Origin of the sequence: Pantoea sp. Tr-811 (assembly GCF_011752535.1) — a bacterium.
In the GTDB taxonomy this organism is placed as follows: Bacteria; Pseudomonadota; Gammaproteobacteria; order Pseudomonadales; family Pseudomonadaceae; genus Aquipseudomonas.
This window is the reverse complement of sequence record NZ_VWXJ01000001.1, coordinates 171,485-285,544: the sequence shown is the minus strand read 5'-3', so window position 1 is coordinate 285,544 and position 114,060 is coordinate 171,485. Positions and strand designations below refer to the sequence as shown.

The 114,060-nt window shown below is 65.6% G+C and carries 98 protein-coding genes and 1 pseudogene (2 of these 99 only partly in view); 47 read left to right on the top strand and 52 right to left on the bottom strand.

All coding sequences use genetic code 11. The features are described from left to right. Positions 1–497: the 5' portion of a DUF3156 family protein gene (locus F3J44_RS01265; protein ID WP_167270139.1), read on the bottom strand. Its footprint begins 88 nt before the window's first position; 497 of the gene's 585 nt are visible here — the first part of the coding sequence; the start codon lies at positions 495–497; its stop codon lies beyond the left edge, outside the window. Then, a complete protein-coding gene (locus tag F3J44_RS01260) occupies positions 478–1,974 on the bottom strand; it encodes an APC family permease (protein ID WP_167270137.1) in 1,497 nt (498 codons plus the stop codon). Before F3J44_RS01260 ends, F3J44_RS01265 begins: the two co-directional genes overlap by 20 nt. 273 nt (positions 1,975–2,247) lie before the next feature. Between F3J44_RS01260 and F3J44_RS01255 the strand changes: the two genes are divergently transcribed. The 6 genes from F3J44_RS01255 to panB all read left to right on the top strand — a co-directional run bounded on the left by F3J44_RS01255 (position 2,248) and on the right by panB (position 9,276). Then, positions 2,248–3,735: an aldehyde dehydrogenase family protein gene (locus F3J44_RS01255; protein WP_167270134.1), complete on the top strand. Its 1,488-nt coding sequence runs from the start codon at positions 2,248–2,250 to the stop codon at positions 3,733–3,735. A gap of 183 nt (positions 3,736–3,918) precedes the next feature. Beyond that, complete coding sequence (locus F3J44_RS01250) at positions 3,919–5,229, top strand: hypothetical protein (RefSeq protein ID WP_167270132.1); 1,311 nt, start codon at positions 3,919–3,921, stop codon at positions 5,227–5,229. 181 nt (positions 5,230–5,410) lie between these two features. Then, positions 5,411–6,550: a tyramine oxidase subunit B gene (locus F3J44_RS01245; RefSeq protein WP_167062154.1), complete on the top strand. Its 1,140-nt coding sequence runs from the start codon at positions 5,411–5,413 to the stop codon at positions 6,548–6,550. A gap of 31 nt (positions 6,551–6,581) precedes the next feature. Further along, positions 6,582–7,004, top strand: coding sequence for a RidA family protein (locus F3J44_RS01240; protein WP_167062157.1), 423 nt, complete (start codon positions 6,582–6,584; stop codon positions 7,002–7,004). A gap of 50 nt (positions 7,005–7,054) precedes the next feature. Next, complete coding sequence (locus tag F3J44_RS01235; RefSeq protein WP_167270130.1) at positions 7,055–8,350, top strand: FAD-binding oxidoreductase; 1,296 nt, start codon at positions 7,055–7,057, stop codon at positions 8,348–8,350. A 110-nt stretch (positions 8,351–8,460) separates the two neighbouring features. Next, entirely contained in the window at positions 8,461–9,276 is an 816-nt protein-coding gene (panB, locus tag F3J44_RS01230; protein ID WP_167062163.1) for a 3-methyl-2-oxobutanoate hydroxymethyltransferase, read from the top strand. Here panB and F3J44_RS01225 read toward each other — a convergent pair. The 4 genes from F3J44_RS01225 to F3J44_RS01210 all read right to left on the bottom strand — a co-directional run bounded on the left by F3J44_RS01225 (position 9,264) and on the right by F3J44_RS01210 (position 16,650). Then, positions 9,264–10,673 carry a PLP-dependent aminotransferase family protein gene (locus F3J44_RS01225; RefSeq protein WP_167270128.1) on the bottom strand — a complete coding sequence of 470 codons (1,410 nt, stop codon included), beginning with the start codon at positions 10,671–10,673 and terminating at the stop codon, positions 9,264–9,266. The two genes, panB and F3J44_RS01225, sit on opposite strands and share 13 nt — an antisense overlap. 164 nt (positions 10,674–10,837) lie before the next feature. Beyond that, a complete protein-coding gene (locus F3J44_RS01220; RefSeq protein ID WP_167270126.1) occupies positions 10,838–12,271 on the bottom strand; it encodes an efflux transporter outer membrane subunit in 1,434 nt (477 codons plus the stop codon). Beyond that, a complete protein-coding gene (locus F3J44_RS01215; RefSeq protein ID WP_167270124.1) occupies positions 12,255–13,421 on the bottom strand; it encodes an efflux RND transporter periplasmic adaptor subunit in 1,167 nt (388 codons plus the stop codon). The genes F3J44_RS01220 and F3J44_RS01215 overlap by 17 nt, the downstream gene beginning before the upstream one ends. After that, positions 13,414–16,650 carry an efflux RND transporter permease subunit gene (locus F3J44_RS01210; RefSeq protein WP_240158159.1) on the bottom strand — a complete coding sequence of 1,079 codons (3,237 nt, stop codon included), beginning with the start codon at positions 16,648–16,650 and terminating at the stop codon, positions 13,414–13,416. Before F3J44_RS01210 ends, F3J44_RS01215 begins: the two co-directional genes overlap by 8 nt. A gap of 214 nt (positions 16,651–16,864) precedes the next feature. On the opposite strand from F3J44_RS01210, the gene F3J44_RS01205 reads away from it, so the two are divergent. After that, on the top strand, positions 16,865–17,203 hold the full coding sequence (locus F3J44_RS01205; protein ID WP_205299614.1) for a hypothetical protein: 339 nt from the start codon (positions 16,865–16,867) through the stop codon (positions 17,201–17,203). 557 nt (positions 17,204–17,760) lie between these two features. Here F3J44_RS01205 and F3J44_RS01200 read toward each other — a convergent pair. Then, positions 17,761–18,531: an IclR family transcriptional regulator C-terminal domain-containing protein gene (locus tag F3J44_RS01200; RefSeq protein ID WP_167270120.1), complete on the bottom strand. Its 771-nt coding sequence runs from the start codon at positions 18,529–18,531 to the stop codon at positions 17,761–17,763. Positions 18,532–18,673: 142 nt separating this feature from the next. Between F3J44_RS01200 and F3J44_RS01195 the strand changes: the two genes are divergently transcribed. The 5 genes from F3J44_RS01195 (at position 18,674) to F3J44_RS01175 (ending at position 24,799) form a co-directional block, all read left to right on the top strand. After that, complete coding sequence (locus F3J44_RS01195; protein WP_167270118.1) at positions 18,674–19,483, top strand: shikimate dehydrogenase; 810 nt, start codon at positions 18,674–18,676, stop codon at positions 19,481–19,483. Between the two features lie 3 nt (positions 19,484–19,486). Continuing rightward, complete coding sequence (locus F3J44_RS01190) at positions 19,487–21,196, top strand: FAD-dependent oxidoreductase (protein ID WP_167270116.1); 1,710 nt, start codon at positions 19,487–19,489, stop codon at positions 21,194–21,196. Beyond that, on the top strand, positions 21,181–21,501 hold the full coding sequence (locus tag F3J44_RS01185; protein WP_167062187.1) for an NIPSNAP family protein: 321 nt from the start codon (positions 21,181–21,183) through the stop codon (positions 21,499–21,501). The genes F3J44_RS01190 and F3J44_RS01185 overlap by 16 nt, the downstream gene beginning before the upstream one ends. A gap of 134 nt (positions 21,502–21,635) precedes the next feature. Then, the gene (locus F3J44_RS01180; protein WP_167270114.1) at positions 21,636–23,312 is read left to right on the top strand and encodes an FAD-dependent oxidoreductase; all 1,677 of its coding nucleotides are present in this window, start codon (positions 21,636–21,638) and stop codon (positions 23,310–23,312) included. A 161-nt stretch (positions 23,313–23,473) separates the two neighbouring features. After that, entirely contained in the window at positions 23,474–24,799 is a 1,326-nt protein-coding gene (locus F3J44_RS01175; protein WP_167270111.1) for an MFS transporter, read from the top strand. 126 nt (positions 24,800–24,925) lie between these two features. On the opposite strand, the gene F3J44_RS01170 is transcribed toward F3J44_RS01175, so the two are convergent. The 3 genes from F3J44_RS01170 to F3J44_RS01160 all read right to left on the bottom strand — a co-directional run bounded on the left by F3J44_RS01170 (position 24,926) and on the right by F3J44_RS01160 (position 27,728). Next, positions 24,926–25,741: a sugar phosphate isomerase/epimerase gene (locus tag F3J44_RS01170; protein WP_167270108.1), complete on the bottom strand. Its 816-nt coding sequence runs from the start codon at positions 25,739–25,741 to the stop codon at positions 24,926–24,928. A 24-nt stretch (positions 25,742–25,765) separates the two neighbouring features. Next, on the bottom strand, positions 25,766–26,818 hold the full coding sequence (locus F3J44_RS01165; protein WP_167270106.1) for a Gfo/Idh/MocA family protein: 1,053 nt from the start codon (positions 26,816–26,818) through the stop codon (positions 25,766–25,768). 133 nt (positions 26,819–26,951) lie between these two features. Beyond that, positions 26,952–27,728, bottom strand: coding sequence for an IclR family transcriptional regulator (locus F3J44_RS01160; protein ID WP_167270104.1), 777 nt, complete (start codon positions 27,726–27,728; stop codon positions 26,952–26,954). A gap of 185 nt (positions 27,729–27,913) precedes the next feature. On the opposite strand from F3J44_RS01160, the gene F3J44_RS01155 reads away from it, so the two are divergent. The 3 genes from F3J44_RS01155 (at position 27,914) to F3J44_RS01145 (ending at position 30,682) form a co-directional block, all read left to right on the top strand. Further along, on the top strand, positions 27,914–29,617 hold the full coding sequence (locus F3J44_RS01155) for an FAD-dependent oxidoreductase (RefSeq protein WP_167270102.1): 1,704 nt from the start codon (positions 27,914–27,916) through the stop codon (positions 29,615–29,617). Between the two features lie 356 nt (positions 29,618–29,973). Beyond that, positions 29,974–30,360 carry a YidH family protein gene (locus tag F3J44_RS01150; protein ID WP_240158157.1) on the top strand — a complete coding sequence of 129 codons (387 nt, stop codon included), beginning with the start codon at positions 29,974–29,976 and terminating at the stop codon, positions 30,358–30,360. Then, positions 30,353–30,682: a DUF202 domain-containing protein gene (locus F3J44_RS01145; protein WP_205299613.1), complete on the top strand. Its 330-nt coding sequence runs from the start codon at positions 30,353–30,355 to the stop codon at positions 30,680–30,682. Before F3J44_RS01150 ends, F3J44_RS01145 begins: the two co-directional genes overlap by 8 nt. 12 nt (positions 30,683–30,694) lie before the next feature. Here F3J44_RS01145 and F3J44_RS01140 read toward each other — a convergent pair whose 3' ends face one another. After that, positions 30,695–33,544, bottom strand: a complete 2,850-nt coding sequence (locus F3J44_RS01140) for an HD domain-containing phosphohydrolase (RefSeq protein ID WP_167270096.1) — start codon at positions 33,542–33,544, stop codon at positions 30,695–30,697. 448 nt (positions 33,545–33,992) lie between these two features. Between F3J44_RS01140 and nhaA the strand changes: the two genes are divergently transcribed. From nhaA to mrdA, 4 genes are all read left to right on the top strand, one after another. After that, on the top strand, positions 33,993–35,351 hold the full coding sequence (gene nhaA, locus F3J44_RS01135; protein WP_167062217.1) for a Na+/H+ antiporter NhaA: 1,359 nt from the start codon (positions 33,993–33,995) through the stop codon (positions 35,349–35,351). A gap of 123 nt (positions 35,352–35,474) precedes the next feature. Continuing rightward, positions 35,475–36,854: an 8-oxoguanine deaminase gene (locus F3J44_RS01130; protein ID WP_167270094.1), complete on the top strand. Its 1,380-nt coding sequence runs from the start codon at positions 35,475–35,477 to the stop codon at positions 36,852–36,854. A gap of 147 nt (positions 36,855–37,001) precedes the next feature. Continuing rightward, entirely contained in the window at positions 37,002–38,513 is a 1,512-nt protein-coding gene (locus tag F3J44_RS01125) for a nucleobase:cation symporter-2 family protein (protein ID WP_167062223.1), read from the top strand. A gap of 263 nt (positions 38,514–38,776) precedes the next feature. Beyond that, positions 38,777–40,669 (top strand): penicillin-binding protein 2, encoded by a 1,893-nt coding sequence (mrdA, locus tag F3J44_RS01120; protein ID WP_167270092.1) that lies wholly within the window; start codon positions 38,777–38,779, stop codon positions 40,667–40,669. On the opposite strand, the gene F3J44_RS01115 is transcribed toward mrdA, so the two are convergent. The 6 genes and pseudogenes from F3J44_RS01115 to F3J44_RS01090 form a co-directional block, all read right to left on the bottom strand. Further along, entirely contained in the window at positions 40,647–42,041 is a 1,395-nt protein-coding gene (locus F3J44_RS01115; RefSeq protein WP_167270498.1) for an amino acid permease, read from the bottom strand. The genes mrdA and F3J44_RS01115 overlap by 23 nt on opposite strands. 184 nt (positions 42,042–42,225) lie before the next feature. Continuing rightward, the gene (locus F3J44_RS01110; protein ID WP_167062229.1) at positions 42,226–42,942 is read right to left on the bottom strand and encodes an ABC transporter ATP-binding protein; all 717 of its coding nucleotides are present in this window, start codon (positions 42,940–42,942) and stop codon (positions 42,226–42,228) included. Beyond that, positions 42,939–43,712: an ABC transporter ATP-binding protein gene (locus F3J44_RS01105; RefSeq protein WP_167062231.1), complete on the bottom strand. Its 774-nt coding sequence runs from the start codon at positions 43,710–43,712 to the stop codon at positions 42,939–42,941. The genes F3J44_RS01110 and F3J44_RS01105 overlap by 4 nt, the downstream gene beginning before the upstream one ends. A gap of 128 nt (positions 43,713–43,840) precedes the next feature. Next, a pseudogene (locus F3J44_RS01100) lies at positions 43,841–44,872 on the bottom strand (ABC transporter ATP-binding protein); the annotation flags it as partial. An 88-nt stretch (positions 44,873–44,960) separates the two neighbouring features. Continuing rightward, complete coding sequence (locus F3J44_RS01095; protein WP_370526694.1) at positions 44,961–45,851, bottom strand: branched-chain amino acid ABC transporter permease; 891 nt, start codon at positions 45,849–45,851, stop codon at positions 44,961–44,963. A 178-nt stretch (positions 45,852–46,029) separates the two neighbouring features. Then, the gene (locus F3J44_RS01090) at positions 46,030–47,178 is read right to left on the bottom strand and encodes a branched-chain amino acid ABC transporter substrate-binding protein (RefSeq protein WP_205299612.1); all 1,149 of its coding nucleotides are present in this window, start codon (positions 47,176–47,178) and stop codon (positions 46,030–46,032) included. Positions 47,179–47,511: 333 nt separating this feature from the next. Here F3J44_RS01090 and F3J44_RS01085 point away from each other — a divergent pair, with 333 nt between their 5' ends. Then, entirely contained in the window at positions 47,512–48,237 is a 726-nt protein-coding gene (locus F3J44_RS01085) for a FadR/GntR family transcriptional regulator (protein ID WP_167062240.1), read from the top strand. 116 nt (positions 48,238–48,353) lie between these two features. Here F3J44_RS01085 and F3J44_RS01080 read toward each other — a convergent pair whose 3' ends face one another. The 9 genes from F3J44_RS01080 to F3J44_RS01040 form a co-directional block, all read right to left on the bottom strand. Beyond that, complete coding sequence (locus tag F3J44_RS01080) at positions 48,354–49,802, bottom strand: NAD-dependent succinate-semialdehyde dehydrogenase (protein ID WP_167270086.1); 1,449 nt, start codon at positions 49,800–49,802, stop codon at positions 48,354–48,356. A 63-nt stretch (positions 49,803–49,865) separates the two neighbouring features. After that, a complete protein-coding gene (locus F3J44_RS01075; RefSeq protein ID WP_167270084.1) occupies positions 49,866–51,551 on the bottom strand; it encodes a thiamine pyrophosphate-binding protein in 1,686 nt (561 codons plus the stop codon). Between the two features lie 25 nt (positions 51,552–51,576). Continuing rightward, entirely contained in the window at positions 51,577–52,773 is a 1,197-nt protein-coding gene (locus tag F3J44_RS01070; protein WP_167062249.1) for an FAD-binding oxidoreductase, read from the bottom strand. A 135-nt stretch (positions 52,774–52,908) separates the two neighbouring features. Continuing rightward, positions 52,909–53,721: an NAD(P)-dependent oxidoreductase gene (locus F3J44_RS01065; RefSeq protein WP_167270082.1), complete on the bottom strand. Its 813-nt coding sequence runs from the start codon at positions 53,719–53,721 to the stop codon at positions 52,909–52,911. 27 nt (positions 53,722–53,748) lie between these two features. Then, positions 53,749–54,951, bottom strand: coding sequence for a pyridoxal phosphate-dependent aminotransferase (locus tag F3J44_RS01060; RefSeq protein WP_167270080.1), 1,203 nt, complete (start codon positions 54,949–54,951; stop codon positions 53,749–53,751). Positions 54,952–54,954: 3 nt separating this feature from the next. Further along, positions 54,955–56,619, bottom strand: coding sequence for a hydantoinase B/oxoprolinase family protein (locus F3J44_RS01055; protein ID WP_167270078.1), 1,665 nt, complete (start codon positions 56,617–56,619; stop codon positions 54,955–54,957). 22 nt (positions 56,620–56,641) lie between these two features. Continuing rightward, a complete protein-coding gene (locus F3J44_RS01050) occupies positions 56,642–58,717 on the bottom strand; it encodes a hydantoinase/oxoprolinase family protein (protein WP_167270076.1) in 2,076 nt (691 codons plus the stop codon). A 210-nt stretch (positions 58,718–58,927) separates the two neighbouring features. Beyond that, positions 58,928–59,683, bottom strand: a complete 756-nt coding sequence (locus F3J44_RS01045) for an SDR family oxidoreductase (RefSeq protein ID WP_167270074.1) — start codon at positions 59,681–59,683, stop codon at positions 58,928–58,930. Continuing rightward, on the bottom strand, positions 59,676–60,425 hold the full coding sequence (locus F3J44_RS01040; protein WP_167062267.1) for an SDR family oxidoreductase: 750 nt from the start codon (positions 60,423–60,425) through the stop codon (positions 59,676–59,678). Before F3J44_RS01040 ends, F3J44_RS01045 begins: the two co-directional genes overlap by 8 nt. A gap of 84 nt (positions 60,426–60,509) precedes the next feature. Here F3J44_RS01040 and F3J44_RS01035 point away from each other — a divergent pair, with 84 nt between their 5' ends. Next, positions 60,510–61,157: a TetR/AcrR family transcriptional regulator gene (locus F3J44_RS01035; RefSeq protein WP_167270072.1), complete on the top strand. Its 648-nt coding sequence runs from the start codon at positions 60,510–60,512 to the stop codon at positions 61,155–61,157. A gap of 6 nt (positions 61,158–61,163) precedes the next feature. On the opposite strand, the gene F3J44_RS01030 is transcribed toward F3J44_RS01035, so the two are convergent. After that, positions 61,164–62,066 (bottom strand): LysR family transcriptional regulator, encoded by a 903-nt coding sequence (locus F3J44_RS01030; RefSeq protein ID WP_167270070.1) that lies wholly within the window; start codon positions 62,064–62,066, stop codon positions 61,164–61,166. A gap of 124 nt (positions 62,067–62,190) precedes the next feature. On the opposite strand from F3J44_RS01030, the gene F3J44_RS01025 reads away from it, so the two are divergent. Next, the gene (locus tag F3J44_RS01025; RefSeq protein WP_167270068.1) at positions 62,191–63,258 is read left to right on the top strand and encodes an AbrB family transcriptional regulator; all 1,068 of its coding nucleotides are present in this window, start codon (positions 62,191–62,193) and stop codon (positions 63,256–63,258) included. 134 nt (positions 63,259–63,392) lie between these two features. Here the strand turns inward: F3J44_RS01025 and dddP are convergent, their stop codons facing one another. Both dddP and F3J44_RS01015 read right to left on the bottom strand, forming a co-directional pair. Then, complete coding sequence (gene dddP / locus F3J44_RS01020; RefSeq protein WP_167270064.1) at positions 63,393–64,751, bottom strand: dimethylsulfonioproprionate lyase DddP; 1,359 nt, start codon at positions 64,749–64,751, stop codon at positions 63,393–63,395. Between the two features lie 134 nt (positions 64,752–64,885). After that, positions 64,886–65,386 carry a VOC family protein gene (locus F3J44_RS01015; protein ID WP_167062282.1) on the bottom strand — a complete coding sequence of 167 codons (501 nt, stop codon included), beginning with the start codon at positions 65,384–65,386 and terminating at the stop codon, positions 64,886–64,888. Positions 65,387–65,580: 194 nt separating this feature from the next. On the opposite strand from F3J44_RS01015, the gene F3J44_RS01010 reads away from it, so the two are divergent. Next, positions 65,581–66,795 (top strand): hypothetical protein, encoded by a 1,215-nt coding sequence (locus F3J44_RS01010; protein ID WP_167270062.1) that lies wholly within the window; start codon positions 65,581–65,583, stop codon positions 66,793–66,795. A gap of 68 nt (positions 66,796–66,863) precedes the next feature. Then, positions 66,864–68,051: an MFS transporter gene (locus F3J44_RS01005; protein ID WP_167270060.1), complete on the top strand. Its 1,188-nt coding sequence runs from the start codon at positions 66,864–66,866 to the stop codon at positions 68,049–68,051. A gap of 6 nt (positions 68,052–68,057) precedes the next feature. On the opposite strand, the gene F3J44_RS01000 is transcribed toward F3J44_RS01005, so the two are convergent. Then, positions 68,058–68,606: a TetR/AcrR family transcriptional regulator gene (locus F3J44_RS01000; RefSeq protein ID WP_167270058.1), complete on the bottom strand. Its 549-nt coding sequence runs from the start codon at positions 68,604–68,606 to the stop codon at positions 68,058–68,060. 271 nt (positions 68,607–68,877) lie between these two features. On the opposite strand from F3J44_RS01000, the gene F3J44_RS00995 reads away from it, so the two are divergent. Then, positions 68,878–69,528 (top strand): TIGR04211 family SH3 domain-containing protein, encoded by a 651-nt coding sequence (locus F3J44_RS00995; RefSeq protein WP_167062294.1) that lies wholly within the window; start codon positions 68,878–68,880, stop codon positions 69,526–69,528. 58 nt (positions 69,529–69,586) lie between these two features. Here the strand turns inward: F3J44_RS00995 and F3J44_RS00990 are convergent, their stop codons facing one another. After that, positions 69,587–69,865, bottom strand: a complete 279-nt coding sequence (locus F3J44_RS00990; protein ID WP_167062297.1) for a hypothetical protein — start codon at positions 69,863–69,865, stop codon at positions 69,587–69,589. 87 nt (positions 69,866–69,952) lie between these two features. Then, positions 69,953–70,834, bottom strand: coding sequence for a LysR family transcriptional regulator (locus F3J44_RS00985; RefSeq protein ID WP_167062300.1), 882 nt, complete (start codon positions 70,832–70,834; stop codon positions 69,953–69,955). 186 nt (positions 70,835–71,020) lie between these two features. Between F3J44_RS00985 and argC the strand changes: the two genes are divergently transcribed. The 3 genes from argC to F3J44_RS00970 all read left to right on the top strand — a co-directional run bounded on the left by argC (position 71,021) and on the right by F3J44_RS00970 (position 73,131). Further along, on the top strand, positions 71,021–71,956 hold the full coding sequence (argC, locus tag F3J44_RS00980; protein ID WP_167270056.1) for an N-acetyl-gamma-glutamyl-phosphate reductase: 936 nt from the start codon (positions 71,021–71,023) through the stop codon (positions 71,954–71,956). A 71-nt stretch (positions 71,957–72,027) separates the two neighbouring features. Continuing rightward, a complete protein-coding gene (locus F3J44_RS00975; RefSeq protein WP_167270054.1) occupies positions 72,028–72,714 on the top strand; it encodes a GNAT family N-acetyltransferase in 687 nt (228 codons plus the stop codon). A gap of 162 nt (positions 72,715–72,876) precedes the next feature. Further along, a complete protein-coding gene (locus F3J44_RS00970) occupies positions 72,877–73,131 on the top strand; it encodes a hypothetical protein (RefSeq protein ID WP_205299610.1) in 255 nt (84 codons plus the stop codon). Between the two features lie 156 nt (positions 73,132–73,287). Here F3J44_RS00970 and F3J44_RS00965 read toward each other — a convergent pair whose 3' ends face one another. From F3J44_RS00965 to F3J44_RS00945, 5 genes are read right to left on the bottom strand one after another with little or no spacing between them, the layout of a single operon-like run. Further along, a complete protein-coding gene (locus tag F3J44_RS00965; protein WP_167270052.1) occupies positions 73,288–74,043 on the bottom strand; it encodes an ABC transporter permease in 756 nt (251 codons plus the stop codon). Next, the gene (locus tag F3J44_RS00960) at positions 74,043–75,242 is read right to left on the bottom strand and encodes an ABC transporter substrate-binding protein (protein ID WP_240158155.1); all 1,200 of its coding nucleotides are present in this window, start codon (positions 75,240–75,242) and stop codon (positions 74,043–74,045) included. Before F3J44_RS00960 ends, F3J44_RS00965 begins: the two co-directional genes overlap by 1 nt. After that, complete coding sequence (locus F3J44_RS00955; RefSeq protein ID WP_167270050.1) at positions 75,235–76,056, bottom strand: ABC transporter ATP-binding protein; 822 nt, start codon at positions 76,054–76,056, stop codon at positions 75,235–75,237. Before F3J44_RS00955 ends, F3J44_RS00960 begins: the two co-directional genes overlap by 8 nt. Then, complete coding sequence (locus F3J44_RS00950; protein WP_167270048.1) at positions 76,053–77,117, bottom strand: acyl-CoA dehydrogenase family protein; 1,065 nt, start codon at positions 77,115–77,117, stop codon at positions 76,053–76,055. Before F3J44_RS00950 ends, F3J44_RS00955 begins: the two co-directional genes overlap by 4 nt. Positions 77,118–77,164: 47 nt before the next feature. Then, positions 77,165–77,725, bottom strand: coding sequence for a carboxymuconolactone decarboxylase family protein (locus tag F3J44_RS00945; protein WP_167270046.1), 561 nt, complete (start codon positions 77,723–77,725; stop codon positions 77,165–77,167). A gap of 103 nt (positions 77,726–77,828) precedes the next feature. On the opposite strand from F3J44_RS00945, the gene F3J44_RS00940 reads away from it, so the two are divergent. Further along, the gene (locus F3J44_RS00940; RefSeq protein WP_167062325.1) at positions 77,829–78,734 is read left to right on the top strand and encodes an AraC family transcriptional regulator; all 906 of its coding nucleotides are present in this window, start codon (positions 77,829–77,831) and stop codon (positions 78,732–78,734) included. Positions 78,735–78,803: 69 nt separating this feature from the next. Here F3J44_RS00940 and F3J44_RS00935 read toward each other — a convergent pair whose 3' ends face one another. Next, positions 78,804–79,343 (bottom strand): Rrf2 family transcriptional regulator, encoded by a 540-nt coding sequence (locus tag F3J44_RS00935; RefSeq protein WP_167270044.1) that lies wholly within the window; start codon positions 79,341–79,343, stop codon positions 78,804–78,806. A gap of 267 nt (positions 79,344–79,610) precedes the next feature. Between F3J44_RS00935 and F3J44_RS00930 the strand changes: the two genes are divergently transcribed. The 3 genes from F3J44_RS00930 (at position 79,611) to F3J44_RS00920 (ending at position 84,484) form a co-directional block, all read left to right on the top strand. Next, positions 79,611–80,813, top strand: a complete 1,203-nt coding sequence (locus F3J44_RS00930; protein WP_167270042.1) for an NAD(P)/FAD-dependent oxidoreductase — start codon at positions 79,611–79,613, stop codon at positions 80,811–80,813. A 232-nt stretch (positions 80,814–81,045) separates the two neighbouring features. Then, on the top strand, positions 81,046–82,671 hold the full coding sequence (locus F3J44_RS00925) for a methyl-accepting chemotaxis protein (RefSeq protein WP_167270041.1): 1,626 nt from the start codon (positions 81,046–81,048) through the stop codon (positions 82,669–82,671). A 187-nt stretch (positions 82,672–82,858) separates the two neighbouring features. After that, positions 82,859–84,484: a methyl-accepting chemotaxis protein gene (locus tag F3J44_RS00920; protein WP_167270039.1), complete on the top strand. Its 1,626-nt coding sequence runs from the start codon at positions 82,859–82,861 to the stop codon at positions 84,482–84,484. 116 nt (positions 84,485–84,600) lie between these two features. On the opposite strand, the gene F3J44_RS00915 is transcribed toward F3J44_RS00920, so the two are convergent. Next, positions 84,601–86,007, bottom strand: coding sequence for a cytosine permease (locus F3J44_RS00915; RefSeq protein WP_167270037.1), 1,407 nt, complete (start codon positions 86,005–86,007; stop codon positions 84,601–84,603). A gap of 316 nt (positions 86,008–86,323) precedes the next feature. Between F3J44_RS00915 and F3J44_RS00910 the strand changes: the two genes are divergently transcribed. The 10 genes from F3J44_RS00910 to F3J44_RS00865 all read left to right on the top strand — a co-directional run bounded on the left by F3J44_RS00910 (position 86,324) and on the right by F3J44_RS00865 (position 95,635). Beyond that, positions 86,324–86,809: a flavin reductase family protein gene (locus F3J44_RS00910; protein ID WP_167062343.1), complete on the top strand. Its 486-nt coding sequence runs from the start codon at positions 86,324–86,326 to the stop codon at positions 86,807–86,809. Between the two features lie 75 nt (positions 86,810–86,884). Further along, positions 86,885–87,925: an LLM class flavin-dependent oxidoreductase gene (locus F3J44_RS00905; RefSeq protein ID WP_167062347.1), complete on the top strand. Its 1,041-nt coding sequence runs from the start codon at positions 86,885–86,887 to the stop codon at positions 87,923–87,925. Between the two features lie 469 nt (positions 87,926–88,394). Further along, positions 88,395–88,991, top strand: coding sequence for an amino acid synthesis family protein (locus tag F3J44_RS00900; RefSeq protein ID WP_003256068.1), 597 nt, complete (start codon positions 88,395–88,397; stop codon positions 88,989–88,991). A gap of 68 nt (positions 88,992–89,059) precedes the next feature. Then, entirely contained in the window at positions 89,060–89,893 is an 834-nt protein-coding gene (locus tag F3J44_RS00895; RefSeq protein ID WP_167062350.1) for an alpha/beta fold hydrolase, read from the top strand. Then, on the top strand, positions 89,890–91,371 hold the full coding sequence (locus F3J44_RS00890) for an aldehyde dehydrogenase (RefSeq protein ID WP_167062353.1): 1,482 nt from the start codon (positions 89,890–89,892) through the stop codon (positions 91,369–91,371). The genes F3J44_RS00895 and F3J44_RS00890 overlap by 4 nt, the downstream gene beginning before the upstream one ends. 13 nt (positions 91,372–91,384) lie before the next feature. Next, positions 91,385–91,870 (top strand): flavin reductase family protein, encoded by a 486-nt coding sequence (locus tag F3J44_RS00885; RefSeq protein ID WP_167062356.1) that lies wholly within the window; start codon positions 91,385–91,387, stop codon positions 91,868–91,870. Between the two features lie 163 nt (positions 91,871–92,033). Next, a complete protein-coding gene (locus F3J44_RS00880) occupies positions 92,034–92,423 on the top strand; it encodes a carboxymuconolactone decarboxylase family protein (RefSeq protein ID WP_152957680.1) in 390 nt (129 codons plus the stop codon). A gap of 90 nt (positions 92,424–92,513) precedes the next feature. Further along, a complete protein-coding gene (locus F3J44_RS00875; protein WP_167062359.1) occupies positions 92,514–93,266 on the top strand; it encodes a GntR family transcriptional regulator in 753 nt (250 codons plus the stop codon). 1 nt (position 93,267) lies between these two features. Continuing rightward, a complete protein-coding gene (locus tag F3J44_RS00870; protein ID WP_167062362.1) occupies positions 93,268–93,831 on the top strand; it encodes an NUDIX hydrolase in 564 nt (187 codons plus the stop codon). Positions 93,832–94,222: 391 nt separating this feature from the next. Further along, positions 94,223–95,635: a cytosine permease gene (locus tag F3J44_RS00865; RefSeq protein ID WP_167270034.1), complete on the top strand. Its 1,413-nt coding sequence runs from the start codon at positions 94,223–94,225 to the stop codon at positions 95,633–95,635. A 149-nt stretch (positions 95,636–95,784) separates the two neighbouring features. On the opposite strand, the gene F3J44_RS00860 is transcribed toward F3J44_RS00865, so the two are convergent. The 5 genes from F3J44_RS00860 to glnT form a co-directional block, all read right to left on the bottom strand. After that, positions 95,785–97,086 (bottom strand): ammonium transporter, encoded by a 1,302-nt coding sequence (locus F3J44_RS00860; protein WP_167270032.1) that lies wholly within the window; start codon positions 97,084–97,086, stop codon positions 95,785–95,787. Between the two features lie 139 nt (positions 97,087–97,225). Further along, complete coding sequence (locus tag F3J44_RS00855) at positions 97,226–98,551, bottom strand: FMN-binding glutamate synthase family protein (protein WP_167270030.1); 1,326 nt, start codon at positions 98,549–98,551, stop codon at positions 97,226–97,228. A gap of 15 nt (positions 98,552–98,566) precedes the next feature. Next, the gene (locus F3J44_RS00850; protein WP_167270028.1) at positions 98,567–99,241 is read right to left on the bottom strand and encodes a protein glxC; all 675 of its coding nucleotides are present in this window, start codon (positions 99,239–99,241) and stop codon (positions 98,567–98,569) included. A gap of 26 nt (positions 99,242–99,267) precedes the next feature. Next, positions 99,268–100,173 carry a glutamine amidotransferase family protein gene (locus F3J44_RS00845; RefSeq protein WP_167270026.1) on the bottom strand — a complete coding sequence of 302 codons (906 nt, stop codon included), beginning with the start codon at positions 100,171–100,173 and terminating at the stop codon, positions 99,268–99,270. 66 nt (positions 100,174–100,239) lie between these two features. After that, a complete protein-coding gene (glnT, locus tag F3J44_RS00840; protein WP_167270024.1) occupies positions 100,240–101,574 on the bottom strand; it encodes a type III glutamate--ammonia ligase in 1,335 nt (444 codons plus the stop codon). A 337-nt stretch (positions 101,575–101,911) separates the two neighbouring features. On the opposite strand from glnT, the gene F3J44_RS00835 reads away from it, so the two are divergent. Both F3J44_RS00835 and F3J44_RS00830 read left to right on the top strand, forming a co-directional pair. After that, complete coding sequence (locus tag F3J44_RS00835) at positions 101,912–102,505, top strand: cupin domain-containing protein (protein ID WP_167270022.1); 594 nt, start codon at positions 101,912–101,914, stop codon at positions 102,503–102,505. A gap of 295 nt (positions 102,506–102,800) precedes the next feature. After that, positions 102,801–103,730 (top strand): DMT family transporter, encoded by a 930-nt coding sequence (locus tag F3J44_RS00830; protein WP_167270021.1) that lies wholly within the window; start codon positions 102,801–102,803, stop codon positions 103,728–103,730. A 174-nt stretch (positions 103,731–103,904) separates the two neighbouring features. Here F3J44_RS00830 and F3J44_RS00825 read toward each other — a convergent pair whose 3' ends face one another. Then, positions 103,905–104,609: an NUDIX domain-containing protein gene (locus F3J44_RS00825; protein WP_167270019.1), complete on the bottom strand. Its 705-nt coding sequence runs from the start codon at positions 104,607–104,609 to the stop codon at positions 103,905–103,907. A 138-nt stretch (positions 104,610–104,747) separates the two neighbouring features. Here F3J44_RS00825 and F3J44_RS00820 point away from each other — a divergent pair, with 138 nt between their 5' ends. From F3J44_RS00820 to F3J44_RS00810, 3 genes are all read left to right on the top strand, one after another. Next, positions 104,748–105,398: a nicotinamidase gene (locus F3J44_RS00820; protein ID WP_167062392.1), complete on the top strand. Its 651-nt coding sequence runs from the start codon at positions 104,748–104,750 to the stop codon at positions 105,396–105,398. Continuing rightward, positions 105,395–106,594: a nicotinate phosphoribosyltransferase gene (gene pncB / locus F3J44_RS00815; protein WP_167062395.1), complete on the top strand. Its 1,200-nt coding sequence runs from the start codon at positions 105,395–105,397 to the stop codon at positions 106,592–106,594. The genes F3J44_RS00820 and pncB overlap by 4 nt, the downstream gene beginning before the upstream one ends. A 61-nt stretch (positions 106,595–106,655) precedes the next feature. Next, positions 106,656–107,147, top strand: a complete 492-nt coding sequence (locus tag F3J44_RS00810; protein WP_167270017.1) for a DUF1543 domain-containing protein — start codon at positions 106,656–106,658, stop codon at positions 107,145–107,147. A gap of 176 nt (positions 107,148–107,323) precedes the next feature. On the opposite strand, the gene F3J44_RS00805 is transcribed toward F3J44_RS00810, so the two are convergent. The 7 genes from F3J44_RS00805 to F3J44_RS00775 all read right to left on the bottom strand — a co-directional run. Further along, positions 107,324–107,704 (bottom strand): hypothetical protein, encoded by a 381-nt coding sequence (locus tag F3J44_RS00805; RefSeq protein ID WP_167062402.1) that lies wholly within the window; start codon positions 107,702–107,704, stop codon positions 107,324–107,326. A 23-nt stretch (positions 107,705–107,727) separates the two neighbouring features. Next, a complete protein-coding gene (locus F3J44_RS00800) occupies positions 107,728–108,291 on the bottom strand; it encodes a hypothetical protein (RefSeq protein WP_167270015.1) in 564 nt (187 codons plus the stop codon). 202 nt (positions 108,292–108,493) lie between these two features. Further along, positions 108,494–109,228: an NAD(P)H-dependent oxidoreductase gene (locus F3J44_RS00795; RefSeq protein ID WP_167270013.1), complete on the bottom strand. Its 735-nt coding sequence runs from the start codon at positions 109,226–109,228 to the stop codon at positions 108,494–108,496. Positions 109,229–109,237: 9 nt separating this feature from the next. Next, positions 109,238–110,872 carry an ABC transporter ATP-binding protein gene (locus F3J44_RS00790; protein ID WP_167270011.1) on the bottom strand — a complete coding sequence of 545 codons (1,635 nt, stop codon included), beginning with the start codon at positions 110,870–110,872 and terminating at the stop codon, positions 109,238–109,240. A 2-nt stretch (positions 110,873–110,874) separates the two neighbouring features. Further along, the gene (locus F3J44_RS00785; RefSeq protein WP_167062414.1) at positions 110,875–111,702 is read right to left on the bottom strand and encodes an ABC transporter permease; all 828 of its coding nucleotides are present in this window, start codon (positions 111,700–111,702) and stop codon (positions 110,875–110,877) included. A gap of 3 nt (positions 111,703–111,705) precedes the next feature. Next, positions 111,706–112,659, bottom strand: coding sequence for an ABC transporter permease (locus F3J44_RS00780; protein ID WP_205299609.1), 954 nt, complete (start codon positions 112,657–112,659; stop codon positions 111,706–111,708). A gap of 59 nt (positions 112,660–112,718) precedes the next feature. Continuing rightward, on the bottom strand, positions 112,719–114,060 hold the 3' portion of the coding sequence (locus tag F3J44_RS00775) for an ABC transporter substrate-binding protein (RefSeq protein WP_167270007.1). It continues 260 nt past the right edge of the window; only the last 1,342 of its 1,602 coding nucleotides appear in the window; its start codon lies off the right edge, out of view — the gene reads right to left on this strand; it ends in the stop codon at positions 112,719–112,721.

The window sequence follows — 114,060 nt, the reverse complement described above, 5'->3', positions numbered from 1 at the left end:
AACGCGGGCATCCGGTTGACCACCTCGCTGCCGCCCATGTGCTCCAGCACCAGGCGCCACTGGCCATGGCTGCATTCCAGGGTCAGGCGCTTGAAATCCAGCGGCATCAGCGCAGCCAGCAATGGCGCATCGGCCAGCAACTGCTCGCGCACCTGGGCGAAGCAGGCTTTGTCGCCACTGCGGTACACCGCCGTCACGCCCGTTCGCCGCAGCGCACCGGTATGGCGCAATTCCAGGCGCATTGCGCCCTGTTGCAGGGCTGGAACGCGCAGGCTGACTTCGCAAGTCACCACGTGCATCAGCAGGTGCGCCTGAACGCACTCGCGCAACTCGGCGCACCAACCCTGGGCCGGGTCGCGCAGCTCGGCGGTGGTCGAGCCCTGCTGCTGCACCTGCAGCGAGCCCAGGTTGCGCAACAGGTGCCCGAGGGTGACCCCAGGTCGGTAGCCTGCCGGCGCACGGGGCGCCAGCAGGTGCTCACGCAAATGTCTGATCATGCAGGGTGTGCTCCACGACATGGCCGGGTTCGGCGGCGAACTCCTTCGCCAGCACGTCCTCGACCCGCGCCGGCTTGAACGGGTTGACCTTCTGCACGCACAGGGTCCAGAACAGCGCGTAGGCCGCCGTGCCGCCGAGCATGATGGCAAATGGCACGTAGATGTCCGCGGGGTTCATCCCAGGGGGTGTGATGAACGACATGCCGATGACGATGCCGGTGCTGGAGACAATCTGCGGCAGCGGGAACAACGGCGAGCGGTAGGCACGCGGCAGGTCCGGGCGGCGAATGCGCAGGATCACCACCGACAGGGTCACCAGCAGGTAGGCGGTGCTCCAGGCACACACCGCGGCCAGTACCAGGTGCAGGATGTTCTCCGGGTTGCCGCCCAGGTACCAGGCATGCAGGCACGGGATCAGCGCCACCACCAGGATGCACAGCAGCGGCGTCTTGAAGCGCGGGTGCAAATAGGCGAACACCTTGGGCAGCGCGCCGTCCACGGCCATGCCGTAGAGAATGCGCGGCACCCCGGCCATCAGCGTGTTGATGGTGGCAGCGCCGGCGAAGAGAAAACCGACGCCCAGCCACACCGGGCCGATATCGCCCATCACCTGCTCGGCGAAACGCGGGATGGCCATGGGCGTGTCCAGCAGGTGCACGCCGCTGGCCGCATCGAGCACCACGTTCTCCACCTGGCGCTTCATCGCGGCGCCGTAGATGAACATGCAGCTGGCAACGCCGAACAGGCCCAGCGCCATGGCCCTGGGCAGCACCCAGGCCGAGCGGCGCAGCTCCGGCGCCAGCGGGGTGACGAACTCGCAGCCGACGAACATGAACATGGCCATGCCGATCAGCGAAAGAATGGTCATCAGGTCGGTGCCCACCAGCGAAACGCCGAACGGCCCTTCCAGCTCGACGGCAGGTGCGGCGATCAGGCCCAGCACGCCGAACACCATCAGGGTGGTCCACATGCCGAAGGTCAAAATCACTTCCGCGCGGCTGAAGGCACTGACACCAAAGGCATTGAGCACCGCGAAGGCGAGCACGAAGCACACCCCCAGCAACCACGAGCCACCGGCCGATTCGGCCAAGGTGTTGAGGTGCTCGAAATTCACCAGCGCCATCACCCCGGACAGGATGGTTTCGGCGGTGCCGGCGAACACATGCACGATCAGGTAGGCCGACAGCGTGCCGGTGATGGCGAAGAAGCGGCCCAGGCCGCAGTTGATGTAGTCATAGACCGAACCGGTAGTCGGCAGGATGGAAGCTGCCTCGGCGAAGGTGGTGGACTGCGCCAGCATCATCAGTGCGGCGATGACCATGGCGATGGCGAAGGCGCCGCCGCCGATCCCAAAGCCCATGGTCGCGGTGAGGATCACCGGGCTGGCCATGATCAGCCCGACGGTGCTGGCCAGTGCGGTGGGGAAACCGACGGTGCCCCGGTTGAGGTGCTCGGTGAGCGTGTTGTTGAGTGACATCGTTATGCCCCGGCTTGTTGTTATGGCGTTGAACGCGGCAATTCCCTGCACGCATGGCTGTCGCTTGCCTCCTGGCCGGCTTACTGTGCGCCTGGGCGGGCATGGCGTCTTGCCAATGGCTGCCGCCGCCCTTGTTGCTGCCTGCCAGCGACAAGGCGCTGGCAGGCAGAGTCATGCCGCTGTCACGGGGGCGCAAGAACGCCCGCGCCCATCTCACTATGCTCCTGGGCTTTGGCGGCCGACAGGCCCGCCTCCTCTGCCCCAGGAGTTCCCATGAGCGACATCGCCCTTCTGCCTTCCGTACGCGCCTTCCTGGCCCGCGAGCATGGCCTGTTCATCCACGGCCAAACGGTGCCCAGCCAGGGCAGCGCAACGATCCCGGTGCGCAACCCGGCCGATGGCCAAACCCTGGCGCACATCGCCGATGCCACCCAGGCCGACGTCGACCAGGCCGTGGCCTCGGCGCGCCAGGGCTTTGCCAGCTGGTCGCGCAGCAGCCCCGCCGCACGTGCCGCGGTGCTGCTGCGGCTGGCGGACCTGCTGGAGGCCCACCGTGAGGAGCTGGCCCAGCTGGAAACCTTGCAATCGGGCAAGCTGATCGGCATTTCCCGCGCCTTCGAAGTGGAACAAGCCGCGCATTTCCTGCGCTACTACGCCGGCTGGGCAACCAAGATCACCGGCCAGACCATCACCCCGTCGCTGCCCTCGTTCGCCGGTGAGCGCTACAGCGCCTACACCCTGCGCGAGCCGATCGGCGTGGTGGTGGGCATCGTGCCGTGGAACTTCGCCACCATGATCGCCATCTGGAAGCTGGCCTCGGCGCTGACCACCGGCTGCAGCATCGTCATCAAGCCCAGCGAGTTTACCCCGCTGACCCTGCTGCGCATCGCTGAACTGGCCAGCGAAGCCGGGCTGCCGGCGGGCGCCTTGAACGTGCTGACCGGTGCCGGCCACGTGGGCAAGGCGCTGATCGAACACCCCGGCACCGACAAGGTGTCGTTCACCGGTTCCGTGCCCACTGGCATTGCGGTGGGCCAGGCGGCCATGGGCGCCAAGCTGACCCGCGCCACCCTGGAACTGGGTGGCAAGAATGCCGTGGCGTTCCTGCCTGACGTTGCCACCGACAAGGCCGTGGACGGCATCATCGAAGCCGGCTTCCTGCATTCCGGGCAGATCTGCGCGGCGGGCGAGCGCTTCTACGTGCACCGCTCGCGGCTCGACCCGCTGCTCGAAGCCCTGTCGCAGCGCCTGGGCCAGCTCAAGGTCGGCTCGCCGCTGGACGAAACCACGCAGTTCGGGCCGGTGGCGAACAAGCCGCACCAGCAAAAACTCGCCGAGCTGTTCGCCACGGCCCGCGCCGAGGGCAGCCAGATCATCCACGGCGGGCGCATTGGCGATGGCCCGGGCTGTTTCGTCGAACCCACGGTGATCCTTGCCAAATCGGTCAATGACACCCTGCTCAACCAGGAAACCTTCGGCCCGGTGGCCACCTTCCTGCCCTACGACGACGAAGACCAATTGCTGCACCTGATGAACGCCTCGCCCTACGGCCTGAGCGCCAGCCTGTGGACCAACGACCTGGGCAAGGCCATGCGCCTGATCCCGGAAATCCAGGCCGGCACCCTGTGGGTGAACATGCACACCCTGCTCGACCCTGCAGTGCCCTTCGGTGGCATCAAGGCCTCGGGCATCGGCCGCGAGTTCGGCTCGGCGTTCATCGACGATTTCACCGAGCTCAAGTCGGTGATGATCCGCTACTGAAAAGCCCAGTAGGAACAGGCTTGCCCCGCCCTTGTTGTAGGAGCGGGCTTGCCCCGCGAACACCGGCATAGCCGGTGCCATCCACCGGGTTGCCTGCTTCGCGGGTCAAGCCCGCTCCTACAAAGGCGATGCGCTGACATCAGAAGCTGTTGCCAACACAATAACAACACGAGGGAAACTGCAATGCGCAAATCGCAAACGCTGTCGACCCTGGCCCTGGCGAGCTTGCTCGCCAGCCAGGCCGCGCCGGCCTACGAGCTGTACGCCGACGATGACAGCCACCTGAACGCCGACATGCTGGCGGTGTGGGGCATGTTCAACAGCCGCAGGAACTACGACGGCGTGCCCGGCGGCTCGACCTGGCGCGAGGGCTTCATCAAGTATGGCCTGAGCGGCGACCAGGGCCTGGCCGGTAACGGCACGCTGTACGGCGCCCTCAACTGGGTCAGCTCCGCCACCTGGGGCGATGGTGATGCCGCCGGCAACACCGATGGCAGCGAACGCACCACCAAGATCGAGGACGCCTACCTGGGCTGGCGCTCCGCCGACCTGCTGCCGCAACTGGGCAAGGACGGCGTGGATGTATCCGCCGGCCGCCAGGTGGTGCGCCTGGGCAGCGGTTTCCTGATCAACGACGATGGGCCTAACCTGGGCAATGGCGTGGCAGGCGGTGCGCTGGACCGTGGCGGCGCCTACTACCTGGCCGCCCGCCATGCCTTCGACCGTACCGCCGTGCTGCGCCTGGGCGGCCACGACGGCCTGCACGGCAGCCTGCTGTGGCTCAAGTCCGACAACCGCGCCCAGGCCGAAACCGAACTGGCGGCCGGCACCCTGGACTACACCCATGCCCTGGGCACCCTGGGCCTGACCTGGGTCCACGGCATCGACGTCGCCGACCAATGGGCCAGCGACTTCCAGAAGGCCCGCGAAGGCATGAACGTGTACAGCCTGCGCGGTGAGGGCAACGCCGGCATCGACAACGCCAGTTTCGCCTTCGAGTATGCCTGGCAGGACAAACGCGGCGGCCCGGAGCAAGGCTGGTACGTGCAAGCCGGCTACACCTTCGCAAGCCTGCCCTGGGCGCCACAGCTGACCTACCGCTACACCCGCTACTCCGCCGAGTGGGACCCCCTGTTCAGTGGCCTGTCGAGCGGCTATGGCACCTGGTTCCAGGGCGAAGTCGCGGCCAACTACGCCGGGCCGTTCAACAGCAATACCGGTATCCACCATGTGGGCCTGAAGGCCACGCCGCTGGAAAACCTCACCGTGGGCGCACTGTATTTCGACTTCAACACCGTGCGCACCCGCAACAGCCTCAACCTCGATGCCCGCGAACTGGACCTCTACGCCGAGTGGGCGGTCAGCGAGCACCTGGTCATCAGCCCGCTGGTGGGCCTGTACCAGCCGCGCAAGGGCGAGAACAACGGCGGCAACCAGGTCGGTGGCAACGGCACCAACGTCTACAGCCAACTCACCGTGGCCGTGCCCTTCTGAGAAAAACCGGCGGCTGGCGAAAACGCGCCTTGGCAGGGAGTGACAACTGGGCTGGCAGGCTCACACAAGACGACCGACCAGTCGTTAGCGACACTGCACAGCAGCTTCCCGCTAGTTCGCCACAACAACAAAACCCGAATACGGCGGTGCCCTGTGCACCGCCTGCGCAGTGAGATCCGCCATGACCTTCGACACCCGTATCGACTTCATCTACCTCTCCGAGCAGGACATGATCCGTGCCGGCGTGACCGACATGCCCGCCTGCGTCGACACCATGGAGGAAATGTTCGGCCTGCTCTACCACGGCGACTACCGCATGGCCGGGCCGAACAGCGATTCCCACGGCGCGATGATCACCTTCCCCGAGCACTCGCCGTTCCCACGCATGCCCAAGCCCACCGCAGACCGGCGCATGATGGCGATGCCCGCCTACCTCGGCGGCAACTTCCAGACTGCAGGCGCCAAGTGGTACGGCTCGAACATCGCCAACCGGGAAAAGGGCCTGCCGCGCTCGATCCTGATGCTCACCCTGAACGACGCCGACACCGGCGCGCCGCTGGCGCACATGTCGGCCAACCTGCTGTCGGCCTACCGCACCGGCGCCATTCCAGGTGTTGGCGCCCGCTACCTGGCGCGCAAGGACTCGAAAGTGATCGGCCTGGCCGGCCCAGGCGTGATGGGCAAGACCACCGTGGCCGCGTTCATGGCCGTGTGCCCGCAGGTGGACACGATCAAGATCAAGGGCCGTGGCCAGAAGAACCTGGATGCCTTCGTCAGCTGGGTGAAAAGCAGCTTCCCGCAGATCGTCAACATCCACGTGGTGCAAACCCTCGAAGAGGTGGTGCGTGACGCCGACCTGGTCAGCTACTGCAGCTCCGGTGAAGTCGGCGACCCGTCCGCCTACCCATTGGTGAAACGCGAGTGGGTCAAGCCCGGCGCCTTCCTGGCCATGCCGGCCCCGTGCAGCATCGACGCTGGCATGGAGCAGGCCGACGTGCGCAAGGTGGTGGACAACACCGGCCTCTACGAAGCCTGGTTCGAGGAGCTGCCCAAGCCTGCCCACAACTACGTGCCGCTGGTTGGCGTGCGGTTCATGGACATGATCGCCGAAGGCTCGCTCGACCCCGCGCAACTCGAAGACATCGGCAAGATCATTGCCGGTGAAGCGCCAGGTCGCCTGAACGATGAGGAAATCATCCTGATGTCGGTCGGCGGCATGCCAGTGGAAGACGTGGCCTGGGGTACCGTGATCTACCGCAATGCCATCGAACAAGGCATTGGCGTAAAGCTCAACCTCTGGGAAACCCCGGTTCTCAGCTGACCCTTTCTTGCCCTTAATCGAAGGTACTCCCATGACCCAGATCATCAAACTGAAAACCGGCTCCAAGTTCGAAGACATGGCCAGCTATTCCCGCCTGGTGGCGGTGGACAACTGGATTCACGTGTCCAACACCGCCGGGCGCAACCCGCAAACCCAGCTGATCGCCGACGACGTCATCGAACAGCTGCACCAGGTGTTCGCCAACATCGAAACCGCCCTGGCGGCGGTGGACGCAAGCCTCGCGGACGTGGTGAGTTCGCGCGTGTTCATCCAGCAACCCGAGGACGTGCCGGCAGTGATGGAGGTGATCGGGCAGAAATTCCGCAACATCGACCCGGCCACCACGGTCACCTGCCCGCCGCTGGGCTCCACCGTGTACAAGGTCGAGCTGGAGGTGACCGCCTACCGCGGCGCCTCCCGCGCCGAAGTCAAGTACATCCGCCTCGGCCAGTGACGGCAAACCGCCGCCACCGCCCCTTGAGCCACTAGCCACCGAGTAACGCCATGTCTCCTGTCATCGACCCTGTGCACACCAGCCCCCGCCACCCCGACGCGACCACGGTTGTGATCATCGGCGGCGGCATCATCGGCCTGACCGCCGCCCTGACCCTCGCCGAACGCAACATCCCGGTGGTGGTGCTGGAAAAGGGCCGCATCGCCGGGGAGCAGTCTTCGCGCAACCTGGGCTGGGTGCGCAAGACCAACCGCCATGCCGACGATATTCCCCTGGCATTGGCGGCCGACCGCCTGTGGGCCGGGATGCCGGAGCGGGTGGGCAGCGACGTGGGTTACCGCCAGGCTGGGATCATGTTCGTCGGCCGCAATGATGCGCAGATGGGCATGCACGAGGGCTGGTTGAAAAGCGTCGAGCACCTGGGCCTGGATTCGCGCCTGCTGAGCCGCGACGAAATTGCCCGCCTGGTGCCCGGCGGGCGCGGTGAATGGGCCGGCGGCCTGTACACCCCCTCCGATGCCCGCGCCGAACCCACCTTGGCCGCCAGCGCCATCGCCCGTGCGGCCCAAGCCAAGGGGGCGGTGATCGTCGAGCACTGCGCGGTGCGCACCCTGCAGACCAGCGCTGGGCGGGTCAGTGGCGTGGTCACCGAGCAGGGGGAGATCCGCTGCGACCAGGTGCTGCTGGCCGGTGGCCTGTGGTCGCGCAAGTTCCTCGGCAACCTCAAGATCGACCTGCCGACCCTGCCCCTGACCTGCTCGGTGCTACGCACCGAAGCCATGGCCGGACCAACCGAGATTGCCGTGGGGGCACCGGATTTTTCCTTCCGCAAGCACAAGGACGGCGGCTTCATCATTACCCAGCGCGGCAAGCTGGACGCCTTCCTGACCTGGGACCATGTGCTGCTGGGCACGCGCTACTTGCCGCAACTGAAGGCCCAGCGCGATATCCTGAAGATCAGCCTGGGCAAGTATTTCTTCAAGGACCTGGCCCTGGCGCGGCGTTGGAAGGCGGTGGATGTCACACCGTTCGAGCGCGTGCGGGTGCAGGACCCTCAGGCCAACACGGCCCTTAACGACGAAGCGCTGCGCAACCTGCGGGCGGCCTGGCCGGTGTTCGAGCAGGCGCGCATCGCCTCGGCCTGGGCCGGCACCATCGACGTGACGCCCGATTCGAACCCGGTCATCGGAGCGGTACCGAGCCTGCCAGGGCTGACCTTGGCCACCGGGTTCTCCGGCCATGGCTTCGGCACCTCGCCTGCCGCCGGGCAGCTGGCGGCCGACCTGGTGGCGCAGCACACACCGCTGATCGACCCAAGCCCTTATCGATTCGAGCGGTTCGCCTAAGCGGCTTGCCCACCGCGCCTGGGTTGGTTTTTACCCGATTGCTGTGCATTGAATTCGCAAACGCCGGCTCGATAATCCCTGGTGCCGCTTCACCTCACCAGGGAACTTCGATGAGCACGCATACCCGCAACCGACGCCTGACCGTCCCCCAGCTGGTGGCCATGAAAGGCCAGCAAAAGATCGTGGCGCTGACCGCCTACTCAAGCAGCATTGCCCAGGTGATCGACCCCTTGGTCGACTTCATCCTGGTCGGTGACTCCACCGCGATGGTCGGCTATGGCCGCCCTTCGACGCTGGGCATGCGCCTGGACGAAACCATCGCCCACACCCGGGCAGTGGTGGACAGCACGCGGCTGGCCTGCGTGATCGCCGACATGCCCTTCGGCAGCTACCAGGAATCCCACGAGCAGGCCTTTCGCAACTGCGCCCAGGTGCTCGCCAGCACCGGTTGCGACGCCGTCAAGCTCGAATCCAACCAGGCCTTGGCCAGCACCGTGGCGTTTCTCGTCGCCCGGGGCATTCCGGTCATGGCGCATATTGGCCTGATGCCGCAGTTCGTCAACCTGATGGGGGGCTACAAGGCCCAGGGCTTGTGCCCGGCCAGTGCGGCTGCATTGCGCGCCGATGCTCAGGCCAACGTGCAGGCCGGCGCGTTCAGCCTGCTGCTCGAAGGGGTCGCGGAACCGGTGGCCAGGGCCATCAGCGAAGCCTGTGAAAAACCCACCATTGGCATTGGTGCATCACCGGCCTGCGATGGCCAGGTACTGGTCACCGAAGACCTGCTGGGGTTGGGCGGCGAACAGGTGCCACGCTTCGTCAAGCAATATGCCGACGTCGCGCAGGTGATGCGTGAGGCCTGTACCCGGTTCGCTGACGATGTGCGTGCCGGGGCCTTCCCTGAAAGGCGTCACTGCTACGGCGTTTGAGCCTCGGCCTGGATGGCTTTTACCAGGCACTGCAGTGCGTGAGAGATGTCCTTGCTCCAGTCCAGCGTGTAGCACAAGCGCAGGTGGCTGCGCCATAAGCCACGCTGGCTGAACAGCGCCCCGGGGGCAATGACGATGCGCTGCTGCAGCAGCCGTTCGAACACGCGGCGCATGTCCACCGGCCGTGTCGCTTCGAGCCAGAAGCTTGCCCCGCCCTGCGGCTCGACGCACCGCAACCAGCCTTGGCCATGGGTGTCCAGCAGTGCCTTCATGTGCTGCATGCGCTCGCGCAACAGGGTGCGCAGCACCTGCGCGTGTTGCTCGACACGGTGCAAGCTGAACAGCCTGGCAATGGCCTTCTGCCGGATTGGCGATAAGCGAAAGGCGCGCGCCAGGAACAGCTGCTGCAGTTGCCCGGTGTGCTGCCGACACAGCAGGTAGGCAAACGGCGCCTCCGAGCCGATCAGCTTGTCGAAGGTGGAAAACACCAGCAGGCGATTGGGGTCGGCATGGTCGCGGTAGCGCGGTGCATCGGCCTGGAAGCACAGATCACCATAGCCGTCGTTCTCGAACAACCACACCTGATGCTGGGCCAGCCAGCGGCAGATCTGCTGCTTGTCTTGCGCAGGCATCTGCCCGCCGTGCGGCATGTTCGCCGTTGACGACAATACCGCCAGGTGTACCGGTTCACGGGCCAGCAACTGGCGCAGCTGCTGCAAATCGAAACGGCCGTCTTCCCCCAGCGGCAGTTCGATGATGGTCATGCGTGCCGCCTGCAGTTGCCTGAGCACCGCCCAGCTGCAGGGTGATTCGACCAACGCCACCTTGCCTTCGAGGTCCAGCGCCCGTAGCGAGAGTTCCAGCACACTGCGCAGGTCGGAGCCGATGAACACGTGCTCGGCCTGCCAACTGCGGTGCGCCGAGCAGGTGTAGCGCGCAGCCATTACACTGCGCAGCTCCGGCTCGCCGAAGGGTTGGTAGAGCGGCGCCTGGGTACGCGGATACTGCCTGGAAAGTTCCCGTTCGATCATCAGCAGCGGTTGTTCCAGCGACCGCAACAGGGCGGGTGCATCACTGCTCAGGGCCAGCATGCCGGGCTGTCGGGCACTGGCATACACCGTGTCGAGCAGGCTCGAAGTGCGCACGGCGTGCAGCGGCGTGCTGCTCACCCGGGTGAAGTAGCCCAGTTTTGGGCGGGCGTAGACCCGCCCTTCGTCCTCCAGCAGCGCATAGGCATACTTGGTGCTGGACACCGAGACGTTCAGGCGCTGGGCCAGTTGGCGCAACGACGGCAGGCGCTGCTCGGTGTCGCGGGGGGCGGCCTCGATCGAGTCGAGCAGGTAGCGGTACACGGCTTGGTAGGTGTAGCGGGGTTTGACGACGTTCCTGGTATCCATACGCGATCATCGTTTCCGTTAGGCCCGGCCAGATTACACCAGCCACCGCCCCGGTAGGAGCGAGCGCAGCTCGCGATGGGGCGCGCAGCGGCCCCAGGGGTTTTTGGCTTCGCGGCTGATGACACCGGGGCTGCTTTGCAGCCCATCGCGAGCTGCGCTCGCTCCTACAGGGGATTGTGGTGAGGGGGTGGCGAGGCGCCCCAGCCGCCTCCTAGCGCCGCCATCAGCCCGATACGCGCCTCCAACTGGCGGGTCTGCAAACCCTGCAAGGTGCGCTTTTCCTGCAACGCATCCAACTGAGCCGTCAGCACATCCAGCAGGCTGACAGCGCCCTGCCGATAGCGCTGCAGGGCCATCTGCTCGGCGTTGCCCGCTGCTTGCGCCGCCAGCTGCACATCCCCGGCTTCGCGCGCCAGGTCACGCACCTGGGCCAGGTTGTCCTCGACCTCGCGCACGGCCAGCAGCACCCTGCCGTGGTACGCCGCGGCCGCTGCGTCGAATTCGGCCTTGGCCCGGCGCTCGTCGGCCGAGCGGCGCCCGCCGTCGAACACCGGCAACTGCAGCACCGGGCCAACGGCCCAGTAGCGGTTGGCGGCAGCCAGGAGGTTGCCAGCGCCTTGCGTCTGCCCGCCCGCCATCGCGCTCAGGCTGAAGTCTGGGTACCAGGCCGCGCGGGCTACGCCAATGTTGGCATTGGCAGCAAACACACGCCGTTCGGCGGCGGCGACATCCGGCCGCTGCAACAACAGCTTGCCCGGCAGATCAGCCGGCACCGGCGGGGCAACGACCGGCGCCGGGTTCGGCGCCAGGGCCAGGTCGCCGGGCAAGGCCCCCACCAACTCGGCGATGGCGTGTTGCGCCAGGGTGCGCTGGGCGATGACGTCATCCAGTGCAGCCTTGGCTTCTGACAGCCTGGCCGCCGCCCGGTCCAGGTCCAGCTCGGAGGCAATATCGCCCTGGTAGCGGCTCTGAATCAGCGCCAGCAGGCGGCTGCGGTCGTCCACACCGTGCTCCAGCAACTGCCGCTGCGCATCCAGGCCCCGGGCGCGCACGTACAGCACCGCCAATTGGCGCTGCAGGCTCAGGCGCGCAGCGGCCAGGTCATCCGCCGAGGCCTGGGCCGCGGCATCGCCGGCGGCGGCCTGGTTACGCAAACGCCCCCACAGGTCAAGGTCGAAACTCAGGCTCAGCCCTGCCGTGTCGCTGTCGTATACCGAAGGTTGGGTGTCGCCGCGCAGGGGCCGGTGGTCGGACTGGCGCTGGCGCAGCGGCGTGGCGCTCGCGCTTGCCTGGGGCCACAGCCCGCCATGCAAGCCCTGGGCATAGGCCTCGGCAGCCTGGTAATGGGCCAACGCCGCCGCCAGGGTCGGGTTCGACGCCGCCAGCTGGCGCTGCAGGTCATCAAGGCGCGGGTCGCCAAACAGGGTCCACCAGGCGCCTGGCAACGGCCGCCCGCTGTCGACCTGCTGCCAGTCCCCTACCCGCTCGCCATAATGCGCAGGCAGGTTCACTTCAGGCGCGCTGTAGTGCGGTGCCAGCGAGCAGCCCTGCAGGGCCAGGCACAGCAGCCACCCGCCGTGTTTAAACCGACGGTGCATGGGCACCTCCCGGGGCCACGCTGCGCACGGCATCGTTGTCGCGCAGGGCGTCGGGCGGGTTGTCCACCACCTGATCCTTCAGCCCCAGGCCACGGTCGACGATCAGCGTGCTGCCCAGGTCCTGGGCAATGTGGATGCTGCGCAGGTGCGCGCGGCTTTGCCCATCCAGCACGGCCACCTGCGGCCCTTGGGCGCGGAAGATCAACGCACTGGCGGGGATGCTCACGGCCTGGGCATCGCTGCGCAGGGTAATACGGGCGCTGGCGTAGTCGCCGGGCAGCAAGGCGCCGTTGGCGTTTTCCACCGCGTATTGGGCCAGCAGCGTGCCCGAGCCCTGGTCCACGGCCGTGGACGTGCCAAGCAAAGCTGCCGGGTAGTGCAGGCCGGGGCGCTCGGGCACCGACAACTGCACCTGCATGCCGGGCAGGATCTGGCTGGCATAGGTTTGCGGCACCGGCACGTACAAGCGCAGGCGGCGGGTGTCGGCGATGTCGAACAGCGAGGTGGCGTTGTCGCTATCGGCCTTTATCAGCTGGCCGATCTGCGCATGGCGGGCGGTGATGGTGCCGGTGAACGGCGCGCGAATCACCTTGTACGCCGCCAGGTCTTCGAGCCGTGCATAGTCGGCCTGGGCCGCTTCGGCATCGGCGCTGGCCACGGCAGCGGCGGCCACCTTCTCGTCCACCTCCTGGCGCGACACCGAATGGCTGGCGAACAGGTGCTGCCAGCGCGCTGCGGTGCTCTGCGCCAGCGACGCGCTGGCCCGGTGCTGAGCCAGGCGAGCCTTGGCCTGGGCCAGTTGCTGGTCAAGCTCGGGGCTGTCGATTTCCGCCAGCGGCTGGCCGGCCTGGACCTGCGTGCCGATATCCACCTGCCAGTGCTTGAGGTAACCGCTGACCCGGGCGTTGACCCGGGCCATGTTCCAGGCCTGCAGGTGCGCCGGCAGGCTCAGGGTTTCACCGGCGGCATTCATCGACGGGGTGAAGGTCACCACGGCAGGCAGAGCCCGGCTTTCGGTCCAGGCTTGCACGGCAGCGGCCTGGTGCTGGCGGGCATGCACCCCGAATGCAACGACCAGGGCGGCCAGGCCCATGCCTGCGCCCCCCATGAGCAACAAGCGCCGACGATCGGCCACGGAACGGCTAGGCATGCAGGTTTTCTCCAACGACAGCGTGAGGGGTTGAGCGGCGGTGGGCCAGGCTGAACACAACGGGCACGAACAACAGGGTCGCGCAGGTGGCGACGACAAGCCCGCCGATCACCGCCCGGCCCAGGGGCGCGTTCTGCTCCTGGGACAGGGCCAGCGGCAACATGCCGATAATCATCGCCAGGGCGGTCATCAGCACCGGGCGAAAGCGAGTGAAACCAGCCTCCATGGCGGCCTTCACGGCGTTGCCATGCACGGCCAGGCGCTCGCGGCAGAAGCTCACCACCAATACCGAGTTGGCGGTGGCCACGCCCATGCACAGGATCGCCCCGGTAAGCGCCGGCACCGACAGCGTGGTGCCGGTGACGAACAGCATCCAGACGATACCGGCCAGGGCAGCGGGCAGCGCGGTGATGATTACGAACGGGTCGACCCAGGACTGGAAGTTGACCACGATCAGCAGGTAGATCAGCACCACCGCGCCGAGCAACCCCAGGCCCAGGCCGTGGAAGGCTTCATGCAGCGCGGTGATCTGGCCGTGCAGGCTGACGGTGGCGCCTTTGGGGCGCAGCTGGGCGGTAGCGTCGATAAGGTGCTGGATATCGGCGGCAATGCCGCCCAGGTCACGGCCCTGGACGTTGGCGTACAGGTCCAGGGTGGGGGTGATGTTGTAGTGGCTGACCACGTCGGCGGTGTCGGTGCGCGCCAGGCTGGCGATCCCACCCAGTACGGTGCTGTGGCCGTTGCTGCCGGTGATCGGCAGCGCCTGCAGCTGGGCGATGCTGCTCATGCGGTACTGTGGGGTGGCGCCAACCACCGAATACGACACGCCATTGGCCGGGTTCAGCCAATAGGTGGGGGCCGTTTGCGAGGTGCCGGCCAGTGACGCGCCAAGGCTCGCGGTCACGTCGCGCTCGGTGATGCCCAGTTCGGCTGCGCGCTTGCGGTCGACGTTCACCTGCAGCGACGGGTAGCTTTCCGACTGCTGCAGGCGCAGGTCGGCAATGCCCGGAACGTGCTGCAGGCGGCGCATCAGTTCTGCGGCATAGGCACGGTTGGCGGCGTCGTTGGGGCCTGAGATTTTCACATCCAGCGGCGCTGGCGAGCCGAAGTTGAGGATTTGGCTGCTGATGTCTGCCGGCAGGAAAGCGAAGGTAGTGCCAGGGAAGCTGTCGGGCAGTACCTCGCGCAGGTGCTTGACGTAATCGGCGGTGGCGCCATGGCCTGGGTTGAGCGACACCTGGATATCGCCATCCTGCGGGCCCACCGTGCCGCTGGTGTTGTAGGCCATGTCGATGCCGCTGATGGGCAGGCCGATGTTGTCGATGATCGACGCCACGGCGTCGGCTGGCAGCACCTCGCGGATTCGGCTTTCGATGCGGTCGAAGGCCGCCGCGCTCTCTTCGATACGCGTACCCAGCGGCAAGCGCACGTGCAGGGCCATCGCCCCGGCGTCGGTTTCGGGGAAGAAGTCCTCACCCAGGGTGGGCAGCAGCGCGAAGCTGGCCAGCACGCAGGCAAGAAAGCCCAGCAGGAAGCGCTTGCGGTTGGCCAGGGCCAGCTCCAGCAGGCCCTGGTAGCCATCGCGCAGCCGGGCAAAGCCTGCCTCGAAGCCGGCCTGCAGGCGCGCCAGTGGGTTGGCCGACTTGTCGCCTTCGTGGTGGTTGAGGTAGGCGTCCTCTGGGTGCCGGCCCTCGCCCTGCTCCACCCGGTGCGGCTTGAGCAGGAACATGGCCAGGGTCGGCACCAGGGTACGCGACAGAATAAAAGAGCTCCCCATGGCGAACATCACTGCCAATGCCATGGGCCGGAACAGGTATCCGGCGATGCCCTGGAGCATGAACATCGGAACAAATACAACGCAGATGCACAACAGCGCCACGAACGCGGGGCCGACGATCTGCTGGGCGCCATCGAGGATCGCCTGCCTGACCGTCTTGCCTTGTTCGAGGTGCCAGTTGATGTTTTCGATGGTCACCGTCGCATCGTCCACCAGGATGCCCACCGCCAGCGCAAGGCCCCCCAGGGTCATCACGTTGAGGGTCTGCCCGCTGACCGCCAGCAAGGCAATGGCCGCCAGCACCGCCAGCGGAATCGAGGCGGCGATGATCAGGGTGGAGCGCCAGCTGCCGAGGAACAGCAGGATCATGGCGCTGGTCAGCAAGGCGGCGATGATGCCCTCGCGGGCAACGCTGCCCACCGATTCCCTGACCACGGTCGAAGCGTCGCCCAACAGCGAGGTCTTGAGTGCCGGCGGCAGGGTTTCGTTGATGCGCGGCAGCATGCCGCGGATGCCGTCGACAATCGACAGGGTCGAGTTGTTGCCGTTCTTCAGCGCAGGCATCAGTACCGCGCGGCGGCCGTCGACGCGCACGATGTTGGTTTGCGGCGGCGCCCCGTCCCGCACATGGGCCACCTGGCCAAGGGTGATCTGGGCGCCGTCGACCACCTTCACCGGCAGGTCGTTGAGCGCATCGATGGCGCTGGGGCTGTTGTTCAACAGCACGGTGAATTCGTTACGGCCGATCTTCGCCGTGCCCACTGGAATGATCTGGTTCTGGGCGGCCAGGGCATTGGCCACGTCTTCGGCCGACAGGCCCTTGGCCGCCAGGGCCTGGGGGTCGAGGTCGAGGGTGATCTGGCGCTGCTTGCCGCCCATGGGGGTCGGCATCGACAGGCCGGGCACGGCGGTAAGCGGCAGGCGAATGCTGTTCTGTACCAGGTCGCGGATGCGCGCCTCGGACAAGGTGGGGCTGGAAAACGCCATCTGCAGGATGGGCACGGTCGAGGCGCTGTAGTTGAGAATCAGCGGCGGCGTGATGCCGGCCGGCATCTGCTTGAGCACCGTTTGCGACACGGCGGTGACCTGGGCATTGGCGGTGCGGATATCGACGCTGGGCTGGAAGAAGATCTTGACGATGCCCATGCCCGGCAACGACTGCGACTCGATGTGTTCGATGTCGTTGACCGTGGTGCTCAGGGCCCGTTCGTAGGTGTAGATCACCCGGCCGGACATGGCATCCGGGGCCAGCCCCGCGTATTGCCAGACCACCGCAATGACCGGAATACCGATGTCTGGAAATACATCACTTGGCGTGCGCACTGCCGCCAGTGGGCCGACGATGCAGATGACGATCGCCAGCACTAAGAATGTATAAGGTTTGTGCAGTGCCGTTTTGACCAAGCCGAGCATGGTGCGCCCCTGAAAGTTGAACGGGGCGCAGTCTTCCATGGACTTTCCAGACGAACGGTTAAACCTCCATTAAAGTATTTTAAGGAAAAATGGCGGCTGTATTCACTTGCAGCGAAGCGGGTTGCTGCCATCCTATGCGAATCATTCGCAGCTGCAGTCAGAGGGTTACATGGGGATCAGGATTTGCGCCAGGTGGGGTTCGCTACTCCCCGCTCTAGGGGTACTCGGGGTGCTTGGCGGCTGTGCCGGGCCAATGCCCAAGGCCAGCCCGGACGAGGCCTGGGTGGGTTTGCGGGAGGAGCCGACAACCACCTTGATGGCGGAAACGCTCGATGGCAAACGCCTGGATGACGGGCGCTATTTCGAAGTGCCCAAAGGCCAACATACCTTGGGCGCAACGCTGTTCGTGGAGGGTAGCGGGGACAGCGACGGCAGTACCTGCCGGGTGGATGTGACGTATAAGGACTTTAAGGTTGGTAAACGTTATACCTTGGTGGAAAGTAGCCTTGGGCAAGAATATACGCTGACACTTTACAACAGCGCGGATAAACCGGTTGCGCATTCGCCGGATATTGATTGCTTGGCAGGATAGTTCGCGCGGTTTTAACTTTGGTTTAACTTTCGTGGCTTTTTTGGGGGCGCTTTGCGCCCCTTCGCGACCTTTGGTCGCTCCTACATTGACCGCGCGTGCCCGATGCACCGCGCATCAGCGCGGCGGCCAGGCGCCGTCCCATGCGTACCGGTTCGGCGCCCGGGCGCGATCCCATGCGTACCGGTTCGGCGCCCGGGCGCGATCCCACGTGTACCGGTTCGGCGCCCGGGCGCGGTCCCACGTGTACCGGTTCGGCGCCCGGGCGCGGTCCCACGTGTACCGGTTCGGCGCCCGGGCGCGGTCCCATGTGTACCGGTTCGACGCCCGGGCGCGGTCCCACGTGTACCGGTTCGGCGCCCGGGCGCGGTCCCATGTGTACCGGTTCGGCGCCCGGGCGCGGTCCCATGTGTACCGGTTCGGCGCCCGGGCGCGGTCCCATGTGTACCGGTTCGGCGCCCGGGCGCGGTCCCACGTGTACCGGTTCGGCGGTCGAGCGCGGTCCCCGGTAGGAGCGACCGCAGGTCGCGATGGGCTGCAAAGCAGCCCCAAGCCCAAGCTCAACCCAGCACCGGCTTGAGCAACGCCTGGGCCTCATACAGCGTTGGCAGATAACGCAGGCGCATCTCGTCCAGGCTCAACCGCGAGGCGTGGGTGGTGATGGTCAGGGTCGCCTGCAAGCGACCGCCGCGATCGAACAACGGTACACCCAGCACACGCATGCCGATCTCGTATTCCTGGTCGACGATGCACATGCCCTGGTCCCTCACCCGCCCTATCTCCTCCTCCAGCCAGCCCCTGTCCGTCTGCGTATAAGGCGTCAGCTGGCACAACGGCGTGCGCGCAAAGTACGCCTCACGCTCGGCCTCTCCCAGCCACGCCAGCCAGAGGCGCCCACTGGCCGTGCAATACATCGGCACCCGCGACCCCGGCCGGATCGACAGCGAGCTGACATGGCTATAGCGGCTGCGCACCAGGTGGATGATCTCGTCCCCGTCGCGGGTACCCACCGACACATGCTCCTGGGTCTGCCGGGCCACTTGCTCGACGATCGGGCGCAGCATACGCGGCAGTTGCGCCGAGTCCACATAAGCCTGGCCGATGCGCAGCGCCTTGGGTGTCAGCCAGTAATGGCGGTTGTCGGTTTCGGCGAAGCCTTCATGCACCAGCGTCAACAGAAAGCGCCGCGTGGCGCTGGGCGTCAGGCCCGAAAGCCTGGCCGCCTGGGGCACGCTCAAGCGCGGTTGGTCGGCGCTGAACAGCTGCATCAACGCCAGGCCCTTCTGCAGGCCGGCTATCAAGTCGCGGGGGTGGATCTCAGGCTGGGTCATCAGGTCGACTCGTAAAAGGCAATTGATTCGATAATCGCCATAGCACTGCGATTATCGCATCAAACCCGCGACATGCGCATTGCTGCCTGCGCCGCCAAACACCAAGCTGGCCTCCACAACAACAGCAATAACGGAGGTCAGCATGATCCGAGGCTCGACTGAACTGGTCGCCATCGTCGGTTCCCCCATCACCCAGGTGAAGTCGCCGGAAAACTTCAACACCTGGTTCAGCCACCACCACCACGACCTGGCGATGCTGCCCATCGACCTGCAGGGTACGGCCCTGGGCGCCTTCGCCGACACCTTGCGTGGCTGGCACAACCTGCGTGGCTGCGTGGTCACCGTACCGTACAAGCAGGCCCTGGCCACGCAAGTGGACGAACTTAGCCCGCGTGCAGCGGCACTGGGTTCGGTCAATGTGATCCGCCGTGAACGCGATGGCCGCCTGCTGGGCGACAATGTCGACGGTGCAGGTTTCCTCGCTGCCGCGCGCCAACACGGCTTCGAACCCAGCGGCAAAAGCGCGTTGGTGGTGGGCTGTGGCGGGGTCGGCAGCGCAATCGCCTATGCCCTGGCAGAAGCCGGTTTGGGCCAGGTCACCCTGGCCGACGCCTGCGCCAGCCGCACCAGCGCCTTGGCTGACGTGCTCGGCAAGCCATTCCCAAGGCTGCAGATCACCACCCACTACCACTCGCTGGAGGGCTTCGACCTGGTGGTCAATGCCTCGCCCGTGGGCATGGGCGAAAGCGCCGAACTGCCGCTGGCCGTTGAGCTCCTGGGCACGCTGCAGCCCACCACGCTGGTGGCCGACGTGGTCACCTCGCCGGAAATCACCCCGCTGCTGCACCTGGCCCGCCAGCGCGGCTGCCCGGTGCAGACCGGCGCGCACATGGCTTTCGCCCAACTGGGCCACCTGGGCGCCTTCATGGGCGTGACGCCGCTGGAGATCTGACCCATGCCCGGACCTGAGCCTATCTATGACCTGGTAATACTCGGCAGCGGCGCCGGAGGTTTCGCCGCCGCAGCCACGGCAGCATGCCGTGGGCTGAAGGTGCTGCTGGTGGAGAAGGCCGATACCTTCGGCGGCACCTCGGCGATCTCTGGCGGCGCGGTGTGGCTGCATGGCACCGACCAGGCCCGCGCCGCGGGCGTCGAGGACTCCCCCGCCGCCATGCGCACCTACCTGCAGCAGGTGATCGGCGCCGGCTACGACCCAGCGCTGGTGGACGCCTTCATCGAACAGGGCCAGCACGCCTTGCGCTGGCTGGAACAGCACACCGAACTGCGCTATAGCCTGCGCCCGCACTCGCCCGACTATTATCCCGACCTGCCCGGCGCCACCGAGTCCGGCCGGGCGCTGGAAATGGTCGAGTACGACGGCCGCCAACTGGGTACACGCTTCAAGGACCTGGCAATGCCACCGCCCGGCATGCTGCTGTTCGGCGGCATGATGGTCAACCGGGTAGACATCCAGCACTTTCTGAACCTGCGCCGCTCGCCAGCCTCGTTGTGGCATTGCCTGAAGCTAATGGCACGCTACGCCCGCGATCGCCTGCACCACCCCCGTGGCACTCGGCTGACCACTGGCAACGCACTGATCGCCCGCCTGGCCAGCAGCGCCTTCGCCCATGGCGCCGAGCTGTGGCTGCGCAGCGAGGCCCAGGCGCTGATCGTCGAGCAGGGGGTAGTGACCGGTGTGCAGGTGCTCCGTGAAGGGCGTACCGAGCAGGTGCTGGCACGCGGGGGGGTGATTTGCGCCATGGGCGGTTTCGCCGCCGGGGCACTGGCTGCCACTTACCGGCCAAGCACCGGTGCGCTGCACCTGAGCATGTCGCCGGCCGGCAACGACGGCGCCGCCCTGCGCCTGGGGCAGGCGCTGGATGCCGCCGAGGGCGAAGGCCTGGCGGCCAATTTCTTCTGGGCCCCGGTATCCGAGCTGCAGCATGCCGATGGCCGCCGCGAACGCTTCCCGCACCTGGTGACCGACCGGGCCAAGCCGGGGGTGATCGCGGTGGCCGCGAACGGCCGCCGCTTCGTCAACGAGGCCGACTCCTACCACCATTTCGTGCAGCGCATGTTCGCCAATGGCATCGGTGAGTGTTGGCTGATCTGCGATGCCCAGGCCATGAACCGCTACGGCCTGGGCCTGGCCCGGCCGCAGCCGGTGGACAACCGCGCCTTGATCGAGGCGGGCTACCTGCACCGGGCCGATACAGTTGCGGCCTTGGCCCAAGCCATCGGCGCCGACCCACACGCCCTGGCCCAGACCCTGGAGCACTTCAACGCCGATGCCCGCAACGGCGCGGACCGCGCATTCGGCAAAGGCAGCAACAGCTACAACCGCTACATGGGCGACCCGCAGCACCAGCCCAACCCGTGCCTGGCAGCGCTGACCCGGGCGCCGTTCTACGCCATTCGCCTGCACACCGGCGACCTTGGCTCGGCCCGCGGCCTGGTCACCAATGCCCAGGCCAACGTGCTGAACCGCTGCGGCACGCCCATCCCCGGCCTGTACGCGGTGGGCAACGACATGAATTCGATGATGAACGGCACCTACCCCGGCCCCGGTATCACCCTGGGCCCTGCCCTGACCTTTGGCTGGCTGGCCGCCAGCCATATCGCCACCCGCCTGCAAACGGAGACTCCCACATGTACTACGAACTGAGAACCTACACCCTCGACCCGCTGAAGATGGCCGACTGGCTGGCGCTGTACCAAAGCCATGCGCTGCAGGTGCAGCGTGAGCACCTGGGCAACCTGGTGGGCTTTTTCACCAGCGAGTTCGGCGAGGTCAACCAGGTGGTGCACCTGTGGGCCTACGCCAGCCTCGACGAGCGCATGACCCGCCGTGCAGCCATGGCGGCCGACCCGCGCTGGGCGGAGTTTTCCCGCCGCAATCGCGAGCTGGGTGCCGTGCTGCAACTGCAGTCCCGGCTGCTACGCCCCACCCCCTTCTCCCCCCTGCAATAACTGAACGTAGGAGCGACCAAAGGTCGCGATGGGGTGCGAAGCAGCCCCAACGATATTGGCACCCACGCTAAAAGCAGAGGCCCCCTATCGCGACCTACGGTCGCTCCTACACCCCCATTTTTTGAGGATCTGATATGCAAGCGCTTGAATGCGACGTGCTGGTGATCGGCTCCGGCGCCTCGGGCCTAGCGGCGGCGGTAACTGCCGCGCACCACGGCCTGAAGGTGGTCGTCGCAGAAAAAGCCCGGCAACTGGGCGGCACCAGTGCCTGGTCAGGCGGTTGGCTGTGGATTCCACGCAACCCGCTGGCCATCGCCCAAGGCCTGGTTGAAGCACCCGACGCAGCGCAACGCTACTTGCGCGCCCAGGCCCATGCCCGCGAACTGTGCCCGCGCCAACGCGCCTTCCTGCAACATGGGCCGGACATGGTGGCGTTCTTCCAGCAACACACCGCCGTGCAGTTCCACTGCGCCAGCACCCTGCCAGACATGTACGACGGCGATGGCAGCGTGCGCGGTGGCCGTGCCCTGTGCGCCTTGCCGTTCGACGGGCGCAGGCTGGGGCCATGGATACATAAGCTGCGCCCACCGCTGGACATCGTCAGCCTAGGCGGCATGGGCATCGCCGGGGGTGCGGACATGGCCGCCTTCTTCAATGCCCGCCACTCGCCCAAGGCCGCGCTGCACGTTGGCAAGCGCCTGCTGCGCCATGGCCGCGACCTGCTGCTGCACCGCCGTGGCCTGCAACTGGTCAACGGCAACGCCCTGGTTGCACGCCTGCTGCGCAGTGCCCTGGACCTGAACGTGACGCTGCTGACTGGGCTGGCGGCCACGCACTTGCTCGGCGAAGGGCCTGTGCAGGGCGCGCAGTTCGCCGGTGGCCAGCGCATCCTCGCCCACCGCGGCGTGGTGCTGGCCTGCGGCGGCTTTGCCCATGACCGTGCGCGCATTGGCCAACTGATGCCCCATGCCCCCGATGGCCAGCGGCACTACAGTGCCGCGCCCGTGGAAAACAGCGGTGACGGCCTGCGCCTGGGCGAGCAGGCCGGTGGGCGTGTGGGCATCGACCTGGCCCATGCCGGGGCCTGGGCACCGGTTTCACAGGTGCTGCGCCGTGATGGCAGCGTCGGCCATTTCCCCCACCTGATCGACCGCGCCAAGCCCGGTTTCATCGCCGTGCGCCGCGACGGCCGACGCTTCGTCAACGAGGCCGACTGCTACCACGCCTTCATGAACGCGCTGTTCGCCGCCACGCCCGCTGGCGAGCCTGCCGAAGCCTGGCTGATCTGCGACCATGCCGCGCAGCGGCGCCATGGCATCGGCTGGGCCAAGCCTTTTCCGTTTTCAACGGCGTTCTACCAGCGGCGCGGCTACCTGCACAGTGCGCGCACCCTGGCAGCGCTGGCCGAGCGCTGCGCCATCGATGCGGCGCAACTGCAGCGCACCGTGGCCGACTTCAACTACCACGCCGCCCACGGTGAAGACCCGGCCTTCGGGCGCGGCGCCTCGGCCTACAATCAGGCCCAGGGCGACCCGCTGAACGCCCCGAACCCATCGCTGCGGCCATTGCGCGAAGGCCCCTTCCATGCCGTTAAACTGCTGCCCGGCAGCCTGGGCACCTTCGCCGGCCTTCGCACCGACGCCGCGGCGCGCGTGCTCGACCAGGCCGGGCAACCGATACCCGGCCTGTTCGCCGTCGGCAACGATATGCACAGCGTGATGGGCGGGCATTACCCTAGTGGTGGCATCACTCTCGGCCCAGGCATGACGTTTGGCTACCTGGCCGGCAGGGCCTTGGCAGGCCAATCTTGACGGCGCGCTATTGTTCGGTAACCGAACAATAGCCCCACACCCGAATTGACGGTGGCCGATTCACTGCGCACCATGCACCGGCCTTGCGTGTACCCCCTGCCTGGGGCCAGGTCACGTTCGAGAAAACGCCGTTCATTACAATTTCAAGAAACGACCAGGATATGAACCACTCCAAGCTCACCACCGCCGTCCCGCGCCTGCCTTCTGGCGGCATCGGCGACAAGATCCGTGGCGCCTTCGCCGTCGGCAAAACCCGCTGGGGCATGCTCGCCCTGGTGTTCTTCGCCACCACCCTGAACTACATCGACCGTGCCGCACTGGGCATCATGCAACCGGTACTGGCCGAGGCCATGCACTGGACGTCGATGGACTACGCCAACATCAACTTCTGGTTCCAGGTGGGCTACGCCGTCGGCTTCCTGGTACAGGGCCGGCTGATCGACCGGATTGGCGTCAAGCGCGCCTTCTTCATTGCCGTGCTGCTCTGGAGCCTGGCCACCGGCGCCCATGGCCTGGCCACCTCGGCGGCAGGCTTCATGGTGTGCAGGTTCATCCTTGGCCTGACCGAAGCGGCCAATTACCCGGCCTGCGTGAAAACCGTGCGTTTGTGGTTCCCTGCTGGCGAACGGGCCATCGCCAACGGCCTGTTCAATGCCGGCACCAACGTCGGCGCCATGCTCACCCCTGCGCTGCTGCCGTTGATCCTGGCCGCCTGGGGTTGGCAGGCAGCCTTCATCGCCATGGGTTGCCTGGGGCTGGTGTGGCTGGTGTTCTGGGGCCTGAAATACTTCAACCCGGAAGACCACCCCAGCGTTCGCGACAGTGAGCTGGCATACATCCAGCAGGAAGTGGAGCCTGAGGTGCCGCGCCTGCCGTTCAGCCGCATCCTTGGCATGCGTGGCACCTGGGCATTCACCGTGGCCTTCTCGATCACCGCGCCGGTGTTCTGGTTCTACCTGTACTGGCTGCCGCCGTTTCTGAACCAACAGTACAACCTCGGCATCAGCGTGACCCAGATGGGCATCCCGCTGATGCTGATCTGGCTGACCGCTGACTTTGGCAGCATCGGTGGCGGCATTCTCTCGTCGTGGCTGATTGGCCGGGGCATGCGTGCGACCACGGCGCGCCTGGTGTCGATGCTGCTGTTCGCCTGCACCATGGTCAGCGTGACCTTCGCCGCCCACGCCAGTGGGTTGTGGGTGGCGGTGCTGGCCATCGCCTTGGCGGTGGGGGCGCACCAGGCGTGGACCGCAAATATCTGGGCGCTGGTGATGGACTATACGCCCAAGCACCTCATCAGCACGGTGTTCGGCTTTGCCAGCATGTGCGCGGCGGTGGGTGGGATGTTCATGACGCAGATCGTCGGCAGTGTGCTCACCGCTACCCACAACAACTACGCGGTATTGTTCAGCATGATTCCGGCGATGTATTTCCTGGCGCTGATCTGGCTGTATTTCATGGCGCCGCGCAAGCTCGAAGGCCAATGATCCTGGTTTTTTCGCTTACCTCTACGGGGCCCTGACGGGCCCTTTTTTCGCCTGGGGATCGCGCGCCGCGAGCGGCGCATCGCGAGCTTCGCTCGCTCCTACCGGGCGCGCAACTCGCGATAGGGGCTAGAGGCGAGCCAACACCGACTTGGCCTTTTCCAATGCCAGGCGCGCACGCTGCTCACCGCTGATGCCCTGCTCCAGCAACTGCCGGGTGGGGATTTCCAGGCTCAGCGGCACGGTTGGCGGCAGCGTGCGCAGCAGGCCCAGCAGGTCGGCATCGCCCTCCCCCGGGAAGCGTCGCTCGTTACGGGCCTGGCGCAGGATCTCGTCCATGTCATCCGGCACCGGGCCTGCAACGTCACACAGCTGGGCATAACGCATGCGCTGCGCAGGCCACTGCGCCAGGTCGCTCAACAACGAGCCCGAGCGGTTGAAGTGGAAGGCGTCCACCAGTACGCAAGCATTGGCCCGGTCGGCGTTGCTCACCACCCGCATGGCCTGGCGCAGGTCACGCACATCGGTCCAGGGCATGAACTCCAGGTGCGGATGAATACCAAAGCCTGCGGCCAGGTCGCACAGCTCGGCAAAGCGCTCCGTCAGCCGCGCCTCATCCGGGTCGTTGCCGGCCACCAGCAGCTCGGTGCCACCCAGCTCGGCACCTACCGCAAGAATCGGTTCGAAATCGGCCACGCAGGTGTGCGGTTTCAGGCGCAGGATCTCCAAATCCAGCACCTGGATGCCGGTGTCGCGCAGGCGCGCCTGGGTTTGCCGGCGTAGGCTGGCATCGGCCACCAGCGGGAAGTGCTGCTCCTGCTCGGTGGCCGGCACCAGGCGCAGGCCGACGTGGCTGTAGCCGGCGCGGGCGGCGGCCTCCACCATGTCTGCCGGGGAAAGTTCGAGCACGGTCAGTGCCGCCAGGGAAAAGCATCGTTCAGTCATGGGTGTTGTCCTGGGCAAGTACGGTCAGGCAATCGGCTGGGGCGCACAGGCCCGGCCCGTTTCGGCGGCCTGGCGAATCGCTTCGATCAGGGCCAGGGTACGCCCGCCGTCGGCGGCGTCGATCAGCGGCGCTTCTTCACCGCGGGCCACGCGAATGAAGTGCTGCAGCTGCAAGGTCAGGGCCTCGCCCGCCGCAATCGGTTCATCGCTTTGCAGCAGCGGCGTGTGCCAGCCCGCACCTGCCTCGGCGTAATGCCAGCGCTTGAGCTGCGGAATGCTCAAGGCGCCCTGGGTGCCAGCCAGCAGGTAGCAGGGTTGGCCGTCCTGGCGTGGGTACACCGAGCTTTCACCGGAGTCCAGCTCCCAGCTCCAGGGTGCGGCCACCGCGTCCGAACCGGTCAGGCTGCCCAGGGCGCCGTTGGCGAACTGCAGCAGCACCGCCGCGCTGTCTTCGTTGGCAAAGCCGCGCACGTCGTTGCGGGTGAAAGCCTGCACCTGCACCACCTCGCCGCACAGGTGGCGCAGCAGGTCGAGGTCGTGGATCAGGTTGGTCAACAGAAAGCCCGCGCCCGGCTCACGGCGCCAGGCCGTTTCGAAGTAGCTGTCGGGTTTTTGCAGTTGCCACAGCGCAGTAACGTTGATCAGCCGCCCCAGCTTGCCTTCACGAATCACCTGGTGGGCCTTGGCGATCAGCGGGTTGTGCCGCCGGTGGTGGCCGACCAGCACCGGCACGGCGCAGCGGCGCGAGGCCTCAACCAGCGCACGGACTTCATCCAGGTGCACCCCCACCGGCTTTTCCACCAGTACCGGCACGCCCGCCTCGACACAGTCCAGGGCCGTGGCAACGTGCAGGTTGTTGGGGTTGGCAACGATCACCGCCTCGGGCCGGGCCTGCTCCAGCATCTGCCGGTGGTCGGCGAAGCAGGCCACCGCGCATTCAGCGGCGAAGGCTTCGGCCTGCGGGCCGGGGTCGGCCACGGCGCACAACTGCGCGTTGGGCAGCCGGCGCAGGTGATGGTAGTGCTGGCGGCCCATGATGCCGGCGCCAATCAAGGCAATTCGCAGGGGTGGGTTCAACGGGGTGTCCTCTTGTCATTGTTGTGAATGAAGTTATGGAACCAGGTTCCAGAATCGACATTTACCAATGTAGAACCCTGTTCAGCTTTTCAGAACACCCCGGCTAATAAGCTGTGCGGTTATCGACCACAAATCAGGCGAACAGCTCGCTCGCCAGGCTTGCTGCCGACAGTTCCTGGGCTGCGGCCAGCAGCAGCGGCGCCAGCTCGGCCAGGCGCGCCGGTGCAAGGCGTGCGCTGGGCCCGGCAATGCTCAGCACGCCGATCACCTCGGTGCTTTGCGGGCGTTGCACCACGGCGGCCAGGGCCGAGGTGCCCAGCGCCGAGGTTTGCTCGACCCAGGCATAGCCGCGCTCGCGGGCGCGTTGCAGGTAGCCCAGCAGGTCGTCGGTGGAACGCGGCGCGTTGGGGCCGAAGTGCGTAGGGTCGGCGATGCCTTGGCGCAACACCATCTGCAGCGCCTGCTCGTCACTGTGGCTGGCCAGCCAGGCGTGCCCGGAGGCGGTGTAGAACAGCGGTGCGTCACGGCCCATGTCCGGGTCGTAGCGCAGCCCCGAGCGGGCGCCCTGGGACTTGGCGATCCAGGTTTGCCGGCCACCGTCGATCACCCCCAGGCGCACCAGCTCGCCGCTGTCCTGGGCCAGCCGGTCGATAATCGGCTGGATGATGTCGGCGCCGCTGCTGGACAGGTAGCGAAAGCCCATGGCCACCAGCTTGGCAGACAATTGGTAACGGCTGTTGTCGCGGTTCTGCCGCACGTAGCCAAGGCGCACCAGTTCGGTGAGCATGCGGTGGGCTGCGCTCTTGGGGATGTCCAGGCGCTCGGCCAAGGTTTGCAAAGGCAGGCCATGGGGTTCGCCGGCAAGGCTTTCCACCAGGCTGAAGGCGCGTTCGATCTGACTACCGGCCATGACATGTGTCCCTGAAAAAGTGGGCGAATTCTAGAAGATGATTCCATGGCGTCGATAGCAGAACAGGCAGGGCTGCGCTGAAGTGTCCGGTTATCGACCACAAGTTGCCCGCCCAGCTTGCGTGATGCCGGGCAGGCTCGCAAGAATATGGAATCTGATTCCAATAATAACCAGGAGTTGCCCCAATGCCCCATTCAACCGACTGCGATGTACTGGTCATCGGCTCCGGCGCGGCCGGGCTGGCGGCGGCGGTGACGGCCGCCTGGCATGGGCAGAAGGTGATCGTGGTGGAAAAGGACCCGGTATTGGGCGGCGCCACGGCCTGGTCCGGCGGCTGGGCGTGGGTGCCGCGCAACCCGTTGGCACGGCGGGCCGGCATCGTCGAGGACATCGAACAAGCGCGCACCTACCTGCGCCATGAGCTGGGCGAGCAGTACGACGCCGAACGGGTCGATGCCTTTCTTGAAGCCTGCCCGCACATGGTCGCCTTTTTCGAAAAGCACACTGCCTTGCAGTTCGCCGAGGGCAACGCCATTCCCGACATGCACGGCGACACCCCCGGCGCTGCCCTGGGCGGGCACCAGGTGATCGCAGCGCCCTACGACGCCCGCGAAGTGGGCGCGCTGCTGCCGCGCCTGCGCCGCACGATGCGCGAAACTGCCTTCCTGGGCATGCCGATCATGGCCGGGGCCGACCTTGCCGCGTTCCTCAACCTCACCCGCTCGCCACGCGCCTTGCTGCACGTGTGCAAGCGCTTCGCTCGCCACCTCTACCACCTGGCCCGCTACGGCCGGGCCATGCACCTGGTCAATGGCGTGGCACTGGTGGCGCGCCTGGCGAAGTCGGCGGCAGATCTGGGCGTGCAATTGCAGACGTCGAGCCCGGCCAGGCGCCTGCTGGTGGAAGATGGCAAGGTGGTGGGCGCCGTGGTGGACACTGCGCAAGGCCAGCGCTCGATCCGCGCCGGCGCCGTGGTGCTGGCTGCAGGCGGCTTCCCCAACGACAGCGCCCGCCGCCAGCAGCTGCTGCCCGAGGGCATCCGTGCGCATGAGCACCTGGCCCTGCCCCCGCCGGGTTGCAGCGGCGATGGCCTGAGATTGGGCGAAGCCGCCGGCGGGGTGGTGGCCACCGACCTCAAGTCGCCGGTGGCCTGGGCGCCGGTGTCCAAGGTGGCGCACCGCGATGGCAGCGTCGGCCACTTCCCGCACATCATCGAGCGCGGCAAGCCTGGCATCATCGGCGTGTTGGCCAACGGCAAGCGCTTCGTCAACGAGGCGCACGGCTACTACGACTACGTGTCGGCCATGCTGGCGGCCGTGCCGCAGGGTGAGCCGGCCTGTTCGTGGCTGATCTGCGACCACCGTTTCCAGCGCCGCTATGGCCTTGGCTACGCCCGCCCAGCACCGCTGCCGGTGGGGCCGCATGTGCGTAGCGGCTACCTCAAGCGCGGCGCCACCCTCGAACAGCTGGCCGCAGCCTGTGGCATCGACCCGGCGGGGCTGAGTGCCACGGTGGCGGCGTTCAACAGCCATGCACGCAACGGCCAGGACCCGGCGTTCGGGCGTGGCTCCACCGCGTTCAACCGCAAGCAGGGCGACCCTCGGCACCCGGGCCCCAACCCCTGCGTCGCGCCCATTGAACAGGGGCCGTTCTATGCGGTGAAAGTGCAGCCGGGTTGCTTCGGCACCTTCGCCGGCCTGCGCACCGACGGCCACGCCCGGGTGCTGGATGCCAGCGGCCAAGCCATTGCGGGCTTGTATGCGGCGGGCACGGACATGGCCAGCGTGTTCGGTGGATGGTATCCGTCCGGTGGCATCAACCTGGGGCCGGCGTTGACCTTTGGCTATGTCGCGGGGAGGCACCTGAGCGGCGCAAAGGGGTATGAATGAGCGCAGGGCAGATTCGGGCATGGACATTGGTCGGGGTTGCGCTTAAAACTGGGGGCAGAGTGTTGAGTGGGTGTGGGGGTTAGGGGTGCATGGCTTGGGGTGTTTGGCGCCTGGGAGATCGAGCGCCGCCCGCGCGGCGCATCGCGAGCTACGCTCGCTCCTACGTTTGTTTCGGGCCAGTTATGCCTGTGCCGCTGCGCCTGAAACTGACGTAGGAGCGAGCGCAGCTCGCGATGCGCCGCGCGGGCGGCGCTCGATCTCCCCGGCAACACAACCCCCAAGGCGAACACCACCGCCCCCAAAACACCCCACCCATCAACCCACCGCCGACCTTCACCCAAGGAGGAACCCCGCCTTTGAACACCAACCCCGAGCGCTCACGCGGCTGGCTGGCCAACAAGTTGCTCGCCGACGGCCAGGAACCGGACCCGCGCTTCACCCTGGCCAACGAGCGCACCTTCCTAGCCTGGATTCGCACCTCCCTGGCACTGCTGGCCAGCGGCATCGCCATAGACATGTTCACCGCAGAAATCTTCAGCGCCGGCACACGCCGCCTGCTGGCCGTGGCGCTGATCTGCCTGGCCCTGCTGCTGAGCCTGCCGGCCTTCGTGCGCTGGCTCAACGTCGAGCGGGCCATGCGCCAGAAACGCCCGCTGCCCTTCCCACTGATCGCGCCCGCGCTGTCGATCGGTGTATCGCTGGTGATGGTGGTGTTCGCCTATGCGGTGTTCTTCCATGCCTGAGGCCGACAACGGCCACGTCGATGACGGGCTGCAACCGGAGCGCACCCTGCTGGCCTGGCGCCGGACCATCCTGGCCATGGTGGTGTGCAGCTGCTTCTTCCTGCGCTGGGTGCCGCACCACCGCTGGCTGGCAGTGGTGCCGGCGGTGCTGTGCCTGCTGGCCGCCGGGGCCGCCTGGCTGCGCCTGCGGCGGCGCTACCAGCGCCACGTGGTGGGGCTGCGCGCCGAAACCATCGCCTCGGGTGTTGCCGTGAACCTGATGCTGGCCGTGTGCGTCACCGCCCTGTGTGTGGTGGAACTGGCCGCGATCCTGGCCTGGTGACGGCCCTGGCGGCTAGAGCTGCGCCAGCCAGTACGGCACGTCCACGGCGTCGATCTGCTCGGGGCGCAGGAAGCGTTCGGCGTATTCGCGGTACACCCCACTGCCAAGAAACAGCTTGAGCAACTGCCCGTCGACATGCTGGTCACGGGCCATGAACACCAGAATCTTCACCGACTCGGACAAGGTCTTGGCCGGTTTGTACGGGCGGTCGGCCGCCGTCAGCGCTTCGAAGATATCGGCAATCGCCATCACCCGCTCGGCAACGCTCAGCTCGCCCATGCGCAGGCGCCGTGGGTAGCCGCTGCCGTCCATCTTCTCGTGGTGGTTGCTGGCGATGTCCGGCACCCGCCGCAGTTGCCGCGGGAAGGGCAGCGCGGTGAGCATCATCAGGGTCTGCACGATGTGTTCGTTGATCTTGAAACGTTCTTCGTCGTTCAGCGTGCCACGGCGAATCGCCAAGTTGTACAACTCGCCATGGTTGCTGGCATGGGCCGGCAGCCGCATGTCGAAGCCCCAGACATTGCGCGGGTCGTCCTTGGCCACCGGTGGCTTGCGTGGCCCCCAGGGCACGCGGTGCTCCGGGCGGTCGGCCAGCAGCGGCTCGGCCACCGGCAAGGGCGGCGCCGGCACTTCGGCAAAACGCTGCGCTTCATCGCGGGAAATGCCCAGGCGGTTGTCGAAATGGCGCTGCCAGCGGCGCTCGCCGATGCGCTGCAAGCGGTCGATGTCGGCCTGCTCCATGAATTCGCCGCCGATATTGGCCTTGGCGACGAAGGCGAACTCTTCCTGCAATTGCGCGCGGGCCTGCGCCAGCACCTGTTGCAATGCGCCGGGCTGCCCGCCCTGGGCCAGGCCTTGCCAGTAGGCAAGCTCGGCATCGCGCCAAAGCACTTCGAAGCGCATGCGGATTTCGTGAATGCGGTTGTACAGGGTTTCCAGCTTGGTCGCCTTGTCCACCACGTATTCGGGGCTGGTGATCTTGCCGCAGTCGTGCAGCCAGGCGGCGATGCGAAACTCGTAGCGTTCGGCCTCGCTCATGCTGAAGCCGGCAAACGGCCCGCTGTCGGCCTGCACGGCTTTGTCCAGCAGCATCTGCGCCAGTTGCGGCACACGCTCGCAGTGGCCGCCGGTGTAGGGGCTCTTGGCATCGATGGCGTCGGCCAGCAGCTTGATCATGCCGTCCAGCAAGCGTTGCTGAGCCTCGACCAGCTGACGGGTTTCAATGGCCACGGCGGCTGCGCCGGACAACTCTTCGACAAAGCGCCGGAACGGCCCACTCACCTCACTGGCCGCCGCCTCGCCGCCCAACTGCAACACAAGAATGCCAAGCCGTTGCTGGCTACGGTCATCCAGCACCACCGCAAGGCTGCGCCCGCGCAATTCCAAGGCCTGGGTAACCGTCGCGGCCAGGTCGCCGAGGTCGCTTTCAGGTACCGCCAGCGCGGCGGGGTAACCATCGCCCCGGCAGGCGGCCGCCAGGCGCAGTTGCTGTTGCTCGGTGTCGTACAGGTACACGGCGCCGCCACTGACGCCCGCAGCGTCCACCAGGTGCTTGAGCACGCCGTCGAGCATGCGCTCCAGCTGGGTTTCACGGCTGAGCGTCAGGGTGATCGCCTGAAAGCTGCGAATCGTGCCGGACATGCGCCTGAGCACGCGGCTGAGCTCGCGCACTTCGCTCACCCGCGACGCCACCCCGACTTCGCGGCTGAAGTCGAAGTCGGCCAGGCCGCGCACCTGCTCGGCCAGCTGGTGCAGCGGGCGGCCGATACGCTGCCCGATCAGCCCGCCGAGCAACAACAGCACGGCCATCAGCGCCGCCGTCCACAGCAGTTGCTCGAACAGCACCTTGCGCGCCCCCGCCAGCAGCTCGTGGGCCGGTACCGCCATCAGTACCTGCAATTGCTGGCCGGCCAGGGTCGTCAGCGGCACGCGCATGCCGTACCAGGCCTGGCCACCCACCTGGTACAGCGCCGGGCGAGTGCTTTGCGGCTGCTCGGCGTAGATCCGCTGCAGGCTGGGGATGCCCAGCTCGGTGACATTCGACAGCCGAACATGGCTGCCCTCATGCACGATCACCCGCAGCAGGTCGGGGTAGGCCACCACACTGCCCTGGTCATCGACCACGGCGATTTCGGTGCCGGCGGTCATGCGCAGGTCGCGGGTTTCGCTGGCCAGGTCGTCGACCGAGACGTCCATGCCGATCACCGCGACGCCGTCGGTGCTGCGCTGGGCCATGGTCAGGCCGATCTCGCGGGTGGTGAAGAACACGTAGGGGCGGGTCAGCACCGTGCCGGTGCGCTGCACGGCGTCGACGAACCAGGGGCGCTGGCGCGGGTCGTAGTGGTAGTCCGGCATGGCCTTGGCCAACAGCAGCGTCAGCGCGCTGTCGTAGAAACGCCACTCGCCCAGCATCGCCCCGCCCTCGCCCAGGCTCATGGTTTGCACCAGAAAGCGCGTGCCTGCCGGGGCGGCGAAGCGCTGCAGCAGCTCGGGGTCGACCAGCCGGCGCACCAGCAGGAACTCGCCATTGGGGTAGCCGACGTAGGCGGCGCTGAGCATCTTGTTGGCGTCGAGGTTCTCGACCAATTGCGGCAGCTGCGCCAGGCGCTGGGCCAGGGTGCCAGCGGCAGGGTTGAAGGCCAGCAGGCGAATGCTGCTCTGCGCCGGGTCCACCAGCCGCCGGGCGCGTTCATCGATGGTTTTGCCAACCTGCTGGGCAGCATCCCCGGCGGCGGCCACCAGGGTCTGGCTGATGCCGCGGTAGCCTTGCCAGGCCAGGCCCGCGCCGAGCAGCAGCATGCCGAGCATGATGGCCAGGGCCACCATCCACTGCAGGGAAATGCCCCGGCCAGGCGTGTTCATGGCTGCCCGCCCCCCGAACGCACGCGCCACCCCCTGCTCGCCCACAGGCGACCTGCCGACCCGGCAGCACGACCCAGCAACACCCAGACCATCCGCGGCATTCCTTATGTGGCGATTTCAACAGTGTAATCAGCCGAGATGAATGTGCTGGGCGAAAGGCGTTCGCTGGCAGCGAGGCATGCTCGATAGTGGCACGGCGATATTGCAGATTTCAATGCTGAGGGAGACGCGGTGGATGGCACCGGCTTCGCCGGTGTTCGCGGGGCAAGCCCGCTCCTACAGGGGATTGCTGTGCGCAATCCCGGCAAAAACCTGCCTGAATGGCCATTCGCCCTTGGCCTCCCGGCGCTTGCCCGCTAAAATCCTTCCCGGGTGCTAGCTGCAACGTGCAGTGAGGCAGGTTAAAGAACAACGCTGGTCGGGCCGCCATGCGGGAGCCTTTGCGCCTATGCAAAAGACCAAGTTGACGCGTGCCCAGCGTCTGGCCCAGCGTGCCTTCGCCCATTTCGAGCGTTTCCTGCACATCGAGGCCGTGAGCGGCATTGTGCTGCTGATTACCGCCATCGCGGCGTTGATCTGGGCGAACTCACCCGCCGCTGCCAGCTACGACGCCCTGTGGCACACCCCGATCGGCTTTACCCTCGGCTCGCTGAGCTATTCGCAGTCCCTGCACTTCTGGATCAACGATGGCCTGATGACCATCTTCTTCCTGGTGGTGGGCATGGAAATTCGCCGGGAAATCCACGAGGGCGCCCTGGCCAGCCTGCGCCAGGCCACCTTGCCCATGGCCGCGGCGGTTGGCGGCGTGGCCGTGCCGGCGCTGATCTACCTGGCGTTCGGCCATGCACCGGCCGAACAACAGGGCTGGGCCGTGCCCACTGCCACCGACATCGCCTTTGCCGTGGGCGTGCTCGCGCTGCTCGGCAAGTCGATTCCCTCCAACATCCGTGTGTTCCTGCTGGCCCTGGCGATCATCGACGACATCATCGCGGTGCTGATTATCGCCATCTTCTATTCCGGCGGCCTCGACTACAGCGGCTTCGGCGTGGCGGCCGTCGGCCTGCTGCTGGTGATCGCGCTGCAGAAAATTGGCATCGGCTCGGCCTGGGCCTATGTGATTCCCGGCGCCATCACCTGGGTTGGCATGCTGATGACCGGTGCCCACCCGACCCTGGCCGGCGTGGTGCTTGGCCTGATGACGCCAGTGGTTGCCATGCCGTTGGGCGAGCGCCCGGTGGATGCGATTTCGCGCTTCACCCATGACCTGCTCGGCCGTGCCAAGGCACCGGCAGCAGACACCGGCGAATTGATCGACCCCCTCAAGCGCCTGCGCCTGGCCCAGCGCGAGCTGGTGGCACCGGTAACCCGCGTGGGCGGCGCCCTGCACCCGTGGGTGGCCTACGCGATCATGCCGCTGTTCGCCCTGGCCAACGCCGGGGTGGGGCTGTCGGGCATCGACCTGTCGGCCGAAGGGCCGCACTGGGTGATGACCGCGGTGGCCGTGGCCCTGGTGGCGGGCAAGCCGCTGGGCATCATCGGCGTCAGCTGGCTGATGGTACGCCTGGGCTGGTGCAGCCTGCCGGCGCAGGTCGACTGGCGCGGCATCACCCTGATCGGCCTGCTGGCCGGCATCGGCTTCACCATGTCGATCTTCATCGCCAACCTGGCCTACAGCGACCCTGGCGCGCTGGGCGCGGCCAAGCTTGGGGTGCTGTCGGGTTCGGTGATCGCTGCCGTGCTCGGCCTGGCCTGGGGCGTGCTGGCGATGCGCAAGGCCAACGCCAAAGCCCCGCTGCAAGCGGGCTGAACCGATTCGGGGCCTGCGGGCCCCGGTCATTTTCTTGTATACAAAAATTTCAAACTTTGCTTACATGCCCTGGGCGCCTACGACACCGGCCAACGTCGCTGCGTATTGCGCCAGGCTCAAGCCATGCAAGCTCCTCGTCAACACTCCCCCAAGACTTTACTGGTCAAGAACGCCGCACTGTTGGTCACCATGGACGGCGAACGCCGCGAGATCAAAGGCGGCGGCCTGTACATCGAAGACAACCTGATCAAGCAGGTCGGCCCCAGCGACAGCCTTCCCCAGCACGCCGACGTGGTGCTGGACATGCGCGGCAAGGTGGTGATCCCCGGCCTGGTCAACACCCACCATCACATGTACCAGAGCCTCACCCGCGTGGTGCCGGCGGCCCAGGACGGTGAGCTGTTCAACTGGCTGACCAACCTGTACCCGATCTGGGCGCGGCTGACCCCGGAAATGATCGCGGTGTCGACCCAGACGGCCATGGCCGAGCTGATCCTGTCCGGTTGCACCACCTCCAGCGACCACCTGTACATCTACCCCAACGGCTGCAAGCTCGACGACAGCATCCATGCCGCCAACGAGATCGGCATGCGCTTCCACGCCGCGCGCGGCAGCATGAGCGTGGGCCGCAGCCAGGGCGGCCTGCCGCCGGACTCGGTGGTGGAGAAGGAAAGCGACATCCTCAAGGAGTCCCAGCGCCTGATCGAGGACTACCACGACGCCAGCCACGGCTCGATGCTGCGGGTGGTGGTGGCGCCCTGCTCGCCGTTCTCGGTCAGCCGCGACCTGATGCGCGAAGCCGCAGTGCTGGCGCGCCAGTACGGCGTGTCGCTGCACACCCACCTGGCAGAAAACGTCAACGACATCGCCTACAGTCGCGAAAAGTTCGGCATGACCCCTGCCGAATACGCCGAAGACCTCGGCTGGGTTGGCCACGATGTGTGGCACGCCCACTGCGTGCAGCTCGACCAGCACGGCATCGAGTTGTTCGCCCGCACCGGCACGGGGGTGGCCCACTGCCCGTGCTCGAACATGCGCCTGGCCTCGGGCATCGCCCCCGTTCGCAAGATGCGCGACCACGGCGTGCCGGTGGGCCTGGGCGTCGATGGCTCGGCCTCCAACGATGGTGCCAGCATGATCGGCGAGGTGCGCCAGGCCCTGCTGCTGCAACGCGTAGGCTTCGGCCCGGACGCGATGACCGCCCGCGAAGCCCTGGAGATCGCCACACTGGGCGGCGCCAAGGTGCTCAACCGCAACGACATCGGCGCCCTGGCCCCGGGCATGGTCGCCGACTTCGTCGCCTTCGACCTGGGCCATGTGGCCTACGCCGGCGCCCTGCATGACCCGCTGGCGGCCCTGGTGTTCTGCACCCCCACCCACGTCGACACCAGCGTCATCAATGGCCGGGTGGTGGTGCAGGATGGCCGGATCACCACCGTCGACCTGCCGCGAGTGCTGGAACGCCACAACCAATTGGCCCTGCAACTGGTCAGCGGCGAATAACCTGAACCCCCCAGGCCGCCGCGCTCGCAGGAGCGCGGCGCGCCCGGCTGCGACCGTGCAACACCCTTGCTGGCACCCTGCTTCACCCGAATGCGACTGAAACCGTGCAGTTAGACGCGTGACAATAACAAAAGCGAGCTACTCACCATGACCTCTCCCGCTACACCTCGCCCGGAAGACGAGAACCTCGGCCTTGGCGCCAACTTCGCCTATGGCCTGCAACATGTACTGACCATGTACGGCGGCATGATCGCCGTGCCGCTGATCATCGGCCAGGCCGCTGGCCTTTCTTCCACCGATGTCGGCATGCTGATCGCCGCCTCGCTGTTCGCCGGCGGCCTGGCCACCTTGCTGCAAACCCTTGGCGTGCCGTTCTTTGGCTGCAGGCTGCCGCTGGTACAGGGGGTGTCGTTCGCAAGCGTGGCGACCATGGTCGCGATCATTGGCAACGACGGCACCAACGGCCTGCAGGTGGTCCTTGGCGCGGTGATCGCCTCGTCGCTGATCGGCCTGCTGATTACCCCGCTGTTCTCGCGCATCATCCAGTTCTTCCCGCCCCTGGTCACCGGCATCGTCATCACCACCATTGGCCTGACCCTGATGCCGGTGGCGGCGCGTTGGGCCATGGGTGGCAACAGCCAGGCCGCTGACTTCGGCAGCACGGCCAATATCAGCCTGGCGGCGTTCACCCTGGCTTGCGTGCTGTTGTTGAGCAAGCTGGGCAACGCGAGCATTTCGCGCCTGTCGATTCTGCTGGCCATGGTCATCGGCACCGGGGTGGCCATGGCGTTCGGCATGGCCGACTTTTCCCAGGCGCTGAACGGCCCCTCGGTGGCGCTGCCCGAGGTGCTGCACTTCACCCCGGAATTTCAGCTGGCGGCGATTTTGTCGATGCTGATCGTAATCATGGTGACCATGGTCGAAACCTCGGCAGACATCCTGGCCGTGGGCGAGATCATCGGCACCGACGTCGACGCCCGGCGCCTGGGCAACGGCCTGCGCGCCGACATGATCTCCAGCGCCCTGGCGCCACTGTTCGGCTCGTTCACCCAAAGCGCCTTCGCGCAGAACGTCGGGCTGGTGGCCGTGACTGGGGTGAAGAGCCGCTACGTGGTGGCCAGCGCCGGCCTGATCCTGGTCACCCTCGGCCTGTTGCCGGTGATGGGCCGGCTGGTGGCTGCCGTGCCCACCGCGGTGCTCGGCGGCGCCGGCGTGGTGCTGTTCGGCACCGTGGCGGCCAGCGGCATCCGCACCCTGGCCCAGGTGGACTACCGCAACAACATGAACCTGATCATCGTTGCCACCTCCATCGGTTTCGGCATGATCCCGATTGCAGCGCCAGGGTTCTACCACCACTTCCCAAGCTGGTTCGAAACCATCTTCCATTCCGGCATCAGCTCGTCGGCGATCATGGCCATCGTGCTGAACCTGTTGTTCAACCACCTGCGCGCCGGCAACTCCGACCAGCAGTCGGTGTTCGTCGCCGCCAGCGAGCGCACCCTGCGCTACCGCGATGTGGCCTGGCTGAACGAGGGCGACTTCTTCCGCGATGGCAAGTTGTTCGATTGCGAGGGCAAGGAGGTGCCGATCGTCGAGGCCGATGAGGCGCACGGGCATGGCCCGGCGCCGGCCAGGAAACAGGCCGAGCCTGCGCACTGACGCTACATGAACAAATCTTCATGTTGGGCCTTAACGCCCTGATGGTGGGGTGGGTGCGCGGTTTCGGGGTGTGCCTGGAGGGGCGCTTGCCTTGAGGCGCGGGGCGGGGTTGCGTAGCATCGCCGGCCCCGGGGCCGCTGGGCGGCCCATTCGCGGGGCAAGCCCGCTCCTACAGGTGATTGCGTTTCCCTGTAGGAGCGGGCTTGCCCCGCGAACGAGGGCGAAGCCCTCGCCCGCCGACTCCGCTACTGTACAGAGCCCCCATGCCGCAACCAATCCCCCTCAAGGACCACGAAAAGGAAAAACACCTGGTCAACCGCCGGCTGCTGGCCTGCGCCGCCCTGGTGTTCAGCCTGTGCGCCGTCCTGGTGGGCCGGCTCTACGTGTTGCAGGTGCTGCAGCACGACCAGCAGAGCGCGGTGTCGGAAAACAACCGCGTGCACATCCTGCCGATCGCCCCCGAACGCGGGCTTATCTATGACCGCAACGGCGTGGTGCTGGCCGACAACAAACCCAGCTTCGACCTGACCATGACCCGCGAGCGCGCCGGTGACTCGGCCAAGGTGCTCGACACCCTGGCGCAAATCCTCAGCCTGGGCGAAGACGACCGCAAACAGTTCGACAAGGACCTGCGCCGTGGCCGCAAGCCGTTCGAGCCAGTGACCTTGATGGTCGGCCTGAGCGAGGAGCAAATCGCCCTGATCGCGGTCAACCAGTTCCGCCTGCCGGGCCTGGACGTAGAGCCGCAGTTCATCCGCGAATACCCCCTGGCCGAGCATTTCGCCCATTCGGTGGGCTATGTCGGGCGGATCAACGAAAAAGAAGCCAAGACCCTCGACAGCACCGAGTACCGCGGTACCCAGTCGATTGGCAAAACCGGCATCGAGCACTTCTACGAGGCCCAGTTGCACGGCCACGTGGGCTACGAGGAAGTGGAAACCAACGCCCAGGGCCGGGTGATGCGCGTGCTCAACCACAAAGACCCGATCCCCGGCAAAGACATCGTCCTCAGCCTTGATTCGCACCTGCAGGTGGCCGCGGAAAAAGCCCTGGGTGACCGCCGCGGCGCGGTGGTGGTACTGGACCCGGCCAACGGCGACGTGCTGGCCATGGTCAGCAACCCAAGCTTCGACCCCAACCTGTTCGTCAAGGGCATCAGCTTCAAGCAGTACGCGGCCCTGCGCGACTCGATCGACCGGCCGCTGTTCAACCGTGTGCTGCGCGGCCTGTACGCGCCTGGCTCGACGGTAAAGCCGGAAGTGGCCATCGCCGGCCTGGACAGCGGCGTGATCACCCCCGGCAGCCGGGTGTTCGACCCCGGCTACTACGAGCTGCCCAACTACGACCACAAGTACCGCAACTGGAACCACAGCGGTGACGGCTGGGTGGACATGTACACCGCCATCATGCGTTCCAACGACACCTACTTCTACGACCTGGCGCACAAGCTGGGCATCGACCGCCTGCACGACTACATGAGCGAGTTCGGCCTGGGCCAGAAGGTGTCCCTGGACATGTTCGAGGAAGCCCCCGGGCTGATGCCGTCACAGGCGTGGAAACGCGCCACCCGGCGCCAGGCCTGGTTCCCTGGGGAAACGCTGATTCTCGGCATCGGCCAGGGCTACATGCAGGTGACCCCGCTGCAGCTGGCCCAGGCCACCAGCCTGCTGGCCAGCAAGGGCGTGTGGCACCGCCCGCACCTGGCGATGACCGTGGGCGGCGAAACACCGGTCGACCCCAACCCCATGCCCGACATCGTGCTGCACGACCGCCACGCCTGGGACCAGGTCAATCTCGGCATGCAGATGGTCATGCACGACCCGCGCGGCATCGCCCGCGCCGCAGCCGCCGGCGCCCAGTACCGCATCGCTGGCAAGAGCGGCACGGCGCAGGTGGTGGCGATCAAGCAGGGTGAGCGCTACAACCGCAACAAAACCCTCGAACGCCACCGCGACAACGCCCTGTTCGTCGGCTTCGCCCCCGCCGACCACCCCAGCGTGGTGGTGGCGGTGATGATCGAGAACGGCGAGGCCGGTGGCCGGGTGGCAGGGCCGGTGGTGCGTGAGGTGATGGATGCCTACCTGCTCGACGAGCAGGGGCACCTCAAGCCGCAGTACGCAGGCACCGCGCAGGTCAAGCCTGCTCCGCATGGCTAGGGCTGTGCAGTAGCCCCAGCCGGCGCCGGGTCACGCACACCAGCAGGATGAAACTGGTCACCCCGGCCGTCATCAGCGCCTCGTAGCGGTAGGCTTCGTTGACCAGCATGTAGCCCAGCACCAGCAAGATGGCGGCGATCACCGCCCAGGTCAGCCAGGGGAACAGCCACATCTTGAAGGCAAGCTCGGTGCCTTCGCGCTCGGCGCGGGCGCGCATGCGTAGCTGGGAAACGGCGATCACCAGGTACACCAGCAGCGCGATCGAGCCGGTGGTCGACAGCAGGAAGCTGAACACCTTGCCTGGGAACACGTAGTTGACCAGGCACCCGGCAAAGCCTGCCAGGGTCGACAGCAGCACCGCCGCCACCGGCACGCCGCTGGCCGACACGCGCCGGGTAAGCGGCAAGGCCTCGCCACGTGCGCCCAGGGAATAGAGCATGCGCGAGGCGGTGTACAGGCCGGAGTTCATGCAGCTGGTAACGGCCACCAGCACCACCAGGTCCACCACCAGCTTGGCGCCCGGCACGTTGAGCAGTTCCAGCACGCGCTGGAACGAGCCGACCGTTTTCAGCGCCGGGTCGTTCCAGGGCACCAGCGCCACCACCAGGAACACCGACAGCAGGTAGAAGATCGCGATGCGGTACACCACCAGGTTGGTGGCGCGGCGGATTTTCTCCTTGGGGTTGGCCGTTTCGCCGGCGGCGATGGTCACCACCTCCGCGCCGAAGAAGCAGAAGATGGTAATCAGCACGCCGCCCAGCACCGCGCCCCAACCGTTGGGCACGAACCCGCCATTGGCCCACAGCTGGCTGACGCCGGAAACCTCCGCTAGCGGCCAGAAGCCCAGCACCGCCATGCCGCCCACGACGATGAAGGCGGCAATGGCCAGCACCTTCACCAGCGCGAACCAGAATTCGAACTCGCCAAAGTTCTTCACGCTCACCAGGTTGCTGCAGGCCAGCAGCGCCATGATGAGGAACGCGAACAGCCAGGACGGTATCGCCGGGAACCAGGCATGCAGGATATCGGCACCGGCAATGGCCTCGACCGGAATGATCAGCACCCAGAACCACCAGTACAGCCAGCCGATGGTGAACCCGGCCCAAGGCCCGATGGCCTCGCCGGCGTAGGTGGAAAAGGAGCCGCTGTTGGGGTTGGCCACCGCCATTTCGCCGAGCATGCGCATCACCAGCAGCACCAGCAGGCCGGTCAGGGCGTAGGAAATGAGGATGGCGGGCCCGGCCGAGGCAATTGCCTTGGACGAGCCAATGAACAGCCCGGCGCCGATGATGCCGGCGATGGAGATCATGGACACCTGGCGCGAGGTCAGGCCGTGGTGCAGTGCAGCAGGTTGGTTCGATTGCAGCGACATCGTTGAGCCTTCGAGGGACTTGGCCGGGACCGCGCCGGCTTTTTCGCGGGGCAAGCCCGCTCCTACAAGGGGACCGCGGAATCTGTAGGAGCGGGCTTGCCCCGCGAAGAGGCCAGCAAACCCTGAACAAGTCTTCTTGTCATTGTCTTGAGCAAAAGCCCCCGGCCACTGGCCGGGGCATGGTTCATTCGCCGAGGTAGGCTTTCTTCACCTGGTCATCGTCCAGCAAGGTCTTGGCGCAGCCTTCCAGGCTGATGCGCCCGCCATCGATCACATAGGCGCGGTCGCAGGTCTGCAGGGCCAGGCGGGCGTTCTGCTCCACCAGCAGCAGGGTGACACCGCCCTTGACCACCTCGCGGATGGTTTCGAAAATCTTCTGCACGATGATCGGCGCCAGGCCCATGGACGGCTCGTCGAGCAGCAGCAACTTGGGCCGCCCCATCAGCGCGCGGGAAATGGCCAGCATCTGCTGCTCGCCGCCCGACATCGTTCCGGCCAACTGGTAGGCGCGCTCCTTCAGGCGCGGGAAGGTGGCGTACATGCGCTCGATGTCGGCCAGGATCGCCTCCTTGCCATCGCGCCGGGAAAACGCGCCCATTTCCAGGTTTTCGTGCACCGTGAGCTTGGGAAAGATGCCCCGCCCTTCCGGCACCAGGGCCAGGCCAGCACGGATCAGGTCATGGCCCTTGATCGCCGCATGGGCCTTGCCGTCGAAGGTGATCTGCCCGGCACTGGGCTTGAGCAGCCCGGCGAGGGTCTTGAGGGTGGTGGTTTTGCCCGCGCCGTTGGCGCCGATCAACGCCACCATCTCGCCCTCGCCCACTTTCAGGTCGATGCCCTTGATCGCCTGGATGGCGCCATAGGCCACCTTGAGGTCGTTCACTTCCAGTATCTGCTTCATGCCACTGCCTCCGCGCCCAGATAGGCCTCGATCACCCGTGGGTCCTGGCGCACATCGGCCGGCAGGCCGTCGGCGATCTTGCGCCCGTATTCCAGCACCGTGACGTGGTCGCACAGCCCCATCACCAGCTTTACGTCGTGCTCGATCAACAGCACGGTCTTGCCGTCTGCCTGCATCTTGCACATCAGCCGGCGCAGGCCCTCGGTTTCCGAGGCGTTCATGCCGGCGGCCGGCTCGTCCAGGGCAATCAGCTGCGGTTCGGTGGCCAGCGCGCGGGCGATTTCCAGGCGGCGCTGGTCGCCGTAGGACAGGTTCTTGGCCAGCTCCCCGGCCAACGGGGCGATGCCCACGTAGTTCAGCCAGTGGCGCGCGGCCTCACGGATTTCCCGTTCCTCACGCACACAGGCCGGCGTGCGCAGGATGGCGCCGAACACACCGCTGCGGGTGCGCACGTGGCGGCCGATCATCACGTTCTCCAGAGCGGTCATGTTGTGGAACAGGCGGATGTTCTGGAAGGTGCGGGAAATGCCGGCCTCCACCACCTTGTGCGGCTTGCTGATGCGCAGCGGCTTGCCGTCGAACACCACTTTGCCCTGCTCGGCCTGGTACAGCCCGGTGAGCACGTTGAACAAGGTGGTCTTGCCGGCGCCGTTGGGGCCGAGCAGGCCTCGGATTTCGCCGCGGCGGATGCTCAGGTCGATGCCGTGCAGGGCCTGCAGGCCGCCGAAGAACTTGCTTACCTGGTGCAGTTCAAGCAGTACGTCGCTCATGCCTTGTCCGCCTGTTTGATCGGAAGTTCGAAGGGGCCCTCGCTGGCCGGGGCCTGCACGCTGGTGCTGAGCGCTGCCGGCTGCGGTTCGGCCTCGGCGTCGTGCAACTCGGCGCGGCGGCGGTCGGACGGCCACAGCCCTTCAGGGCGGAAGCGCATCACCAGAATCAAGGCGAAACCAAACACCAGCATGCGCAGGGTCGAGGCATCCAGCACGTTGCGCAGGATGTCGCGGTCGATGAAGGTGACATGCTCCATGACCCATGGCTGAATCCAGTTGACCAGGTCGCGGAACAACTCAGGCATCACCGACAGGATCAACGCCCCCAGCACCACGCCACGGATCGAACCCATGCCGCCGAGTACCACCATGGCCAGCACCATGATCGACTCCATCAAGGTGAACGACTCGGGGCTGACGAACCCCTGGTAGCTGGCGAACAGCACCCCGCTCACGCCGCCAAAGGTGGCGCCCATGGCAAAGGCCAGCAGCTTGAGGTTGCGCTTGTTCAGGCCCATGGCCTCGGCGGCCACTTCGTCTTCGCGCAGGGCCATCCAGGCGCGGCCGATACGCGAGACTTCAAGGCGCTTGGACAGCACGATGCAGAGGATGACGATGGCCAGGAAGAACAGGTAGTAGCTGATGACCGGCGACACCTGCAGGCCGAACAGGCTCCAGCCCTGCTGCAGCGACACCACCGGCGTTGCGCCCGCGCCGGGGGCGTGGGACCAGGCGCCGAAGTCGACGTGCAGCGGGGCGATGTTGCTGATGCCCTGGGGGCCGTTGGTGAGGTTCACCGGCTGGTCCAGGTTGTTCATGAAGATGCGGATGATCTCGCCGAAGCCCAGGGTGACGATGGCCAGGTAGTCGCCCCGCAGCTTGAGCACCGGCGCGCCGATCAGCACCCCGCAAATGGCGGCCGCCACCGCCGCCACGGGGATGATCACCCACACGGGCCAGTCGAGCACGTTGTCCAGCAGGCCGGCCAGTTGCAGGTGTGGCGAGGCCAGCAGTGCGTACAGGTAGGCGCCGATGGCGTAGAAACCGATGTAGCCCATGTCCAGCAGCCCGGCGTAGCCGATGACGATGTTCAACCCCAGCGCCAGCAGCACGTAGAGCATGGCAAAGCCAAGGATGCGCACCCAGGTCGGGCCGAGCATGGGAATGGCCTCGACCAGAAACGGCAAGGCGATGAAGCCGAGGATCAACAGCAGGTACTGAGTCTTGAGGTTTTTCATCACTGCCTCCTCAGGCCCGATCGGCCTGGCGTTCGCCAAGCAGGCCGTTTGGCCGCAGCAACAGCACCAGAATCAGCACGGCGAAGGCGAAGATGTCCTGGTAGTTGGCGCCCAGGAAGCCCCCGGTGAGCTGCCCGGTGTAGCCCGCCGCCAGCGACTCGATCAGCCCCAGCAGCAGGCCGCCGGCCATGGCCCCGAACAGGTTGCCGATGCCGCCGAGCACGGCGGCGGAGAACGCCTTGAGGCCCAGCAGCAGGCCCATGTAGGCGTCGGCCTGGCCGTAGTTGATGGCGCGCATCACCCCGGCGATGGCGCCCAGGCTGGCGCCGATCAGGAAGGTGGCGCTGATCACCCGGTTGATGTTGATGCCCATCAGCCCGGCCACTTCCTGGTTTTGCGCGGTGGCGCGCATGGCCTTGCCCAGGCGGGTCTTGTCCACCAGCAGCCAGAGGCCGAACATGATCACCACCGCAATCAGCATGATCGCCACCTGGACATTGGTCAGGGTGGCGCCGAACACCTCCACCGGCTGCACCTCGACCACCTCGGGGAAGGTTTTGTAACCGCGCCCCCAGATCATCATCGCCAGGTTCTGCAGGGCGATGGAGATGCCGATGGCCAGGATCAGCGGGGTTAGCCGCGGCGCCTTGCGCAGGGGCCGATAGGCGTATTTTTCCATGCCCTGGGCCAGCAGCATGCATACCACCGCCGCCGCCATGATGGCCAACAGCAAGGTGAGCACGCCCGGGGCGAAGCCTGCGCCGGCGAGCATCGTGAGTACCGAGATGGTCACCATCGCGCCAACCATCACCACCTCGCCATGGGCGAAGTTGATCAGGCCGATGATGCCGTAGACCATGGTGTAGCCCAGGGCTACCAGGGCATAGATACTGCCCAGCACCAGGCCGTTGAGGACCTGTTGCAACAAGATATCGAAGTTACCGTCCACGCGCTGAATCCTCGAAACTGCGTTGTCGTCGGCGCGCGGCGGCACAGCGCCGCACGCCGACAGGCCTGGCAGGTGGGAAAAGTCTTCTTGTTATGTGGCAGGCTTGTGCCCGCTTGTTATGGGGTGAAACTCAGTCGCGCTCGACCGACAGGGTTTTCCAGCCGCCGCCTTCGAACTGGAACACGGTCGCGGCCGGGTTCTTCAGGTTGCCCTTGTCGTCGAAGGCGATGGTGCCGGTGACGCCGTCATAGCTCTGCTGCTTGAGCACTGGCAGGTAGACCTTGGGGTCGTCGGAGCCGGCCTTGACCATGGCGTTGATCGCCGCCCAGGTGGCGTCGTAGGCAGCCGGCGACGACTGCACCACGCCCACGCCGAACTTGTCCTTGAGCTTCTGCTCGAAGGCCGCGCCCTTGGGCATGTCCAGCAGTGGCGTGCCGTAGTTCCAGGCGTACACGCCTTCGGCAGCGCTGCCGGCCATTTGCTTGAACGAGTCGTTGGGCAGGTTGCCGATGTTCATGAAGCGCGCCTTCAGGCCCAGGTTCTTCATCTGCTTGGCCATGGGCGCGGCCTGGTAGTCGAGGGCGGCGAAGAACACGGCGTCGGCCTTTTGCGCCTTGGCGGTGGTGAGGATGGCGTTGAAGTCGGTGGACTTGTCGTTGGTGTACTCGCGCACCACCACGTTGCCGCCGGCAGCCTTGACGGCCTTGGTCACCTCGTCGGCCAGGCCCTGGCCGTAGGCGGTACGGTCATCGAAGATGGCGATGCGCTGGGCCTTGAGCTGGTTGACCAGGTAGTTGCCGGCGTAGCGGCCCAGGGTGGCGTCGTCGTTGACGGTGCGGAACACCGAGTCGATGCCCTGGCGGGTCAGGGTGGGGTTGGTGGCCGAGGGCGAAATCTGCGGAATGCCGGCGGCGGCGTAGATTTTCGATGCGGGAATGCTGGTACCGGAGTTGTAATGGCCGATCACCACGGCCACTTTCGAGTCTACCAGGCGCTGCGCCACGGCGGTGCCGGTGCGTGGGTCGGCGACGTCGTCCTCGGACACCAGCTTGAACTCGGCCACTTTGTCGCCGATCTTCAGCTGCTGCTGGTTGGCCTCTTCCACGGCGATCTGGATGCCATGCTCGACGTCCTGTCCTTGGTGCGCCGAGGGCCCAGTGAGCGGGCCGGCGAAGCCGATCCGCACCACTTCACTGTCTGCTGCGTACGCCGTCCCCATGGCCATCAGCAAGGTTACCGCGGTGGCGAGGGCTGTACGCCCCCCGTTGTTCTTATACATGCTCAGCTCCCAGTCGTAATTGGACGAACCTCGAAACACTGTGCTTACCGCTTGCGAATTGGCACGAACGCCGTCGCACTTGTAAGATAACAGTCAGCAGGCAACTGTCAATGGGTGTATGCTGGGGGAGTCGGTAAATAAATTTTTCCGAAGGCCGACGAAATCCTCGCCAGCAAAAGGGGTCGTCCTACCACCTGGTAAGATGTTTGATAACATATGCCGACAACATCACCGCTGGTTGGCTACGGATCCCGCCGCATGGGCTTTCGGGCTGCGCGCAACCTGCCGGAGAACAACCGTGATGAGCCAATCAGTTTCAGGAGCAACACCTCTATGAATGCGTCGTTAGGCACGCGCCGCGCCAATCTGGCGGAAACCGTGATCCAGGAGCTGTCCGGCCGGATCGACAACGGCACCTACGGCCCGGGCGACAAGCTGCCGTCCGAGCAGGAGCTGTGCAAGGAATTCAATGTCAGCCGCCCGGTGATCCGTGAGGCGGTGGCTTCGCTGCGCCTGGGCGGGCGCCTGATCGCGCGCCAGGGCGTGGGCGTGTTCGTGGTCGAACAGGACGTCAAGCGCATTGGCTTTGCCATCGACAGCGTGGTGGACGATGTGCGCGCCGCTGCGCAGATTCTTGAGCTGCGCCTGGGGATCGAGGCCGAATCGGTGGCCCGCGCTGCCGAGCGCCGCAGCCCGGCGAGCATGGCGGCGATCACCGAAGCGTTCGACCGCTTCAACTCGCTGGACGGTGCCAGCCAGGAAGAAGAGGCGCGCGCCGACTTCGAGTTCCACCTGGCCATTGCCCGCGCCACCAACAACCCGCACTTCACCCAGCTGCTCGAAGCGCTGGGGCCGGACATTATCCTCGACCTGAACCTCAAGCATGGGCAGGTGACGGGCAAGAACCGCCAGGCGCATATCAAGAAGATTGGGCGCGAGCATGGGGCGATCCTGTCGGCGATCAGCATGGGCGATGTGAGCAGTGCGCGCACGGCGCTGCGCAAGCATTTGGAAGAGAGCTTGTCGCGGTACCAGCGGTTGCTTGATGCCAAGGGGTGAGCGGTAGCCTGTGCCGGCCCTTTCGCGGGGCAAGCCCGCTCCTACAGGGGGGATGCATCTCCTGTAGGAGCGGGCTTGCCCCGCGAAAGAGTCAACATCAAAGGCTCAGGGAAACCTCAGAGGCCAAGGCACACGTACTTGATCTCCAGGTAATCCTCGATCCCGTAGCGCGACCCTTCGCGCCCTAGCCCGGACGCCTTCACCCCGCCAAACGGCGCCACTTCGGTGGCCACCACGCCCACGTTGACCCCGACCATGCCGTATTCCAGCGCCTCGGACACCCGCCAGATGCGCCCGACATCCCGCGCATACAGGTAACAGGCCAGGCCGAACTCGGTGTCATTGGCCTGGGCAATCACCTCCTCTTCGCTGCTGAACCGGAAGATCGGCGCCACCGGCCCGAAAATCTCCTCCCGCGCCACGCGCATGTCCGCCGTTACATCGGCCAGCAAGGTCGGCTCGAAGAACGCCTCACCCAGCGCATGCCGGCGCCCACCGGCCACCACCCGGGCCCCAGCCTCCACCGCCTCGCCCACCAGGCGCTCGACGCCACTGGCGGCGCGCCCGTCGATCATCGGGCCAACCTGGGTGCCCGGTGCATCGCCCTGCCCCACCACCAGCTCACGCACCCGCTCGGCAAAGCGCGCCACGAAGCGCTCGTAGATACCCGCCTGAATATAGAAACGGTTGGCGCACACGCAGGTTTGCCCGCTGTTGCGGAACTTGGCGATCAGCGCACCTTCCACGGCCTTTTCCAGGTCGGCGTCGTCGAACACGATAAAGGGCGCGTTGCCGCCCAGTTCCATGGTCACCTTCTTCACCGTCGCCGCCGACTGCTGCAGCAACTGGATGCCGATGGGGGTGGAGCCGGTGAACGACAACTTGCGCACCACGGGGCTTGCGGTCAGCTCGCCGCCAATGGCCGCCGAATCACCGGTGACCACGCTCAGCACCCCGGCCGGAATGCCCGCCCGCTCGGCCAGCACGCACAGGGCCAGCGCACTGAACGGCGTTTGCGAGGCCGGCTTGAGTACCAGCGTACAGCCAGCAGCCAGGGCCGGCGCGGCCTTGCGGGTGATCATCGCCGCCGGGAAGTTCCACGGGGTGATCGCCGCACACACGCCAATCGGCTCCTTGGTGACGATCAGCCGGCGGTCGGCGCTGGGCGAAGGGATCACATCGCCATAGATGCGCTTGCCTTCCTCGGCATAGAACTCCACATAGGCGGCGGCAAAGGCGATTTCGCCACGGGACTCGGCCAGCGGCTTGCCCTGCTCGGCGGTCATGATGCGCGCCAGGTCTTCCTGGTGGGCCAGGATCTCGCGGAACCAGGCCTGCAGCCGTGCGGCGCGTTCCTTGGCGGTCAGCGCACGCCAGGCTGGCAGCGCCCGCTCGGCAGCGGCGATGGCGCGCCGGGTTTCCTCGGCGCCCATGCGCGGCACATGGCCGAGCACCGCGCCGGTGGCCGGGTTGGTCACGGCAATGCGCTGGCCGCTGTCGGCCGCCAGCCATTTTCCATCGATGTAGCAAACTTCACGCAGCAGATCGTGATCGGCAAGGTTCATGTCGATTGGCTCGTTCGAAGAAGGAAAAAAGGTGGGGCCGGACCGCGCCCCACCTGAGGCGAATCAGCGCTTGGCCTGCAGGGCCTTGTCGCGGATCTGGCTGAGGGTCATGCGCGGGGTCAGGGCTTCAGGGTCGACCTGGATCTCGATCAGCGCAGGCTTGCCCGCGGCCTGGCAGCGCTCGAAGGCGGCCGCGAAGTCTTCGGTGCGGGTCACGGTTTCGCCATGCAGGCCGTAGGCACGGGCCAGTGCGGCGAAGTCCGGGTTGTGCAGTTCGGTGCCCGAGACACGGCCTGGGTAGCTGCGCTCCTGGTGCATGCGGATGGTGCCGTACATGCCGTTGTTGACCACGATGGTGATCAGCCGGGCATCGTAGTGCACTGCCGTGGCCAGCTCCTGGCCATTCATCAGGAAGCAACCGTCACCAGCAAAGGCCACCACGGTGCGCTGCGGGTAGGTGAGCTTGGCGGCCACCGCCGCCGGCACGCCATAGCCCATCGAGCCGTTGGTCGGGCCCAGCAGCGTGCGGAACACCTGGTGTTGGTAGCCGCGGTGCACCCAACCGGTGTAGTTGCCGGCGCCGCAGGTGAGGATACTGTCGGCCGGCAGCTGCTTGTTCAGCCAGGCGATCACTTCGCTCATCTGCACATCGCCCGGCGAACGCGGGGTTTCGAAGTTGCCGCGGTAGCCGCTGTTGAGCTTGGCCACCCAGTCTTCGAAGGCCTGCGGGCGCACTGGGCCAAGGATATTCGCTTGGCGCAGGAAGCTGCCGGGGCCGGCATTGATGCCCAGGGTCGGCTGGTAGACGCGGCCGATTTCCTCGGCACTGGCGTGCACGTGCACCAGGGCTTGCTTGGGTGTCGGGATGTCGACCAGGGCATAGCCACCGGTGGTCATCTCGCCCAGGCGCGCGCCAATCACGATCAGCAAATCGGACTGCTGCACGGCCTCCACCAGCACCGGCCCGGCCGCCAGGCCCAGGTCGCCGGCATAGTGCGGGTCGGTGTTGTCGAACAGGTCCTGGCAGCGGAACGACGCCGCCAGCGGCAGGTTCTGGGTGTGCACGAAGGTTTTCAGGCTGGCCACGGCTTCGGCGGTCCAGCCGCCACCGCCGGCCACCACCAACGGGCGCTCGGCCTTGGCCAGCAATTGCTGCAGCTCGCCCAGGGCTTCAGGAGCGGGGGCGGCTTCCACGCGCTTGGCCGGGCGGGCATCGGCCACCTGCACCAGGTCGGTCAGCATGTCTTCGGGCAAGGCGATCACCACCGGGCCCGGGCGGCCGCTGATGGCGCGCTGGAAGGCCTGGTTGACCAGCTCGGGAATGCGCGCGGCGTCGTCGATCTGTACCACCCACTTGGCCATCTGGCCGAACATGCGGCGGTAGTCCACTTCCTGGAAAGCTTCGCGCTCGATCTGGTCGCGGGCCACCTGGCCGATGAACAGCAGCATCGGCGTGGAGTCCTGGAAGGCGGTGTGCACGCCCACCGAGGCATTGGTCGCACCCGGGCCACGGGTGACGAAGCAGATGCCCGGCTTGCCGGTCAGTTTGCCGTAGGCCTCGGCCATGTAGGCCGCCCCGCCCTCCTGGCGGCAGACGATCAGGTCGATTTCATCCTGCACGTCATGCAGCGCGTCGAGTACCGCCAGGTAGCTTTCGCCCGGCACGCAGAACGCACGCTCGACCCCATTCACCCGCAGTGCGTCGACCAGCACCTGGCCACCGCTGCGTTTCTCTTGCGAATTGCTCATTGTTGTTCTCCTTCAGGCCGCGCGCTCAGATGACCGAATCTTCCAGGAACGGTTTGTTGTCGATCACCCGCTGGTAGCTCAGCGCGCCCAGGTCGAGCGAGCGGTAGCCGCCGTAGGTAATCAGCTCGGACAGGCCGCGGCCGATGGCCGGCGCCTGCTGCAGGCCATGGCCGCTGAAGCCGTTGCAGAACAGGAAGTTGCTCACCTCGTTGTGCGGGCCGACGATGGCGTTGTGGTCGAGCACGCAGAAGTCGTAGTGCCCGGCCCAGTAGTTGACCACTTTGATGCCTTCGAACGCCGGCACGCGCTCGGCCAGAATCGGCCACACCTCTTCGTCGAACTCGTCGTGCAGCACTTCGAAGTCTTCGAAGTCCACTTCCGGGTCGTTTTTCGGGTAGGTACCGCCCAGGTAGAACTTGCCCTCGGGGCGGAAGAACACGCCGGTTGGGTCGATGGTCAGCGGCACGGTGCCTTCCAGCGGGGTGCGGCAGTCGAATACGAACAGCGAGCGGCGGCGTGGCTCGACCGGGATGTCGAGGCCAGCCATGCGCGCCACCTGGGTGCCACGGGTACCGGCGCAGTTGACCAGCAGGCCGCAGCCGATGCGCTCACCACTGGCCAGCTGTACGCCGGTGATGCGGTCGCCCTGGCGGTCGATGCCAACCACTTGGTTCTCGATATACTCGATGCCCATGGAACGGGCCTTGCGGCGGAAGCCGTTGAGCATGCCGAGGCTGTCGAACCAACCTTCGCCGGTTTGGCCGTAGCTGGCACCGGCGAGGCTGTCGATGTTCACCCAGGGGAACTTGCGCTGCAGTTGCTCGGGGTCCAGCAGGTGCACGTCGGCACCGTGGGACACCTGGGTATCGTGCAGGCGGCGCAGCACGTCGAAGCCCTTGTCGTCACCGAGGAACAGGTAGCCGTTCTCGTGGAAGGCCAGGTCCGGGCGGTCGCCATCCACTTCCATCAGGTCGGGGAAGTTGCGCACGAAATCGGCGCCGAACTTGGAAATCTCGATGTTGATCGGGTTGGAGAACTGCTGGCGGATCGAACTGCTCGACAGCGCGGTGGCCGACTTGTTGTAGGTCCAGTCACGCTCGATGACCAGTACCGAGCCTTTGAAGTCGGGGTTGTTGGCCAGGAAATAGGCGGTGGAGCTGCCGTTGACGGCGCCGCCGACGATCACCACATCGTAATTCTGTTGTTTTGCGGTGGAAGCCATGGAATGAGCTCTCTTTCTGGAGATAGCAGGGCCCCCTGTAGGAGCGGGCTTGCCCCGCGAAGCATGCGACGCGGTGCCTGGCACCGGCTTCGCCGGTGTTCGCGGGGCAAGCCCGCTCCTACAGGAATCCTCTGGTTACTTGGGGTCTTCGAAGTGGCCGGCGCCGGCGAAGTTGCCGCCGTGGTAGCGTGCGGCCGGCTCGTCGGGCTTGAGCGGCGGGTGCTCGGCGAGCACCTTCTCGCGGTAGTCGTCGGCACTGTCCTTCGGCACGTAGCCGATCGACGAGGCCAGGCGGTTGTCCCACAGGCTTTCGCGGTTGTTGGACATGCCGTAGACGATCATGTGGCCGACGCGAGGCGCCAGCAGCGAGCGCTCGGTGAGCTGGGCGAAGTCGTCGAACGACAGCCAGGTGGCGAGCATGCGCCGGTCCAGTGGCTCGGGGAACGACGAGCCGATGCGCAGGTTCACCGACTCGATGGCGAACTTGTCCCAGTAGTAGCGGCCCAGGTCCTCGGCAAAGCACTTGCTGACGCCGTACAGGCTGTCAGGGCGGTGCGCGGCGCTGGCGTCGATGGTTTCGGTGCGGTCGTAGAAGCCAATGGCGTGGTTGGAGCTGGTGTACACCACGCGCTTGACGCCATTGCGCCGGGCCGCCTCGTAGATGTTGTAGGTGCCGACGATGTTGCCGTTGAGGATCTTGTCGAAGGTGTCCTCAACCGGCACGCCACCGGCATGCACGATGGCGTCGACGCCCTCGGTCAGTGGCAGTACGTCGTCGAAGTTGCCCAGGTCGCAGCGCACCAGTTCTTCGTGGGGCGCGGCATGGCCCAGGTCGGCGATGTCGGTCAGGCGCAGCTCATCGGCAAATTGCGCCAGGTGCTTGCGCAGCACGCTGCCCAGGCGGCCTGCGGCGCCGGTGATCAGCAGGCGTTTGAAAGGCTTGCTCATGGTTTACCTCTGTTCAGATCGTCGTGGTCAGGCCAGTTGCGCGAACGCATCGCGCAGCTGGCCCAACGCTTGTTCCAGTTCCTGGCGCGAAGTGGCGAAGGACAGCCGCACATAGGGCTCCACGCCAAACGCCGAGCCCGGCACCGTGGCCACCTTGCCAACGCGCAGCAGGTAGGCCGAGAGTTCGGTGTCGTTGTTGATCACCTGGCCGTCCGGGGTGCGCTTGCCAATGTAGGCGCTGACCTCGGGGAAGGCATAGAACGCACCTTGGGGCATCGCCAGCTTCAGCCCCGGGATTTGTGCCAGGCCACGCACCACCAGGTCGCCTCGGGCCTGGTACTCGCGGTTGGCGTCACGCACGAAGTCCTGCGGGCCATTCAGCGCCGCCACTGCCGCCAGCTGGGAAATGCTCGACGGGCAGGTGGTGGTTTGCGACTGGGTCTTGTTCATGGCCACGATCAGGTCTTTGGGCCCTGCCGCGTAACCCAGGCGGTAGCCGGTCATGGCGTAGGCCTTGGACACGCCGTTGATCAGCAAGGTGCGCTCGCGCAGTTGCGGGCACGCGCTGACGAACGACACGAACGGCTGGTCGCCGAGCACGATGTGCTCGTAGATCTCGTCGGAAATCACCAGCACCTTGGGGTGGCGCTCCAGCACCTTGCCCAGTGCGGCGAACTCGTCTCGGGTGAAGATCGCCCCGCTCGGGTTGTTCGGCGAGTTCAGCATCACCCAGCGCGTACGCGGGGTGATGGCCGCTTCCAACTGCTCGGGGGTGACCTTGAAGCCCTGTTCGGCGCCGCAAGGAATCACCACCGGCACACCGCCATTGAGCATCGCCATGTCGGTGTACGACACCCAGTACGGCGCCGGGGTGACCACTTCATCGCCTGCTTCCAGGGTGGCCAGGAAGGCGTTGAACAGCAGTTGCTTGGCGCCGTTGCCTACGCAGATTTCGTCCAGGCCATAGGCCAGGTCGTTTTCCCGGGCGAACTTGTCGACGATCGCCTGGCGCAGGCTCTCCATGCCGTTGGGCGCGGTGTAGTGGTTGTTACCGGCCAGCATCGCCTGGTGGGCAGCCTCGATGACGTGGGCCGGGACGTTGTAGTCCGGCTCACCCAACGCGAGGTTGATCACCGGCTCACCCTTGGCCAGCATCTGCTTGGCCAGCACCGACACAGCCATGCTCGGCGAGCTTTTTACCGCGCGCACGCGGCTGCTCTGGATATCCATCGCTCAACGCTCCTGGGCGGTATCGAAGCCGTAGTCGTCACGTGCCTGTTCGGCGCTGATGTAGCCGTAGCGCAGGTCGCGCTCGACCTGCTGGCGGTCGCGCTGGCGCGGGTCGCCGTAACCGCCGCCACCGGGCAGGCGCAGCACCAGGCGGCGCTCGGCCGGAACGAACTGCTGGCCTTTACCGCGCAGCAAGGTGCCGTCATCGAGGCCAACGAAACCTTCAGCACCTTGCTGGCCGCCTGCCAGGCCACGGGCCGGGTACTGGATGCGGTCGAACATGGCGCTGAAGCGGAAGCTGTAGCCCTCGGCCGCCGACACTTCAATTTCCTGGCCCAGGCCGCCGCGCAGCTGGCCGGCACCGCCGGAACCTTCACGCAGCTCCTTGCGCCACACCACCACGGGGCCGGCATGCTCGGTGGCTTCCACCGGCATGGTGTGCACACCGCTTGGGAACGCGGTGGCGCTCAGGCCATCCATCGCCGAACGGGCGCCCATGCCGCCGCTGTTGAACATCAGCATTTCGGCGTTGCGGCCTTTCGGGTTGCTTTCCAGCGGGCGCACGCTCAAGTGCAGGTTCCACAGGGCGCTGGCACCTTCGGCCGGCACCTTGCCAGGCAGGCACTTGTGCAGCGCGCCGAGCACCAGGTCGGGCACGAAGTGGCCGAGCACGTGGCGCACCGACACCGGCGCCGGGTGCTTGGCGTTGAGGATGCAGCCCTCTGGCGCGGTAACTTCGAACGGTGCCAGGGACGCGGTGTTGTTGGGAATTTCCGGCGCCACGATGCACTTGAGGCCATAGCAGGCATAGGCCTTGGCGTAGCCCAGCGGCACGTTGATGCCGAACTGGCTCATGCCCGAGGTGCCGGTGAAGTCGCTCTTGATGCCGTCGGGGCCCACGGTCAGGGTCACCGCCAGGGTCACCGGCACGTCGTAGCCATCGAGGGTCATGCTGTTGCTGTAGGTGCCGTGCGGCAGCGACTTGAAGCACTCCAGGGTGGCGCGGCGGCTGTGCTCAAGAATGAAGCCACCGATGTGGTCCAGGTCATCGAGCTGGAACTCTTCGAGCATGTCGAGCAGGCGCTTGTGGCCGGTTTCGTTGCAGGCCGACAGCGCGTAGAAGTCGCCCACCACCCGGTCATTTTCACGCACGTTGTTGCGCAGGATGTTGATCAGGTCGCGGTTGACCTTGCCGCGCTCGAACAGTTTCATGATCGGGATGAACAGGCCTTCTTCGTACACCTCGCGGGCATCCGGGCCGAAGCCGCGGCCGCCGATGTCGACCACGTGGGCGGTACTGGCGAAGTAGCCAATCAGCCGGCCCTTGTAGAACGACGGCGAAACGATGGTGATGTCGTGCAGGTGGCCGGTGCCCTTCCACGGGTCGTTGGTGACGTACACGTCACCTTCGAAGATGTTCTCTTCACCGATGTCGTTGATGAAGTGCACCACCGCCTCGGCCATGGTGTTGACGTGGCCCGGGGTGCCGGTGACTGCCTGGGCGAGCATGTTGCCGGCCCGGTCGAAAACGCCGGCCGACAGGTCGCCTGCCTCGCGCACGCTGGTGGAGAAGGCGGTGCGGATCAGGGTCAGGGCCTGTTCCTCGACCACCGAAACCAGGCGGTTCCACATCACCTGCATTTGAATGTCGATCAGGGTATCGCTCATGTTCTGGCTTCCGAATCAGGCGTTAGCGACGCACGACCAGCAGGCAGCCGTCTGGCTGGACCGTGGCGGTGAAATTGGAGGTGACGAAGGTCGAGGTTTCGCGCTCGACGATGATCGCCGGGCCATCGACTCGGGCCCCCACCTGCAGCTCTTCGCGCGGGTGGATGGCGGCGTCGACGAAACCACCGGCGGCCACGTCGAACACCTGGCGGCGGGCGACTTCATGGGCACGGTAGGCGGCGCCCACTTCCTCGATGCGTGCCACCGGTGGCAGCGGCGAACTGGCCTTGACCGACCAGCTGACGATCTCGATGTCCGGGCCGTCGATGGGGCGGCCGAAGAAGCGCGTGTAGGCCTCTTCGAACAGCGCCTTGAACTGGGCGGTGTCTGCCGCGCTGAAGGCCTTGAACGGCAGTGCCACGGGAATTTCCCAGCCCTGGCCGACATAACGCATGAACGCCGTGCAGTCCATTTCCGGCTCGCCCTCGGGCATGCCCTGGCGCAGGAAGCCCAGCGATTCGGCTTTCATTTCCGCAATCAGGCCATTGATGCGCGTGGCATCGAACTCGGACAGGCGCACGAACGAGCTGCGCACGGCTTCGTAGCCGAACGGCGCGCGCAGGAAGCCGATGGCCGAACCCACACCGGCACCGGCCGGGACGATGAAGCGTGACACACCCATCTTCTCGCACAGGCGCGCCGCGTGCAGCGGGCCGCCGCCGCCGAAGGTGATCATGGTGTAGTCGGCGATGTCCTTGCCGCTTTCCACCGCGTGCACGCGGCCAGCGTTGGCCATGTTCTCGTCGACCACTTCACACACGCCGAAGGCGGCGGTGTCGGCCTGCAGGCCCAGCGGTTGGCCGATGACCCGGGCCATGGCGTTGGCGGCACTGTCGGTGGACAGGCGCAGGGCGCCGCCGGCGAAGTTGTCGGCGTCCAGGCGACCGAGCAGCAGGTTGGCGTCGGTGATGGTCGGCTCCAGGCCGCCACGGCCATAGCAGGCCGGGCCCGGTTCAGAGGCGGCGCTGTGCGGGCCGACGCGGATCTGGCGCATGCTGTCGATGCTGGCGATGGAACCGCCACCGGCGCCGATCTCGACCATTTCCACCACCGGGATGGAAATTGGCATGCCGCTGCCCTTCTTGAAGCGGTAGGTGCGCGCCACTTCGAAGGTTTTGGCGGTTTTCGGCACCTGGTCTTCGATCAGGCAGATTTTCGCCGTGGTGCCGCCCATGTCGAACGACAGCACGTTTTCCAGGGCGTAGCGGCGGGCGATGTCGGCGGCGAAGATGGCGCCACCGGCCGGGCCCGATTCCACCAGGCGCACCGGGAACTCGGCAGCGCTCTGCACCGAGATGATGCCGCCGCCGGAGTGAATCATGAACACCGGGCAATCGGCGCCTTCGTTTTTCAGGGTGACCACCAGGCGGTCCAGGTAGGACTTGATCAGTGGCTTGACGTAGGCGTTGGCACACACGGTGTTGAAGCGTTCGAACTCGCGCATTTGCGGCGAGACTTCGCTGGAAATCGAAATCGACAGCTGCGGCAGGCGTGCCTGCAGGGCATCGCGCAGTTGGCGCTCGTGGGCACCGTTGACGTAGCTGTGGATGAAGCCGATGGCGACGCTTTCGTAATTGCCTTCGGCGATGCGCTCGATCAGTGCGTCGATGTCGGCCTGCTGTGGGGCGATCAGTACCTGGCCCTTGACGTCCAGGCGTTCGCACAGGGTGTAGCGGTGTTCGCGGTCGATCAGCGGCGGCGGCAGGGCGATGTTGATGTCGTACTGCTCGAAGCGGTTCTCGGTGCGCATTTCCAGGGTGTCGCGAAAGCCTTCGGTGGTAATGAAGGCGGTGCGCGCGCCGCGGCGCTCGATCAGGGCGTTGGTCGCCAGGGTGGTGCCGTGGATCAGCTGGTCGATGTTCGAGAGCTTGAGGCCGGCCTGCTCCACCACCTGGCGTACGCCGGTGAGGATGGCCCGCTCAGGCAGCTCGTAGTCGGTCAGGATCTTGGTCGAATGCAGCACGCCGTTCACGTCCAGCGCGATATCGGTGAAGGTCCCGCCTATGTCCACGCCGACCCGGCATGATGTCGCAGTCATCGTCATATCCCCTGCAATGCTTTGTAGTTGTCTCGACCCTGCTGAAGCGGTCTTCATGTAAGTTATATGTTGTCTTACAGGTGGTCAAGCACCTGTTTGCTTAAATCTGTGTTTGCCGCACCGGCCTCTTCGCGGGGCAAGCCCGCTCCTACAGGCGGACGCGTTGTAGGAGCGGGCTTGCCCCGCGAAGAGGCCAGCACAGGCAACCCATCAACCGCCGGTTTTCACCATCCGCCCACCACCCACCGCCTGCGCCGTGGGGAACACTTCCAGCCGCGAAACATCCACCTGCCGCGGCATTTTCAGCGCCGCCAGCAACAGCTCGGCAATGTCCTGGGGCTGGATCGATTCATAACCGTCATACAGCTCGCTGCCCGCCGCCTGCATGCCCATGGCGGCCTTGTACAGCTGGGTTTGCACCCTGCCTGGGGCGATCTCGGTCACCCGCACGCCGCTGCCCAGGAGGTCGCAGCGCAAGGCATCGCAAAACAGGCTGACCCCAGCCTTGGAAGCGCCATACACGGCTGCCCCCGGGTGCGGCGCGCGGCCGGCGCTGGAGCCGATGAAGAACAGGTGCCCCCTGCCCCGCCCGAGCATGCCCGGCAGCACCTGGCGCGTCAGGTGCAGCGGCGCCTTGAGGTTGATATCGAGCATATTGTCGATCTCGGCCTCGTCGATGTCCTGGAACGCTGCGCGGGTGGAGAGGATGCCGGCGTTGTTGACCAGCACGTCCACGGCCTGGCCGTCCAGTGCCGCCGCCAGTGAAGCGTAGTCGCGCACATCGGCCTGCAGGGTGCTCACGCCAGGCTCGCGGGCCAGCTCCGCCAGCGCCTCCTGGCTACGGCCAACGGCGATGATCTGCAGCCCGGCATCGCGCAGCGCCAGCACGATGGCCTTGCCGATTCCGCTGGTGGCCCCGGTCACCAGCGCGCGCTGGTAGCCCTCGGGGAATGCCGCTTCACGCATAGATGTAGCCCCCGCTGACAATCACGTTTTCACCGGTGGCGTAGCTGTTGCGGCTGCTGCCCATCATCACGATCCATTCGGCGATTTCCGCAGGCTCGGCGGCGCGGCCCAGTGGGTTGGCGGCCGCCAGTTCACCGAGGAAGCCCAGTTGCTTGGCCCGCTCGGTGGCAAAGCCGGCCGGGGCCACCGAGTTGACCAGGATCTGGTCCTTGGCACAGGCCTGGGCGAAGGATTTGGTCAGGCTCACCACCGCGGCCTTGGTAGCGGCGTAGTGGGCGTTCTGCGGGTGGGCCTTGAAGGCGTCCACCGAGGTGACGTTGACGATGCGCCCGGTTACCGCTGGCGCGGCAACGTACTGCTGCATGTGGCGCACAGCGGCGACCATCATGTGGTAGGTGCCCTTGATGTTGACCGCGTTTTCCAGGTCCCACTCTTCGTCGTTGATCTCGAAGATGTCCTTGCGCGGGTAGATCGCCGCGCTGTTGACCAGGCAATGCACCCGGCCCAGGGCGCTGACGATTTCACCGAATGCGGCATGGGCGGTGTCCTTGCGGGCGATGTCGCCGACCGCGATGGCCACCTCCACACCCTGGCCGCGCAGTTCCTCGGCCGCTTGTACCAACAATTGCTCATTTCGGTCGATCAGGCCAATCTTGCCTGCGCCGCGCTTGACCATCAGCCGGGCTGTTTCCAGGCCCAGACCCGAGGCACCACCTACGATCACTACCGTTTGCTTGTCCACACAACACCTCCACGATTGAGTCTTTACGTAAGATGCCTGTTGTCTTACATTTGGTCAAACATCAAATCGCCGACAGGTATCGCCATGCCCGCCTCCAGCCGCACGCTCGCAGCCCCGATGGACGCTCCGAGGGTCGCCCCGCCCGATGCCCGCGACCGCCTGCTCGACGCGGCCAGCATGCTGTTCGCCCGGCATGGCTACCAAGCCATCAGCCTGCGCGACCTGGCCAACCACCTGGGCCTGCGCGCAGGCTCGCTGTACCACCATATCGACAGCAAGCAGGGCCTGCTTTACGAGCTGATCGAGTCGACCCTGACCGACCTGTTGTACGAAACCCGCACCCAGCTGCGCCGCCAGGCCACTTCCGAACAACGCCTGAGCGCCTTCGTCGAAGTGTTCGTCGCCTACAGCCAGGGCGCCCCAGAGCGCCTGACCCTGGTCACCCGCGAGGCGGTGAACCTCAGTGAGGAACAGGCTGAGCATATCGATGAGTTGAAACGGGCTTATCGCAGCCTGCTGAGCGGTATCGTCGCGGCCGATTGTGGGGCACAGCTGACGGGGCCGCACCCGTGGGCCAACGATGTTGCCGATGCCATTCTGTCGCTGCTGTCGGGGCACACCTTGTGGGGCATGGCCAGCCGGCGCTGGGAACAGGCCGCGCCCATGCTGCTGCGCTTTATCCGAGGCATTCTCGAGTCGGCGCCCCTGCACGGGCGCGCCCACGGTGCCTGAGGGTTTTCAGTTGTCTTCGAAAAAGCGCTGGCCTTTTTCCTTCAGCAAGTCCACCAGCGCCCCTGCCGCCGGCGACAGGTAGCCCTCCGTGCGCACCAGCACCGAGACGGTACGGCGCATGGTGGTTTGCGCCAGCGGCACCTCACGCAACCAGGACCTGCCCAAGCCGTAGGCCAGGGTTTCCCGCGCCGCGAAACTCAGTAGCCGGGTGCGCGCGATCAACCGTGGCAGCAGGGAAATGGCATTGGTTTCCACCTGCACCTGGGGCGTTGGCAGGTGGTTGGCGATAAATACGTTGTCGATCCAGCGCCGCGCGGTCACCGTCGGCCCGGCCAGCACCCAGCGGTACTGGCAGAGGCCCTGCAGGGTGATGGGCCCGGCGAATATCGGGTGCTCGGCGCTGGCCACCACGATCGCCTCGTCTTCGAGGATGGGGTAGGCGGTGAAGCCGGGTTCAGCGGTGATCTGCGGTGAGATGATCACATCCAGCCGGCCAGCACGCAGCGATTCCTTGAGCACGTCGTCCTGGGCGATGGACAGCTTCAGGGTGACCTCCGGCGCCCGCTCCAGCAACGCTGCGGTCAGGTGCGGCAGCAGGTGCTCGGCCATGCTCGCCGCACAGCCCAGGCGGATATTGCCCACCAGACCATTGGCGAAGTCGCGCACCTCGCGCTCGGTTTCGGCGATGTTCAGTTGCAGTTGCTTGCCCCGCGCCAGCAGCAGCTTGCCGACTTCGGTCAGCTTGATGCGCCGGCCGTCGCGCTGGAACAGGCGGGTGCCCAGGGACTCCTCCAGGCGCTGGATGCTCTTGGTCAGTGCCGGCTGGCTGCGGTTGAGCTTTTCCGCAGCGCGGCCCAAGTGGCCAAGCTCGGCGATGGTTTCGAAGTAGGTCAGGTCGCGCAGGTCCATGATCGATCAATTTCAGTTATGGATTCATCAAAAGTAGAAAATAGACTTGATCGATTGCCAGGTCGATAATTTTTCGCGCTGGCGCTACCAGCCTCGCGTTATCGCTGTGCAAGGAGTATTCACGTTGCCCACCGCCCTACCCTCTGCAAAAACCCTTTTCCGCTGGTTCGCCCTGCTGCTCTGCGCCGGCACGGTCGGCCAGGTGCTGCATGCCCTGGCCGTACCGGCCGGGCTGTTTCTTGGCCCCATGCTGGTGGCCATCGCCTTTGGCGTAGGCGGCGCGCAACTGCGCCTGCACCGCCAGGTGTTCCGCTTCGGCCAGGGCTGCGTCGGCCTGATGGTCGCCCACTCGGTCACCTGGGCGGTGCTGGTGGCCATGGCCCAGTCCTGGCACCTGATGCTGGTCGCCACCTTCATTACGGTTGCCCTCAGCGCCCTGGTCGGCCTGGGCACGGTGCGTTTCGGCGGCATTCCCGGCAGCACCGCGGCCTGGGGCACGGCGCCGGGCGCGGCCTCGGCGATGGTGTCGATGGCCGAGGAAAACGGCGCCGACGCCCGCGTGGTGGCGACCATGCAGTATGTGCGGGTGGTGTGCGTGGTGATGATCGGCTCGCTGGTCAGCCACTTGCTCGGCGCCACCCCGGGCAGCGCGGCCGCCGGCACAACGACGGTGGCGCAGGCGCCGCACCTGGCCAACCTGCTGCTGAGCCTGGCGGTGGTGCTGGTGGGGATCACCGTGGGTAGCCGGTTGCCGGCGGGCGCCCTGCTGACGCCACTGTTACTGGGTGGCGCGCTGCAACTGGCCGGGCTGTTGACCATCACCCTGCCCCAGCCCCTGCTGGCGTGCGCCTACGGCGCCATTGGCTGCTACATTGGCCTGCGCTTCGACCGGCAGACCGTGGCCTACGTGTGGAAGCGCCTGCCTACCATGATTACCGGGGCGGTGGTGTTGATCGTGCTGTGCGCCGCGTGCGCCTATGGGCTGGCACTGGCCATGGGCAGCGACTTCCTGTCGATGTACCTGGCGACCAGCCCGGGTGGGCTGGATGCCATGGCCATCATCGCGGTGGAAACCCATGCTGATGTCGGGCTGGTGCTGGCGATGCAGACGTTGCGGTTGTTCGGGGTGATTCTGACGGGGGCGTTTTGTGCGCGGCAGATCATTCGGTTGACCCAGGTGCGGTCGGGTTGAGAGGTGCGGCGCCTGTTAGATCGAGCGCCGCCCGCGCGGTGGCCACATGAACATTGGCCCGAAACAAACGTAGGAGCGAGCGCAGCTCGCGAAGCGCCGCGCGGGCGGCGCTCGATCTCCCAGGCGCCTCCTCCCTAAAACCGTTCACCCCCCCGCAAAAAACTGTCCTCAAACGGATACCGGGTCAACACCTCGACCCCATCCTCGGTCACCAGCAACTGGTTCTCCAGCTTGATCCCGTCACGCCCACCCACCTCTCCCACATAGGCCTCGACACACAGCGCCATGCCCGACTGCAATTCCCCCTCATAGCCATAGGACTCCAGGTCTTCCGGGTAGCGAATGCTCGGGTACTCATCACACAGCCCCACCCCATGGAACATCACCCCATAGCGCTGCGCCCGGCAGCTTTCCGGCAGGCGATGGCCGTTGCGGGTCAACTCAGTGAAACGCACACCGGGGCGAACCATCTCGGCGTTGACATGAATGTGCTCGTGGGCAATGCGGTACAACCGCTTCTGTTCAGCCGTAGGCTCGCGATCACCGCAAATCCAGCTGCGCGACATGTCCACGCAAATGCCGTACACGCCAATCAGGTCGGTATCGAACGACAACAGGTCACCGTCGCCAAGCACCCGCGGCCCAGACTCCTGGAACCAAGGGTTGGTGCGCGGCCCGGAACTGAGGATACGGGTTTCGATCCACTCGCCACCGCGGCGAATATTGCCCGCGTGCAGGGCGGCCCAGACATCGTTTTCGGTCACGCCAGCCGCCATGGCCTGGCGCATCTCGGCCACCGACGCCTCGCAGGACGCCACGGCGCAGCGCATGGCCAGTATCTCGTCAGGGCCCTTGATCAGCCGGGCGAACTCGGTCACCGCCTGCCCGCTGTGCACCTCTACCCCCAGCGCATCCAGGGCCCGTAGCCCGGCCACCTCGATTCGGTCGACCGCCAGCCGCCGATTGCTGCCGGCGTGGCTGCGCAGCAGCGCGTCGACCTGGGCGCAGAAATGCCGGGCGTGCTCGTCGGTGCGCTCGCCCGTTTCGAAATAAAAGAACGATGCCCCGCTGCGCAGCTCGCTCACCAGCGGCAAGTGCGCCGACAGGTGATCGCAGCCATGGAAGTCCCACAGCACCACATGCCCGCTGGCGGCGACGAAACAGGCCCGGGCCGGGTTGTGGGTGGTCCACAGCTGCATGTTGGTGGTGTCGGTGGCATAGCGAATGTTCAACGGGTCGAACAACAGGATGCCGCCCAGGTCGCGGGCGACCAGCTGCTGGCATATGCGCTGCAGGCGGTACTGGCGCATGCTCGGCAGGTGCGGTGCCTGCAGGCCTAGCGCCGCCCATTCGGCAAAGGCCAGCGGGGTCGGGCCGATTTCGGTACGGTCATTGTCGTCGGGCGAGCCGTCGGCCTTCAGCGCAGCAGCGCGCTGGCGGGCGGGGTCGATACGGCGGGCGTGGGCGGGGATCGAGAACGGCGAGGTCATCATGGCGTGCGGTTTTCCCTGGTCTTGTTGTATGGAAACTGCGCGGGTACGGCCAGGCACCAGTGTATGGCCAGTGCTCGGCGCCCATACAACGACATTTTCCAAGGCTTATCGATGACCTGGGCGTATGGCAAACGCTAACCGCCGGCACCCTTCATGGCCCCCTTCATGGCCGCCTCGATCGCCGCCACATCGATCTTGCCCATGCCCATCATCGCCGCGAAGGCGCGCTGGGCGGCGGCCTTGTCGGGGCTGGCGATGGCGTCGAGCAGGATGCGCGGGGTGATCTGCCACGAGATGCCCCACTTGTCCTTGCACCAGCCGCATACGCTTTCAGCACCGCCGTTGCCGACGATGGCGTCCCACAGGCGGTCGGTTTCGGCCTGGTCTTCGGTGCACACCTGGAATGAAAACGCCTCCGAATGCTTGAACGTGGTACCGCCATTGAGCCCCACGCAGGGAATGCCCATTACCGTGAATTCAACGGTAATCACGTCCCCGGCCTTGCCAGAGGGGTAATCGGCAGGCGCTGGGTGCACCGCCAGCACCCGGCTGTCCGGGAAGGTTCGGGCGTAGAAGTTGGCCGCATCCTCGGCATCCTGGTTGAACCAAAGGCAGATCGTGTTCTTGGCAGTCATGGCCTGGCTCCATGGGCGAAGGTGAACCTTGAGTCTAGCCCCTGATCCGGCGCTGGCGATGGTGGCGCCCCAGGGAAAGGAATGCAGTCAGAAATGCCTTACGCGATGCAGCGAATTGTCCCACAACCGCCCCCCTTTACCGCACGGCATCATCACCGGCAGACCGCACACGCAAGCCATAGGGAGATAACGGTTTGTCGAACCTCGAAAGCAAGTTGCAGCACCTGAACCCCGAACAGATCGAAGCGCTGTACCGCGAATACCGAAGCGGCGAACGGATCACGCAGCTGTTGGAGCGCTACCAGATCGACATTGCCCCCAGCAGCCTGATCCGGGCGCTGCCGGCGCTGCCCTGCGCGGGGCTGAAATGCCCCTACTGCCGGGTCAGCCTGTTCGAGCGGCCGAAAAGCAGAACCGCGCAAAGCGTGAAAGAAAACCTGGCCTTCTGCAAAACCTGTAAGCACCGCCACTTCTTTGCTTCGCCCTCCAACTGGGAGCGCGCATGCACCTGCCCGCCGTGCCAGGCCTCGCGCAACCGTGCCCGGCAGGATCAGGCCATCGAACAGCGCCAGCGCATCAAGGCGCACTGGTCGGTCGCCCGCCGCAAACCGCTGGCACTGCACAGCCTTTCGATCAGCCACAAGCTGCAGTTGATGGCCTTGCTCGAAGTGCGCATGGATGCCCGGCGCAACTGCCTGAATGCCACCGAGCCTGCCAGCGGCGACGCCCGGGTCAGCCCCTCCTTGGCCATGGATGCCTCGATCCTGCAGGCCTTGCACGAAGCGCACATACTGCTGGTCGACCCGGATTCCCCGCTGGATGCCTTCAGCCAGGACGTGCCACCAAAAGCCTGGAAGAACAAGGTGCGCTGGCTGGGCAACGTGAGCCTCGACGGCCAGCAGCGGGCACCGCTTTCGCAGCTCTACCGCGCCCTGCGCAAGGCGGTGAGCGACGGCCCAAGGCCGCAGTGGCGCGATGAACTGGCCGCGTGCATCCAGGCACTGTGCATCGAAGAGGTGTGCGCCTACATCATGGCCCAATGCACGGCCCGCAAGTTGCCGTTCGAAGGCCGCGACAAGGCCCACGAGCTGGCGACGCAGCTGCTGCAGGCCAATTCCGTGCAGCAAGCGTGGGCGCTGGCCAACACGGCCATCCTGGGTGCGCTCACCTTCATTGCCCGCAACCAGGTGAGCAGGCAGCATGCCGCCAGCACCCTGGCCGGCTGCATGCTGTCGATGAGCGACCGAGCAGTGATCGAACGCTGGCAGCTCGACCCTTTACGGGACAAGCCGCCAGCCCCGCGTTCACGCTACAGCCAAGTGCTGTTCGATGTGTTGTTGAAACAGACCGACCACGGCCTTGAGCACACAGTGGCGCAGTACCTGGCCCTGCTGCCCCGGCACGGTTGACCCGCGTCTCGTACACCCGTACGATTTTACCGTACACCTGTACGATAATTTCTTGCGAGTTGCCCGCCATGCCTGCTTCCGTCACCCGCTGGTCCCGATGCGCGCTGTACCTGCTGTTCATGCTGCCCGGCCTGACCCTGGCCAGCTGGGTCACCCGTACCCCGGCCCTGCGCGATGGCCTGCAGGCCTCCACCGAACAGATGGGCATGATCCTGTTCGGCTTTTCGTCAGGGGCCATGCTGGGCATCCTCAGCGCCGGGCGGATGATCGCCCGCCAGGGTGCCAACCGGGTGATCCGCATCGGCCTGCTGGGGCTGTCGGCCGGGCTGTGCGTGCTGGCCGCCAGCGGCGAGTTCGCCAGCGCCTGGTGTGCGTTCGCCGGGCTGCTGCTGTTCGGCCTGGGCATGGGCTGGGCGGATATCGCGGCGAACATCGAAGGGGGCGCGGTGGAACGGGCCATCGATGCGCCGATCATGACCACGCTGCATGGCTTCTTCAGCCTCGGCACCCTGGCAGGCGCCCTGCTGGGCATGGCCATGACCGCCCTGCAGGTGCCGCTGGGCCAACACCTCCTGGCCGTGGCGGCCTTCTCGGCGCTGGCCACCCTGGTGCTGATCGGCCATGCGCCACGGGCCAGCGAACAAGCCAACGGGCAACCCGGTGAGCGCCATCAAGGCTTCGCCTGGAAGCCCCTGCTCAAGGACCGGCGCCTGCTGCTGATCTGCTTCGTGGTGCTGGCCATGGCGTTGGCCGAAGGCGCCGCCAATGACTGGCTGCCGCTGCTGATGATCGACGGCCATGGCTTTGCGCAAACCGCCGGCACGCTGATTTACCTGGTATTCACCGTCGGCATGACCCTTGGGCGCTTCGCCGGTGCACCGGTGATCCGCCGCTTCGGCCGCGCCCTCACCCTGCGCGCCAGCGCCCTGATCGGCGCGTTGAGCCTGGCCCTGGTGGTGTTCTGCGACGTGCAATGGGTAGCCGCTGCCGCCGTGCTGCTGTGGGGCGTAGGCGCATCGCTGGGCTTTCCGCTGGCGATTTCAGCCGCCGGTGAAAGCGCTAGCCACAGCGACCAGCGTGTGCGCCTGGCGGCCACGGCGGGTTACCTGGCGTTTCTGGTTGGCCCGCCGTTGTTGGGCTTCATTGGTGAGCACCATGGCCTGCGCCTGGCCATGCTGCCGGTGCTGACGCTGGTGGCCATCGCCTTCGTGCTGGCTTCGTCGCTGCAAGAGCGTGAACGCCTGCAAGTGGCCTGAAGCGGCTCAGGCAATGGCCTGGATCAGCGCCAGGATGCTGTCGCGGCTGACCACGGTCTTGCTCAGGGCATTGTGGATGGTAAAGCCCTCGATCAGCGCATCCAGGGCCCGGGCGGTTCGTTCATCGAAGTGGATTTGCAGGGCCTGGCGCGAGCGGGCCATCCAGTCGTCCATCACGTAGGTGTACTGGGGGTTGCGCGAAACGAAGGTGTACAGCTCGAAGATCAGCAGCATCTGCCCGGAAGCCTTCCACAGGTCGCCACAAATCAGGTCGGCGACCAGTTCACGGGCATGGGCCTTGTCGCGCGCTTCGCTGAGCTGGCGCCAGTACTGGTCGGCAATGCCGTCGCACATCTTGATGAAGGCGGCGGCGATGATCTCGTTGATGGTGGCGAAATGGTAAGTCATGGTCCCCGGCGATACCCCGGCCTCGGCGGCGATGCGCCGGTAGGTGGCGCAGCCGGCACCTTCGCGGCGAATCACCTGCAACGCAGCGTCGATGATCACGGCCTTGCTGCCGGGGGTGCTGAGGTCGTGTTTCTTCGGTCGGGGCATGGTCAACTCGCGGCGGCTGGTGCCGGCGAGGATAGCAAGGTTGGCGCCGGGCGCAAAAACCCAGGCCAGGCGAAGCGCGGCAAAGGCAGGCGCATGTAGCCGCTCTAGCCCGGGTTTAGCAACATTCTGCAGACAATTCCTGGGCCAAGTAGTGAACCTGCCTACAAAAATGCGGTCTGTCGCAGACGGTCAATTCACCGACCGGTTCGCCGGCCCTGCCTTTGATGAGCAATCACCGGGCCTCTATTTTCTGTTGCAGCGAAGACCCAACATGCCTGAATCCCGCCCAGCCTCCCTCGCCCTCCCTGCCCTGCGCGGCAGCCTGATCGCCGCCCTGGTGGCCCTCGCCGCACCGGTGCATGCCGAAGAGCCAGCCAGCGATGCGCGCTGGGTCAGCGACAGCCTGAGCACCTACGTGCGCAGTGGCCCTACCGATGGCCACCGCATTGTCGGCACGCTCAAGTCCGGGCAGAAGCTCACCTTGGTCGGCAGCCAGGGCAACTACAGCCAGGTGCGCGGGCAGAACGGCGATGTGGTGTGGATTCTCACCAGCGACCTGCAGTCGGTGCCTGGCCAGAACGAGCGCCTGCCGCAACTCGATGCCCAGGTGGCGGAGTTGTCGGGGCAGCTCAAGACCATCGACGACAGCTGGAAGAACCGCGTACAGGGCATGCAGGAAACGCTGGACTCGCGCAAGCAGCTGATCGATGAACTGCAAACGCGCAACCAGGCGCTGAATGAACAGCTCGACCAGAGCCAGTCGAGCCTGCGCGACACCCAGGCGCGCCTGGGCGATGAGAACAAGCAGGTGATGATGCGCTACATGGTGTACGGCGGCAGCATCGCCGGTGCCGGCCTGCTGGCGGGGCTGATCCTGCCGGCGCTGACCCGCGGGCGCAAGAAGAACGACCGCTGGTTCTGATCCACGACAGCCGCCGCCCACCGCAGGCCAACCGGCGGTGGGCGGCCATCCTGGCAGGCTACTTGCCGCGGGCCTTGTTGTAGATGGTCAAGGCCCGGTCCGCCTCGGCTTGGCACTTGGCCATGTTGCCCTTGGCGCGGAAATTCTTGGCCTCCTTGAGCAGCGCCTGGAAATCATGGGCCGCGCCACCATGCAGGCCCGGCCCATCGGCTTTATGGATGTCTTCCAGGTTCTTGATCTTCGCATCACAGTTGACCTTGGCCTCATTGGCAGCCTGGGCGCCAACGCTCAGCAACGATGCAACCACCAGCAGGGGTAACAGTTTCATGGCTTTCATGGAGCGCTCTCCTGGGAAATTCCAAAGGTCATCGAGGGGTAGTGGCTCGACGCAGCGAGTAGCATAGTCGGCCATTGGCCCGAACGCTTACTGGCGCAACCGCTGCAGCGCTTGGAGCACGTGCGCCGTGGCGCGCTCGACCTGCCCCTCCCGGCACGCGATACCCAGCTTGCGCCACAGCCCTGGGCGCAATGGCCGCCGCGCGATGCGCAGGTCCAGCTCCGCTGCCTCGCCCTCCTGGGGCAGCAAGGTGGCGCCGTAGCCTGCGCCCACCAGGCTCTTGATCGCATCGTTGTAGTTCAGCTCGATGCGCGCTTCGGGGTACAGCCCGGCGGCGGCGAACCACTCGCCGGTCACCCGCGACAGCTGGGTGGTGCTGTCGTTGAGAATCAGCGCGCGCTGCCCGAGCCAGGCCGGGGTGACCCGGGCCGGTGGCTGCCAGTGGGCTGGCACATAGGCCAGAATCGGGTCGCGCCGCCAAGGAGTGAGCCTGACGCCCTTGCCCGCCACCTGTGGCAGCGCCACCAGGCCGATGTCCAGGCTGCCGTCGCGCAGCCGTGCCAGCGACGCCTGGGAGGTGAGCACCTGAACCTGCACATCGATGCCCGGGTGCTCGCTGCGCAGGTGCTCCAGAGCCTGGGGCAGCAAATGGGCGATGGCCCCGGTGGAGGCGCCCAGGCGCACCCGCCCGGTCAGGCCTTCGACCTGGCGGCGCACTTCTTCCAGGGCCAGGTCGGCGTCGGCCAGCAAGCGCCGGGCCCGGGCCAGCAGGGTTTCGCCAATGGCCGTGGGGCGCACCTGGTTGCGGTTGCGGGTGAGCAGTGGCGCGCCGACCCGCGCTTCCAGTTCGGCCACGTGTAGGCTGATGGTGGGCGGCGCCAGGTTGAGCTGGCGGGCGGCCTCGGCGAAAGAGCCCAGGTCGGTGATGACCACCAGCGTACGCAGGCGGTCGAGGCTGATTTCGCGCATTTAGGTCAGGGTCCTTTGTTGCCTGTGCCGGCCTCTTCGCCTGTAGGAGCGGGCTTGCCCCGCGAAGAGGCCGGTACAAGCTAAACAAGATTCAGAAAATATGAATACCCCCGTCATGATATTCAAATTTTCTTTACCTCGGCCACAGGCGAGCATACGCCATCCCTCCCCTGACCGGACCCGACCATGCACACCCCCCTCGTTTTCATCGACGGCGACCAAGGCACCACCGGCCTGCAGATCCACGCCCGCCTGCAAGGTCGCCGCGACCTGCGCCTGCTGACCCTGCCCGACGCCGAGCGCAAGCACCCGCAACGCCGCCGCGAAGCGATCAACGCCGCCGACATCGCCCTGCTGTGCCTGCCCGACGAGGCCGCCCGCGAGGCCGTGGCCACCCTCGACAACCCCGCCGTGCGAGTAATCGACGCCAGCTCCGCGCACCGCACCACGGCAGGCTGGGTGTATGGCCTGCCGGAGCTGGACGAGCAGCAGGCCGAACGCATCGCCCAGGCCACCCGCGTCAGCAACCCCGGCTGCTACCCCACCGGCGCCATCGCCCTGCTGCGGCCACTGATCCGCGATGGCCTGCTGCCTGCCGACTACCCGCTGAGCATTCACGCCATTTCCGGCTATTCCGGCGGTGGCCGTGCCGCCGTCGAGCGCCACGAAGCGCACGCCGGGCAAGCCGCGCCGGCCTTGCAGCTGTATGGCCTGGAACTGGCCCACAAGCATGTGCCGGAAATCCAGCTGCATGCCGGCTTGTCGGCTCGGCCCATGTTCCTGCCGGGTTATGCGGCCTATCGCCAGGGCATCGTGCTGAGCATTCCCCTGCAGCTGCGCCTGCTGCCCGGCCGGCCCAGCGCCGAGCAGTTGCAGGCCAGCCTTGAGCGGCACTACCAGGGGGCCCGCCATGTGCAGGTGATGCCGCTGCACCAGCACGGCCCGGCCACCCCGCTCGACCCCCAGGCGCTGAACGACAGCAACGACCTGCGCCTGGCCCTGTACGCCAACCCCGAGCACGGCCAGGTGCTGTTGACCGCAGTGTTCGACAACCTCGGCAAGGGCGCCTCGGGCGCGGCGGTGCAGAACCTCGACCTGATGCTCGCGGCGATGGCAGGCTAAAACGGGTTAGACTGTGCACCCCGCGCCAGCCGGCGCGGGGTCAGCCTACCGCAGCCGGAGCCCGTCCACCGATGTTCATCCTGAGCCGCCTCGACAGCGTGCCGCCCGAATCTTTCCAGAACCAGATCCGCGACCTGGTGATCCACCACGTCGGTGACCTGAGCAGCGTCGCCATCCGTGCCGACAACCCGTTGTACCCGCTGTACCAGTACGGCGTTGGCATGGAGGTGCATCAATACCTGCAAGCCATGGACGGCAACCGCGGCCTGGCCGTGACGCTGACCCTGGCCCTGGATGCCGAGGCCCCAGACCGCCTGCTCGGCTTCGCCCTGGCCCTGCCCGCCCAGGACAACCCCCAGGCCTGCGCCCTGGCGTTTCTCGCGGTAAACCCCGAACAGCGCCGCCAAGGCATCGCCCGCGCGCTGCTGGGCGACCTGCAGGCACGCTTTGCCAGCGTCGAGCTCAATGCCTTCGCCCGGCAAGTGCCGTGGTTCGAAGCCATGGGCATGCAGGTGGTTTCGGCCAACGGGCCACAGGTGTTGATGAGCAGTACCGGCCAGGCCAGCGGCGCGCTGATCGGCCGGCTGGACATTGCGCCGATCTACCAGACCGCCGAGGTGCTGCAGATTCATACCTACCTGCTCAATCAGCAGGGTGAGGATGCCATGCTCGATGCCGAGCAGCAGCGTGACGCGTGGTTGGATGCGTTGGCCGATCAAGCCAGGGATTGTGTGCAGGCGCGCAAGTCGGTGCATTGACCCGCCCCACGGGTGCGTGGCTGCGCAGGCCTGGTAGGAGCGAGCGCAGCTCGCGATGTGATATCACAGGCGGGTTGATACCTTGAACCCTATTGCGCCTGCCAGGCCGCATCGCGAGCTTTGCTCGCTCCTACGAGGGGAACGTGGGGGCGCTGGTCAGGCATGCACCCAGCGCCTTCGGCCAACGGGCCACAGGTGTTGATGAGCAGCACCGGCCAGGCCAGCGGCGCGCTGATCGGCCGGCTGGACATTGCGCCGATCTACCAGAGCGCCGAGGTGCTGCAGATTCACACCTACCTGCTCAATCAGCAGGGTGAGGATGCCATGCTCGATGCCGAGCAGCAGCGTGACGCGTGGTTGGATGCGTTGGCCGATCAAGCCAGGGATTGTGTGCAGGCGCGCAAGTCGGTGCATTGACCCGCCCCACGGGTGCGTGGCTGCGCAGGCCTGGTAGGAGCGAGCGCAGCTCGCGATGTGATATCACAGGCGGGTTGATACCTTGAACCCTATTGCGCCTGCCAGGCCGCATCGCGAGCTTTGCTCGCTCCTACGAGGGGAACGTGGGGGCGCTGGTCAGGCATGCACCCAGCGCCGATGCAGCCCACGGGCCAGCGCATCAAGCATGAAACCCAGCACACCAATCAGCAGCACCATCGCCATCAGCTCCGAATACGCCAGCCGGTCGCGGGTGTCGAGAATGAAATAGCCAAGCCCGGCACTCACCCCCAGCATCTCGCACGGCACCAGCACGATCCACAAAATGCCAATGGCCAGGCGCACGCCGGTCAACACATGGCCAATCACCCCAGGGATAATCACCTTGCACAGGGTTTCCCAGCGCGTGGCACTCAGGCTGCGGCTCAGCTGCAGCCAGCGCGGGTCGAGCTGGCGCACGCCGGCCGCGGTGTTGAGCAGAATCGGCCACAGCGCGGCGAAGGCCAGCAGGAAGTAGATCGGCTGGTCGCCAACGCCCATCAGCATCACCACCACCGGCATCCACGACAGCGGCGAAATCATGCGCAAGAACTGAAACGCCGGCGTGGTCGCCGCCTCCAGGTGCCGGTAGCTGCCCACCAGCAGGCCCAAGGGCACGCCAATCAGCAGCGCCAGCAACAGGCCTACCAGGATGCGCTTGAGGCTCACCCACACATGCCTGTAAACCTCACCGTGCTCCAGCAACTCGACCAGGCTGGCCAAGGTCGCCTGGGGCGAGAAACGCGCCGACAGGCCGTCGGCGGCACCGAACACCTGCACCCCGGCCCACCACAGCAGCAGCAAACCCAGCAGCCCGGCCAGCCCAAGGCCGGCATGTAGCACGTGCTTGCGCATCAGACCGCGAACTCCTCGCTACGCTCGAAGTTCTCGGCAATGCCGAACACCGAAGGGCCACCGACCGCCGCAATGGCATTGCGCACGAAGCGGTCGTCGACCAGGTCACGGGCAACGAAGGACGGTTCCAGCCCGGCAAGGAAGCCCTTGTCGCCTTCGATCAGGGTGTTCTTCAGGCGCTTGACCAGCTCCTCGGTGTAGCTTGGGTACGGGTACGGCTGGAAGTCGATGCGCTTTTCATCCCACTGCTGGTGCACGATGGCGCCACTGGCAATGTAGCCGGCGCGCTCCTCGGCGCCCGGTGCCAGCACCTTGGCCAGCACGGCCGGTTCGTGCGGGGTGTACTTGTTGGGGCCGGCCTTGGACAGCAATGCGGCGGCCTCGGCACGGTGGTCGCGGGTCCACTGCTGGGCCTTGACGATGGCATTGACCACCTTCTGCGACCATTCCGGGCGGTTGTTCAGGTCGTGCTCGTGCATGAACACCACGCAGCAGGCATGGTTGCGCCACACATCCCCGGTAAAGCGCTGCACGCGGCCAACCTTGAGGTTTTCCGCCAGGGCATTGAACGGTTCGGCGACGATGTAGCCGGCGATACGTTTGCTGGCCAGGGCCGGTGGCATGTCCGAGGGCGGCAGTACCAGCAAGTTGACCTCGTTGGCCGCAAGCGCCGCATCGGCGGGCTTGGACACGGCAGTCAGGCCGTTGTCGTCGAGCATCTGCTGCAGCACCACGTTGTGGATCGAGTACCAGAACGGAATGGCCACGGTCCTGCCACCGAGCTGCTTCATTTCGGTGATGTCTGGTGCCACGGTCAGGCCCGAGCCGCCGACATGGTTCCACGCCACCACCTTGGCCGGCACCTTGCTGCCATAGCGTGCCCACACGGTCATCGGCGACAGCAAGTGAATGACGTTGACCTGGCCGGAAATGAACGCCTCGATCACTTGCGCCCAACTGCGCAGCAGCACCGGGCGTTCGGCCTTGATGCCCTCGGCCTCGAACAGGCCATTGTTGTGCGCCACCAACAGCGGCGTGGCGTCGGTGATCGGCAGGTAGCCGATACGCACCGGCGCGTCCGGTTCGGCAGCGGCACGGGCCTGCAGGCTGGACAACAGCGGCACGGCACCGGCGGCGGTGAGCATGGCGCTGAGCTTGAGGAAATCGCGACGCGAGGTAGAGGAACAGCAGTCATCCATGCACATGGACAGGCTCCGAAGGCAACGGGGTGGGATGAGGTTCGGCGCTGCGGCTGGCACGGCGCAGGGTTTTCAGGATATCGATGCGCAGTGCGCCCAGTTCCTCGACCCGCTGCGTCCGCGGTTGCGGCAGGTCGATGGGCCATTGCCCGAGGATATGCGCCGGGTGGTCGCCCAGCAGCAGCACGCGGTCGGACAACAACAGCGCTTCGTCGATATCGTGGGTAATCAGCACCGCCGCCGTATTGTGGGTGGCGATCAGCTTCAGCAGCAGTTGCTGCATATCGGCGCGGGTCACTTCGTCCAGCGCGCCGAAGGGTTCATCAAGCAGCAGCACCTCGGGCTGGCGCGCCAGGCAGCGGGCCAGCGCCGTGCGCTGGGCCATGCCGCCGGAAAGCTGCGCCGGGTATTGGCCACGGGCATGGGCCAGGCCCACGGCGGCAATCGCGTGGTCGATGCGCGCCCGGCGCTCGGCTACGGCCAGCTTGGGCTGGCGGGCGAAGTCCAGGCCAAAGGCAACGTTCTTTTCCAGGCTCAGCCAGGGCAGCAGGCTAGGGTCTTGGAAGGCTACCGCCAGGCGGGGGTGCGGCCCCTGCAACGGCTCGCCGTGCAGGGTCACGCTGCCGCTGCGCGGTTGCTGCAGGCCCGCCAGCACCCGCAACAGGCTGGACTTGCCAACGCCACTGGGGCCAAGAATGGTCACCACCTCGCCCGGCGCCAGCTGCAGGTCGAAGCGCGCCAGCACCTGTTGCCAGCCACCCTCGCGCGGGTAGCCCAGGCTGATCTCGCGGGCTTGCAATACGGCCTGGGTCATGCGCTGGCTGCCTGGCGGTGCAGCTCGGCGCGCAGTTGCACCAGGCTAGGGGTAACGATCGGCACAAAGGCCGACTCCCGCCAGCGGCGGGCGAAGCCTGCACCGAACTCATCCAGGTAAGCCTTGCCACCGCTGGCCTGCAGTTCCAGTTGCACGGCGTCGGCGGCGCTTTCGGCCAGGGTGATGCGCAGCTTGAACAAGGCAGCCGCCTGGCTCTGGAAACGGCCTTCGAGCAGCCCCTGCTTGAGTTCGGCGACGGTGTTTTCCAGGCGTTCCTTGAGCACCTGGCGATGTTCCTCAAGGAACGACAGGCGCCCGTGCAGGTGTTCATGCACCTCATCCAGCGAACGCCGGGCCAGGCCGATGGCCAGGCCGCACTGCAGGGCGAGGAACGCCGGGCGCACTGCCGGCAGGAACTCACGGGCATTGCCATGCAGCAGCCAGTCGCGGCTCAGCGCCACCTGGTGGAACGCCAATGCGGCGGTGTTGCTCGATTGCAGCCCCATCAGCTCCAGGTCGTCGGAGCGCTCAAGGCCCTGGGCATCCGACGGAATGGCCATGATGAACGGCGAGCCGCCAGCATCGTCCTCGATGGCCGCCGCCACCACGAAGCCGCTCTTGCGCAGGTTGGTCACCCAGTGCAGGCGCCCCTCCAGCGCCCAGCCCTCGGCGCTCGGGCGGCCACGCACCTGCAGCGCCTCGATGCCGGACAGAAACTTCATGGCGTTGGAAAGGCCCGTGGCCCCGGCCAGCTCGCCGGTCAGCAGCCCCGGCAGCAAGCGCTCGCGCAACCCTTGGTTGGGGCTTTGCAACAGGTATTCGATAAAGGCGCGCTGGCCCCAGCACACGAAGGCCGCGGCCAGCGAACGGCTGGCGATGGCGGCAATCGCTTCGACCGCATGGGTGATGGCGCCACCGCTGCCGCCCAGGGCCGGCTCCACGCCCACCCGCAGCAGTTGCGATTCGGCAATGTGCGCCAGCACCCGTTGCGGGTCGCACTGGCCTTGGTCTATCGCTTCGGCATTGGCATCCAGCCATTGACGAAATGCACTATCAAGCATGTCCCTACTCCTTTTTATCCCAGGCGCCACCCGCGCCAGGCGCGCGGTTATGCGGTTGGCTGCCAGCGGTACTTGCTCAGTTCGTCATTGAGCGGCGTCTGGGCGAACACATTAGCAAAGTTGCACAGGGTTGCGAGGCTCACGCCAAGAATCACTTCCAGGGCGTTGCCTTCGCTGAAACCGGCGGCGCGGAAGGCCTGGTAGGTGGCATCGCTGACGTTGCCGCGGGTGGCGATGACTTCGCGGGCGAACTCGGCCAGGGTTTCGTAACGGGCGTCGGGCAGCTCGCCACGGGCACGCAGGGCCTCGACCACCTCGGCGGGCAGCTTGGCCTTGTTCAGGGCGACGGCGGTGTGGCCGGCGACGCAGAAATCGCAGCCGTGATTGGTGGCGGCAATCAGTTGCACCACTTCGCGTTCGGCCAGGGTCAGCTCGGCCTTGCCATTGAGCGCTGAAACGGTCACGTAGGTTTCCAGCGCCGCCGGGGCATTGGCCAGCACGCCGAGCAGGTTGGGGATGAAGCCCGAGTTCTTCTGGGCGTTCTCAAGGAACGGGCGAGCCGCTTCCGGGGCGCTCTGCAGAGTGTGTAAAGTAATGCGCGAGGTCATGGAGTGGTCTCCTTTTGCTGAAAGTCAGTACAGTCTGTTGGTTATAAGAAATAGCCTCCATATTCATCAGTCGCCTTTCCTTGCTCCTGAGTCTTTGCATTAGATGATTTCATCCAGCCACCTTGTCGATTGGTTATTAGAGGGCCTCGAACTCGACGCCAGCCTGTTCCACGTTGGCCGCTACTGCGGCGGCTGGCATGCCAGCACCCAGGGCATGGGCCGGGCCAGCTTTCACCTGGTGGTGCAGGGCCATTGCTGGCTGCATATCGACGGCCAGGCACAGGCCGTGCGGCTGGAGGCCGGTGATGCGGTGTTCCTGCTGCGCGACCTGGCCTACCGGCTTTCCAGTGACCAGGACCCGGCCAGCGCCTGCGCCCAGCCGCGCCAGGTGATGCAGGCGCTGGACGTCGGTGCCAGCGACGGCGTGGGGTTGGTGTGCGGGTTCTTCGAGTTTCGCCCGGGGCTTTCCTCGTTGATCGTCGAGGGCCTGGCCGACTGGATCGTGCTGCGCGCCGAGGAACCGGACGGGCATGCGGCGCAGGCGCTGTTCGGCCTGATTCTGGAGGAGTGCCGGCGCTCGCCCTCGCAAACGCTGCTCGAACGCCTGACGCACCTGTTGTTCCTGTATGTGCTGCGCCAGCAGGCACAAGGTGGGCAAGCGCTGGGGGGATTGGTCGCCCTCGCCCGCCAGCCGGCATTCGCGGGGTTGCTGGAGCAGTTGATCGAGCAACCTGGGCAGGCGTGGACGCTTGAAAGCATGGCGGCGTGCACGGGGCTATCGCGGTCGGCGTTTTTCAAGCGTTTCAATGAACTGGCCGGGCAGTCGCCGGGGCAGGTGTTGCTGGCTTTGCGCATGCGCCATGCCTGCCAGCTGTTGCGGGCGGGCAATACCGTGGAACAGGTGGGCGCGCAGGTGGGGTATCAGTCGGTGGCGGCCTTTACCCGGGCGTTTGCCAAGGCCATTGGCATGCAGCCTGGGGCCTATCGGCGCCAGCATGAGCGGCGCTGACCTGTAGCGGCCCTTTCGCGGGGCGAGCCCGCTCCTACGAAGAGCGCGGGGGCGGTACAGGCTTAGGATTCAGAGCTGACTGACGGGGATATCCCCGGCGCCCTTGCCCTCACGCCGCTCGCTCATCCATTCATTGACCTGCTGCCCGAACTCAGCAGGTGCCTTGCGCCCGAACCGCCGCGCCAGGTCGAGGATGGTCTGCTGGGCCAGCGCCTCTTCCATGCGCTTCTGCGCCCCCAGCATCACCGCGTGGATCGCACAGGTGCCCTCGGTCGCCCAGCCAGGCGCGGCACCTTCGAACAAACTGCACCGCTCGCGGATCTCGCGGCAGTCGAAGATCTTCTTCGGCCCGTCGATGGCATTGACGATATCCAGCACGGTGATCTCGTCCGAAGGCCGCGCCAGGCGAAAGCCACCGCGCACGCCTTCGGTGGCCACCACCAGTTTCGCCCGCGCCAGCTTGGTGAACACCTTGGCCAGGTATTCCTGCGGCACGCCCTGCAACTGCGCCAGGTCACGCACGCTGGACTCGCGGCTATCCCCGCGGTCGTCCACCAGGTACAGCAGGCAATGGATGCCGTATTCGACGCCAGCACTGTAGAGCGACATAACAATCTCCGACCAACTTTGTCGCAAATAATACGCGGATAGTCCTGCCTACGCAAAGCCGATGAACGCCACCTGTCGTTTTTCAAGCCAACGGCTTTTTCCTATAAGCCTTATAAATATTGGGTTACATGGCGTTCAGCCGGTGTTGGCCGAGGCCCGATGGCGAAAAAAAGCTTGCGGCCCTTAACTGCGATCAATACAGTCGCAGTTATTCGAGCGACGCAGCTAACGCCCTCGAAGCCCCTTTCCCCCTCGCGGAGCATGTCCATGAAATCGAACATCCTGATCATCGGTGCCGGCTTTGCCGGTGTCTGGAGCGCCCTGAGCGCCGCCCGCCTGCTCGACCAGGCCCAGCGCGACGACCTGAGCATCAGCGTGCTCGCCCCCCAGCCTGAACTACGCATTCGCCCACGCTTCTACGAAGCCGACGTGCACAGCCTGAAGGCGCCGGTTGGCGAATTGTTCGAAGCGGTAGGCGTGCGTTTCATCACCGGTAATGCCGAGGCCATCGATGCCGAAGGCCGCAGCGTCAGCTACCGCGATGCCAACGGCCAGCACCAGCAAATCGCCTACGACCGGCTGATTCTGGCGGCCGGCAGCCAGGTGGCACGCCCACCGGTGCCAGGCCTTGCCGAACATGCCTTCGATGTTGACCAGATGGAGTCGGCCATGAAGCTCGAAGCGCACCTGGTTGGCCTGGCCGCCCTGCCCGCCTCGCCGGCCCGCCACACCGTGGTGGTGTGCGGGGGTGGCTTTACCGGCATCGAAACCGCCACGGAGATTCCTGCGCGCCTGCGTGCGGTGCTCGGTAGCGATACCCCGGTGCGGGTGGTGATGGTCGACCGCGCCGAACACGCCGGCGCCGCACTGGGCGCAGGCATTACCCCGTCGATCATCGCCGCCTGCGAGCAAGCGGGCGTGCAATGGCTGGCCGGCACCTCGGTGGTGGCCGTGGACGCCGGTGGCGTCACCCTGGACAACGGCGAGTACATCGCCAGCAAGACGGTGATCTGGACCGTTGGCGTGAAAGCCAGCCCGCTGACCGCCCAGGTGGCCGGTGAGCGCGACGCCCTTGGCCGGTTGAAGGTCGACGACCACCTCAAGGTCATCGGCCAGGCGCACATCTACGCCACCGGCGACACCGCCTGGGCCGCCGTCGACGAGCTGGGCAACCACGCCCTGATGACCTGCCAGCACGCCATCCCCATGGGCCGCCATTCGGGCAACAACGCCATGGCCGACCTGCTGGGCGTCGCCCCGGTGGCCTACCGCCAGCCCAAGTACGTCACCTGCCTGGACCTGGGCGAATGGGGCGCAGCCTACAGCGAAGGCTGGGCGCGTGAACTGAAGTTGCAGGGCGAGGAAGGCAAGGCCCTCAAGCGCCAGATCAACTCGGTGTGGATCTACCCGCCGGCCGCAGATCGGGCCTTGGCCCTGGCTGCCGCCGACCCCATGATCGCGATCGTTTAAGCGCAAAATCCTGACAGATCCGTCAAATAATGACGGATTTGTCGGAACTTGTCGTTACATTGAATGACTGGTCAATATTAATGGCCATATGGCATCATTCAAATCAAAAACAGATTCAAGAGGGTGAGGAACACATTTAATTCGCAGCGCATCGAGAGCCTGGCACCTCCCCGGTAGCCCGGCCAGCCGTCCATGCTCTTGACGCCTGCACGCCACCGTCAAGGAGCATTCCATGCAGTTACGGAATATGAAGATCGGCATTCGCGCTGCCAGCGTTTTTGCCCTGTTGGGCGTATTGGTCCTGGCCATGGGCCTTATCGCACTGTACGAAACCCGGCAAATGGACTCGGCCACGGACGAGATCCGTGTCACCTGGATGCCCGCCGTAGTCGCCCTGGGCGACATCAGCACCGACCTTGGGCGCGCCCGCGCCGTCACCCTGCGCGCCGCGCTGGACGACAGCCCCACCGAACGCGCGCGCAACATCGAGCTGGTTAGCGGCATCAACCAGCAACTCAAGGGCAGCCTCAAGGATTACGAAGACACCATCATCGCGGCCGACGACCGCGCCCTGTTCAACGCCTTTACCGCCGCCCACCAGCAATACCTCGACCTGCAGGCCCGCGTCCTGCAAGACATCGGTGCCGGGCGCATGGCCGAGGCCAAGCAACAGCTCAGCGGCCCGCTGACCCTGTACGCCGACAGCATGATGAAAGCCATGACCGCGCTGATCGCCTACAACGGCAAGGGCGCCGAGGATGCCTCGCAGCGCAGCAGCGATGTGGCCGACGAAGCCCTCACCGCCATCATCGCGTCGCTGCTGGTGATCATGCTCGCCCTGGCCGCCATCGCCACCCTGCTCACCCGCAGCATCGTGGTGCCCCTGGCCGATGCCGTGGCCGTGGCCGAGCGCGTGGCGACCGGCGACCTGACCCAGGACATCCGCGTACTGGGCCGCGACGAGCCGGCGCTGCTGCTGCGCGCCCTGGGCCGCATGCAGGCCAGCCTGCGCGACACCATCCGGCAGATCGCCGCCAGCTCCGACCAGTTGGCCTCGGCCTCCGAAGAGCTGCACAGCGTCACCGAGGACACCAGCCGCGGCCTGCACCAGCAAAGCGCCGAGATCGACCAGGCGGCCACGGCGGTCAACCAGATGACCGCAGCCGTTGAGGAAGTGGCGAACAATGCGGTGAGCACCGCCGATGCGTCCAAGGGCGCCGACCAGAACACCCGTGATGGCCGCGACCAGGTCAACCAGGCCCTGGCGGAAATCCAGCACCTGGTCGAGGACGTGACCGGCACCGCCACCGAGATCGAGCAATTGGCGAGCAACGCCGCCGAAATCAGCCGGGTGCTGGATGTGATCGGCTCGATTGCCGGGCAAACCAACCTGCTGGCACTCAATGCCGCCATCGAGGCGGCACGCGCCGGCGAGGCAGGCCGTGGCTTTGCCGTGGTGGCCGATGAAGTGCGGGCGCTGGCCCACCGTACTCAGCAGTCGACGGCCGAGATCGAGCAGATGATCGCGGGTATTCAAACCGGCACCGAGCGCGCCGTGACGGCGATGCACAGCAGCCAGGGGCGCGCCAGCGGCACGCTGCAGGTGGCCCAGGGTGCCGGTGAGGCGTTGGAAGTAATTGCCGAAGCAATTGCCTCGATCAACCAGCGCAACCTGGTGATCGCCAGTGCCTCGGAACAGCAGGCACAGGTGGCGCGGGAGGTGGACCGCAACCTGGTGAACATTCGCGACCTGTCGATGCAGACATCGGCGGGGGCCAATCAGACCAGCGCGGCGGCGCAGGACCTTTCGCGCCTGGCGGTGGATTTGAATGGGATGGTGGCGCAGTTCAGGGTTTGATCTGAGATCGCCGGGGCCGCTTTGCGGCCCATTCGCGGGGCAAGCCCGCGCCTACAACGGCCCCGCGACAGAATGCCTCACCCCCCTCTGGCTGCTGGCACCCCTGATAGCCCCATGCAATCATCTGTAGACAATTTGTATAACGGACGTCGAGCCGTTGTAATCAAGCCTTGTCACGGAGTGTCGCATGCGGTTGAGGAACATGAAGATCGGCAAACGGGCAGCCTGCCTGTTCGTGCTGCTGGGGGTGCTGGTGTTGGCCATGGGGCTGGTTTCGCTGTTTGAAACCCAGCGCATGGACAGCGCCTCGGAAGACGTGCGCGGCGGTTGGATGCCGGCGGTGGTTTCGCTTGGCGCGGTCAGCACCAACCTCGGCCAGGCACGCATCCTGCTGCTGCGCAGCGCCCTGGAAACCGACGCCCAGGCCCGTGCCGGCGCGCTCGCAGCGCTCAACACCGCCCGCCAGGGCCTGCGCGACGACATTCACGCCTACGAGCAAACCGTGACCACGCCGATGGGGCGCACCCGCTTCGATGCCTTCACCTCCGCCTACCAAGGCTATGAGCAACTGCAATCGCGCATTGCCGAGCATATCGCCGCCGGGGACGTCGACAGCGCCAGGGCGCTGATCGCCAGCCAGTTGAACCCCCTGGCCGAAACCATGATGCAGGCCATGCGCGCGCTCATCGACTTCAACAGCACCGGCGCCTACGCCGCCACCCAGCGCACCAGCGATGCCGCCCGCGAGGCCTACCAGATCACCCTGGTGGCACTGGCCCTGATAATGCTTGCCCTGGCGGCCATCGCCACCCTGCTTACCCGCAGCATCGTCGCGCCACTGGCCGATGCCGTGGCCGTGGCCGAACGGGTCGCCACCGGCGACCTCACCCGCGACATCCACGTGGTCGGCCACGACGAGCCGGCCTTGCTGCTGGCGGCCCTGCGCCGCATGCAGGAAAGCCTGCGCGACACCTTGCGCCATATCGCTGCCAGCGCCGACCAGCTGGCCTCGGCCTCGGAAGAGCTGCACAGCGTGACCGAAGACACCAGCCGCGGGTTGCACCAGCAAAGCGCCGAGATCGACCAGGCCGCCACCGCCGTCAACCAGATGACCGCGGCCGTTGAAGAGGTGGCGAACAACGCGGTCAGCACCGCCGATGCCTCCCAGGGCGCCGACCGCACCACCCGCGATGGCCGCGACCAGGTCAACCGGGCACTGGCCTCGTTGCAGCACCTGGTCGAGGATGTGACCGGCACCGCCGCGGAAATTCAGCAACTGGCCAGCAACGCCAATGAAATCAGCCGGGTGCTGGACGTGATTGGCGCGATTGCCGGGCAGACCAACTTGCTGGCCCTGAACGCCGCCATCGAAGCCGCGCGGGCCGGCGAGGCAGGCCGTGGCTTTGCCGTGGTGGCCGATGAAGTGCGGGCGTTGGCCCACCGTACCCAGCAATCCACGGCCGAGATCGAGCAGATGATCGCGGGCATCCAGAATGGCACCGAGCGCGCCGTGACGGCGATGCAAAGCAGCCAGGGGCGTGCCAGCGGAACCTTGCAAGTGGCGCAGTCTGCCGGGGAGGCGCTGGAGGTGATCGCCGAGGCGATTGCCTCGATCAACGAGCGTAACCTGGTGATTGCCAGTGCTTCGGAGCAGCAGGCGCAGGTGGCGCGGGAGGTGGACCGCAACCTGGTGAACATTCGCGACCTGTCGATGCAGACATCGGCAGGGGCCAATCAGACCAGTGCGGCGGCGCAGGACCTGTCGCGCCTTGCGGTGGATTTGAACGGGCGGGTGGCGCAGTTCAGGGTTTGATCTGAGATCGCCGGGGCCGCGTTGCGGCCCATCGCAGGCAAGCCTGCTCCTACACGGTACCTGTAGGAGCAGGCTTGCCTGCGATGGGCTGCAAAGCAGCCCCCTGTCACAATCTATCAGTCGTTAACACTCAAAACCCGCCCAGCCTTCTCAGCCGCCTTACCCCGGGTCGCCAGGCAATAATACAGCGGCACCGTCACCAGCAACCCGAACACCCACGACAGGTCAGCCCCTTCGACAATGTTCGAGTACGGCCCCACATACAGCGACGTATTGGCAAACGGCAACTGCACCAGGATGCCGCAGGCGTAGGCAATGATCGCGTGGTGGTTGAAGCGGCCATAGATGCCACCGTCCGCGCTGAAGATCGACGCAATGTCGTACTGCCCTTTCTTGATCAGGTAGAAGTCGATCAGGTTGATCGACGCCCACGGCACCAACACCAGCAGCAGCGCCAGGATCAGGCCGATGAACTGGCCGATGAAGCCTGCCGAGGCATTCAGCGCCACCATCGCGCAGCCCACCAGAATCACCGACGCCAGTACCACCCGCACCTTGATGCTCGGCGTCCATTGCGCGGCGAAGGTCTGGATGGCGGTGACGATCGACAGCACCGCGCCATACAGGTTGAGGGCGTTGTGGCTGATGATGTTGAGCAGGAACAAGACCATCAGGATCGGGCCCAGCCAGCCGGTGGCCTGCTTGACCGCGTCCATGGCATCGGTGCCTTCCGGCACGCACAGCACCGCTACCGCACCAAAGCTGAAGCACAGGATAGTGCCCAGGGTGGCGCCGAAGTAGGTGGCCCAGAACGGCTTGGCGATGCCCACCTCACGCGGCAGGTAGCGTGAGTAGTCGGAGGTGTACGGCGAGAAGCTGATCTGCCAGATGGTGCCCAGCGACACTGTGGCAATGAAGCCCGACAGGTTGAAGGCGCCCCGGCTGAAGAAGTCGGCCGGCAGCTGCTGCACGAACATCATGATGAAACCGGCCAGCAGCGCCGAGCCCATCACCCAGGTGCCGATGCGGTTGAGGATGTGAATGAAGCGGTAGCCGATCACGCCGATGGCAGTGGCGCTCAGGGCACCGATCACGATCGCGCCCGGCATCGGCACGCTTGGCGCGATGCCGTGGATGGTCTTGCCCGCCAGGACGATGTTGGAAATGAAGAAGCCGACATAGATCAGCGCGGTGAAGAACACGATCAGCAAGGCGCCGTAGCGGCCGAACTGGCCCCGGCTCTGCACCATCTGTGGAATGCCCAGCTGCGGTCCCTGCGCAGAGGCCAGGGCGATGACCACGCCCCCGACGAGGTGGCCCAGCACAATGGCGACCAGGCCCCACAACAGGTTCAGGTGGAACACCTGGACCACCATGGCGCCGGTGACGATGGGCAGTGGCGCGATGTTGGTACTGAACCAGAGGGTGAACAGGTCACGCGCCTTCCCATGGCGCTCGGCAGGTGGAACGTAATCGACCGTGTGATTCTCGACAAACTGGTGTTGCGACGACGGTTGGGACATGGTTTTCAGCTCGAAAGGTCGTTTTTATCTTTGTAAGGAAACCGCATCTAGGCGGCCTCTCAGCTGCGGACCATATTATGGTATTCCAAACTTTTGACAACACTGATCCGCAGTAAAAAACGCCCGCTGATCTGCCCGCACAACCCCTGCGACAAACCGCCTCACCGCTCAAGGCCACGGTTTACGTGGCCTTGAGCCGTTCATCGTGAAAAACAGGGTTTGAAAATTCTGCTTGCAAAATAGGTATTACGGTATACCATCAGACACATCAACGATAAAAACCGCGGACCACCGCAGCCTTTCAGAGGTACACCAGATGATCGACGCAACCGTCTACAAGCACGTCCTGGGCTCCTTCCCGTCCGGCGTGACCGTCATCACCACCCTGGACGACGACGGCTCGGTCGTCGGCCTGACCGCCAGCGCCTTCTCCTCCCTGTCGATGGACCCGCCGCTGGTGCTGTTCTGCCCCAACTACAGCTCCGACTCCTACCCTGTGCTGATCAAGAGCAAGCGCTTCGCCATTCACCTGCTCTCCGGTGAACAGCAGGCCGAAGCCTATGCGTTCGCCAAGAAAGGCAAGGACAAGGCCGCCGGCATCGAGTGGACCCTGAGCGAGCTGGGCAACCCGATCCTGGCTGGCGCCACTGCCGTCATCGAATGCGAACTGTGGCGTGAATACGAAGGTGGCGACCACGCCATCATGGTCGGCAAGGTACACAACCTGATCGTGCCTGAGGATGCGCCTCGGCCGATGATCTACTGCCGCGGCAAGATGGCCAGCCTGCCCGCCTTTGCCTGAAGCCTATTCTGAATCGAGACACCTGGCGCCTACCCTGCCTGGCGCCAGACACTTTCAAGCGTTGAGGAAAGCCCCATGAAATTTTCGTTGTTCGTGCACATGGAACGTTGGGATGAACAGGTCAGCCACCGCCAGCTGTTCGAAGACCTGACCGAACTGACCCTGATGGCCGAGCACGGCGGTTTCAGCACCGTGTGGATCGGCGAACACCACGCCATGGAATACACCATTTCGCCAAGCCCGATGCCGCTGCTGGCGTACCTGGCCGCGCGCACCGAGAAAATCCGCCTGGGCGCCGGCACCATCATCGCGCCGTTCTGGAACCCGATCCGCGTGGCCGGCGAATGCGCCCTGCTCGACGTCATCAGCAATGGCCGCATGGAAGTGGGCCTGGCCCGCGGCGCCTACCAGTTCGAATTCGACCGCATGGCAGGTGGCATGCCGGCCACCGACGGTGGCAAGGCCCTGCGTGAAATGGTGCCGGTGGTGCGCAAGCTGTGGGAAGGCGACTACGCCCATGACGGCGAAGTGTACAAGTTCCCCACTTCCACCAGCGTGCCCAAGCCGTTCAACGCCACCCCGCCAATGTGGATCGCCGCCCGCGACCCCGACTCGCACAACTTCGCCGTGGCCAACGGCTGCAACGTGATGGTCACCCCGCTGATGAAGGGTGACGAGGAAGTGCTGGACCTGAAGAACAAGTTCCAGGCCGCCCTGGACAACAACCCGGATGTGCCGCGCCCGCAACTGATGGTGCTGCGCCACACCCACGTACACAGCCCGGCCGAGCCGGAAGGCTGGAAAGTCGGTGCCCAGGCCATCTCGCGCTTCTACCGCACCTTCGATGCCTGGTTCGGCAACAAGACCACCCCGGTCAACGGTTTCCTGGAGCCGAGCCCGGAGTCCAAGTTCGCCGAAGTGCCGGCGTTCCAGCTGGAGAACATCCGCAAGAACACCATGATCGGCACCCCGGAAGAAATCATCGCGCGCATCAAGTATTACCAGGAGCTCGGTGTCGACGAGTTCAGCTTCTGGTGCGACAACAGCCTGCCCCACGCCGAGAAGAAGAAGTCTTTGGAGCTGTTCATCAAGGAAGTGGTGCCGGCTTTCGCCTGAATTCCCATTGCCTGAAACATTGCGGGACGCGCCCGCTCCCGTGGGCCCCTGTGGCCTGCGCGAGCGGGCTTTTTTTTGGGGGTACGCCTTGGGGTTTGCGGTGTGTTCGAGATCGAGCGCCGCCCGCGCGGCGCTTCGCGAGCTGCGCTCGCTCCTACGTTTGTTTCGTGCCAGTAACGCTTGTGGCAGACGCGCGCGTCCGCCTTGTTTTTACGACGCGATATCGCGTGATGCGCCAAGGCATTCACGCGCAACTCCTCAGGACTCACTGGCCCGAAATAAACGTAGGAGCGAGCGCAGCTCGCGAAGCGCCGCGCGGGCGGCGCTCGATCTCACAGGCGCTGCAACCCTCAAGGCATACCCACCTTTCGTCCCCCCGCAAGAGAAATTTCATGCGCCCTCTTGCACAACAAATATTATGGTATACCATCAGACAACAAGAGCTGATAACCCTCACCAGGAGCCACCCATGAGTTTCGAAATCCGCAAGATCGTCACCTACTCCGAAGAAACCCGCATCGAAGGCGGCAAGGCCACCGACAAGCCGGTGACCATGGTCGGCCTGGCTGTGGTGATCAAGAACCCATGGGCCGGCCGCGGTTTCGTTGAAGATCTGAAGCCGGAAATCCGCGCCAACTGCTCGGAGCTCGGTGCCCTGATGGTCGAGCGCCTGACTGCCGCCATCGGCGGTGCCGACAAGATCGAAGCCTATGGCAAAGCCGCCGTGGTGGGCGCCGATGGCGAGATCGAGCACGCCTCGGCCGTGATCCACACCCTGCGCTTTGGCAACCACTACCGCGAAGCGGTGCAGGCCAAGAGCTACCTGAGCTTCACCAACAAGCGCGGCGGCCCAGGCACCTCGATCCAGATCCCGATGATGCAGAAGGACGACGAAGGCCTGCGTTCGCACTACATCACCCTGGAAATGCAGATCGAAGACGCCCCACGCGCCGACGAGATCGTCGTGGTCCTGGGCGCTGCCGACGGCGGCCGCCTGCACCCGCGCATCGGCAACCGCTACATCGACCTGGAAGAACTGGCTGCCGAAAAAGCCAACGCTCAATAACAACAACCAAGACGGGCCGGGGCGTGGCGTGCTTACCCGCCGCGCCCGACCTTCAAGGAGCGCCCTCCATGATTCAGCCTGTCGCTGAACGCACACCCGCCGGTACCAGCTACCTGTCCGTCGGCCAGGGCCAACCCGTGGTACTGATCCACGGCGTGGGCCTGAACAAGGAAATGTGGGGCGGGCAGTTCGTTGGCCTGGCCAACGACTACCGCGTCATCGCCTACGACATGCTCGGCCACGGCCAGAGCGCGTTGCCAGCCGCCGACATCGGCCTGGAAGGCTACGCCGCCCAGCTGGCCGAACTGCTCGACCACCTGCAGATTCAACAAGCCACCGTGATCGGCTTCTCCATGGGTGGCCTGGTCGCCCGTGCATTCGCCCTGAACTACCCGCAGCGCCTGGCTGCGCTGGTGGTGCTCAACAGCGTGTTCAACCGCACCCCCGAGCAAAGTGCCGGCGTTATCGCCCGCGCCGCCCAGGCCGCAGAGCTTGGCCCCGACGCCAACGTCGACGCCGCCCTCGACCGCTGGTTCAGCCGTGAATACAAGGCAGCCAACCCGGCCCAGGTCGCCGCCATCCGCCAGGTGCTGGCAAGCAACGACCCGCAGGGCTACCACACCACCTATTCGCTGTTCGCCACCCAGGACATGTACCGCGCAGCCGACCTGGGCAGTATCCAGGTACCGACGCTGATCGCCACCGGCGAACTCGATTCGGGCTCCACCCCGGCCATGACCCGCCAGCTCGCTGCCAGCATTCCTGGTGCGCAAAGCGTGGTGCTGGCCGAACAACGGCATATGATGCCGGTGGAAGCCCCGCGTGAAGTCAACAAGATGCTGCTGGACTTCCTCGCCCAAGCCCGCACCCTCACCGAATCCGCCAAGGGGATTGTTGCATGACCCTCGTTCGTTTCCAGATGTGCATCGACGGCCAATGGCTCGATGCCCAGAGCGGCAAAACCTTCGACAGCCTCAACCCGGCCACCGCCCAGGCCTGGGCACAACTGCCCGACGCCGCCGAAGCCGACGTCGAGCTGGCCGTACAGGCCGCCCAGCGCGCCTTCGACAGCAAGGCCTGGCGCAGCATCACCGCCACCGCGCGCGGCAAGCTGCTGCGCCGCCTGGGTGACCTGATTGCCGAGAACAAGGAACACCTGGCCCAGCTGGAAAGCCGCGACAACGGCAAGCTGATCCGCGAAACCCGCGGCCAGGTGGGCTACCTGCCGGAGTTCTTCCACTACACCGCAGGCCTTGCCGACAAGCTCGAAGGCGGCACCCTGCCGTTGGACAAGCCCGACCTGTTCGCCTACACCGTGCACGAGCCCATCGGCGTGGTGGCTGGCATCATCCCGTGGAACAGCCCGCTGTACCTGACCGCGATCAAGCTGGCCCCGGCCCTGGCCGCCGGCAACACCATCGTGCTCAAGCCGTCCGAGCATGCCTCGGCCACCATCCTGGAACTGGCTCGCCTGGCCCTGGAAGCCGGCTTCCCGCCGGGGGTGGTCAACGTGGTCACCGGCTACGGCCCAAGCACTGGCGCCGCGCTGACCCGCCACCCACTGGTGCGCAAGATCGCCTTCACCGGCGGCGCCGCCACTGCCCGCCACGTGGTGCGCAGCAGTGCCGAGAACTTCGCCAAGCTGTCGCTGGAACTGGGCGGCAAGTCGCCGAACATCATCTTCGCCGACGCCGACCTGGACAGCGCCATCAACGGCGCGGTGGCCGGCATCTATGCCGCCTCCGGGCAAAGCTGCGTGGCCGGCTCGCGCCTGCTGGTGCAGGACGAGATCTTCGACGAATTCGTCGAGCGCCTGATCGCCCGGGCCAAGCGCATCCGCATCGGCAACCCGCAGGACGACGCCAGCGAAATGGGCCCAATGGCCACCGCCCAGCAACTGGCCGTGGTCGAAGGCCTGGTGGCGGCGGCCAAGGCCGAAGGCGCCAAGCTGCACATGGGCGGCAAGCGTGCCGAGGTCGAGGGTGAAGGCTGGTTCTACGAGCCGACCCTGTTCGAGTGCGACAGCAACTCGATGACCATCATGCAGGAAGAGGTGTTCGGCCCGGTGGCGGCGGTGATCCGCTTCAAGACCGAGGAAGAGGCGCTGGAAATCGCCAACGACTCGCAGTTCGGCCTGGCCGCCGGCATCTGGACCCGCGACCTGGGCCGTGCCCACCGCCTGGCCCGTGATGTGCGTTCGGGGATCATCTGGGTCAACACCTACCGCGCAGTGTCGGCCATGGCGCCGATCGGCGGCTTCAAGAACAGCGGCTACGGCCGTGAAAGCGGCATCGATTCGGTGCTGGCCTATACCGAGCTGAAGACCGTGTGGATCAACCTGTCCACCGCGCCGATGCCCGACCCGTTCGTGATGCGCTAGGAGGTAACACAAGATGATCGAACCTGGCATCTACAAAGACGTGATGGGCTCCTTCCCATCCGGTGTCACCGTGGTCACCACCCTGGATGAAGGCGGCGGCATCGTCGGCATCACCGCCAGCGCGTTCAGCGCGCTGTCGATCGACCCGGCGCTGGTGCTGTTCTGCCCCAACTACGCCTCCGACACCTACCCGATCCTGCGTGACAGCAAGCAGTTCGCGATCCATTTGCTGTCCGCCGACCAAACCGCCGAGGCCTATGCCTTCGCCGGCAAAGGCAAGGACAAGGCCAAGGGCATCGAGTGGCACCTGAGCGAGCTGGGCAACCCGCTGCTGGCCAAGGCCACGGCGATCATCGAGTGTGAACTGTGGCGCGAATACGACGGCGGTGACCATGCGATCATCGTTGGCGCGGTGAAGAACCTGGTGCTGCCGGCCGACCCGGCGACACCGATGGTCTACCACAAAGGCAAGCTGGGCGCCCTGCCGCCGCTGGGTTGATAGACCTTCGAATCGGTGTCGGGGCCATGCCGAAACCTGTGCAATACCTGTAGGAGCGGGCTTGCCTCGCGAAGGCCCCAACACCGATGTCCCTGTTTTCCAGGGGCCGCACACAATCGTCTCACCCTCGGTTGCGGCCCCTTTTTCTTCCGGAGCACTGCGCATGAGCAACGAGAAGTACGAGAAAGGCCTGCAGATTCGCACCCAGGTACTGGGCGAGGAATACGTCAACCGCTCGATCCAGAACGCCGACGAATTCACCAAGCCGCTGCAGGAACTGGTCACCGAGTACTGCTGGGGCCATGTGTGGGGGCGTGAAGGCCTCTCGCTGAAAGAGCGCAGCATGATAAACTTGGCCATGATTTCCGCGCTCAACCGGCCCCACGAGCTCAAGCTGCACATTCGCGGCGCCTTGCGTAATGGCCTGAGCCGTGAACAGATTCGCGAGATCCTGCTCCAGGTCGGCATTTATTGCGGCGTGCCCGCGGCGGTGGACAGTTTCCGCCTGGCCCGCGAAGCGTTCGCTGAAGCCGATGCGGAGTCAACCCGTTAACAGCGGGCTGTTCGAACCCACGCAAGGAGCACCCGCGGTTCGCGGGGCGCCAGCGGTTGCGGCCGGGCAGCCTCATTCAGAGCGCACTTGATGAAACGCCAGCCCCTCGACGACAGCTTCAAGGTCAACCGCAACCCCGTAACCCTGCGCGAAATCGTGCTCGACAAGCTGCGCGGGGCGATCATGAACTTCCACCTGCTGCCAGGCGACCGCCTGGTGGAACGCGACCTCTGCGACCGCCTCGGCGTCAGCCGCACCTCGGTGCGTGAAGCCCTGCGCCACCTGGAGTCCGAAGGCCTGGTGGAGTTCGCCGACGCCAAGGGCCCGCGCGTGGCCATCATCACCCTGGAAGACGCCCGCGACATCTACGAGCTGCGCTGCGTGCTCGAAGGGCTGATCGTGCAGCTGTTCACCCTCAATGCCAAGGCCAAGGACATCCGGGCCCTGGAGCGGGCGCTGGAAGTCAACCGCGAGGCGCTGGAAGAAGGCGAGCTGCAGCAGGTACTGGATTCGGTGCAGGGCTTCTACGACGTGCTCCTGGAAGGCTCCGGCAATCAGGTGGCCGCCCAGCAACTGCGCCAGTTGCAGGCACGCATCAGCTACCTGCGCGCCACCTCGGTGTCGCAGGAAAACCGCCGCGGCGCCAGCAACCGGGAAATGGAGAAGATCGTCGAGGCGATCAAGGGCGGTGACCCGCTGGTGGCGCACCAGGCCTCGGTCGACCACGTACGCGCTGCCGCCAAGGTGGCCCTGGACTACCTGCGCCAGAAGCAGGACGACAACACCAAGGTGCGCGACATCGTCGAGCCCCTGGCCCTGAAGGAACCTCGCATAGGTCGCTGAGATGCCCAACGCCCCGCGCTATTGCCCGCACTGCACCACGGAACTGGCCCGGGGCGTTCCCACAGGCGACACCCACGAACGCCTGTACTGCACCGGCTGCGGTTATATCCACTACATCAACCCGAAGATCATTGCCGGCTGCATCATCGAGCGCGATGGCAAGTACCTGTTGTGCCAGCGCGCCATCCCGCCGCGCCCCGGCACCTGGACCTTGCCGGCCGGGTTCATGGAAGCGGGCGAAACCACCGAGCAAGCGGCGCTGCGCGAGGTGTGGGAGGAAAGCGGCGTACGCGCCGAAATCGTCTCGCCCTACTCGATCTTCAGCGTGGCCAAGATCAGCGAGGTGTACATCATCTTCCGCGCCATCGCCACCGAGGAAACCGGGCAGTACGGCGCAGAGACGCTGGCGTACAAGTTCTTCGAGCCGCACGAGATTCCGTGGGACGAGATCTATTACCCGGCGATCCGGCAGATTCTCGAGCGGTACATCCTTGAGCGCCAGGCCGGGGTGTATGGCATCTACATGGGCAATGACGATACCGGCAAGGTGCACTTCATGCGCTAGCCTTTGTTGGCCTCTTCGCGGGGCAAGCCCGCTCCTACAGGCGGACGCATTCTGCCTGTAGGAGCGGGCTTGCCCCGCGAAGAGGCCAGCAAAGGCCCCCCAAAAACCTGCCCTATAAACGCGCACCCCGCACCACCACAGCCCACTGCAATCCCCCCAAGCCCCCCGCTACCCCCTCTACCCCAAGCCCTCCAGCCACCTGGCACTCTCCTTGCTACCGTCAACCGCTTAACCTTTTGTCAGCCTTAGGTTTTTTAAGGTTTATGGGCACATATTTACTAATTTCTCGTTATCCCCGCGCCCCGCATCATCGCTCCAACAAGAACGCGTCGCCCTTCGCCGGCACGCACCCGGGCAGCACCCGATGCCCCACCTTGCCTTGGAGTCAGTCATGACCAGTGCAGCCAATTCGGCACCCCTCATCGAGAAACACACAATCGGCTACGTGCCGCCGCAAGACCGCCATGGAAAGGTAAGGGATCTGTTCACACTGTGGTTCGGCGGCAACATCGCGCCGCTCCCCATCGTCACTGGCGCGCTGGGCGTGCAACTGTTCCACTTGAACCTGGTATGGGGCATCGTCGCCATCCTGGTCGGCCACCTGGTCGGCGGCGTGCTGATGGCCCTGCACTCGGCCCAGGGCCCGCAAATGGGCATTCCGCAAATGATCCAGAGCCGTGCCCAGTTCGGCACCCTCGGCGCACTGCTGGTGGTGGTGATCGCCGGGGTGATGTACATCGGCTTCTTCGCCTCCAACATCGTGCTCGCCGGCAAGTCGTTGCATGGCGTGGTGGAAAGCGTGCCGGTGCCAGTGGGCATCGTCATCGGCGCGCTGGGCTCGGGCATCATCGGCATCATCGGCTACCGCTTCATCCACGTGCTCAACCGCATCGGCACCTGGGTGCTGGGCATCGGCATCGTGGTTGGCTTCGGCTATATCTTCAGCCACGTGCAGAGCGACGACTTCCTCACTCGCGGCGGCTTCAACCTGGCCGGCTGGCTGGCCACCGTGTCGCTGGCGGCGCTGTGGCAGATCGCCTTCGCCCCCTACGTGTCGGACTACTCGCGCTACCTGCCGGCCGACGTGAAAGTCAGCTCGACCTTCTGGACCACCTACCTGGGCTCGGCCCTGGGTTCGAGCCTGTCGTTCATCTTCGGCGCCGTGGCGGTACTGGCGATTCCGGCCGGCATGGACACCATGGACGCGGTCAAGCTGGCCACCGGCACCCTGGGCCCAGTGATGCTGGTGCTGTTCCTGCTCAGCGTCATCAGCCACAACGCCCTCAACCTGTATGGCGCGGTGCTGTCGATCATCACCCTGGTACAAACCTTCGCCTACCGCTGGATCCCCACCGCCAAGAGCCGTGCGGTGCTGTCGCTGATCGTGCTGGCGGCCTGCTGCGTGGTGGCGGTGTTCGCCTCGGCGGACTTCATCGGCCACTTCGTCGACATGGTGTTGGTGCTGCTGGTGGTGCTGGTGCCGTGGACGGCGATCAACCTGATCGACTTCTACGCCATTCACAAGGGCGACTATGACATCCAGTCGATCTTCAAGGTCGATGGCGGGATCTACGGGCGCTACAACCCACAGGCGCTGATTGCCTATGCGGTGGGTATCGTGGTGCAGATTCCGTTCATGAACACGCCGCTGTACGTCGGGCCGATTTCCGCGCATATCAACGGGGCCGACCTGTCGTGGCTGGTGGGGCTGGTGGTGACTTCGCCGCTGTACTGGTGGCTGGCCAGCCGTGACAGTGCTTACCGCCGCCGGCAGCACAGTGCCAAGTTGACCATGCAATCCTGAGGTAGAGGGGCACGGCTTGCGCGGTGCTTCGCGAGCTTTGCTCGCTCCTACAGGAATAAGCAAGGATTTGCGTTTTCCACCACCCGGTAGGAGCGAGCAACGCTCGCGAAGCGCCGCGCCAGCGGCGCCCAATTGCCCCCCATGCCAGCTCAGAGGTTATAGGCCCGCTCGTTGTGCTCGGCCAGGTCCAGCCCCTGCTCTTCCTCTTCCCGACTGGCGCGCAGCCCCACCGTCAGCTTCACCGCCCCCAGAATCGCCCAGCTCACCACGAAGCAATAGGCGAAGGTAAAGGCCACCCCCTTGAGCTGCACCAGCGCCTGCCCTAGCGGCGAAACTCCTTCCACATAGCCACCCAACGATGGCGCGGCAAACACCCCGGTCAGCACCGCCCCAACCATCCCACCCACCCCATGCAGGCCGAACACGTCCAGGCTGTCGTCATAACCCAGCGCCTGCTTCAGGCGGGTCACGGCGAAAAAGCAGATGGCGCCGGTCAACAAACCGATCACCACCGCCCCCAGCGGCCCGACGAAGGCGCAGGCCGGCGTGATGCCGACCAGCCCGGCCAAGGCACCCGATGCGGCGCCCAACGCCGTTGGCCGGCCATGCACGACCTTCTCGGTCAGCAGCCAGCCCACGATGCCGGCGCAGGCCGCAACCATGGTTGCCAGCATCACCACCCCTGCCCCTTGGTTGGCGGCAAGGCCCGAGCCTACGTTGAAACCGAACCAGCCAACCCACAGCAGCCCCGCGCCCACCAGGGTAAAGCCCAGGTTATGCGGCGGCATGGCCACCTGCGGGTAGCCTTTGCGCTTGCCCAGCATCAACGCCGCCGCCAGCGCCGCCACGCCGGAGTTGATATGCACCGCGGTGCCGCCGGCAAAATCCAGCACGCCCCAGTTGACCATCAGCGCACCCGGCCCGCCCCAGACCATGTGGGCAATCGGTGCGTACACCAGCACGAACCAGGCGGCCATGAACAGCAGCGAGGCACTGAACTTCATGCGCTCGGCAAAGCCCCCGGCGATCAGCGCAGGGGTGATGATGGCGAAGGTAAGCTGGAAGACGGCAAATACCCCTTCCGGGATGGTGCCCACCAGGCTGTCATGGCCAATATCCAGCATCAGCGCCTTGTCCAGCCCGCCAATGAAGCTGTTGACGGTCAACTGCCCCTCGACCATGCCGCTGGTGTCGACCACCAGGCTGTAGCCGAACAGCACCCAGAGAATGCCGATCACCCCGGCCACGGCGAACAGCTGGGTGAACACCGAAAGGAAGTTCTTCGCCCGCACCATGCCGCCATAGAACAGCGCCAGGCCCGGGATGCACATCATCAGCACGAACATTGCGGCGCAGATCATCCACGCGGTGTTGCCGGTGTCCAGGGTGGAGTCGGCGGCGTGGGCCAATGGCGTCAACGCCAACAGCGCAACAGCTAGGGCACGTTTCATGGGGTCACTCCTGTGCGAATGGGGGTGTATCCGGGGCTGCTTTGCAGCCCATTCGCGGCACAAGGCCGCTCCTACAGGCGGTTGTAGGAGCGGCCTTGTGCCGCGAATGGGCCGCAAAGCGGCCCCTTACCACGATGGATCAGTACTGCGCCTGCCCCGGCACCCAGGCAGTGCCGGCCAATGGCACCCGCGCCATGGCGGCGGCTTCCACGGTCAACGCCACCAAATCCTCGGGGTCAAGGTTGTGCAAGTGCGACTTGCCACAGGCCCGGGCCATGGTCTGCGCCTCCAGCACCAGCACCCGCAGGTAATTGGCCAACCGCCGACCGGCCTCTTCCGGGTTCAGGCGCTTGGCCAGTTCCGGGTCCTGGGTGGTGATGCCGGCCGGGTCACGGCCGTTCTGCCAGTCATCGTAGAAACCGGCGGCCGAGCCGATCTTCTTCAGCTCGCTGTCCAGCCGCGGGTTGTTGTCACCCAGGGCGATCAGCGCTGCCGTACCGATGGCCACCGCATCGGCGCCCAGGGCCATGGCCTTGGCCACGTCGGCACCGTTGCGGATACCACCGGAAACGATCAGCTGCACCTTGCGGTGCATGCCCATCTCCTGCAGCGCCTGCACGGCCTGCGGGATGGCGGGTAGAACCGGGATGCCCACGTGCTCGATGAACACTTCCTGGGTAGCGGCGGTGCCGCCCTGCATGCCATCAAGCACCACCACGTCGGCGCCGGCCTTCACCGCCAGCTTGACGTCGTAGTACGGGCGGCTGGCGCCGATCTTCACGTAGATGGGTTTTTCCCAGTCGGTGATCTCGCGAATCTCGGCAATCTTGATCGCCAAATCATCTGGGCCGGTCCAGTCCGGGTGGCGGCAGGCGCTGCGCTGGTCAACGCCGATGGGCAAGGTGCGCATGCCGGCCACACGCTCGGTCACCTTCATGCCCAGCAGCATGCCACCGCCGCCCGGCTTGGCGCCCTGGCCCAGCACGATCTCGATGGCGTCGGCCTTGCGCAGGTCGTCGGGGTTCATGCCGTAGCGCGATGGCAGGTACTGGTACACCAGGTGCTGCGACTGGCCGCGCTCCTCGGGGGTCATGCCGCCGTCGCCGGTGGTGGTGCTGGTGCCGGCGATGGTTGCGCCACGGCCCAGGGCTTCCTTGGCGTTGGCCGACAGCGCGCCGAAGCTCATGCCGGCGATGGTCACCGGGATTTTCAGGTGGATCGGCTTCTTGGCAAAACGGTTGCCCAGCACCACGTCGGTGCCGCATTTCTCGCGGTAGCCTTCCAGCGGGTAGCGCGACACGCTGGCGCCCAGCAGCAGCAGGTCGTCGAAGTGCGGCACGCGGCGCTTGGTGCCGCCGCCGCGGATGTCGTAGATGCCGGTTTCGGCGGCACGCTGAATTTCCTGGATGGTCAGCCGATCGAAGGTGGCCGATTCACGCAGTACCGGGGGGAATTGTTCGCTCATGGGAATGCTCCTGGATCAGTACGCGCTGGCGTTGTCGACTTTGAAGTTGTACAGCTGCCGGGCCGAGCCGTAGCGTTTGAAATCGGCGGCCTTGTGCGCAAGGCCCGCCTGGTTCAGCAGTTCCTGCAGCTCTTGCAGGTGCTCGGCGCGCATCTCTTTTTCGATGCAGTCCGAACCCAGCGACTGCACCGAGCCCTTGACGTAGATGCGCACCTCGTACAGCGAATCGCCCAGGGCATCGCCGGCATCGCCACACACCACCAGGCGCCCGGCCTGGCCCATGAAGCAGCTCATGTGGCCGATGCTGCCGCCGACCACGATGTCCACGCCCTTCATCGAAATGCCACAGCGCGCGCCGGCGTCGCCCTCGATGACCAGCAAGCCACCATGGGCGGTGGCACCGGCGGCCTGGGAAGCGCTGCCCTTGACCCGCACCGAGCCAGACATCATGTTCTCGGCCACGCCCACGCCGACGTTGCCGTGCACGGTGACGCTGGCCTGCTGGTTCATGCCGGCGCAGTAGTAGCCCGCGTGGCCCTCGATATCCACCGACACCGCAGCGTTGATGCCCACGGCCAGGTTGTGCTTGCCATCGGGGTGGGTCACCCGCCATTCGCGGTCCTGCACCTCGCCGTGCAGGGACTGGTTGAGCACGCGCACCGAGGCGCTGGAAAGGTCGATCGTCTTCATGAATGTCTCCAGTGGTTCGGTGGGGTTCAGGCGCTTTCGCGTTCCCAAACGTACAAAGTGGCGGGCGCCGGTTCCCAGACCTTGGCGTTCTCGATGCCCGGCAGGCTGGCCAGGGCCTGGTACTCCGACGCCATGGCCACGTAGTCGTCGGTTTCGGCCAGCACCGCTGGCTTGCAGGCGATTGGGTCACGGATCACGGCAAAGCCGTTGCGGGTGCCGATGGCGAAGGTGAAGAAGCCGTCCAGGTCTGCCAGTGCGCCATCCAGGGCCTGGGCCAGGGTGTCGCCCTGCTGCAGGCGCCAGGTCAGGTAGCCGGCGGCCACCTCGGTGTCGTTGTCTGTTTCGAAGGCGATGCCTTCGCGCTTGAGCTCCTGGCGCAGGCGGAAGTGGTTGGAGAGCGAGCCGTTGTGCACCAGGCACAGGTCGGCGCCAGTGGAAAACGGGTGGCTGCCTTCCAGGGTCACGGCACTTTCGGTGGCCATGCGGGTGTGGCCGATGATGTGGCTACCGTTCATGCCGGCCAGGCCGAAGCGGCTGGAGATTTCTGCCGGCAGGCCCATCCCCTTGAGGATTTCGATGCTCTGCCCGGCACTCATGATGCGCACCTCGGGGGCCAGCTCGGCCAACGCGGCGCGGGCGCTGGCTTCATCGGTGTGCACCTTGAGCACTGCGGCGCTGGCGTTCTGGAACCAGTCCAGCGAGCAACCCAGGCGCCCTTCCAACTGGCCCATCAGGTCCGCCCAAGGGTAATGGATGTCCGCCACCTGCAGGGTCAGCTTGACCCAGCCATCGGCCACCTCGTCGCCATAGATGGCAAAGCCTGCGCTGTCCGGGCCACGGTCGGTCATGGCTTGCAGCATGGGTTCAAAGAGCTTGCCGAGCTGGGCTTCCAGCGCTGGCTTTTTCAGGTACAAACCTACGATTCCACACATGGTGATGCTCCTTACTAGGCAGTGGGCGACCGCTTTCGGGTTGGCCGCCCAGGGGATTGGGGGCGGTCAGAAGAACTCTGTGTAGCGCTGGATTTCCCAGTCGGAGACATGGCGGCAATACTCCACCCACTCCATGCGCTTGAGCTTGATGAACTCGTCGACGATCTCGGCGCCCAGCACCTCGCGAAACAGCGGGTCGGCGTCCAGGGCGTCGGCAGCCTCCTTGAGCGACTGCGGCAGGGTCTTGATGCCGCGAGCGGCGATCTCTTCCAGGCTCAGGTTGTAGAGGTTTTCGTTGCACATCTGGCCCGGTTCCAGCTGGCGGTCGATGCCGTCGAGGCCGGCGGCGATGATCGCGGCGGTGACCAGGTACGGGTTGCAGCCGGCATCCGGCAGGCGGAACTCCAGGCGCCCGTAGGGAATACGCACCATCGCCGAGCGGTTGTTGGCGCCGTAGGCGACGAAGGCCGGGGCCCAGGTGGCGCCGGACAGCGAGCGGCCCACTACAAGGCGCTTGTACGAGTTGACCGTGGGCGCGGCGAAGGCGCACAGGGCCGGGCCATGGGCCAGGAGGCCAGCGGCAAAGTGGTAGGCCAGCTTGGACAGGCCCATGCCGCTGCTGTCGGAAGGGTCGTGGAACAGGTTCTTGTTGGTCGAGCTTGCCAGCGACAGGTGGAAGTGCATGCCGTTGCCGGCGCGCTTGGGGTCGGGCTTGGGCATGAACGAGCAGATCATGCCCAGGTCGTTGGCGATCTCCCCTGCCGCCATGCGGAAGAAGGTGAAGCGGTCGGCCGACTCCATGGCGTCGCTGTAGGTGTAGTTGATCTCGAACTGGCCGTTGGCGTCTTCGTGGTCGATCTGGTAGATGTCGAAGCCGACCGGCTGCAGGGCCTCGGTGAGGCGTTCGAGGAACAGCCGCGAGCGCGACAGGCCCTTGTAGTCGTAGCAGGGCTTGTCGAGGTTGTCGGAGGCGTCCACCAACTGCAGCTTGCCCTCTTCATCGCGGCGGAACAGGCTGAACTCGGGCTCAAGGCCGGTGTTCAGGGTCCAGCCCTTGTCGGCCAGGCGCTGCACCTGCTGTTGCAGCACATAGCGGCTGTCGTAAGGCCAGGGTTGGCCGTTGACATGGCCGACACACACCACCCGGCCATAGCCTGGCTGCCACGGCACCGGAATCAGCGTGGACAGATCGCCGCGGGCCATGAAGTCCGGACCATGGGGTTCCATGCCCATGCCGCAGATGGCGAACCCGGCAAAACCGGCGCCCTCCTCTGCCACCATCTTCAGGCCCGATACCGGCACCGACTTGGTCTTCGCCGAACCGTGGATGTCGACGAACTGTGCCAGCACATACTTGATACCGTGCTGGTCGAGGGTGCGCTGGGTTTCTGCTGGCAACATGGGTCGATCACTCCTGGGTGATGGGCTTTGATTCCGCAAGGGAAACTTACTTTCCTCACAGGAATGCAATGCGCTTGCCAACTCTGTTGCTTGTGTTGCCTGGTGCGGCCCCTTCGCGGGGCAAGCCCGCTCCTACAACAGACGCGCATCCCTTTGTAGGAGCGGGCTTGCCCCGCGAAGAGGCCGGTACAGACAACGCAAAACTCAGGCAGGTTTTTCAGCTGTATTTATGGGAAACTTGTTTTCACCCGAGGAAAATGACGGCCAACGCAGCCGTCTCTCGCACTTTCACGGTGCGAAAACTTTATTCTTGAACTGAAACCGTGCAGGACATTCGATGCCACCGGAAACCGAACCGCGCCTTCGCCTGGAGCAGTACCTGGGCCTGCAGATCAAGCGCCAACGCCAAGCCCAGTCCCTAAAGCTCGCCGACGTGGCGCGCATCGCCGGCATCAGCCAAGGCATGCTGAGCAAGATCGAAAATGCCCAGGTGTCCACCAGCCTCGACACCCTCAGCCGCCTGTGCGACGTGCTGGGCATGCCCATGGCCAAGCTGTTCAGCCAATACGACCAACCCGATGGCAACGCCCTGCTGGTCAAGGCCGGCGAAGGGCTGGAGGTGGTGCGCCGGGGCACCGAGAAGGGCCACACCTACCATTTGCTCAATCACGCCAGGGGGCCGAAGAAGCATTTCGAGGCGTACATGGTGAGCATGGACGATGCCAGCGAGGAGTTCCCGACCTTCGCCCACCCCGGCACCGAATTCCTTCATTTGCTGGAGGGTGAACTGGTGTACCGCCACGGCAACCAGCTCTACCACATGCATGCCGGCGACAGCCTGACCTTCGACGGCGACACCCCCCACGGCCCTGAGCAGCTGGTGCAGGTGCCCATCCGCTTGCTGTCGATCATGAACTACGGCGAGGAATAAGAAGGCGCTACAAGGCAATAAGCAATGTCGCGATCAGACAAGCACATGTCGCCCGCAATCGCCTTCCAAACCGTGTCTACAAAAATAATACACACATCGACCAGCCCCGCGCCGTGGGCTGGTGGACGTGGTAACCGCGAGTAAAACAGCCTCGCTTCACAATTCCAACGCTGTGGCGCCTTTTTGCACCGGGCAGTTCGTCCGGGCTCATAACGATAAAACTCCCAGCATTAAAGACCCGCGTCGCGCCGATCGGGAGTGTTTGCGCGCGCCACATTGTGAAGACTTGACTGCCATGATCGCGACTTCAATCCCCGTAGCCGGTGCTGCCACCGGCCACCGTAATGCCCTGCTCGTTGCCCATATCGCCGCCGTGCTGTTTGGGCTGACCGGTATCCTCGGCCACCTGATCGAGGCCGATGCCAGCATCATCACCTTCGGCCGCGCCACCTTCGCCTTCATCGCCCTGGGCTTCGTCGCCGGGCTCAAGGGCACCCGCCTGCTCGACGCGCTGACCCTGCGCAACCTGCCCGTGCTGGGCCTGACCGGTGCATTGCTGGCGACCCACTGGGTGACCTTCTTCATTGCCGTCAAAGTGGGCGGCGTGGCGGTAGCGACCCTGGGCTTCGCCAGCTTCCCGGCCTTTATCGCGATGATCGAACGCGGCGTGTTCGGCCTGCGCATCGGCGCCGTGCAGGGCCTGCTGCTGCTGATGGTCACCGCCGGCCTGGTGCTGGTGGTGCCGACCTTCGACCTGCTCGACAAGGGCACCGTCGGCCTGCTCTGGGGCCTGGGTTCGGGCCTGGCATTCGCCCTGCTGACCGTGGCCAACCGCCGCAATGCCTCGAACATGAACGCCATGCAGGTGGCCTTCTGGCAGAACGTGGTGGTGGCTGCACTGGTGGCACCGTTTGCCTTCACCCACCTGGGCAACACCAGCCTGGGCGGTAGCGACTGGGTCAACCTGGCGCTGCTGGGGGTGTTCTGCACCGGGCTGTCGCAGTTCCTGTTCGTCAAGAGCCTGGAAGGCCTGGAAGCGCGCACCGCGGGCATGATTATCGCCCTGGAGCCGGTGTACGCGATCATCGGCGCATGGTGGTTGTTCGGTGACCAACCCAGCCTGCGCATGGCCGCCGGTGCGGTGCTGATCGTGCTGGCGACCCTCCTCGCCGCCGCGCGCAAGGCCCCGGCCGAACAAGGGGATGCCAGCCGCTGCGCGCATTGACCGTCGCGCAAGGAACATTGCCTGTAGGAGCGGGCTTGCCCCGCGAACACCGGCGCAGCCGGTGCCATGCACCGCGGTGCTGGCTTCGCGGGGCAAGTCGGGTCGCCGCACCGCCGCTCCTACAAGGAATCGCGCCTGCTTTTAGCTCCCATGAAGGCCCTGCCAAGCCAGCGCTCAACTACCCTCCGGCAACAAACTGCGGTCAAACATGAACACCCGCCCCCCCTGCGGCGTGTACTGATACAACTGCTGTGGCCGGCCCAGCCTGGGCTGGTTCTTCTCCCCAGTGTCCCGCACCCACCCCAACTCACGCAGGCGCTCCAGGCGCTTGCGCAGTGAGGTGCCGTTGACCGCCTGCCCCAAGCACGCCTGCACCGCGCCCAGCGCATCGAGCACCGTGAATTTCGGCGCCAGCAGGCACAGCGGCAAGCTGCTGTACACCGTCTTGGCCGCCAGCCGCTCGCGGGCGCGCTCCACCAGCAGGTTATGGTCGAACGGCAGCAGCACCTTGCGCTCAACCACGCTGTCCAACGCGAAAAACGCCAACTGCTCGCCTTCAACCTGCTGCTGCGGATCGAACAAGGCCAAATAGCAGGTGCTCAACGACCAGCCGCGGGGGTCGCGAAACGCATTGCCTTCAGTGCCCACCTGCTCCAGGTGGCGCGGCAGCACCTGGGCCTTCTCGCGCAACGCGCGCTCAGCGGCGGCTTCCAGGCTGGTGTCCGGGGTGCGGCCATTGACGATTACGCCAGGCAAGGCCCACTGGCCGGCATGGGGCTCGCGCTCACGTCGGTGCAACAACACTTGCAGATGCTGGGCATCGGGGGCCAGGCGCAGGGCAACGATATCGACACTGGCCAAGACTTCGGCTGTACTCACCAGGAGGCTCCTTCTTCACTGCCGTCATAATCCACCAGCGCATCTAAGTAAGGCAAGAGAAAAGCTTTTAATGGCTTTCACTTGACACACTTAATACACCAGATGAATTATATAGCCATTCCAGCGAGGAGACCTGCCATGAAAATCGCCAGCTTCGATGTCGACGCGCAGAACGGCTTCACCCGCAACGCCCCCCAGGAGCTGCCGGTGCCCGAGGGCGACGAGATCGCCCCAGACCTCAACGCCATGGCCCAGCGCGCCGACCTGCGCCTGGGCAGCAAGGACGCCCACCCGGCCAATGCCGCCTGGGTGGTTGCCGAGCACGCGCAGATGCTGCAGCCACTGGCCTTGGCCAACGCCGACCTGACCTGGGTCAGCCACTGCGTTCCGGGCACGCCGGGTTTCCAATTGCTGCCCGGCCTGCCCGCGCCAATCGACTACGACTACTTCGTGTGGAAAGGCGTCGAGCCCGACCTTCACCCCTACGGCGCCTGCTACCACGACCTGGCCGAGCGCCGCTCCACCGGCGTCATCGAATTTCTCAAGGTGCAGCAGGTTGGCGCCGTGATCGTCGGCGGCCTGGCCCTGGACTACTGCGTGAAAACCACGGCCCTGCAATTGCGCCGCGCCGGCTTCCCGGTGCTTTTGTACCTGCCCGCCTGCCGCGCCCTCACCCAGGCAGGCGCCATCGCAGCCTGCGGCCTGCTGGCCGCCGAGGGCGTGGTCCTCTGCGGCGACGAGGCCGCGCTCGACCACCAGTTGGCCCTGATAAAGGAAGGCCGCCCATGAGCGACAGCGTATTCGGCCCACGGATCATCCAGAACCTGCTGGACACCGACTTCTACAAGATCACCATGATGCAGGCGGTGCTGCACAACTACCCCAACGCCGAGGTGGAATGGGAGTTTCGCTGCCGCAACGGTGAAGACCTGTCGCCCTACCTTGCAGAAATCCGCTACCAGGTCGAGCAACTGGCCGAGGTGAGCGTGACCCACGACCAGCTGGCGTACCTGGAGAAAATCCCCTTCATCAAGCCGGACTTCATCCGTTTTCTCAGCCTGTTCCGCTTCAACCTGCGCTACGTGCAAATCGGCCTGGACGCCACCGGGCAACTGGCGATCCGCGTACGCGGCCCATGGCTGCATGTGATCCTCTACGAGATTCCGCTGCTGGCCATCATCAGTGAGGTTCGCAACCGCTACCGGTACCGTGACGTGGTCATCGAGCAAGTAGGCGAGCGCCTGTACCAGAAACTGGACTGGCTCAAGGCCCAAGCCAGCGCCGAGGAACTGGCCGGCTTGCAGCTCGCCGATTTCGGCACGCGCCGGCGCTTTTCCTACCGGGTGCAGGAAGAAGTGGTGCATATCCTCAAGCGTGACTTTCCGGGGCGTTTCGTGGGTACCAGCAACGTGCACCTGGCCCGTGAATACGACCTCAAGCCCATTGGCACCATGGCCCACGAGTGGTTCATGGCCCACCAGCAACTCGGCCCGCGCCTGGTCGACAGCCAGGCGGCGGCGCTTGAATGCTGGGTGCGCGAGTACCGTGGGTTGCTGGGCATTGCGCTGACCGACTGCATCACCATGGATGCGTTCCTGGGCGATTTCGACCTGTACTTCGCCAAGCTGTTCGATGGCCTGCGCCACGATTCCGGGGACCCACTGGCCTGGGCGGAAAAGGCCATCGCCCACTACGAGCGGCTGGGCATCGACCCCAAGGGCAAGACACTGATCTTTTCCGACGGGTTGGACTTCGAAAAGGCACTGATGCTGTACCGAGCGCTGCACGCGCGAATCAATGTGAGCTTTGGCATCGGTACGCGCCTGACGTGCGACATTCCCGGGGTGGAACCGATGAACATCGTGATCAAGATGACCGAGTGCAATGGCGCGCCGGTGGCGAAGATTTCCGACAGCCCGGGGAAAACGCAGTGCCGGGATGAGAACTTCGTGGCCTACCTGAAGCATGTGTTCAGGTTGGTTTGAGGGGCCGATACCTGCCCTATGGCGTTACACTGCACCACCGATTACCCGCACAAGGACTCCCATGCTCTACATCGTCATGCTCGGCGGCCGCCACCCAAGCGCAAAAATCGAAGTGCACGATGTGCTGTTCGCCCACGCAGACTCCCTGGAGCAAGCCTACCCGCAGCTACGCAGCGCCTGGTTCGGCAGTGCCAAAGGGTTGCACATCGATGCGTGGATGGAAGTTGCCGGGGTTGATGGCTATCGCGTGGAGTTGCGCCAAGGGCCTGCCCCCGCTGGCGCGCCACGCCTGTTCTTCATCAACCTGGGTGGCTACGAGCCGCAGGTGTTCGGCGAAGCGCACCACTACCTGCTGGTGGTCGCCCGGGACAAAGCCGAGGCGAAGAAGATGGGCAAGCAACGTATGCAGACGGGCTGGCTTAAGCCCCACACCGATGCCTTGCTGGAGGTCGACGATTGCCTGGCCATCGACCAGGTCGCCGGGCGCCATGTGCACCTGATCGAGGGTGACCACCCGCCCCTTGTGGCGCACTGCGATTACCTGCTGATCTGAACGGCTTGAAGCCGACTGTTTTCACCCGTTGGCGGTGTGCCTGGTAGGAGCGAGCGCAGCTCGCGATGGGCCGCAAGGCAACCCGCGCATCCTGTGCCGCGAAGCGCAAGGCCTGGGGCCGCTGCGCGCCCCATCGCGAGCTACGCTCGCTCCTACCGGGTCGGCGTAAAGCCTGCTCACGCCCCCTTCGGAGCCATTTCGATGGGGGCGCAGCGCCCATTGGCGCGAACTTTCTCAACCAACCGCGCCCGGTTGATGAACACATTGATTTCGCAACTGCCCGAATGCCGAACATCCTCCCAATACTCTGCATGGACGAGCTGGCCACCTTGCGGCCCTGTGTACGTGCCAGCGGCTTCGCGTGAAATGTAATCGCTTTCGCGTATGTACCTGAGCACGACCAGGTCCTGGTCCGGCGCCACCATGATCTGCCTGGGAACACCGAAGTAGTCGATCAACTCGCCCACTGGGCGACCTTTCCAGGCACTGGTGGCCTCAAGCGAGGAGCAGCCGCTGAGCGTGGCGGCTGCCAACGCCAGCATGAGCAATCGGTTCATCACCCCTTCCCTTTCGACATGAGTTATTTCGCAGGCATCTGCGCAAAGGCTTCATCGATCTGCTGCATGATGGTTGCCTTTAGCGCCTCACGATTCAGGGCCCGGAACAGCTCCGGCCCTGCCTTGGCCATTTGTGAGGCGGGCATTGCACCCAGGTGCTGCATTTTCTTGGCCTGGCGCTCGGTTGGGCGGCACACGAAGTCTCGGCTTTGCACAAGCCAAGCCTCGGGTTTGGTCTGCCACTGGCTGGAAAACTTTGCCGGGCGCAGTTCGTTGAACACGCTTCGATAATCCTGCGCACCCATGATCCGCACGCGGTTCTTCGCGCAATCGATTTCAACGTCGTAAGCCGTGAAGGTGGGTGTGCCGGGCGCTTCGTTGAACTGATAGACGCCCAGCGATTTCGCCCCACCCGGGCGCGCATAGATATTGTTGGCATCACCATCAGCGATGAATGCCTGGTTCGTACCCAGGCTGCCCTGGTGGTGAATGACCCAGAAGTCGCCAGTCGGCACATCACTTGCCTGAACCGTAAAGGTGCAGCAGAGCAGTGCCGCCGGCATGAAACGCCTTGCGCGAAAAACCATGGTCGGCCAGTCCTTTGCCAGGGTCCTGATAGCTTCGGTGCAGTGCACCCAGTAGGAAAACCATGGAATTTAGTGGCCTGGGTGCGCAGGGTCAATCGGCATGGGCCAGGGTCCGCACACGTTCAGTTCGGTCGTTTGCCTGAAAGGCCTAAACTGCAAGGGCTACAGCAAACAAGGCATTGTGCCACCTCGTACATCTGCACTAGTAGCCTGGCTCCGTACAACGGCTCTGAACGTTCGTTAACGGATACAACGCCTCATCAAACTGCTCCAACCGCGGAAACTGCATCGGCGCATCATCCGGCAACTGCTCCAGGCGCTGCTGATAACTGCGCAGAAAACCCTGGCGCGCCTCATCGCTGATATACGGCACATGCCAGGCCACGAACGGCTCCAGCACCTCGAACCCCACATAGGCCAAGGTCCCACGCAAAATCGGCCGCAGCATATCCTCCAGCGGCCCATGGATCGCCCCTTCGCCAAACATGTGCTCGCGCCCGCCAATGGTTACCGTCACCAGCGCCCGCTTGCCAGCCAGGCCGCCCTGGTCGTAGAAACGCTTGCCGCCGTAGCACACCCCGGACACCAGCACCCGGTCGATCCAGCCCTTGAGCATCGCCGGGGCCGAGAACCAGAAAATGGGGAAGTTCAGCACCAGCAGGTCCGCCCACAGCAGCTTGTCCAACTCCTGCTGGATATCCGCTGCAATGGAGCCCCCCTTCACCCCCAAGCGCTGCTCCAGTGCATACACCAGGTATTCCGGGTTTTCCCGGTGGCTGAAGTCATCGGCGCTGGCCACCGGGTTCCAGCCCATGGCATACAGGTCGCTCACCTGCACCTGGTGGCCCTGGGCACGGAAGGTGGCTGCCGCCTGGTCGCGCAGGGCGGCGGTGAAGGAACGTGGCTCGGGGTGGGCGTGAACGATCAGGACATTCATGGTTGATCCTCAAACAGTGGGCAAAGGGGACGTGGCCTTGCGCGTGGCCAACAGGCGGTCGAGCCAGTCCGGGTCCATTTCCGGCTCGCAGGAAAACAACAACCCGGTGTAGTCGCGGTGCGGCGGCTGGAAAATCGCCTCGCGGCTGCCGTGGTCAACCACTCGCCCGCGCTGCATCACCAGCACCTGGTCGGCGATTGCGCGCACGGTGGCCACGTCGTGGGTGATGAACAGGTAGGCCACGCCCAGCTCGCGCTGAATCCGGTCGAGCAGCTTCAGCACGCCCTCGGCCACCAGCTGGTCCAGGGCCGAGGTCACCTCGTCGCAAATGATCAGTTGCGGCTCGGCAGCCAACGCACGAGCGATGCAGATTCGCTGCTTCTGCCCACCCGACAGCTCGCGGGGCAAGCGGTCCATGTAGGTGGCCGGGTCCAGGTCGATCATCCGCAACAGCTCGGCGACCCGCTCGCGCAAGGCCTTGCCTTTGAGGCCCAGGTAAAAAGCCAGCGGCCGGCCGATGATGTCGACGATGCGTTGCCTGGGATTGAGCGCCGTGTCGGGGATCTGGTAGATCATCTGGATGCGCCGCAGCTGTTCCTTACTGCGCCGGCGGTAATCGCCAGGCAGGGCTTCACCGTCGTACAGCAACGCGCCGCTGGTGGCCGGCAGCAGGCCACTGATCAGGCGCGCCGTGGTGCTCTTGCCGCTGCCCGACTCACCGATTACCGCCAGTGTCTGGCCGCGATACAGCTTCAGCGAAACGTCATGCAGTACCGGCTGCTGACCGTAACTGGCGTTGGCGTTGCGCACCTCCAGCAACGGCTTTTGCGCCACCGGGCAGGCCTTGGCCGAGGTGTGGAAATTGCGCACGGCCCACAGCGACTGGGTGTAGGCCTGCTGCGGCGCGCTGAGCATGCGGCGGGTCTGCGCCTCTTCCACCAGGCTGCCGTGGCGCAGCACCATGATGCGGTCGGCCATCTGCGCCACCACCGCCAGGTCATGGCTGATGTACAGCGCGGCGCTGCCGAAGATTTTCACCGCATCGCGGATCGCCGCCAGCACCTCGATCTGGGTGGTGACATCCAGCGCCGTGGTCGGCTCGTCGAAAATGATCAGGTCCGGGTGGCTGGCCATGGCCATGGCGGTCATCACCCGCTGCAACTGCCCGCCGGAAAGCTGGTGCGGGTAACGCTGGCCGATATGCTCAGGGTCGGGCAGGCGCAGCAGGCGGTACAGCGCCACCGCCTCGGCCTCGGCCGTGGCACGGTCCTGGCCGCCGTTGATCACCGCGGTTTCCACATGCTGGTCGATCAGCCGGTGCGCTGGGTTGAACGAGGCGGCGGCACTCTGCGCCACATAGGCGATGCGCAGCCCGCGCAGTTTGCGCAGGGCCTCGGCGCTGCAATCAAGCAACTGCAAGCCATCGAAGCACACGCTGCCGCCGGTGATCCGGCAGCCGTCGCGCACGTAGCCCATGGCAGCCAGGCCCAGGGTCGACTTGCCAGCGCCGGACTCACCGATCAAGCCCAGCACCTCGCCGCGCCGAAGGGTCAGGTCGATGCCCTTGATCAGCGGGTGCCAGGCACCGTCATGATGGCCTTCGATGTGCAGGCCGCGGATTTCCAGCAGGGTATCGGCGTTCATGTTCAGCACTCCTTCAGGCCACTGGACAGGTGCAGCACCCAATCGACGACGAAGTTCACGCTCACCGTGATCAACGCCACGGCCAGGGCCGGCAGCAGCGGGCTGATGTCACCGAAGGTGATCAGCACCGCGTTATCGCGCACCATGCTGCCCCAGTCGGCGGTTGGCGGCTGGATGCCCAGGCCAAGGAACGACAGGGCGCTGATGAACAGGAAGACGAAACAAAAGCGCAGGCCGAACTCGGCAATCAGCGGCGCTGCGGCATTGGGCAACACCTCGCGGGTGACCAGCCACCACAGCCCCTCCCCGCGCAACCGCGCGGCCTCCACGTAGTCCTGCACCACCACGGTCATCGCCACGGCGCGTGACAGGCGGAATACCCGGGTGGCATCGAGCAGCGCGATCACCAGCACCAGCGAGGTGGCCGTGGTGCCGACCACGCTGAGGATCAGCAAGGCGAAGATCAGCTGCGGAATGGCCATCAGGATGTCCACCAGCCGTGACAGGCCCTGGTCGACCCAGCCGCCCTTGAGCGCGGCAACCAGGCCGCACAGGCCGCCCAGCAGGAACGCAAGGCTGGTGGTCAGGAAGGCGATGCCCAGGGTGTTGCGGGCGCCGTACAACAGGCGGCTGAAGGTGTCGCGCCCGAGGTTGTCGGTGCCCAGCAGGAACTGCGGGCTCCAGGGTGCGAAGCCCTCGCCCACCACCTGGGTTTCGCCATACGGCGCCAGCAGCGGTGCGAACAGCGCCACGCCGATGTAGGCAACGATCACCAGCAGGCCGAACTTCGCGCTCAGGGGCGCGCGCAGCAGCGGTGCGATCAGCTTCATGGTCTACCCCTTTGGATGCATCAGGCGTGGGTTGCTGGCGATCGACAGCACGTCGGCGCCGGTATTGAGCAGGATGTAGGTGCCGGCGAAAATCAGGCTGCAGGCCTGCACCACCGGAATGTCGCGCTTGGCCACCGAGTCCACCAGCAGCTGGCCCAGCCCCGGGTAGACGAACACCACTTCCACCACCACCACGCCCACCACCAGGTAGGCCAGGTTCAGCGCCACCACGTTGACGATTGGCGCCAGGGCATTGGGCAAGGCGTGCTTGAAGATGATCCGCGCAGGTGACACGCCCTTGAGCCTGGCCATTTCGATGTAGGGGCTGGCCAACAGGTTAATCAGCGCGGCACGGGTCATGCGCATCATCTGCGCGATCACCACCAGGCTCAGGGTGGCTACCGGCAGCACCGAAACCTCCAGCACGTCAGCCAGCGAGGCGTCGGTGGGCAGGCTGGAAATACCCGGCAGCCAGGCCAGCTTCACGGCGAACACCAGAATCAGCAGGTAGGCCACGAAGAACTCGGGGAACGACACCGCGCTCAGCGCGCCGGTGTTGAGCAGGCGGTCGAACCAGCTGTTGCGGTACAACGCCGCGAGCATGCCCAGCAGCAACGCCAGCGGCACCGAGAACAGCGCCGCCAGCAGGGCCAGGCTGAAGGTATTGCCCAACCGCGCGCCCACCAGTTCGGCAATCGGCCGCTGGTTGGCCAGCGACACCCCGAGGTCACCGTGGAGCAGGCGCCAGGCCCACTGCACGAAGCGTTGCAGCGGCGACAGGTCCAGCCCCAGTTGGCTGCGCAGGGCCGCCACGGTTTCCGGGGTGGCCGACTGGCCGAGCATGGCCTGGGCGATGTCCCCTGGCAGCATACCCACTGCCAGGAAAATCACCACCGAGACCGCAAACAGCGACAACAGGCCCAAGGCCAGGCGCTGCACAAGCAGTTTGCCAAGCATGTTCACCGTAGATGTCCTCGAATGAAAAGGGAGCGTTCAACCCTGCAAGCGCTGGCGGCTCAGGCTTGCCACCAGCGCTCGATCACCCGCAGGCCGTCCAGCTCGCCGTAGGGGGCGGTCTGCGGGCCGTGGGCCACCCGGCTGGAGCGGGCGGCAACGGAGCTGGCGAACAGCGGCACGATCGCCCCGCCGTCGTCGCGACACAGGGCCTGCATCTCGTTGTACATCTCGCGGCGCAGCGGCTCGTTCATCTCGCCGCGGGCGGCATTGAGCAACTGGTTGAAACGCGGGTTGTCCCAGTGGGTTTCATTCCATGCCGCGCCCTTGGCGTACCCGATGCTGAACATGCGGTCGGCGGTGAGGCTTGAGTACCAGAACGAGGTGGTGAACGGCTGTTTCATCCACACGTTGGTGAAAAAGCCATCGGCGGGCTCGCGCACCACGTCGATGTCGATGCCGGCCTGGCGGGCCTGCTCCTTGAACAACACGGCAGCGTCCACGGCGCCGCTGTAGGCTGCGTCGGAGGCCTGCAGGCGTACCTTGAGGCTGTCCATGCCGGCCTGGCGCAAGTAGAAACGGGCCTTGTCCGGGTCGTAGACACGCTGCTCCAGGGCCGGGTTGATAAAGCGGTTGCCCGGTTGCAGCGGGTGGTCGTTGCCGACCTGGCCATAGCCGTACAGCACCGAGGCCAGCAGGGCCTGGCGGTCGACCGCGTGCTTGAGCGCCAGGCGCACGTTGTTGTCGGCGAACTGTGGGCTGTTGCAGGCCATCGGGAAGGTGTAGTGCTGGGCGCCCTTGGTTTCCTCGATCACCAGTTTCGGGTTGCGCTTGAGCAGGGCCACGGTCTTGAGGTCGACCTTGTTGATCACATCGACCTTGCCGGTGACCAGGGCGTTGACCCGCGCCGCGCCATCGGCAATGGCGATCAGCTCGGCGCTGGCAAAGTGCGCCCTGCCCGGTTTCCAGTAATCCGGGCTGCGCTCAAGGTCCATGCGCACGCCCGGCTCGAAACCCTTGATGCGGTAACCACCTGTGCCCACCCCGGCCTGCCAGTCGGCCAGGCCATCCTTGGCGGGCATGATCACCAGGTGATAGTCGGCCACCACGTAGGCGAAGTCAGCATTGCCCGAGTGCAGTTCGAACACCACGGTGTCCGGCGCGCTGGCGTACACCTTGGCAACATCACCCAGCACGGTCTTGGCCGCGGAGGTGGACTTCTCGCCCAGGTGATGCTGGATCGAGGCAACCACGTCCTCTGCAACCAGCGGCTTGCCATTGTGGAACGTTACGCCCGGGCGCAGCTTGAACGTCCAGGTTTTCGCCTCCGGGCTGGATTCCCAGTGCTCGGCTAGTTCAGGAATGGCGGTGCCGTCCACGGCAATTTCGGTGAGGGTGTTGTAC

What these genes read in the sequence shown, in the direction of transcription:
- F3J44_RS01035 (WP_167270072.1), top strand. Translation starts at nt 60,510, where the DNA reads ATGCCCGCCTCCAGCCGCACGCTCGCAGCCCCGATGGACGCTCCGAGG.
- panB (WP_167062163.1), top strand. Translation starts at nt 8,461, where the DNA reads ATGAGCACGCATACCCGCAACCGACGCCTGACCGTCCCCCAGCTGGTG.
- F3J44_RS00910 (WP_167062343.1), top strand. Translation starts at nt 86,324, where the DNA reads ATGATCGACGCAACCGTCTACAAGCACGTCCTGGGCTCCTTCCCGTCC.
- pncB (WP_167062395.1), top strand. Translation starts at nt 105,395, where the DNA reads ATGAGCGACAGCGTATTCGGCCCACGGATCATCCAGAACCTGCTGGAC.
- F3J44_RS00960 (WP_240158155.1), bottom strand. Translation starts at nt 75,242, where the DNA reads ATGGATGACTGCTGTTCCTCTACCTCGCGTCGCGATTTCCTCAAGCTC.
- F3J44_RS00805 (WP_167062402.1), bottom strand. Translation starts at nt 107,704, where the DNA reads ATGAACCGATTGCTCATGCTGGCGTTGGCAGCCGCCACGCTCAGCGGC.
- F3J44_RS01170 (WP_167270108.1), bottom strand. Translation starts at nt 25,741, where the DNA reads ATGACTGAACGATGCTTTTCCCTGGCGGCACTGACCGTGCTCGAACTT.
- F3J44_RS01160 (WP_167270104.1), bottom strand. Translation starts at nt 27,728, where the DNA reads ATGGCCGGTAGTCAGATCGAACGCGCCTTCAGCCTGGTGGAAAGCCTT.
- F3J44_RS01255 (WP_167270134.1), top strand. Translation starts at nt 2,248, where the DNA reads ATGAGCGACATCGCCCTTCTGCCTTCCGTACGCGCCTTCCTGGCCCGC.
- nhaA (WP_167062217.1), top strand. Translation starts at nt 33,993, where the DNA reads ATGCAAAAGACCAAGTTGACGCGTGCCCAGCGTCTGGCCCAGCGTGCC.
- F3J44_RS01250 (WP_167270132.1), top strand. Translation starts at nt 3,919, where the DNA reads ATGCGCAAATCGCAAACGCTGTCGACCCTGGCCCTGGCGAGCTTGCTC.
- F3J44_RS00995 (WP_167062294.1), top strand. Translation starts at nt 68,878, where the DNA reads ATGCCTGAATCCCGCCCAGCCTCCCTCGCCCTCCCTGCCCTGCGCGGC.
- F3J44_RS01175 (WP_167270111.1), top strand. Translation starts at nt 23,474, where the DNA reads ATGAACCACTCCAAGCTCACCACCGCCGTCCCGCGCCTGCCTTCTGGC.
- F3J44_RS01205 (WP_205299614.1), top strand. Translation starts at nt 16,865, where the DNA reads ATGCCCAAGGCCAGCCCGGACGAGGCCTGGGTGGGTTTGCGGGAGGAG.
- F3J44_RS00885 (WP_167062356.1), top strand. Translation starts at nt 91,385, where the DNA reads ATGATCGAACCTGGCATCTACAAAGACGTGATGGGCTCCTTCCCATCC.
- F3J44_RS01015 (WP_167062282.1), bottom strand. Translation starts at nt 65,386, where the DNA reads ATGACTGCCAAGAACACGATCTGCCTTTGGTTCAACCAGGATGCCGAG.
- F3J44_RS00895 (WP_167062350.1), top strand. Translation starts at nt 89,060, where the DNA reads ATGATTCAGCCTGTCGCTGAACGCACACCCGCCGGTACCAGCTACCTG.
- F3J44_RS00800 (WP_167270015.1), bottom strand. Translation starts at nt 108,291, where the DNA reads ATGGTTTTTCGCGCAAGGCGTTTCATGCCGGCGGCACTGCTCTGCTGC.
- F3J44_RS01140 (WP_167270096.1), bottom strand. Translation starts at nt 33,544, where the DNA reads ATGAACACGCCTGGCCGGGGCATTTCCCTGCAGTGGATGGTGGCCCTG.
- F3J44_RS00780 (WP_205299609.1), bottom strand. Translation starts at nt 112,659, where the DNA reads ATGCTTGGCAAACTGCTTGTGCAGCGCCTGGCCTTGGGCCTGTTGTCG.
- F3J44_RS01065 (WP_167270082.1), bottom strand. Translation starts at nt 53,721, where the DNA reads ATGAGCAAGCCTTTCAAACGCCTGCTGATCACCGGCGCCGCAGGCCGC.
- F3J44_RS00955 (WP_167270050.1), bottom strand. Translation starts at nt 76,056, where the DNA reads ATGACCCAGGCCGTATTGCAAGCCCGCGAGATCAGCCTGGGCTACCCG.
- F3J44_RS00875 (WP_167062359.1), top strand. Translation starts at nt 92,514, where the DNA reads ATGAAACGCCAGCCCCTCGACGACAGCTTCAAGGTCAACCGCAACCCC.
- argC (WP_167270056.1), top strand. Translation starts at nt 71,021, where the DNA reads ATGCACACCCCCCTCGTTTTCATCGACGGCGACCAAGGCACCACCGGC.
- F3J44_RS00915 (WP_167270037.1), bottom strand. Translation starts at nt 86,007, where the DNA reads ATGTCCCAACCGTCGTCGCAACACCAGTTTGTCGAGAATCACACGGTC.
- F3J44_RS00940 (WP_167062325.1), top strand. Translation starts at nt 77,829, where the DNA reads ATGATTTCATCCAGCCACCTTGTCGATTGGTTATTAGAGGGCCTCGAA.
- F3J44_RS01050 (WP_167270076.1), bottom strand. Translation starts at nt 58,717, where the DNA reads ATGACTGCGACATCATGCCGGGTCGGCGTGGACATAGGCGGGACCTTC.
- F3J44_RS00835 (WP_167270022.1), top strand. Translation starts at nt 101,912, where the DNA reads ATGCCACCGGAAACCGAACCGCGCCTTCGCCTGGAGCAGTACCTGGGC.
- F3J44_RS01085 (WP_167062240.1), top strand. Translation starts at nt 47,512, where the DNA reads ATGAATGCGTCGTTAGGCACGCGCCGCGCCAATCTGGCGGAAACCGTG.
- F3J44_RS00850 (WP_167270028.1), bottom strand. Translation starts at nt 99,241, where the DNA reads ATGAAGACGATCGACCTTTCCAGCGCCTCGGTGCGCGTGCTCAACCAG.
- F3J44_RS01260 (WP_167270137.1), bottom strand. Translation starts at nt 1,974, where the DNA reads ATGTCACTCAACAACACGCTCACCGAGCACCTCAACCGGGGCACCGTC.
- F3J44_RS01225 (WP_167270128.1), bottom strand. Translation starts at nt 10,673, where the DNA reads ATGGATACCAGGAACGTCGTCAAACCCCGCTACACCTACCAAGCCGTG.
- F3J44_RS01190 (WP_167270116.1), top strand. Translation starts at nt 19,487, where the DNA reads ATGCCCGGACCTGAGCCTATCTATGACCTGGTAATACTCGGCAGCGGC.
- F3J44_RS01155 (WP_167270102.1), top strand. Translation starts at nt 27,914, where the DNA reads ATGCCCCATTCAACCGACTGCGATGTACTGGTCATCGGCTCCGGCGCG.
- F3J44_RS01180 (WP_167270114.1), top strand. Translation starts at nt 21,636, where the DNA reads ATGCAAGCGCTTGAATGCGACGTGCTGGTGATCGGCTCCGGCGCCTCG.
- F3J44_RS01210 (WP_240158159.1), bottom strand. Translation starts at nt 16,650, where the DNA reads ATGGAAGACTGCGCCCCGTTCAACTTTCAGGGGCGCACCATGCTCGGC.
- F3J44_RS01145 (WP_205299613.1), top strand. Translation starts at nt 30,353, where the DNA reads ATGCCTGAGGCCGACAACGGCCACGTCGATGACGGGCTGCAACCGGAG.
- F3J44_RS01185 (WP_167062187.1), top strand. Translation starts at nt 21,181, where the DNA reads ATGTACTACGAACTGAGAACCTACACCCTCGACCCGCTGAAGATGGCC.
- mrdA (WP_167270092.1), top strand. Translation starts at nt 38,777, where the DNA reads ATGCCGCAACCAATCCCCCTCAAGGACCACGAAAAGGAAAAACACCTG.
- F3J44_RS01070 (WP_167062249.1), bottom strand. Translation starts at nt 52,773, where the DNA reads ATGGCTTCCACCGCAAAACAACAGAATTACGATGTGGTGATCGTCGGC.
- F3J44_RS01115 (WP_167270498.1), bottom strand. Translation starts at nt 42,041, where the DNA reads ATGTCGCTGCAATCGAACCAACCTGCTGCACTGCACCACGGCCTGACC.
- F3J44_RS00820 (WP_167062392.1), top strand. Translation starts at nt 104,748, where the DNA reads ATGAAAATCGCCAGCTTCGATGTCGACGCGCAGAACGGCTTCACCCGC.
- F3J44_RS00785 (WP_167062414.1), bottom strand. Translation starts at nt 111,702, where the DNA reads ATGAAGCTGATCGCACCGCTGCTGCGCGCGCCCCTGAGCGCGAAGTTC.
- F3J44_RS00990 (WP_167062297.1), bottom strand. Translation starts at nt 69,865, where the DNA reads ATGAAAGCCATGAAACTGTTACCCCTGCTGGTGGTTGCATCGTTGCTG.
- F3J44_RS01045 (WP_167270074.1), bottom strand. Translation starts at nt 59,683, where the DNA reads ATGCGTGAAGCGGCATTCCCCGAGGGCTACCAGCGCGCGCTGGTGACC.
- F3J44_RS00845 (WP_167270026.1), bottom strand. Translation starts at nt 100,173, where the DNA reads ATGTGTGGAATCGTAGGTTTGTACCTGAAAAAGCCAGCGCTGGAAGCC.
- glnT (WP_167270024.1), bottom strand. Translation starts at nt 101,574, where the DNA reads ATGTTGCCAGCAGAAACCCAGCGCACCCTCGACCAGCACGGTATCAAG.
- F3J44_RS01215 (WP_167270124.1), bottom strand. Translation starts at nt 13,421, where the DNA reads ATGCCTAGCCGTTCCGTGGCCGATCGTCGGCGCTTGTTGCTCATGGGG.
- F3J44_RS00870 (WP_167062362.1), top strand. Translation starts at nt 93,268, where the DNA reads ATGCCCAACGCCCCGCGCTATTGCCCGCACTGCACCACGGAACTGGCC.
- F3J44_RS00795 (WP_167270013.1), bottom strand. Translation starts at nt 109,228, where the DNA reads ATGAATGTCCTGATCGTTCACGCCCACCCCGAGCCACGTTCCTTCACC.
- F3J44_RS00890 (WP_167062353.1), top strand. Translation starts at nt 89,890, where the DNA reads ATGACCCTCGTTCGTTTCCAGATGTGCATCGACGGCCAATGGCTCGAT.
- F3J44_RS01200 (WP_167270120.1), bottom strand. Translation starts at nt 18,531, where the DNA reads ATGACCCAGCCTGAGATCCACCCCCGCGACTTGATAGCCGGCCTGCAG.
- F3J44_RS00920 (WP_167270039.1), top strand. Translation starts at nt 82,859, where the DNA reads ATGCGGTTGAGGAACATGAAGATCGGCAAACGGGCAGCCTGCCTGTTC.
- F3J44_RS01075 (WP_167270084.1), bottom strand. Translation starts at nt 51,551, where the DNA reads ATGAGCAATTCGCAAGAGAAACGCAGCGGTGGCCAGGTGCTGGTCGAC.
- F3J44_RS00830 (WP_167270021.1), top strand. Translation starts at nt 102,801, where the DNA reads ATGATCGCGACTTCAATCCCCGTAGCCGGTGCTGCCACCGGCCACCGT.
- dddP (WP_167270064.1), bottom strand. Translation starts at nt 64,751, where the DNA reads ATGATGACCTCGCCGTTCTCGATCCCCGCCCACGCCCGCCGTATCGAC.
- F3J44_RS00985 (WP_167062300.1), bottom strand. Translation starts at nt 70,834, where the DNA reads ATGCGCGAAATCAGCCTCGACCGCCTGCGTACGCTGGTGGTCATCACC.
- F3J44_RS01110 (WP_167062229.1), bottom strand. Translation starts at nt 42,942, where the DNA reads ATGAAGCAGATACTGGAAGTGAACGACCTCAAGGTGGCCTATGGCGCC.
- F3J44_RS00855 (WP_167270030.1), bottom strand. Translation starts at nt 98,551, where the DNA reads ATGAGCGAACAATTCCCCCCGGTACTGCGTGAATCGGCCACCTTCGAT.
- F3J44_RS01030 (WP_167270070.1), bottom strand. Translation starts at nt 62,066, where the DNA reads ATGGACCTGCGCGACCTGACCTACTTCGAAACCATCGCCGAGCTTGGC.
- F3J44_RS00810 (WP_167270017.1), top strand. Translation starts at nt 106,656, where the DNA reads ATGCTCTACATCGTCATGCTCGGCGGCCGCCACCCAAGCGCAAAAATC.
- F3J44_RS01240 (WP_167062157.1), top strand. Translation starts at nt 6,582, where the DNA reads ATGACCCAGATCATCAAACTGAAAACCGGCTCCAAGTTCGAAGACATG.
- F3J44_RS00935 (WP_167270044.1), bottom strand. Translation starts at nt 79,343, where the DNA reads ATGTCGCTCTACAGTGCTGGCGTCGAATACGGCATCCATTGCCTGCTG.
- F3J44_RS00930 (WP_167270042.1), top strand. Translation starts at nt 79,611, where the DNA reads ATGAAATCGAACATCCTGATCATCGGTGCCGGCTTTGCCGGTGTCTGG.
- F3J44_RS00945 (WP_167270046.1), bottom strand. Translation starts at nt 77,725, where the DNA reads ATGACCTCGCGCATTACTTTACACACTCTGCAGAGCGCCCCGGAAGCG.
- F3J44_RS00970 (WP_205299610.1), top strand. Translation starts at nt 72,877, where the DNA reads ATGCACCCAGCGCCTTCGGCCAACGGGCCACAGGTGTTGATGAGCAGC.
- F3J44_RS01005 (WP_167270060.1), top strand. Translation starts at nt 66,864, where the DNA reads ATGCCTGCTTCCGTCACCCGCTGGTCCCGATGCGCGCTGTACCTGCTG.
- F3J44_RS01195 (WP_167270118.1), top strand. Translation starts at nt 18,674, where the DNA reads ATGATCCGAGGCTCGACTGAACTGGTCGCCATCGTCGGTTCCCCCATC.
- F3J44_RS00900 (WP_003256068.1), top strand. Translation starts at nt 88,395, where the DNA reads ATGAGTTTCGAAATCCGCAAGATCGTCACCTACTCCGAAGAAACCCGC.
- F3J44_RS01000 (WP_167270058.1), bottom strand. Translation starts at nt 68,606, where the DNA reads ATGCCCCGACCGAAGAAACACGACCTCAGCACCCCCGGCAGCAAGGCC.
- F3J44_RS01090 (WP_205299612.1), bottom strand. Translation starts at nt 47,178, where the DNA reads ATGTATAAGAACAACGGGGGGCGTACAGCCCTCGCCACCGCGGTAACC.
- F3J44_RS01245 (WP_167062154.1), top strand. Translation starts at nt 5,411, where the DNA reads ATGACCTTCGACACCCGTATCGACTTCATCTACCTCTCCGAGCAGGAC.
- F3J44_RS00965 (WP_167270052.1), bottom strand. Translation starts at nt 74,043, where the DNA reads ATGCGCAAGCACGTGCTACATGCCGGCCTTGGGCTGGCCGGGCTGCTG.
- F3J44_RS00905 (WP_167062347.1), top strand. Translation starts at nt 86,885, where the DNA reads ATGAAATTTTCGTTGTTCGTGCACATGGAACGTTGGGATGAACAGGTC.
- F3J44_RS01130 (WP_167270094.1), top strand. Translation starts at nt 35,475, where the DNA reads ATGCAAGCTCCTCGTCAACACTCCCCCAAGACTTTACTGGTCAAGAAC.
- F3J44_RS00880 (WP_152957680.1), top strand. Translation starts at nt 92,034, where the DNA reads ATGAGCAACGAGAAGTACGAGAAAGGCCTGCAGATTCGCACCCAGGTA.
- F3J44_RS01060 (WP_167270080.1), bottom strand. Translation starts at nt 54,951, where the DNA reads ATGGATATCCAGAGCAGCCGCGTGCGCGCGGTAAAAAGCTCGCCGAGC.
- F3J44_RS00950 (WP_167270048.1), bottom strand. Translation starts at nt 77,117, where the DNA reads ATGCTTGATAGTGCATTTCGTCAATGGCTGGATGCCAATGCCGAAGCG.
- F3J44_RS01220 (WP_167270126.1), bottom strand. Translation starts at nt 12,271, where the DNA reads ATGCACCGTCGGTTTAAACACGGCGGGTGGCTGCTGTGCCTGGCCCTG.
- F3J44_RS00975 (WP_167270054.1), top strand. Translation starts at nt 72,028, where the DNA reads ATGTTCATCCTGAGCCGCCTCGACAGCGTGCCGCCCGAATCTTTCCAG.
- F3J44_RS01055 (WP_167270078.1), bottom strand. Translation starts at nt 56,619, where the DNA reads ATGAGCGATACCCTGATCGACATTCAAATGCAGGTGATGTGGAACCGC.
- F3J44_RS00790 (WP_167270011.1), bottom strand. Translation starts at nt 110,872, where the DNA reads ATGAACGCCGATACCCTGCTGGAAATCCGCGGCCTGCACATCGAAGGC.
- F3J44_RS01125 (WP_167062223.1), top strand. Translation starts at nt 37,002, where the DNA reads ATGACCTCTCCCGCTACACCTCGCCCGGAAGACGAGAACCTCGGCCTT.
- F3J44_RS00865 (WP_167270034.1), top strand. Translation starts at nt 94,223, where the DNA reads ATGACCAGTGCAGCCAATTCGGCACCCCTCATCGAGAAACACACAATC.
- F3J44_RS01235 (WP_167270130.1), top strand. Translation starts at nt 7,055, where the DNA reads ATGTCTCCTGTCATCGACCCTGTGCACACCAGCCCCCGCCACCCCGAC.
- F3J44_RS01080 (WP_167270086.1), bottom strand. Translation starts at nt 49,802, where the DNA reads ATGAACCTTGCCGATCACGATCTGCTGCGTGAAGTTTGCTACATCGAT.
- F3J44_RS00925 (WP_167270041.1), top strand. Translation starts at nt 81,046, where the DNA reads ATGCAGTTACGGAATATGAAGATCGGCATTCGCGCTGCCAGCGTTTTT.
- F3J44_RS00860 (WP_167270032.1), bottom strand. Translation starts at nt 97,086, where the DNA reads ATGAAACGTGCCCTAGCTGTTGCGCTGTTGGCGTTGACGCCATTGGCC.
- F3J44_RS01105 (WP_167062231.1), bottom strand. Translation starts at nt 43,712, where the DNA reads ATGAGCGACGTACTGCTTGAACTGCACCAGGTAAGCAAGTTCTTCGGC.